The organism is Pseudobdellovibrionaceae bacterium (genome assembly GCA_020635075.1).
GTDB lineage: Bacteria > Bdellovibrionota > Bdellovibrionia > Bdellovibrionales > UBA1609 > JADZEO01.
Window position 1 is genome coordinate 1 of the sequence record JACKAM010000004.1, and the last position, 115,343, is coordinate 115,343.

Genomic DNA, 115,343 nt, shown 5'->3' on the forward strand with positions numbered 1-115,343 from the left:
CTCCTTAATGGTTTCTGGACGAAAGAACTGATCGAGTTTGCCCATGAATGGAAAAACAGAATTAGTCGCTCAACCGATTGAGCCTTACGTTCTCAATTTTCTCTCTCGCCAAATGGACTCGGACAGGTATCAGGTTTTGCCTCTTGCAGGAGATGCCAGCGCCCGCCGGTACTATCGAATTGTCTGTGAGGAGGACTCCTGGGTATTGATGCAGTGGGAGCCCTTTGAGGCCAACGACAAATACCCCTTCCTGTCGGTGCAAAAGCACTTTTTAAAACATGGTGTTCAGGTTCCGGATGTTAAATGTATGGCACCGGAACTCGGTCTTGTGATGTTAGAGGATCTGGGAGATCTCACTCTGGAACGGAAGTTTTGGGAGAATCAAAACCAGGACCTCGCTCTTCCCTTTTATTTACAGGCCATCGACGAGCTTATTAAGATTCACTATTCCGCAACCCAGGACATGGATCCTTCCTGCACCGCCTTCGCTATCGAATTTGATACCAAGAAATTATTATGGGAAATGAATTATGGTCGACAGCACCTGTTAGAGGCGCTCGGAGAGGTGAGCTTTTCTGATTCCGACTCCAAACAGATGCAGAGTATTTTTACCGATATCTGCACTACCCTCGATAAAGAGCCCAAGTATATTTGTCACCGGGATTACCACAGCCGAAATCTCATGATTAAGCTCGGCAAAATGCGCGTTATTGACTTTCAGGACGCCCGCATGGGCCCGATCCAATACGATCTTGTCAGTTTGGTTCATGACTCCTATGTGGATTTGAGCGAGGAGACCCGAGGGGCGATTCTGGAGTATTACCGAGAGCAGGCCTGTGATCTGTTTGGACTGCAGTGCAAGGATTTGGGTTTTCAAAGGATATTCAATCTGCAGGTGATTCAAAGATGCTTTAAAGCCTGCGGGAGTTTTTCCAGTTTTTATAACACTCGGGGCGATACCCGCTACTTAAAGTATATTCGCCCCACATTAGAGACCGTGGTTCGGCACCTGGAGCATTTTCCTGAATACAAGTTTTTTGCCGACATCTTGACCGACCGAGGCTTTTTGGAAACGGATTATGAGGCTCTATGAGAGCTATGATCCTTGCTGCCGGGCTCGGCGAGCGGCTTAGACCCCACACAACAAAGGTTGCTAAGCCGGCATTACCCTTTTTAAACCTACCTCTAATTTGTTATCCCTGGTTTCATTTGCAAGCGGTCGGGGCCCATCAACTCGTGGTCAATACCCATCATTGTGGAGAGAGCGTCAAAGCTGCCGTTGAGGCCTTTGGCTTACCCCTGGTGAAGTTTATCCACGAGACTCCCGTCATTCTGGGCAGCGGCGGCGGAATTAAGAACGCTGAAGTTCACTTAAAAGGCGAAGGGAGCTTTGTCGTCGCCAATGGTGACGAGATTCTGATTGCGCCAGATGGCCTTGAGGAGTTGTGGAGGCATCACCAATCCCGTGGCAATCTAGCCACCTTGGCCGTGTGCCGCCATCCAGAAGTTGGGACCAAGTTTGGCGGCGTGTGGTGCGACTCTAGCGGTCGGGTGATTGAATTCGGAAAGGTGGCCAGCTCTTCCAAATTGATGGGGTACCACTATACTGGATTTATGGCTCTCAGCGACCGAGTCTTTGCCTTTCTTCCCCAAGATCAAGCTTCAAATATTCTTTATGATGGATTGGCCTCCGGAATTAGAGTCGGAGAAAAAGTTGAAGCCTTTGAGGTTGAGGGCGCCTGGTATGAGACCGGATCCGAATCCGATTTCTTGTCAGCTAGTCTCGCCTGCCTGAATCACCTTCTCAGTGATGATCCGCTTGGGGCGAGCCTAAAGGAGCTTCACCATCACTATGGACGGGTTTTGCTTCCCCATGGCTCCGACGTCTTAGTTGGCACCAATTGCCACATAGATCCATCGGCCCAGATTTGTGGCCCCACCCTTCTTGGCCATGGGGTACAACTCGCTCAAGGCGTGGACCTAAAAGGCTTTAATATTATTGGTGACGGTACGGTTATCGACGACGGCTGCTCCCTGGAGAGCTCGGTCATTGGAAGTCACTTGCAAATCCCCAAGGGATCCTCTCTTCACGCCCAGCTCCGACTTATATAAAAAAGGCCAACATTTATAGGTGTCGGCCTTTTCTGATTTTTAAATTTAAGTACCCGCTTAAAACTTGGAATTTCCCCGATCCTTATTCTGGGTGTCGGTCTCGATAAAGATATTGGCCTTGCGCTTTTTCTGATAGCGACGATGAACCATTTCAAAAATGTTGTCCATCTTGACTCCAATTGGCTCGCCACCAGCCATTCTCTGCATCCCCGCCACATTGGCCGGACCGCGCTTTTTATTCATCTTATTTTTTAAAGATGCGAGGTAAGCCGCCATTGGATCACTTCCATCAAAGCTGACGCCTTCACCGCCCCCCGCACCGAGGGCGCCTCCGCCACCACCACGGGAATCCAGCCCCATAGCTACAACATTGGCTTTATCTCCATACTGCTCAACCGCATCACGATTTAACTTCCCAATGGCCGCGCGGGCGGCATTCACCGATGCTTCATCATAGCCTGCAGCAGCCATGGCCTCTGGGCTTGAAAAAGCACTCAAAGGCATCTCTCCGTTTGGAGTGGTAATGGTTCCCGCTGCCGCATTGACTTTGTAGCCTTTGTTTTCCAAGTTTCTAAGACCTTCATTGATTCGTGGATTCGCAAAAGATGTTCCACTTCCTCCACCAACACCTCCGCCAGGAACGGTCCCTGGCAAAGTGCCGCCGCCTGGCAACTCACCACCAGGAGTGGTTGGGAAGTTGGGATTATATTCTGTGGCCGCATAAACGCCGTCGGACTCGCCAGCCGCTCCCGCATCAAGCGCCGCCTGAAGAAAAGCCATTGCTGCCATCGGACACGCCCAACCACCTTTTGGGGTCGCACAAATTGCAGAGAGAGTGGCTCCCGCAGCCAGGTTGATCATCATCCCTGTATTTTGTGAACTTGAACCTTGTTCGGCACCTTGATTGATGTTGGGACCACCGCCGGGAGCTTGATTGCCACCTTCCGTTCCTTGTGTTCCACCAGAACCCAAGGCACCAAGAGTAAAGGCTGCCATTGCTACAACTAACCCGCCACGAATCACATAAGCCAATTTGTTCATATACCTACCCACCATCTCAATGGATTTAATAAATTATAGCTTTGTTTTCCCACCCACTTAAAGGCATTCGTGGACTGACGGTTCTGCAATTGAATGGCCCTATCGTATGGAGCGCCTCAGTTAAAACCTTAGACTCAAACCGAGACACTTTGAAAACTTATCGACAAAAGTCCTGTCTTACTTTAGGACATTTTTGCCTTTTTATGAGGTTGTAAACGCCTGTATTCACGGGTGTTTTTTGCGGCCCCAAAGACAGACTCCGCCTGCTTACTTCTGAGTCAGTAGAGGCTCTAAGTGGGGGAAAACACTTAGGACTGACTGGCTCCGCATCTGATCCAGGGCTCGGGTGTGATCGACAAAGGCCTTTAAGTCACTGGAATTCCTAAGCTCTTCCGACTGGAGCAGACCCTGAGCCAGACTCCTAACCATTCGACGGTTTTCGTCCCGGTGGGGACTCCGACTGCACAGATAGCTTTTTTCCAAAAAGACTTCGACCTTATGAGCAGCTGCCTTTCTCATTTCTAAGGGAATTAGCTCCGGATCAAGGTGGGGTGTGTCCCGAACCATAGTAAAGGAGAAGGTCATTTCAATCCCACTCTCCTGAACAAACTCATCGAGAAACCAGAGAAGTCGATCAATAGTACAGACCTGATAGGCCGACAAAGTCGCCTGGAGCACCTTACTCCATCGAGAATGCAATCCTTTTAGTTTTCTCAAGCCCTGGACGGTGTCTGTCCACTTTGAGGGAAACCGAATGTACTCGTTTTCCTCCGCAAAGGCATCGACGCTACACTTGATTGTCCCACTGTTAAAGCCATTGAATATTTCAATATGCTCTTCATTCAGGGTGACAATGTTTGAACTCAAATCCAAATGCATGTTCGCCGCCCACTTCTTTTTTAAAGAAAGGTCGCGTAAAAAATCTATCGCCTCAGGATCGACCAACACCTCTCCCCCCCGCATTTCCAAAAAGCGAGCCTTCTCCATGTAGGGCTGAAGCTGATCTCTAAAGTATTGGCTTTCTCCCAAATGCCCGTCGGCAACTAAGGCCGTGGCCATTTCCATCTCTCCACGCATCTCAGGTGTTAGCTGGTCCGCTTTGGCTTTGTACTCCTGAAGCATTCGCGTGCTGAGGGCCGGAGTGCACATACGACAGGATAGATTGCACTTCGTACTAAAGCGAAGCTCCCACCAAATGGGGTGAGTAGATATTTGTCCGTCATTAGCCAGGGCCTCGTCCACAACCGATTGGAATTTCGCAGCAAATTTGTTGTTGCGATTTACCCGCTTGCTATCAACACCTCTATCTTCCAGGCGATAACAGTGCTCGCAGTTTGACAGATACTCTTTGCGAGCCATTCTCAACCGAAAGTCGCGCATAAATTCGCAATTCCAAACTTCGTCAATACTGTCCTTTCTTAGGTCAAATGTATCGCCCGGTCCGCCAGTGCGACCCGCGTTGACGTCTATGATGGTCCCATTTTTGGGAATGCCATGAGGAATTCCGCTAATCGAGCAACACACGCGCAAGTTACCCTGCCCACGGGTGTTGAGCTGGACAAACGGAACGACACAAAAACGACCCTTCTTGATTTCACTCACGGCTCATTATCCGCCTTTAATACTTGGGGTCCATATAGACCTCATGAACGCACAGGTGCTTGGGTGTGTCCAAAAGAAAGCGCACCACTGATCCCACCTCCTCGGGCTTTAAGCCAACTCGGAATCCAGGTTTTGATCTCGATTTTTCATTATCCAACCTACCCACCTGAATATTAGTGAAGCGCATTTTTACTTCCCGCTTTGAAACCTGTTCTCCAATGTACTTACTCAGGAGCCTAAGCCCCTCTTTGCTTCGCAGGTAGTTCCACACCCGGTGGTCGCGGTCATATTTTTCATGATACACGGCAGTTGAGCCGAGGCAGAATAGATAGCCGTCATGATTTCGCTCCAACCAATCGATAGCAATTTCCTCCACCAACTCGGGCTGCAGATTGTTGGCATTGGTGACGACGACGACAGCCTGATATTCGCGCGACATTTCAACGATTTTTTTAAAAACACTTCGGTCGCAAACATCAAATCCATTGGACCTGCCAATTCCAAACGCCTCCGGACCCAAGTATTCAGTGACTCCCTTGCCGAAATCCTGAGTTCCGCCAACAACCAAAATTTTCACCTCCAAACCTCCCCGAGTTCAGGAACAAACTCCCGCCAAGATCTTCCACGAATATTATCAAATGTTTCGATGAACTTTTGCCCTGCAATTAGTATCTCCGGATGGCTCTCTCCGTGTCTTATAAAGTTTGCCACCTTGGACAAGTTCCTCTGATTGAATTCATCCGGGTAAATTGCTAGGAGGGCTTCGACCTCCCCAATGGCCTTCTGTTTTAAATTAGGGGGTAAATTAGTCAGGCTTTGATAGGCGGGGTCTCGCAACAATGTGTGGCAATGGAGACGCACTCCGCGAGAACTCTCATTCTCCACTCCACTCAACCATGCGTATAGGTCCTTGAGCCGCCAAATCGACAAGGCGCTTATGGTCGGAGTCACGCTGATTTGCACGTTGGCGTTTGCGATCTGCAACAGGCGCCTAAAATTACTTTCTACCTTATCCCACCTTGCCGGGTAGCGAAGATACTCGAAAGCCCCGTCGGTGGCGTCAATACTACAGTAGACATGACAGGACTTAAAATGATTGAGGGTTTCAATCTGCTCCTCTTTTATGACCGTCAAATTCGTACTCATCTCCAAGTCAATTTGAGAGGCATAGCCTTGGGCAATAGCATAGGACAGCATCTCCCAATTTTTGCCAATGAGAGTCGGCTCCCCTCCGGTAATGTAAAGGCGACGGATCTCGGGCATCAGTTGGCGCACATCTTGCCAAAATTCTTCTCGTTCATACCAGTCGCTCATACTTGATCGCATGCTAGCAAAAGCGCCCAGATGCTGATCATCGAACTCAACATCCTTTTTCTCCATGTTCTGCTCGATCTCGCGGTACAGGAAACTGGATGAATCGGGGCTACACGAAACACAGCCAAGATTACATTTGTTACCTAGACGCAGTTCCAGAATCTCAGGATTCTGGACTTTACCAGTTAGAATATCAGGAACTCGGGCGGCGTTGACCTCCAGTTCCGTTTGCCTTTTACTTCGATTACCAACTGATTCAAATTCATAACAACGAGTGCAGGCTGCTACCGTTTTACCGGCCAGCATCTTTGCTTTCATTTGGTCCAATTCACTACAATTGAGCGCCGAGAAAAGGGAGTCCTTTCCGACACTGTAAGGCCGCCCCTCACCGTCCTTTAGGGTGGAAATCGTCCATGTGCAAACTCTCAATCGCCCCGTCGGACGAACCCCCAAATGCAACCAAGGAAGGACACAAAAAGTGGGTGATAATTTTGTAGATGTCTTCTCTGACACTAATCTCTTCCCCTTAACTTAACCCTATCTCCATTGGGGATTTGATGGCAAATCGATCCCGCCCACCAGCCTCTCCGGGACGGGGCGTTGCCTCTCGTGCCCCACTGGCCGCCTCCCGGCGACTAGGCTCCCTTCTTAGTTCGAGACTGAAGGTGGGCTTAGACATTGGATTCTCATGTACCGCTTCCATATTGCGAGGGCGGTGCTGCTGAACAGAATCTCGTGTCCATCCATCTTTATGGAGTCAACTCCACACTTGTAATCTGTGGCGCTCGATTATATATGGACCAGTAAGATGAATTCGGTCGGGGCAAGACTCCCTAGTGGCCGGGAGAAAAAACTATTTACGGTACCCCTTCAATCTTAGGAGGAGTAGAGGCCATGAGCTCTAAGATCTTAGTGGCGGGAAACTTCAAATATGGAATTGCCAGTGAAATTTTCAAGCGATGGCCGGAAGCCCATTTTGCCAGTCGCTCTAATGGCTTCGACCTAAACACAGAGAAGGGACAAGACGATTTTGCACGGTTGAGCGTCGATTTCGATACAGTGATTTTTTGCTCGACCCTGCGTAGGTTTAACCAGACCTTATTGGTGGAAAACACCTGGAGGTACTGGGTTGACCAGGCAAAAAAAGGTCGCTTTGTGTGCCTTGGCAGCACGGCTGATCGTGGAGCTCGCCCTTCGAATTGGATGTACCCGATTGAAAAGAAGGGCCTGAGAAGTCTTTGTCAGAATCTCAACCTCTGCGACTTAAGCGGAAGTGGGATTCGAGTATCCTACCTATCGATTGGCTTCGTGAAGACTCCTTATACAGAAGAAAAGCATCCAGGAAAGAACAAACTTTCGACCGCCTACGTTGTAGACCTAATCGAGTGGATTCTTGCCCAGCCAGAAGATCTTAATGTCCACTCCATTAGTGTTGACCCAAGGCAGCCCCCAGCAGAAAACATCAATCAGTAAATTCCACCAAGATCCTTGGTCGCAACCTGTAGGGACCCAAAAAGTGTCTGGAAGAAAAAATTATTTTTTTCCGCCGGAGTCGAGCTCACAGCGATAATCAAACTTATTTCCCATCTTATCAGCTGCTTCAACAGCCACGGGCAATTTTAATTCCGAAGAGTACTCATGGGTGAAGCGAAAAAACGCCTTTTGCCCGGAGTGATAGGCTCTAATATAGGAAATTTGTTTCTCTCCGTGGTTAGTCACGACGCGGACTTCCGGAGGACTTAAAAACCCGTATAAATCAACAACCTCTTCTGGCCTCGTTGAAGATGAGTAGCCTGCCTCGTAAAGTCCCACTTTCGCTGGTGGCTTCGAGCCGCCGCCCTTCATGCTATAGGCCCTCATTGGCTTCCCCTCAGCATCCACCAAATGGTCGGCCAATCCAAAATACAATTTCCACCCCGGGCCTGCGGCTCGAAAAGGTTTTTGCGAATCTCGTATTATCTCTACAATGACATTGTCCTTTTGATTTTTAATAACATTCATTTTTAAGGATTTTATACTGCCCTCGCATTTGTAAGATAGCTCCGTGCCCGCTTTGGGCCAGCTGAATTCGGCAAGCTTGGACTTCGGAACTCTACTCCTCCGCTTCACGCCCTGAACCTCACAATCATAGGGGAATATCCATGCACTTGGCTTAGATACTTCAACCTTCTCATTTATAATTAACCGAAAGGACTTTGAGTAAAACGCCGACCTCCGAACAACGGCTCCATTCCCGTCGGCGTTACCCATGACCGATTCAAGCTCAACAACGAGTGTTGCTCGTCCTATTTTGGTGTCAATCCTCTGCTCTTTTCCTACCTTAGTAGATACCGACACATCGAATTTCCCATTTCGATTCGTGCTCTCAATAACGCCAGAATAGGTTCCCGGCTTTAATGTTGTCACCTTCTCTAGATTGCCGGATTTTAATTTGTTTTTTGTAAGTATGCTTGGATTAGCTCTCAAATAATGAGCTCCAGCAATGTATTCCCAGCCCTGCGCAACACCATCCCAGCGAGGCGATTCTTTTTTCTTTGGACTAGAAAAAGACTCCTCATAGATTACCATTCCCCCCTGGTGGTGCCAGTTGAGTACATATCGATCAGAATAAGATTCGCCCTTGCAGCTGTAGCGGATTTCAGACCCCACCGTCGGCAAAACCGAATTCCCATGCGCTGTTAGCCAAGACGTCAAAAGAACTAGAATCAATAATGCAGATCGCAAAGCCAGAACCTCCTATAAGAGTTGGCACAGGATACGAAACCATATTCGTCAAGTCAAAGAATCCGCCGGTCAGAAACTTTGCTTAACGCCCTACTCAGACCGAAAGATTGCGTTCACGAAGGTGATAAGATCCAAATAGGACTGGCGCTTGGCGTCAACGTTTCCGCCTATTTTAACTTTCCCTTTTTCTCCACAACTTCTATTGGCAATTCTAGCTCTCTCAATTGAATTTTGGTCCAAACCCATTTTCGCTTCATGCAAGGAGCCTTCGGCACTGATCGCCCACTTACACTTTTCTCTACTGTGAGGCCCGTCAATCACTCGTAGAGGAGTAAGAGAATCAAATCCGTGGTAGGCATTCTTGTAGACTTTAAGCAAAATATTTCCGCCACTTTGAGCCACCTGCCTCTTGAACTCATAACACCGATCGGGCAGTGCCCAATTATCCTCTTCCCCAATGAATAAAATCATTGGGGCAGGGGTGAATCGGGGGTCTTCGTAATTGTAGCAAAATGGATAATAGGCAATGTGAGCCGCAAAACCCAGCCCTCCAGGGTCAAGCCGCTCAACAACTGGCCGCCAGCCCGCCAACAAAGCGATCTCACCGCCCTTTGATCCACCAAGAATGGCTATTTTAGCAGGATCAATCTCCCTGGAGAAATTTTCCCGCAAAAACTTTAATACTGCGAACGCATCGGACAGCACCATGGCGTTGGACAGGCGCTCTGAATGGTGCCCGGTCCATCCATAGACATTTCGAGGAGTGAAGCTATCAAAAACCGCCGTTGCAATCCCCATGGAGTTCAAAACCTCCAGCCGCTCGCGATCCCTGTCTTTTAAAGCTCCTAACGAAGTTGGAACAAACACCACCGCGGGAATTCTCTCCTTCGAGTTTGATCTCAGCTTAACAAATGGAATGAGGACTGACCCTTTGATCTTTGCCCTTTCTCTTATAGACTCCTCTCCCAGAAGATCTTGTAGAGAATATGGGCTCTGGCTGCTCACCACAAAATCTCCTATGTAATCAAATTTTCCACGGTGGCGCTGATCAAAACCCTGATTGGTAGCGATTCCCAATAAATTGATCTTAGATAGCAGATATCGTAACTTTTCCTGATGGTAAAACCCAACCAGGCCAATTGTTACCCAAGCAATTAAGAAAATGGTCCATCGAGTGGCAAACCGATTTTTCCCCATTGGCCGATAATCTCTCAACTCTCCCGGTTTCTCCAGTTTTTTTGAACTCGCTCTCTTGGGCTGGCTCTAGCGTTCATTCTTCGATGTTCATTCTTCGATGTTCTTGTTGCGGTATGTTGTGCCTTGCCTCGACGGGGTCAAAGAAAATCGTTCTCAGGATTTAGGCCCATATCGACCAAATGGAGAAAACCCGCCTTCATTAGAACCTCGCGATACTGGGAGTTCAATTCTTGCTGCTCGGAATCCAGCTCCAGAATTCGTCCCAACTCAAAGGGACCGAGTCGAATTGTCGTTCCCTCCGGGGCATCTTTGTAGAGATCTGTGTTTACCTTCGCCGCTAGAGAATGGCATTTAACAGAAACTCGCCCGCGCATGACATCTGAAAGCCTGAAAAGAAATTCCCGGGCCTCCTTAATATCTTCAGCCGTCAAATTCGCCCACCCGAAGATTAGGGAAATCGCCGGCCGAAGCCGGTATTTGTGATAAAGCTCAAACGTACGCAGAACAATATCAAGATCATGCCCTTTTTTCATCCATGCCAGCATTCGATTGGAAGGAAACTCCAGGCCCGTCAATGGACAAAAATGGGCCAGGTTAAACCCTGCCCGCTGACACTCCTTAAACGTGGATTCGAGCACCCTAAAGACCCCGGTGTCACAGCGGAGGTGGGTCCAATAGTCGATATCATTACGCGGCTTCAACTGAGGGAGATAGGTCTTCAAAAACTTCGGCGACAATGCCGGCGAGTTAAGAAAAACTCGCAAATATCCATCATTTAGATCATTAACAAAATTGGGGTCAAATTTAATCTTGGTATTGTCACCAGGATAGGTGCAGAAGTTACACTTGGCCCAGTAGCAAAACTCCTCCACAGTATACCCCAGCAACACCTTGCCATTTAGTCCCTTGGGAATCTCCACTCCCCACGACCTCTCGCCTCCAATTACCTCCCAGAGAGGCCTCTGAGTGTAGGTGAGATTAGGGGGGATTTCACCCGCGAGCTTCTCCGGCTCCACGGCTGTCCCACCGACAACAAACTCAATATTTGGATACCTCATGGCCCAGACATAAGCCATGTACATGTGGAAGTTAAAAAATGCACTGATGTATACCTTGCCCTTGTCGATAGGTAACTCAATGCCACTGTTTTTTCTTTGCAGCTCGTCCAGGCTTCCACTCAAATCTAAACGAACCCAGTAAAAATCTCCAAGCTCCTTGCAGCGATGATACATGGAGGAAAAGCCGTTCGAGAGAAAATAGTCCTCTGACAGCATTTTCCTATCGATCTCAACATACTCGTTATTAACGAAGATCTTTGTGCCCTTGCCTCCGCTAACATGAGTATTATAGAACTGGACAAACAGGGTATCCTTAATCGCCACGCAAAACCCCTCCCCCTAGATGATCCCACAGGCTTTGACTCATTAAAAGGGCAAATTTCCCTTATCCAGCCGTCTCTAGATGACACACCTGGCATTGGAATTGACGACGCCTCGCCTTCCGGCGCCCAAGGCGACACGAATTCACATTTGCTCCTCAATATTGGTAGTAAACAAATACCGTTTCATTAAATGAACCAAAGACGAAAAAACTTGTCGCGAAACCTACTACCAGTGCGATTTTTGCCGCCAGAGGCAACTCCTGCCACCAAGTCCGCAGAGGTTTTTTGGTTTCTATGTAGTGCAATCCTTCCAGGCAGAAAATGAAAAACAACACTCCAACAATGTGAACGGCTGACTGATGTAGCCCGACATAGGACTTTAGTGCGGAAAAATTAATAAAGTCGGCGACTGATAAGCTCCACATTTTGTCGATAGAAACGTAGGACGAGACTCGGCCCAGCTGGGAAACAAAGGCGGGGATGCACAGGATGATTTGAGCTACCAAAATTTTTATCAACGTCTCTATGGGAGACCTATTGGGCACCTTGAGCGCCCGGAAAAACCGACCGCCAAATCCTCGCAGGGAATATTCAACTAAATAGAGCGCCCCATGCCCAGCCGCCCAAACAATATGCCAAACATCACCTACATGCCAAAGCCCGACGACAAAAAAAGTTATCATTAGATTAATCTTGATCGAAGTAACCGAGGTAAAAATCCGACACAGAGGCAGAAACAGGTAGTTCGAAAACCAGATCACCAGGCTTCGATGAAACCTTCTCCAGAAATCTGTGGGCGAGGTCGCAAAAAACGGGTGCCTAAAGTTCTCCGTTAAGCGGATTCCAAACACCCCCGCAGAGCCAATGGCAATGTCCGTATAGGCTGAAAGGTCAAGAAAAAGGCCATATCGGGCCCAAAATACTGCCAGCAAAAAGGGGGCTCCATAGTAGTAGTCGGCGCTCGAAAACACATTAGTCACAAAAATATGTACAGAGTCTGCCAGGACAATTTTTTTGAACAGCCCACAGGCAATGCGCATCAAGTTGAACTTCAGGTTCTCATAGTCGATATTAATTTTGGCCTTTAATTGCGGCAATAGATTCGTTGCACACTCAATTGGACCGGCAACTAGTTGGGGAAAAAAGGCAATGAACAGGGCAAGGTCTGTAAATTTACTCTCCGCCTTCAGTCTTCCCCGGCAAACATCAAACAAATAGGACATGGCTTGGAAGCAGAAAAATGACAGGCCCAAGGGTATTGCAAGATCCAGTAGCGTCTGGGAATAGGTTTTGAAGCTATAATGGCTGCCACCTTTCTGAACACCTACGAACTTATAAAATCCCAGAATAAAAATGATTGCGCCAATTCCAAGGCTTAAAACCAGCCGCTTCGAGCGAGCGGTCGTCAGCCGATCCATAACCAAAGCAACGACATATGTGCCTACGGTCACGCCAATAAGTAGCATCAAATGTTTTGTACTCCAAAAGGAGTAAAAAACATAACTTGCCAGCAAAAGGTAAATGGATCGAAGGTTAACCGGAATGATCAGCAGCAAAATCGCCACTATGGGTAAAAACAGCAAATATTGACTTGAACTTAGCGACATTCTTTCTCTGCGAGTTGTTCTAGCTATAATAGATCATATGCAAAGTTACCATCACTATATGGCTCTCTAATTCCACGAAACTGGCACGAGTATAAAAACTCGAGCATTTCATCGTTAAGTCGCCGTTGCTCATCATTCATAAAAGGAATTTTCCCCAATACAAATGGGCCCTTTTTAACAACTCGAAAATCTAAGTCCTGCTTTCCATACATTGGAGCAAGCGGCTTGGAGACCAGATAATGGCACCTTATCAGGGCTTTACCCGCAGTTACATCTCGTAGCGAGGCCAAAAACTCTTTGCCTTCCTCCACGTCTTCTTTGGTCAGGTTATTCCAGCCAAAGATAGTCGAGATGACCAACTTTGTTCCGTGATCCTCAGCGATTTTGCAGAATTCCAAAATGTTCTTTAGCGTTGTGCCTTTTTTCATGTGCTTTAGCATGCGATTGGACGGAAATTCGAGGCCCACCAACCACCAAAACCTGCGCAAGTCGAACCCCTCTTCAGCACAACGCCGGAATGAAGGGTCTAGAACCTCCAATATCCGCTTGTCTGCTCGTACATATGTCCAAAAACAATCCCTTGGTCCTTTATATCTAAACTTATGAAGATTGTTTTTCATAAATTCTGGACTCATCGCAAAAGTATTGAGGAAAACAAAGTACTGATTTCCAGGAGGCAGATCCTGCATGAAACTATAATTGATAGGCTCCTTCATCACCTCCTGCTTAATTCCACAAAAAGTACATATTCCCCAGTAGCAATTCTTCTCAATGGGATAGGAGAACATTATCTTGCCGCTGATTTCCTTTGGAATTTCAATTCCCCACTGCGGGTCCTCTCCAAATCTTTCGTGAAGCGTTCCCTCATAGAGTTCAAGGTTTTTAGGGAGCTCTCCTTGGACCTTGTCCATATCGACCGCCGGCCCGCCAACTATAAAGTGGATTTCTGGATATTCTTGTGCCCACAAGTAAGCCTGATACATGTGTACATTATAGAATGCACTTACATAAACTGTTCCCCGGCTGATGGGCAAAGTAAGGCCGCGATTGCGTTCCAACACCTCCTCCATCGTTCCATCGAGATCGTAAAAATACCAAAGAAAGTCTCCGCGCTTTTTGCACGAATAGTGTGTCTGTGAAAACCCATTGCACAAATCATACTCTTTGTGATCACCAATGAGATTAATGTATTCACCATTTACCAAAATTTTGGTCGAGACATTGGTTTTGTAAAACTGGATGAATAAAGTGTCGCTTGAGCTAGCCATTTATGGCGGACCCGCCGGTCGATTTCCTGTCAATAAGGCCCATTATGTCTTTGGGTGTCGTCACCATACTGTCGTTAAAGTCTTGCCCGTTGATCATCACACCAAAGGCCTTTTCGACTTCCAGTACAATGGCAACAATTGAAATTGAATCTAAACCCAAATCCGCAACTAGGTCCGAGGAAGGTTCAATTTTTTCCTTTGCGGAACCGAAACAATAGTTTGCGATAATTCCTTTTAGTCTCGTCCAGGCATCCTCACCCATATACCCTCACTCCGTTAGTCCTTGCGATAGTCTAAACAATTCGGTCCATCTTATCAAGGTCGCTCAACCTCCGGCTGTTTTACTCCCTCAAACGCCCGACCTAACGCAACGCCCCTGGTCTCCCTCCCAATGGGTTGGGGTCCGGTCTGTCTTGTGAACTTTGTTGTGTCTTGGTAGGGTACCGCCAAAAGGTTATGCTGTTATCATGAATTCGAAACCCAAGTGCATTCTACCCTGGACCTCTCTCACGCTAAATCCCACCGGTGACATCAGGCAATGCATAAGCACTAAGTTCTCTCTTGGCTCCGTGGCAGACGGGAGCTCTATCGGGTCTATCTGGTCGTCGCCCAAAATGGCTTCCCTACGAGACAGCTTGTCTAATGGCGATCTTCCTAATTCATGCCACATCTGTAAAGAGCGTGAACGCTCGGGGCTTTTATCTCGTCGCGAACTCTATAACCAGACCTATGGTTTTGGTGAAGACCTCTTTTCTAAGGTTTTCATCGAGCAGAACCCTCCGGATATTTATTTTTTGGACATTGCTCTTTCTGACAAATGCAATATGTGGTGCCGAATGTGTTGCGCTGAATTCAGCACCACATGGCGCCACTGGGAGAAGAGCCTTTCTCCGGAGTTTCAAGTTGGCGGTCAATATCCAAAGTCCCAGGCCACCCCCCCCAACATGAATGACAAAATTTTAGATGCCCTTCCTTATATGAGTAATTTACGGAAAATCTGCTTCAAAGGCGGGGAGCCTTTTATTGATGATCAGCTTGATCCCATATTAGAGGCTTTGATTTCCCGCGGGCTTGCAAAGAAAACCAAGCTGAGCTTCGTAACCAACGCGTCAGTCATTCCCCAATCCACCTTTGCCCTCCTCAAGAAATTCTCACGTGTTGCGCTTTCCTACAGTATTGATGGAACTGACGAAATTCACCGCTACATCCGAGGCAAAGCATATCCTCTTCCAAAAATTAGGGAGAATATTCTAAAATTTCGGCAGTTGCCCGGGCTGAAAGAGGAGCCTGTGCTCCCAACTATTCAGCCCTATAACCTATTTAACCTTGGAGACCTTTATCAGTGGTGCCGGGATCTTCAGACTCGCCCGACCTTTTACCAGGTCCTCGTGACTCCGCTTTTTTTGCATTTAAAGGTTTTGCCTGAGAACCTGAGGGAACAGGCCCGCATCTCGTTACAACACTTGAAGTCCTCCATCATGGACAAGGACCCTGTTAACTCCGGCTTCATAGATCGAATACTCTTTTGCTTGGATCCTAGCTCCGATTATGAAAATGTGGAGGCCAATCGTGCCGAACACTTCCGGGCGTTTGTTAAATATACGAAAGAAATTGATTTTCTACGAGGTGAATCCGTCCTTGATTATATCCCCGAATTTCAAAGCCTGGGGGTATTTTGAACACCCTTACGGCTGCTGCAATTGTGCGACCTTAACTCTCACCAGACGGAATCCAACATCATCAATTCGCCGCAACTGATGCCACGGTGCCCGTCTGGCACTTCTCGCATCAGCAATACTAAAAAACCATCCGCCCCCTCGAACCACCCGGAACTCCCCGGTCTTTCCCCCTTTAGGATCAATAAGGTGAGGGGCTGATCGGTTTCTCTTCCACAGGTCCTGTGTCCACTCCCAATTATTGCCATGGACGTCATACAAGCCCCATGGGTTGGGTCGTTTCAATGCTACGGGCGAAGTTCGTTGGGGGGAATTTTCCTTAAACCACCCATAGTCCATTCCCGGCTCTGGACTGTCTCCGAACGAATAGGCCGTCGTCGTATTTGCCCTGGCAAAATACTCCCATTCAGCCTCCGTTGGCAGTCGATAATGATACCCATCCCGGATAAGGTGATTCAGCCGTGAAAGGAATTCCTGAATATCGACCCACGAAACTTGCTCAACTGGGAAATCACCGCAGACTCCAACGCCATCAATCTCTTGGTATGTCCTGGGACAGACTGCGTTCGTGGAAAATTTCGAGGGGTTATTACCCATCACTTCGAACCACTGAAGTTGCGTGACTTCCGTAGTCGAAACCTCAAATCCCTTGGTAATTTCGACGGATTGCTGAGCCTCGGCTGGCTGATGACCCTCCTCTGACTTCGGACTGCCCCATACGTAAGTCCCCTTGGCAACTACGACAAACTTTGGGGGGGCACTCAGGCTCCACTGGGGCGAGCTCGGTTTGGATAGCTGGACACACGAGCAAAGTAGAAGCAAAACAAAAGGAAAAAGCAGACGCTGGGAGCCCATTAATAATCGATTCATCCGGAAATCCCATTGTTGGTTTTAAAGCGAAAAAAATCCAGGTTGCGTTTCCAAAAAAAGCGACCCCCAATGCGACTTTAATTAGCTTCCAGGGAAACAACTATGGACATCGGGTCAATGTCTCATTCCTGGTGGGGTAACCGTTCGAGTTGAGACCACCCGCATTAGCATCAACCATATCAACCAGCCCCTTCTGCGGCATATAAGTAAACCTCACCCATCGGACTAGACCTTAATCGACTCCTTACTAACCGAAGCCCCTGTTTGAAACGTCTCAGATTGAATCACTCCCAAAATCTGATTGAATAATAGGGTTGCATAATACGGTGAAAATGCCGACAATTATAGGGTAATTACATGAACGAACCATATCCCCGGGTAAGAGTGAGGTTTATTTATGAAAATCCACAGAAGAGATATAATTAAAATCGCAATAGGCGCGATGCCAGCACTGGTGTTGGGTGACCCCGTCTCTAAGTGGGTGCGATCGTATCGGGTTGACGTAACTTTTGCCTTCAATTCCAAAGCAGATTTTGATCGGTACTTGCAAAGCTTTCCAATCGAAAATTACCATAAAATTCGCGAGATTAACCGCCACTTTAAAAAGGCTGGGTTGTTGCTCGATTTTCAATCTGAGAAGAACTTTGAGCGGTTGGAGCGAAATTTAAGCTACAGATTTTTGAGCAAGACGAGCTACGAAAGGTGGAGGGCTGAAGTTCAAAATTCTGGTGCATTTTCCTTTAGTGAAGCCCAACGGGCGACTTTTAGATTTGAGCTCGCTGAAAATAAAATCGCTTAGGAACTTCCCCAAACCCTGGTGTCCTGGAAGATAATTGAACACGACAATCGAGGAACCCAACCAGAGGATTTTTGAGGTTGGGGGGAGTTATTGAGGGGGGGGTATTTGGTCCTATGGCTTCTAATAAATTCAATCGACGGGATTTCATCAAGATTAGCGCTGGCGCGACAGCCTTAGGGTTAATTGGCTCGGGCTGCCAAATTGCACAAAAGAATTCGTCTGCCTCTGAATCATCTTCTGCTAACTGGACGGGACGCCTTTTGTTGCCCGGGTCAATTGAAGACAAGAGAGCTGTCACAGCCTCCAAAAACTTTGATCCATCGACGACCTCCTTTGTCGATGTCGTCGACGTGAAAAATGGAAAAATCGTTGATAAGCGACGAACCTACCTCAACATCGTGAAAATTCATGAATCCATTCCCCTGCCTAACAGTCCAAATCTCGCCATAACACTCCCATTATGGGGCCAAGTTGCGGTGATTTTTGATGTCGTTTCGGGAAAAGTCATTCGTGAAATCCAAGCTGACCCTGGCCACTATTTTGCGGGACATTTAGACTTCTATCCGAAAGAAAACGTCTATGTTACGGTTGAACGCGACGACAAAGCCAAGGGTCCTTTAACTGGGGTTTTGAAATACCGGGACTTGGAGTCACACCAAATTCAACGGACCGTCCAAATCCCACAGAACCCACATGATATTGTTATTGTAGGTGACGATGCTATTATTGCCCATCGTCGCAGCAAAGGCCGTAAACATAACAAAGACAATCCCACGGGCGTGTCAGTTGTCGATCTAAAAACCGGCAAAATAACATGGGAACAATCGCTCGAAAACGACCAGTTAATGGCTCGTCATATAGCCGCTGCATCCAAAGAGGCTATCGCTCTTTGCGTTTTTAGAACCGAGGATGCGAAAAAAATCAAGGGGGACCTTTACAAGGAAAGGTTCGAGGACTCCTTGGCGGGCTCAATTCAATGGACAGAACTGGGGGAGGAGCGAATTTTTCTTCCCTCTGGTGAGATGACTAGGATCGGTGAAAGTGCTGGTTTGGTTATGGGGTCCAGCCCGGATGTACAACATTTGGGAGGAAACGACGTGGAGATGTCCGCCGATGGTAAGATCGCATTAACCAGCTACTGCGAAAGCGGTGTCGTGGTTGCGACGGATATGACCTCAGGAAAGCCAATCAAGGTTATTCCCGGGTGGCAGTTTGGAGTCGCATTTCCCACTGGTATTACTTTAACCCCTGATAAAAAGTTTTTTTTGATAGCAGATGCAAATTCAAATGTCGGTTTTGTTTCGACCTCTAACTTGGAACCCAGAATTGATATGACCGTCCCGGTTAGAATTGAGCCTGGATTCGCAAGGAGAGGGGTTCATCTTAGTAGCTCCGAGTTGATTTGATTTAATAATTCGCACGCTTGCGAAAGAAGGTTTTATGAGCTCACGTCCTAAATTGCCTCCACCAACGCTAAAACGGGTTTACACTCCCTACGAAATGAGTCGAGCACAAGGAGACGGGCGCCTGGTTGGCGTGGCCCTTAGGTTGCCTTCAGACTGCAATTTCGACTGCTTATATTGCAATGCTAAAGAGATCGAGGGGACAATTTACCATGAGGACGTACTTCGATTTGTGGATGAATCAATTGCACTCGGTATAAAATCTGTTTCTTTTGTCGGTGAGGGGGAGCCTTTTTTATATAATCGTGCAATGTCACCGACTGACCCGACGACATACAACCTATTAAACTTGGTTGATTACCTCGACAAAAGAGGAATTCATTCGATCATTTATTCGAATACAACTTACATCGACAAAGATGTGGCGAAATATTTGTTCGAGCGAGACACCGTCGTGGTAGCCAAACAAAATGCTTTGAGTGACGATATTCAAGAAAAATTAACTGGCCCGGGAACGGCTAAAATTTGTCGAGATGGAATCAAAATTCTGGAGGAGGCTGGTTTTACCAGCGGCCCCGGAGAATCAAGGCTTTCAATTCATACGGTTGTGACAAAAATGAATATTCACGAGATTCCTGATATGTGGATTGAGTGGAGAAAGCGTAATATTGTCCCGATGGTTCAAATCCTGGAGATGCCCTCAAACAAGGCAAATAACGATTTTCTGCAGGTTCATCCAAATGAGCTTAAGGATCTTTTTCTAAAACTTAGTATCTTGGATCGAAAAATGTTTGGCTATAGCTGGATTCCTCGACCGCCGATTGCGCCCTACGGCTGCACGGTTTGTTCGACTTCAGCTGGGCTGCGGCCAAATGGGGATATTAGTATTTGTGCTTACACCGACAATATTCTTGGCAACATCATGAAAGACACCCTGGTTGAAATTCTCAATCGGGAAGAAACAAAAGCGGTTCGCGATATCGACAATAATCTAAAGGGATTTTGCGTTGGTTGTTCTATAAATGAAAAGCTGAAGTGTTCTGGGTGTCGGGCACACCAGGTTTCCCTGACCGGAGATGTTTTTGCTTCTTATGAGTTTTGTTGGAACAACCCCGAACACAAGGAGACAGCCCGAAATGAGGCCAAAGCAAAAAATGGCTGTTCACCGTCTTCCCCTGAGACATTGGACGCTGCCGCCATGGTCAAGCAGGCGAAGTAACCACCTTTTTGTTTAGGATAAATTATAATCCACCCTCACTTCTATCAGTGAGGGCTGGTTGCTTTTTAATGATGTTTTTAGCGCACTGCTAAGACTGTCCTCGTCTGTGGCAGAAAACCCTCTACACCCATAAGCCTGAGCCAGAAGGGCGAAATCAGTGTCATTAAATTTGGTAGAAACCTCTTCATAGCGACTGAATCCCTTATAGTGGTATCTCCGAATAAGCCCATAAGCATTGTCCTTTAGGACCACAACAATCAGGGGAATGTTTTCCCGCTTACAAGTTTCCAATTCGGCCGCTACAGAGTGAAATCCCCCATCGCCACAAAAGGTCAAGACCGGTCGATCAGGATGAGCGAGTTTTGCACCAATCGCCGCTGGCAATCCAAAACCCATAGTCGCCAATCCGTTGGATCCAATGTAGGATAATGGCCTGGCGGATTCAAAAATTTGACCACAGATGTGCTTGTGAAGACCAACATCAACGGTCACAAGGGCCTCCTCGGGGAGGCCGTTTTGCACCACCCGAACCGCTCTGAACGGGGACATACAGTTCGTGCCCGTCGTGAAATTTTCTCCTGCTCGCGCATCTCGAAGCGACCTAAGCCGAGCCACATCTATCCCTAGCTCTTTTTTCGAGGAGACCCTGTTGAGTATCTCCCTGATGGGCCGATCAAGCTCTGGGTCTACGATCAAACAGCTCTCAGGAAAAAGGCTCTCCAACCCATCATCGACAGGATTAATTCGCAATATTTGCTTTGGTGGGTTGCTCTTCCATAGCTTTGGGGTTAGGTCTTCCCCATGATCATAGCCGACTAGTATGAGCGTATCCACTTTCGCGAAAATTTCATTCCCTAGAGAGTAATCAAAAAATTCCTCAATGTACTTCGTAAAACATCCCATCGACAGGGGATGACGTTCACTGATGACTCCCTTTCCGGCTAGAGAAGTTGCTACCGGAATATTCATACTTGATGCCAACTTTTCGACAAGACCGGGCGTCTCTCCGTAAAGAGCGGCATTTCCGCATACAATGAGCGGCTGAGAGGAATTTTCGAGAATTCTCACAAAGTCATCTAACCCACTCCAGTCAACATACGGCTCAATCTTCTGCGCAGTGCTCATTCGCTCCTGATGGGCATATTCCTCTGCAAAAAGGTCAGCCGGTAGACTTACGAAACAGGGCCCTTTCCTTGGCTCAATCATTTTTTGAAATGCCTTGTCCAAAATGGGGTACAGTTCCTCCGCCGAGGTCACCTCCCATGCCCCTTTTGTCACTGGTCCCATCAAGCCGACACTATCTAAATACTGATGTGTGTCGGGATGTTGTTCATATGTTTCGGATTGAGCAGAAACAGCAAGCAATGGGGAGCGATCCTTAAATGCCGAGGCAACACCCGTTAACAAATTTGTTACCCCTGGTCCCATTGTAGAAAAGCACACTTGTGGACGCCCGCTCACTCGACCATAAACTTCAGCCGCAATCCCGGCACACATTTCATTATGAAAGAGAACGAACCTCGGAACCGCCTCGGGAACCTCCATGCTCTCAGATTCACGACCAATGATACCAAAAATGTATTCCACTCCGACATTGGCCAGGTACTTCCATAGAGCTTGTCCTGTCGTCATTTAAACTCTCCAAGGAACCAGTTCATTGTGCGTTGCTTAACGGTCCACCCACGAAAACCCGTCTGTTAAAGGATAACAGGGTATTTTTCGAATGACAGCATTGTTTGTCAACGCATAAAATCTAGGCTTCTGAGAATGAGGCTCACATGACCGGTTTGGCAAATCACCCCAAGACTCCTGAAAACGTCGAATGGGAAGTCGAGGTTCTCCCTGATTCAAATTCTGAATTTGAACAGATTCGCCGGGCCTGCATGGCAGATCCAAAGAATTATTTGGCTGAAAACTACTCAGTCGATAGGCTCGTCGTCGCGGATCACGATACATTCGTGGTTTTGAGAGATAAATCGACGGGTCAATGCATCGGTTTCGGTGGAGTTTATAACAACGGTCGTTACCCGGACCAAATCGGACGGTTTCTTAATCGAACTTACATTTTTCCTGAATTTCGCACTGCCCATAATGGAAGATATCGGAGTTCGTGGATTTTTTCTGCACTATTGCCCACTCTGAGTGAGTTAAATCCGAAGAAACGAAAGTTGGGGATCTTTTCCCAAAACGAGCGCCCCTCAAGTGTTCTGCGAAAAACAAAACTGTTCAAAAAATCTCCCCCGTTGGGCTGGACCATGGTCGACGATCTTATTCGGGTGTGTGATGGTCCAATTAAATCATGTTTCCAGATGGTCCTATATAAAGAGTTTTTTCCCGGATTTTCTATTGATGATTGGACGGCCGAGAGAATGAGCCGGGAAGAGTGGTATCGGCACGTTCAAATGGAAGACCGTCTCTAAGGCGAATTGTCACGAGATATAATGTATCTAAATATTGATCAAATTCAAAGTATCCATATTGAACCGACAAGCAGGTGCAACCTTCTCTGCCCCAAGTGTGCGAGAACCTATCACGGCGCCAAAGCACCAAGCCTGCCGATAGCAGATCTTGAATGGGGTGCCGGCATTGACGGACTGTTTACGGAAAAACTATCCCGCCAGCTTAAATTGGTCATGTACTGTGGAAATTATGGAGATCCTGCCGCCTCACCTCATATCTGCAGATTTTTAGAAGAATTGCTTTCCCGGGGAGTAAAGTTTCAAGCCCTGTATTCAAACGGAAGCTTAAAATCGCCGGATTGGTGGCGACACCTCAGTGGCCTCTTAAAAAACCGAGGCCAACTGATTTTTTCGATTGATGGGTTAGAAGATACCAACTCTCTATACAGGGTAAATTCAAATTGGGAAAAAATAGAGGAAAATTTGTCGGCTGCTGTTGGTGGTGGGTGCTCTGTGCGATGGGATTTTTTGGTTTTCCACCACAATAGGCACCAGATTGATGATGCAATCGCCCTGGCGAGGAAACTTGGGGTAAAAGAATTCAATGTTAAACGAAGTGCACGTTATTTTCATGAGCACCCTTTACCGAACTACGACCGAACAACAGATGTTCGACCCGAAGAGGAGGCTAGAATCTGGGATGAACCCATCGCTGCTCAGGACCTAAGAGACAAAAAATCATTTGAGCGTTATGTCCGAAGTACTAGCGTCACCTGTAAGACGAAGCACGCAGAGCCCTCGATATACATAGACTTCCAAGGAGCTGTCTGGCCCTGCTGCTGGCTTCCTGCGGCACAGTATACCGTTGGTGATGACATACAAAAGTCTCAGTTCGATACGCTTTTAGACAGGTATGATCCTGGCTTTAATAGTATTATTAAACACCATATAGGGGAAATTCTGTCGCACCCCTTTTTCCAGTCGGACCTGGAGCGATTTTGGTTGCCGGACGACAGAAGACTGTTTGTCTGCGGCCGCACATGCGGGGAGGCCTTCGAATTCACTTCAATGGTGGGCCATAAAAATAGTCGCCTAATCTCCCTTGAGGATGTAAAATTTAGCTAAGGATGATTTTTCATCTAGACAAAAGGTGGTTTGAGTTCCATTCCCAATGAGGTCAATGGTTGGCGCAAGATACTCTATTTGTACAGTTCTATTCGACCAAAAAAAAGCTTATCCTAGAAAGCCATATCTTCGCACAGGATAGATATGTCCAGCTAACCGATTCTGTGCGCAATCCAGAATATTTTCTCCAAAATGGATTTTCCTCTTCCTATGATTATTGTAAGAACCGCGGTGATTTTTTTTGGATACATTTGGACTTTCAATATTCTGAAGAGGGGTTGAGAAAAGATATCGATTTGATTGAGTTACCAATTAAATCCGGAAAAGTTTACGTAAGTGCTTTTTTTAATATGCATCTCCTCTGCACCTTCTTACTGGCTCAAAAATATCCGAATATTGATTTTATCGTTGGTGGCCCGGCTGTTGAAGATTCAAAATTCAGCGGGGTACTTCCGACTAATATTCAATACACGACACTGTCCGTCGCAGAGTTTCTGGGCGAAAAGGACGGCGATTCTAGCTGGAACATCGAGCTGCCGAGAGAACTCGATGGTAAGGTTTTTCTTGGCTATACCCTCGAAAGATTTTGTTATTGGGCAAAGTGCAATTTTTGTACTTACCCGGGCCCCAATAAAAAGAGAGAGTTTTTGCGGACCTTCGTTGAATCTTTGGCGCCAAATGGTTCTTATCGAATCTTTCTTAATTCCCCGGCCCTGTCTCCCGTTAGTGTTCGGAAAGTGGTTCCCCAGCTTGTCAGTCTTCCTAACATTGAATACTGGGCGCACGTCCGCTCCGATCCACAGGTTTATCGAATCTTGAGAGAAACTCTCCAAGAAGCACAAGATAATGGAGTCCGTCTTTCGTCCTTTTACCCAGTAAATGGTGTGGAGTTCCCATCGGACCGGATGCTGGATTGGATGAAGAAGGGAATGACGACCAAATTAATCCAAGATACTTTTGTTCTTTTTCACGAGTTTGGTTCCACCCCCTTAATGGCGCTTATCTTTGGGTGGAACAATCTCTGCGCAAAGGATATTTCTCAGGCGCGCCTATTTTTTAAGGAAATGAGTGATTTAGTTGACGGTCGCATTTTTGTTAAGTGCCATGCTCTTGCGGCTAAAGTCGGCACTGAGTTATTTGATGAGGTCGAGGGGTTGGGCGAGGAAATTCGCTTGGGGCCTTTTTTGTTGGGACGTAAGCTTCCGCTTAACAAAGATCAACAGATGCTTAACGATGATTATCACCGCGCACTATTTGAGGCCAAATTTATTTATATCAATGACCACTCAAAGAATCCGCACCATGATTTTCTTTAGGTTGACTCACGCGGCTTTAAGATGATTGTGGGGCCTAAATGACCGACAAAAATGATCCAAAATGGTGTAGTCTTCCCTGGCACCACCTGATGATTAATCCCGGGGGATGGGTTCGTCCCTGTTGCCGGTTTCTCCTGGAGGAGCTTCCAAGTCCCGCAATGCATATTGGTGATGACCTAAGTGCCGTGTTCGCTGGCGATTACATGAGCCGCCTGCGAACAGATTTGATCGAAAAGGGATCTCATCCAGGGTGCCGAAAATGCTACGAGGAGGAAGATGCCAAAAAAGCCTTAAGCCATCGACAGAGAAGCAATCAGGATAGAAGCACACACGATCCGATTAATCTTGACCAACCAAAACTTACCTTTTTGGAAGTTTCATTTAGCAACATTTGCAATCTTGCATGCCGGATGTGCCATCCTGAATACAGCACCCGATGGCATAAGGATTATTACCAATTAGTCGGCGAAGAGTATAAATCTGCCTATTCCTACAGGTTTCAAATAGATCACTTTCGTAAAATCTTGGGCGATCTGAAATACATTAAGTTCACAGGTGGGGAGCCCCTTTTAATCAAGGAATATGAGGAAATCCTGGATGCCGTGATTGAAGTGGGCAACGCCAAAAATATTTTTTTGAATTATTCCACTAACCTGACCATAGCACCAAGTCCTAGCCTCGTGGATAAGTGGAAAAAGTTTAAGGGGATTGTTTTCGCTCTTAGCCTCGATGGGGTAGGGCCTGTTATCGAGTATGTGCGGCACCCTACGAAATGGAAAACTGTCGAGCAAGTTATTCCGATCTTATTCTCTCTGTCTCACCAGCTTCCCGCTGTTTACTCCTTCAGAGCCTCCGTTATGCCCTATAACGTCCTAAATATTCCGGAAACATTGTTGTGGTGGCAAGGTCAAGCTGAGAGACATATGAAAGCGCCCTCTAAAGAGACCAATATCATCAACCCAACTCATATTCACTACCCGGAATTTCTGACGCTTCGAGTTCTCCCGGCTGAGGTTAAAGACTTCGTTTCTCGGAAACTATTGTCCGTTGATATTGGGCCCAGGGAAAATCAGGCGATCAGACACCTTGTAAATTACATGAACGGACAAGATGACTCTCATCTTTTTCCGCAATTTATGTCCTACACTATGGCCCTTGATGAACTTCATGGACAGTCATTTCTCGATGTCTGTCCCGACATTGCGGGCCCCATACTGTCGCTATGGCAAGATCGCAAGCTTCCTGCACCCGCAGATTTCATTTTTCGATCAGTTGCCGACGCCTCTGGAGAGTAATCGAGCTTCTCTGGTTTTGGACCCTGCACTACGGATTCAGAATATCACGAGACACGCTATGGCACGTAAATAGCGGATTTCGCGATCATACCCCTCCCTCCCCCGTTCACGCTTAAGTAGCTCTTTTAATTTATTTGTTTCACAGATATGATTTAATAAACTGATCGTGACTGGGGGCCCGCTTTTGTAGGCTTCCCTTCCCGTTTGACATTAGGTGGAAATATTTTTTTGTGAAATCTAGAGAATTGTTTGAGACATATTTTGAAGTTCTTCGCCACTCCCAATTGACGGTCTACAATCCTGTTGCCAGCTTAGAATTTCCAGTAGACCAGTTTATTTTGGCCATAAAGGAAGTGGAAACTCTTTTGAATTCCAAACTAGAGGGTTCTGAGTCTCGTGTTGGGATCATTGCCGGAAATTCACCTTTTTTTCTAAGCACGTTACTTGGAATTTGGGCGAGCCATCGGTCAGCCGTTTTAATTAGCCCAAGCCTTAGGATGAGCGAGGCCCTGAAGCTATCTGAAGTTGCGAATCTAAAGCATTTTTTTATTTGTAATGCGTATCACGCAACCTGGACAAAACAGTCCAGTTTTCCCTCGATAGATAAAGTTTCGTCGCTCAATTACGACGTCGTTTCGCTTTATCGGTCCCTAACTCATGTTGCGCCCTCTGATGGGCTTATCGGCGAGGAGGCTGTCGTTTTATTCTCAAGCGGATCCACGGCCCAGCCAAAAGGCATTCGCATTTCATCCAAAAATCTCCTTACGAACATCGTTGCCACAAACAAGATACTTCCTTTGGTCGATGGGGATGAGTGCCTACCCCTATCGCCCATGTCACATGCCGCTGGGTTGCGATTTTCGCTTTCCGCGCTTATATCCTCTGCACATCTTCATACCGTTGGAGTTCCGTGTTTTCCAGATGTTGCCAACATGTTAGTTTCTAAGGGGTCCATTACGCATGTTTCCGCAAATCCATACATAATTTCAGGCCTGCTAGAACGCGGCCTTGGCGGCTCACGGTACCCCTGCCCCAACTTACGAGCAATGACTACTGGTGGAGGGCCAATAAAGAAGAATCTTGTCAGGAGATTCTACGAGTGCCTACCTCATGCAACGCTGACTCATCTTTATGGATTGTCGGAGGCGACCTCCGTGGTAGCGGGTGGAATACTTTCCCCAGATGAAACGGCTGTTAATGTGGGTAAATTCGTTGATTCAGTTGAAATGAAAGTTACTGACGATCAGGAGCTTTGGCTGAGGGGTGACAGCTTGATGCTTGGCTATCTCAATGAAAACCCCTGGCCCCGGGACGAGTGGTTTCCCACCGGCGATCTGGTTGAGATCGACGAAGTCGGAAACCTGTCTATTACTGGCCGAAAAAAGAACATTGTTGTTCGCGCCGGCAGAAACGTCAACCCTGTCGAAATAGAGGCTGCCCTGGCCGAGCATCAAGGCTGCGAGGATTCTTTCGTTTTCGGTGTCGATAGCGAGGAGGATCGTGGAGAGGATCTTGTCGCGTTTGTGGTCTCACGAGATAAGTCGCTTCGCCCGGAGGACTTTATCTCGTCTTTGAGAGATCGGCTTTCTTCATATAAAGTTCCTAGTGAACTATATATTGTCGATAAGATTGAGCGCACTCCAATGAGGAAAGTTATTAAAGAATCCGTTCTTCGCGAGTATAGTATGCTTAAAAGGAAATCTGGGGAATAGCGTGGACCTGATTGTTTGCTCGCTTCCAAAATCAAATTGTGACAGCCCACTCCTCGGACCGTGTGTCGTTTCGGCTGCAGCCAAGGCAAGTGGCTTTAGCTCAAAAGTATTGGATTTTAACATTCAACTTTATCGACATCTCAAAGAAACGGGGACAACTGACGCTCAGTGGATAGAGCTGGACTATACGTTTCAGGATCAGAATTTGTTTGATGAATTCGTGCAGCGTCGAGAAATTGACCTCCTGATCAACAGCTGGGTAGACCAGATTAGGGATGAAAAACCCAAGTTTGTGGGAATTACGGCCTTCTCCAAGTCAAACACTCGGATGATTAGATATTTTTGCCAACTTTTACGGGCTGCCTATCCGGCGGGTAGAATTATCTTAGGCGGACCGGAGAGCTACTTTTGTGGCGAAAATTTAGCGAGGGCTGGTCTCGTTGACAAGGTTGTGAGCGGATACGGCGAATCAGCAATTATTGCCACGCTCAGCAGAGGCGCGACGGGGCCACCCCTTCACAGCGGAGAACCTGCCATCACCAAGTCGCCCACTTTCTTCTGCAGCCCAGATTACTCAGACCTGGACATGAGCCTGTATCGTGGCGGCTTCCTTTCAGTTTCAGCCTCTAGAGGATGCCTGCGGAAATGTCAATTTTGCGCCGTTTACTCCGTTTGGGGCCCCTTGGTGAACAGGAAGGCTGAGGACGTTGTGGGGGAAATGCGGCATGGCTTTGAGAAATATAACATAACAAAATTTCACTTCACCGACAGCACCTTTAATGGGTCAATTGAACACCAAAGGGAAATTTGTCGACAGCTGATAAAAGTGCCCCATCAGTTTGAATGGCAGGCCTTTGTAAATATTTTGCCAAAAAGGAAATCCAACTCTGACGACATACACCTACTTTCTAATGCGGGCTGCCGGTTGCTAAAGGTGGGCGTTGAATCCGGTAGCGAGCGCTTGCGCCGGGAAATGGGAAAACCTTTCACCAACCAGGAACTTTTTTTGTTTTTGGAAGAGCTGGGGAAAACGGAAATTCGTTGTGATTTGTTTTTTATGGTCGGTTACCCAAGTGAAACAGAGGAAGAATTTGTCATGACGATGGATCTCATTTCTGAATTGCGCCAGTTCCAAGGATCTATCGCCCACCTAAGAGTTGCTCCAACTACTGTTCACGAGGGCACTAAGTTGTGGGCAAACAAGGACACGTCGCCAGCCTCATTCAGCGAATCGAAAGATACGAATTCAGACCTATCCGCTCAGTCCAGCAGATTCGAGAGATACCAATCCCTACGTAACCACATCTTCCAGAGCGGATTTAAGATTCGCCATCTGGAAGACATCAGAATGCAGTTGTCTGTGAAAAGGGGACTCGTTTGAAAGCTAGATTTTCTAAGATGTTTTCGCCAGAGTTTTTGTAATAAATCCGCGAATTCCCCAAAAGAAAAGGGCAATTAAAATCCCGTAGAGCAGAGGAATCGTTAAAATTGGTAAATCCCACACTCCCACAACCGAAGGTACCGTGAACCCGTAGTAGACTCCAATAGCAAGAATGCCGCTGATAATGACACCCTTTCGTCCATTGAAAAGAACGCGAATAACTAGCCAGCTCAACAGCGCAATTCCCAGACATTTTAAATAGACCATGGCAATGCTGTCGGTCGAACTGCTTAAAAAGTAACCCAGTATAAATCCGGGAAAGGAGAAAATCTGATTTTGGAAAGGCAACATGTTGTTTATTTTTACTTCATTACTGCTGCTATAGAGCCTGGAACACTCCTTTTGGCAGTTGTTGCAAGATTGGCAGGCCTCTGGGCGATGGCGCTCTTGGTTATATTGTCCATAAAGCATTTCCACCGGCCTTATGGGGCAAGCGCCGGAACACCATCCCCCAAAGCCGTCAAATAAAAAACCGCTGCCCAAGGCAACCAACGCCAACAGAGGGATTGTTAAAAGAACAACCTGCGCCTCGAGATTAAACAGAAATATCCGAGCAGGCACTAATACAAACAACAACCCCCAAGAGATATGCTGAAGGGATTGGACCGTGTTGTCTGAAAGCTTTGTTCTGGAGCCAATCTTTATTCGGCGGCCAACAGACTGGAGAATTGCCAGAGGACAAAAGCTTGCCCAAAGATTGGGCGCCAAAAGAAAAATGATCGGGGCCGCGGGAATAATGAGGCTCCACAAAAAATTCAGCCCCTGTTCCGGAGAAGCCTGTAGCAGATAAACAGTAATGGCGAGAATAATTAAAGAAAATCCTGAGCCCAACAGCCAAAATCGAGAGTATGGCGGTGAAATTGTTTCCTTAGGTTCAGCCATCCGGCATCGAGTCGATCACAAAATCGGCTAGTATTCAATTGGCGGAACATCAGAACTGGACATTGGTGAAGCTAAGCTGCCGCGCCCCGGATACGCCCTGCGGGGCGTTGCCTCCGGGGCAGGGGCGGCTCTTCCTCCGTTGACCACTGCTCCCCGAGGAAGGAGACTGGATCTTGAATTTTGCCGACGGATCGCCATGTACAAATCTGACGAAGTAAAAACTGTCCATTTGGAAATCACCACTAAGTGTAATGCTACCTGTCCCATGTGTTTGCGCGCGGTGCTTGGCGGAAAGATTAATCCTCAACTTCCATTGGTTGAATTGAGCTTACTGGACATCCAGAAGATTATGCCGGAACCCTTTGTTAAGCAGCTCGGCCGCATTTACTTGTGCGGAAACTACGGCGATCCCATTCTTGCACAAGAGACCCTCGAAGTTCTTCAGTATTTTCGCCGCGTCAACCCAGAAGTCCGTCTCGATATCTTCACCAATGGGTCGGCCCGAAGTGAACACTGGTGGCGGCAGGCCGCTTCGGTCGTGGACCTTTGCAGGTTTGGCATCGACGGTTTGGAAGACACAAACCATATCTACAGACGGGGGACGAAGTGGCCACTTCTCATGCGTAACGTGGAAGCATTTATTAGCGCCGGCGGATCTGCTCACTGGGACTTTATCGTATTTCGCCACAATGAACACCAAGTTGAGCTCGCCAGAAGCCTAAGCGAGGAGATGGGATTCAAGGGCTTTCAAGTTAAGAAGACTGGGCGCTTTTTTTGCAACACCCGCTCTGTTGTCAAGGATCGACAAGAGGTTCTATCCTCCACTGGCGATTTGGAATATCATATTGAAATGCCTCGAAATCCTGAGTTTGTTAACGCCTCACTTGCCCAGGAATCCAGGATTGAGAAAGACCATGGGAGCCTTAGAAATTTTCTAGAAAAGGTAAAGATCCACTGCAAGGTCGCCAAGGAAAAGAGCATCTATGTCAGTGGCGAGGGACATGTTTTTCCCTGTTGCTGGACCGCCAATCAGCTTTACCCTTGGTACCGCAAACCAAAGACCGGGGAAATCTGGAGCCTGCTCGGGCAATTGCCAAAAGGGCTGGATGACCTTGACGGTCGCCGACGCCCAATCTCAGAAATCATTGACGGTGAGTTTTTCCAGAAGCTAATCCCCGGAGGGTGGGAAAAACCCACTTTTGCCGATGGGAAAATTTACGTCTGTGCCAAAACCTGCGGCAGCCGCGAGTTTGATCCCTTTAAAGCACAATTTCATTAGCTGGGCTCTTCAAGTAGCTCCGCCATTTCAGGAAAGATCTCATTAAAATTGTCCCGAATATTGTCCATCAAGCGGATATATTCCTGAACTGTGGTATACGCCGAGAATCAGTCCTCCGCCTTCATAAAGCGAATCAAGCCCTTTAATCGAGAAATTCCGTACTGACTGGAAAGAAAGTCCTGATCCCTTGCAAAGCGATCTTCGAGCCAGCCGTAAACCCTATACTTTCTTGTAACCTTTTTTAAACTCAGGTGAAAGAACTTTAATGTTCAAATGAGCAGGGTGACAAACCAAATGAAGATTTATGAGTCCCGAACCAACGGCCACGGGTTAATTTTTCGATACTTTGCTCCAGCTTCCACTTAATAAAATCTGGTAGATAAAATGTTCAGCACCTGAATCGCACCACGCGATCGTCACTGATGTTATCGGGAGGCGTCAAGCCGACGCAGCTGAGCTCGATGTCCTCCACCGGCTTGGTGGCGAATATAGTCATTCATCGCTCCAAGGCTGTCGATACCAAAGTGAAACCGCACCCTCTGAAAATGATTCCATATTGGAGCAGCCGATCGGAATCCAATCCCGCTGTTGTTGTATCGCAACAATGGATTAGCATGGTCTGGCGAATGGTATCTTCTAAAAGTGTATAGTGTTCTCAACGATCGTTGCTTCCACCACCAGCAAGTACAACTGGCGCATGTTGGCAATTGATCGTAGAGCTGGTCCCAAAACGCTTGATTGTCCACGATGTTAGTTATAGGTGGCGCCATCCACCTTTCCTTTGTTGCGCCACCGCATGAGATCTTTGAGTTCCGGATTTTCGATCTGTGGATAAAGGCGATTCCAGTCTCCAACCCAAAGGAACTGTCACCGGGGTGAATACATCACACATTTCAAGTTCCGCACTTTGTCCCCAACCGAAGATCCACATAGTGATTGTGGAGGAACACTTCCGTCCTCGTCCGTGGCCTCGACGAGGTGACGCAAGCTCACCCGCTTGCTCCAATATTCTGTTTCCAATTACGTTTGAGCGGTGACCCGCCTCCCCTTGAAACACTTTAGACAGGATGCGGCATGTCTCCCCTTAGCATCATCTGCCGAACATCACGCATATACTGGTTATTCCAGGCACTCAAAAGGTCTGTTTTATTGAGGTTCGCCGGTCGGCCGTTCCGTTTTTGAGAATGCCCACCTCACCGCTATATTTTTGTCCTGAGTTGTCTCCAACAGAAGAGGCGTTGGCCGTACAACACAGGCGCAGGTGTCCATTTGGTCGGCGCTCATGAATCCACGGAAGAATACAAAAAGTTGGGCTAATTGCCCGGCCCGAAGCTCTTCATTTCATCAATCCTCGGTGCGTCCACATTCGTCATCAAATCACCCAATTTTATCGGACCCAATGAGCATATATCGCCTATAGTCCCGCAGGCTCATACTGTCCTCATACAAAACCAAAAGTCCATCGGTGCGAGGCCTTAAACGCCTGAATACTATCGACACAGTTAACGTTCCTTCCATTCAAAGAAGTTGTTCGACTGCAAACAACCACTTTTCCTTTGGGGATCCGATCATACCACAGGAGAACCCTGAAGATGCTCACAACTTGTATTAATAATGATATCAGGACCCCTACCAGGAATGAAAAGGACCTCAGAATCCCTCATCTAACCCGTCCAAAACCAAGTGGAAGGTGGTACATATCAAAGGTCGCGGCCTCATTTCCCAGCTCTCACAAGTGCTGACGGGCAATCATATCCATGACCTTTCAACACTCGGACCAATATCAAAGTCTACGCGACGAAAGTGGCTGCATCAACCACAACATCATCAAACCCAACATTCCATACCACCCGCCGAGAAGGTAGTATATTATAGGGCGCTCTGGCAGCACGGTCTTGAGCATTTAATTAACCACAATTTGACCGATTTGGCCGTTCGACAAAACTTGAATCATCCGCGGTAATATTGAGGATCCAGTTTTTATTCGCCGAACAAAGGTCCCATAATCACTCTGGTCATTGGCATGCTTCCACTTTGAACGGCAGTAAACAGAACTTCCCCAGCATCCGCTGCCATCAACCCACGCACCACCCTTTAGGACCGAGCGACAGGTGATTTCACTGGCGGCCAATGAAGTTCAAGACCTCGCGGCCGAGAAGTGTTGGTTCCATCTGCGGGCAGAAGGATTTGTAATCGTCCACGCAACTTATCCTTCCATTTATTTTCAATAAATCACGATTGAAATAAATCAAGGGCGCGAAAATCTCATCATTCAGATTATTCAAAAGTGTTCGCACAGAACGCGACAACAAAAGGTCCCAAAGCGCTGTGAAAGTACTTGCTGCGCAAAAAGGATGATGCAAGGAAAGATCTGCTGGGGACCAAGATAGAATCTTAATCCTCCCGGTGAGCCTGAAACCCAAGTCCGTGTCCTCAAACCTGTAAGCAAAAAGGTCTGGCGGAACCAACCAAGGTCTTTAAATTGCTTTTAATCGACAAACAAACGTCGAGACATAGCGCCAACGCATGGGCGTTTGGTCTCCAATCCTCAGTATGCTTTGAAACATTTCCCGTAATAGCCGCCTCTTTTCCTGAGTGTGCTGGCCAGGTACTAGGTCCTCCCACAGATGAGTTCCAGAGGAAACCTTCTTTGAATTTGCAGTAAGGACAAGGCTGTATCAAATCGTAATGTTGATGAATATCAACCAAGTGATCTGTATAGGAGGGAGGAATCAGAATGTCTGAATCCAAGAACACAGAAACTCCCTCCGCCCATTTAACCCCTAAATTGCGGCAATCCCGGCACGAAATTGACTATCGCCCATCTTTCTACTCCGGAGCGAGGGAGGAAGGTAGTAACCCACAGACGAGGTTCTGTTGGCTCAACCACTGAGCTAATCTTTATCAGTTTGGTCTGCAATCATCGTCAACCACAATGACTTCATAGGGGACTCGGTTTGTTGTTTGACAATGTTTCGCAAAGTGGTGAGGATGGGCCGCATTGTTGTAAGTCGGGATAATATAACTGACCCGTGGCTTTTCTGATCGAGGCCGAGTCGCAGATCTGGATCGACGACGGGTCCATTTCCTTCCGGATTACCTGGATGATAACTGTATTGCCCGGAGGAGATATTTTAGGTCCGGATATCGTAGAGACAAACCGAGAACCGGCCACTCCAGCTGAGTAGCATTTGTCTCAGCCTCCGCTTGTAACAGAAATAGAACCGTAGTTTCTTCCATCTCTTCGGGCAGAGCCTCGCGGTGCCAAGAGCCCTCCGATGCGGTCCACCACCCAGATGTACTGAACGACATTCCATTTCTCTACTCCCTTTGATCAATGATTGGTGTTCTCATTCCACTGGTAACAAACCCCAGGCTGACCGCCCGGGGATCTACCAACCGGAAAGTAGTCGTAGTCGGTCATGGTCAAAGATTCGCTCACCCGTATCACCAAAGGCCAACCGGCTTGGAGGATACTGGCGACCAGGTCCCTCCCTCCTGACCTCGAAGATGAATTGCAGCTATGGCGATGCGATCATTCCCAAACCGGCTTCTCTGAGTTCTTCAGCAATTTTCCTTATTTCCCGCCCCATGGCGACATCCGAGCAAACTCGCCAGCTGTACCTACAGCCGACAAAGGCCGGCATCTGATACGCCATCGCTCAACATTTCTTACTTCTGACTGGGGCAAACAAACTCCACTAATGCCTAAGCTATGAAAGCAGAGGAGGCTTGGCAATACGAGGGCTAAATTCCTATTGATGCGGCGTCCTCAGGGCCTCTTTGGACCGGGTCAATGCTGAGGGAATTGACGTTTAACCTTGGTGGCTGGCTTATGACCCAGTCAAGAAGATCGACCACGGTAGGGTGGAGCTTTTCTGCCCGATGCTTCTCCTCTGTTCTGGCGTTTGTACATAACCCATCGAGAGACAGGTCACGCCAATTCTGTCTTTGGTCGCACACCAACAAAGATTTTGGCAGAGACTCGCAAACTTTTTCTCGACGGATACATCCAATTAGATGCTCTTGCCCCCACATCGGCAGTACCGCCCAAGCATATCAAACGGCCCTTTTTCCTTTCCGACCAGGTTCGCCAAACCTGCTCCACGAGAACACTTTGTTAAACTCCAAAGGCGGAACAAAATGACCACATCATATCCAAGGCCTCCTCGGCAACTCGTGTCGACCTCTGGTCCGTGTCAACATCAAACCCATTCGAACGACTTGCAATCCTCTGCCTTGGCTGCTTCGGGCAATGGCGCGCAATCCATACTCTGGATTTCCTCCACAAAACTGTTCGGCCCATGGTTAGCATTTCCTTTCCACTCAGAGATTGACCCAAAACGTCTCATCACCTGCACAAGGGCATCGGCACCGGCCGCCGTTTGGGGATTTTACATCTGCACTGCTGACACAGGACTTTGGTACAACAAATAGGGCGATCAAAGCTTAAACCCTGTCCCGATGTGTCCAAAGGTTGGTCGTTACAACTATAGCTTGCTTGATAAATCCATCGGGCCCCCTGATAACCAGACTTCCAAAGCCCGAGCCACTTCCAACCTTCAAACCCATGAAAGCAAACGCATTAAAACGCTCGGCCTGGTCCACATACCACGGAAATCCTGTCTCATCGGTCAACCTTAACTTGCAATATTTGGGGAATTCTCGGCACGACCCAGCCGGTCCACTTCACTTCGCGGCAGCACCACCTCTCGACTTGGCCGGATGGAAACTCGTTTTCCGACTCAATGGAGGGTACCGCCGTTGGGTATTCCATTTTGCATTCGATCCAGCTGATCTTTAAATGTACCTCATAACCCGTGGCATTTTCGTTACCTGCGGCTTGAGTGACGTTAATTCCTGACTCATGAAAGTAAAGAGCATTTCCAAAGAGCGTTAAACCGACTGGAACCATAACCATATTTATGTGACCTGATGTCTTGACTCGCAAAATATCAGTTGTCTTTGAACCTTCCCGATCTGCAAACTCAGAGGTAACTCTGCCGTAATACTCACCCGATGGAGGTCTTTGTCGCATCTGCATATTTTCGAACCAACGAAGCTCGTTATGAGTACCTTTGGATGAGATCAAACGTCAGGCGAGGGAAAGGATCGAATCCCTTCCACTCTCTCCTTAGTGGTGGTGAACCAACCATGCATCCGCTACCTGGAAATCGTCAGTCATTATGCCAAGGATCAGGTGAACTGTAATCAATCAATTCATGACGAGCAAATTGTAGCCTGGGGATTAGGTGGTCCGTAAAGCATGCTGGAGGCGACAAAGGCTATTCATCGCGTGGAGTATTACGGCCAGTTATCATCCTGAGTTTGCTGACGAGCGAAGTCGTGACAAGTTGGTGTTCTTGCAGGGTCGAGATATCCAGGTGACAATTACATGGTCATGGTCCCTTCTGCGCTTTAATGCTTTGTGAGGATGCGCTTATTTTCATGAGTCGGGATTAACGTAACGCCCAAACCACAAAGTAAATGAAAACGCAACTCAGGTGGTGGAGGTTATGCCGAGGACAACCACGGCGGATGCAAAATGGGATGCCTCAGAGGCACAACCTAATCCCGTCTTGAGGCAGAGTGTAAAATCGGCACGCCCAAAATCCAGTGGTCTTGCGAGATGAGGTCGACCGCCCGTAGGCAAAGGCATCCCTTCCAGACTGGCGCATGGAGTTGACAGACGAAAGCGGATACCCCTGGTACATGGATCAGGCTGAGCGCTTCAACGCCTTCGCCTTCAATAGATTCGAGGGCTGGGAGTGCAGCTCTGGTTTTCGCAGTCTGGTTATCAGGGAGCCTGATGGTCACATTAAGCGTAGCTACAGTTGTAATGATGAGCCACTTGGACACATTGAAACTGGGTTTCAGCTTTTTGATCGGCCCGAGCCCTGTAAGACAAAATCCTGTGTGAGTAGTGCAGACAGTAAAATCCCCAAGCGTCGGCCTGGCTGTCAGATGCCGCTGTGGCCCGGGGATGAGACTTATCAGGGGTCCGGCAAAGGGGCTGGGGAGATCAAGTTATGAAACAGAGGATAATTGTTGCTGGAAATCCTGAGTACGGAATCGGCCAGGGCATCTACCAGAAATGGCCAGAGGCAGAGTTTGCCAGTCGCCGTAATGGCTTTGACTTGACTGAGGATGAGGGGCGAACGGCTTTTGCCAGACGAAGTATGGATTTTGACGTGGTCATATTTTGTTCAGCCCTGTGGCGTTTTAACCAGACGATTCTCGTTGAGCAGGTCTGGCGGACCTGGAGTGAACAGAAGAAAGCTGGGCACCTGATCTGTCTCGGAAGTACGGCCGATGTGGGGGCGCGGGCCTCAAATTGGCTCTATCCCATCGAAAAGAAAAGTCTGCAGAGCCTCTGTCAGAACTTGAGTTGGTGTATACACAAGGGCAGTCCAATAAAGGTCACTTACTTGTCTCTAGGCTATGTACTCACGCCTAAAACGGAGGAGAAGCACCCGCAAAAGAAGAAGCTCTCGGTTTCCTATGTGGTCGACCTTGTTGATTGGGTGCTGCACCAGCCCGAGGGGGTTAACGTCAACTCCATGAGTCTTGATCCTTGTCAGCCCCATTCTGAAATGCCGCATCAATAGGAATTTTGGCCTCTGTATTGCCAAGCCAAGCTTGCTTTCATAGCTTAAGCGATGGCGGAGGGTTCCTTGTCCCATTTACAGATTGAGAAAACCGAGCGCTGGTATCTTTTGCCCGTTTCAACGGGCTGTGGGTACCATTGTGATTTTTGTCCTCAGCTAGGGATGAAGACTGAGGGCAAAGAGCTTGCAGGTGAACTGGCGAGGGCTCGCCTCGGTGAGTATGATCGAATTGCCATTAACTGCAATGTGCTGTTTGAGTCCGGTGGCCAAGAGTTGATTCGTAGGATCCAAGAAGAGGGGTGGCCAATTGTCATCCGCGTGAGCGAGACTTTGGCACCAGCAGATTTCAATCGCCTTTCTCATTTAGTCAACCCCAACAAGGTGACATTGGAGTACATTTTCTCCAACTGGAGTCCGGAAGTCGAGGCCAGGGTCGGAGAGTTGGAGCAGGTATGGAAGATCTGTCAATATACTTGGGTTGTGAACCGCAATGGCGGATTGTTAGGGCCATTTGAAGCTCTGCCTAAGAGCAGATGGGGAAAACTCCGTTTTTATTTTCCTTATAAGCAGAGTCCTGGTGATCGATACTACTCGGCTGCTGAAGTGGCCAGGGTCCTAGAGGATCTGTCACTTCGCTTCCCGGGCCTTAATATCCTTCCACCGGAGCACTACGAAATTCATCACCCTGAAAGTGATCCTGGGCGGGACATGGACCCAGCCGTAGAGCCTAGTTTTAAGTATAAGACATCGATGCGGTCGGCACGAGTGAGCTATGTCATACCGACCTTCAACAATGTGACCCATTTGCTGACGACCCTGAAGAATCTCGTGCGGCAAAAAACAGATCACCTATTCGAGGTTATCGTTGTCGATGACGGAAGCTCCGATGGCACGGAGTCGAGAGTTACCAATTGGATTAAACAGCAGAAGCTTGAGTGCGGATTTGCCTATATCTATTTGCCCCGCCCAAGCCGCCGAAAAATGGGCGATAGCCAATTTCGTGCGGGTATTGCCCGAAACCTCGGGGTCAAGTGGGCCGAAGGGGAAATCTTGTGTTTTCTGGACTCAGACATTCTTGTCCCCCCGACATATACCGATCACTTGGTAGAGGCTCATCAAGGTTACGATCTCATTCAGCCAAGAAGGATTCAGGTTCAGAAGAGGTTTTCTAACGGTGGGCATTTGTATGAGGATCTTATTCCCGGTGAGCACACCCAGGAAAAGAAGAATGGATATTGGGAGGTGTTTCAGTCCCAAACAGCCGACTGGAACCAAATTCATTTGCGCTGGCGGTATGTCTCAACTTTTTGTCTTTCAATTAAATCCGATCATTTCAAGCGGTTGGGTTGGTTCCGGCGCACATTTTTGGCCTATGGCTTTGAGGATACTGATTTGGGTTTGAGAGCGGCGAGATCGGGACTGAAGTTTTATCTTAGCCCCGTCAAAGTATTTCACCTTCATCATCCATTAATGAGAAGTGAGTATTTTCATAGTGCTTTTTTTAAGGATCTCCTGCTGTCTAGGTCGGTAAGGACGTTTTTTTTAAACAACCTCGATTATGACATTTTTAAGGCTCTTGAAATCTATTTTGACAGAAAGCTGCTGAAGAATAAGTGGAAGGACAAGGTGCGTGGAAGACTACAAATCGATTCTGCCCGCAGATGGAATCAATACCTACTCGGCCGCGAGGAGTCTTGAACTCCACTGGCCGCCGGTTGCCGAGATCACCTGCCGCTCTGTTTTAAGGGTAGTGCGTGAACTCATGGCCGCAGACGCGGGGGATGTGCTTTTTACTGCCGTCCAAAAGTGGGCCTATGCCAATGATCAGGGGGACTATGGAACCTTTATCCGCCGGGTGAAGAAGCTAGATCGCAAGCATTATCCACGGATGATTCAGGTTTTGTCTAATGGCCAAATTGAGTCGAAGCTTTGGCTCATTGAAATGCTCAAGACGGTTCTTCCGCAGCGCCCGTACAACTACTACTTGCTGGGCGGCTGGTATGGAATGTTGGGCTTGATGATGATGTGGCTTATGCCCGGTCACTTCCGACGGATGTGGAGTTTTGACATTGATCCCGAGTGTGAAAAGGTGATGGACATGATTGCCCGCCAGCATCTGTGGGCGGAAAACTGGGAAATGAGACCCATCACTTTTGATATGTATGATCTTCCTTTGGGTGCCCCGGACGGGTTAGACCCGGGGTTCTGCTCGGCACTGTCCATCCCTACGGAGGGGCCGGACGTCATCATCAACACGAGCTGCGAACATCTGGAGCGTTTTTCCTCTTGGTACGAGGGGGTTCCAAAGGGTAAAATTATTGTTTTGCAGTCAAATAATTTCTTTGAGTGGAATGAGCACGTTAACTGTGTGGCAAGTTTGGATGCCTTTAAGGCTTCGGCTCCGATGGGAACGGTCCTCTATGAAGGCAGTATGAACTTGCAGGATTACGATCGCTTTATGTTGATAGGAATCCGCTAATGAGGGAGGTCGGTATGGCTGAGGTGGACTCGGCTCGAAACGAGAGCGGCGAGGAGTTGCGACCCGAAGCCATTAGCCCCACATTTTGCATTCTGCCTTGGATTCACTTGAGTACCCGACCAAATGGGCACCTTCGGCTCTGTTGTACGGCGAACGCCTCCTCGGTCGGAGCAACTCAGGATAAAAAGTATGGCGGTGAAGTTGGAATTCTAAAAAATGAGAATGGTCGACCGGCAAACTTGAATGAAACAGACTTGCTCAGTGCATGGAACAATCAGTATATGCGAGACGTCCGGCAAATGATGTTGCGTGGAGATATCCCGGCCTCCTGTCTCAAATGTTTTAAGGAGGAAGAGGCGGGCCATCGCTCGAAAAGAAACTGGGAGACGGAATACTGGAGCAAAAGAGTGAGTTTGCGAAGCCTGATTGAGTCCACGTCTCCGGAGGGCAGTGTGCCACCAACCATTACTTACGTTGACCTGAGATTAGGCACTAAGTGTAATCTCAAGTGTGTGATGTGTTCCCCTCATGACAGTTCTCTGTGGGTGAGCGATTGGAATAAACTCTATCCGCAGATTGAAAATCCTGAGTTAAAGGATCTGATGCAGTGGCGGAATAAGGGCAAGGTGGATGGGGCGACTTACAATTGGCATGTGGACAACAAGGAGTTTTGGAATCAGCTCTACGACCAATTGCCCAACTTGCGTCAGCTCTATTTTGCCGGTGGTGAAGCCACAATTATTGAGGAACACTTTACCCTTCTCGAGGAGTGCATTCGCCGCGGTCACGCCAAACACATTGAACTAAGGTATAATAGTAACGGCATTGAGATTCCTGATCGGCTCCTTGATCTTTGGAGTCATTTTCAAAGAGTTCGCTTTCACTTTAGCATCGATAGCATTGGTGAGATGAACGACTACATTCGCTATCCAAGCAAATGGTCCGATATTGAAGCTCAGCTACGACGGTTGGACGCTACCCCGGATAACATTGAAGTGACTGTTGCCTGTGCCATTCAGGTCCTTAATATTTACTATTTGCCGGACTTCATTAAATGGAAACTGGCGCAGGGCTACCGCAAAATCAACCCATGGCCCCTTGGCGCCGGATTAGTAAATGTTCACCTTGTCTATCATCCAGCTCACCTGAACATCAAAGTTCTGCCTCCGGAGTTCAAAGAAAAAGTTGCACGCAAGTACGAGGAGTTTTACGGCTGGCTGGAAGAACGGTTTGTTGGCGATAAGGACTTTTTTGAAAGCCAGTATGGGATATCTCGCCTCAAGGGGCTCGTGCGCTTTATGATGGCCGAAGACTGGTCGCGAAGGATGCCTCAATTGAGGGAATACATCCGACTCATGGACAGCATTAGGGGTACGGACTTTGCGAGAGTGTTTCCTGAGATGGCAGAAATAATGGATGATGCAAACTAACTGAATTGAGATTTAAAGGGATCGAAATCTCTGCTTCCACAGGTTTTGGCGCAAACATAGAGTTTGCCGGCACCAAAAGAAGGCTTTTCCCATCCGGCGGGCAGGAGTCGTTGAAAAAAATCACCATCAATTATTGAGGATATTGGGTGCCGTTTGCCGTCGAGATCGTCTAGTCCACAGGGGAGTTCCTTTAGCAGACTCCAAATCTCACCGGTCTTTGGTTTGCGATACCAGGGGTAGAGTTGGTTCGCTGTCCAACAACAGGGAAACACATGCCCTTCGCCGCTGACGTAAATCGAACGTTCCTTGGCAACCTTACAGGCGATTTTGACTTGCTCTAGGTAGTTTCTCAGGCTGCCATGTTCTTCTTCGATTTTAGATTCTTGGGCCAGAGATGCATTAACAAAGTCCGGGTTTTGTGGCATTTCGATGTGATATTCGAGTTCGCCAGTCGTTGACAAAACCTCTTGTCTATCTTTGACCGTGGCCTGTGAATTGCTAAAAAAGCGCCCCGTCTTTTTAATTTGAAAATGCTTAAAACCCAACTTCTCGCTCAGGGCACGGGCCGTTTCAATTTGATGTTCGTTGTGGCGAAAGACAATGAAATCCCAATGAGCACTCCCCCCTGAGGAGATAAATGCTTCGACGTTGCGCATGAGCAAGGGCCACTTTGTTCCTCGACGATAAATGTGATTGGTGTCCTCTAGGCCATCGATGCCAAATCGACAAAGGTTCACGACTGACGCCAGGTCTCTCCACCAGGACTCATTCCGGGCCGAGCCATTAGTAAACAGTTCTAGGCGGATTTCGGGTTTAACCTGACGAAAGTAGCGGAAGACCTCAAGGGTGTCGGAGGCAACAATAGGGTCCCCGTAATTTCCGCACATATAAATACGATCAAGCTGATTCACAAAGGGCTCGGGTAAAATGGTCTGAATGTCTTTAAGATTCAATTCAACAAGAGGAAGCTGGGGGTTCACCTTTCCCCCAAGAACAGCACGCAGACACATCGGGCAGGTGGCATTGCACTTGGTGGTGATCTCCAGGTGAACTGTTTTAACTTCGTTAGACTTGTACATGGCGGTCCATCGGCAAAATTCAAATCCCAGTCTCGTTCTTCACCGAGTTTTGGTCAATGGACAGGAAGCTACATCCATTCGCGCGAGCAACGCCCCGCCCCGGAGGGCGGTCTGGTCGGGGTGGATTTGCCATCAATTCCCCAATGGCGATAGGCTTAGGGGGAAAGGGTAGTCATTGTGACTGAAAAAAGGGAATCTCTATCCCCAACATTTTGCGTTTTGCCTTGGCTTCATCTCGGTGTTCGCCCGACGGGGAGGGTTCGCGTATGTACTTGGACGACGTCAACTCTGCGGGGTGAGGATGGCAGGCCGCTGAATGTGGCCAAGGACACCTTGTTGGCGGCCCTTAGCTGCAAAGAGCTCTCTGAAATGAAGGCCAGAATGTTGGCCGGTGAAACCGTGGAGACCTGCAGCCGCTGTTACGAATTTGAATCCGTTGGCAATAAAAGCAAAAGACAAACGGAGTTAGAGGTTAATGCTGGCCGAGTTGAGGATGTACTGGCGGGACTGGTCACAAAGCCGGAGATCTTGGAACTTCGACTGGGAAACAAATGCAATCTCGGCTGTGTGTCGTGTAGTCCGGATTCATCGAGCTTTTTATATCGAGAAGTGGAGAAAAACCTAGAGCCCGGTGGTGTTTTTGATGATCAGCATTTAGGAGCCTTCGCCACAATGCGGGCCAATCAGACTGAATGGTTTGAGCAGGATCGGGTTTGGCAAGACGTTCGCGGGTTGATGCCAGGGATTCGACGCCTTTACATTACGGGTGGAGAACCCACGTTGATCAATAAAAACTGGGAGATGTTATCATTTGCCATTGAGGAGGGCTACGCTCCCAACATATACCTTGAGATCAGTACCAATTTGACTGTCTTAAAGGATAAGCACATTGAAGTCCTCAATCGGTTCGGATCTTGTCATATCTACTGTAGCATCGATGCCACCGGGATGGCGTTTGAATATTTAAGGTATCCCGCAAATTGGGAAAAGGTGGAAAGAAATTTTCGCCGCCTGTTAGAATTGTCATCTAAAAGCGTTCAGATCGGAGTGACGCCAACGATTAGTGCTCTGTCAATTTGGCGCCTCAGAGATCTTTACGCGTGGCTTGATCAAATCGAATACGATACAGGACGTTGTATTCCCCTTCATTGTCATACCCTCCTTCGCGATCCCGCCTATCAAAGTTTGACTCATCTACCTGAAGATCTAAAAAAGAGGGCCATTGGGGAGATCGATTGGCTGTTGGCAAAGTATCCAGATGATTTTAATCAGAGAAACCTTAAGAAGGTTGCCAACTTTATACGACACGGCGAAGGCCACCCTGATATACTTATTGAGGGGCAGAAATACATCGAAAACTTTGATCGAATTAGAGGCAGGTCGTGGCGAGAGGTGGTGCCTGAGCTTGAGGAGGTTTGGAAGTGAAGATATTGGTGATCGGAGGGACTCAGGACTTTGGCAAAGGCATTACCGAGTATTTAGGTAAGGAGGCCTACGGAGTTGGTCGTTCAAATGGCTTTGATGTCTGCGATCGGGGAGTGTTCTCAAGGCTTGTGGAAATGTCCCGGGACTATGAAGCCGTGATTGTCGTGACTAACGCCAATAATCTGCAGCCGGAATTAGTGGAGAAAATTTCCATCGACTGGCTGGAGCGCAATCACGATGGATACCTGTTTTGTATGGGGTCGACAGCCGTCTATCACGAGAGGTACGATCGTGAGCATCGGGTGTGGAATTATTTGAGAAGTAAAGAGGGCCTAAAGCTGTTAAGTAAATACATTGGTGATCAGGTTTCTAATCGGGAAGTCAAAATGCGTTTTACCAATATTCAGGTGGGTCGACTAGATAATGAAAAGGCCAGGTCGAAGCCGGGTTTTAAAATTGGGATTAAGCCGAATGAGGTGGGGCGAGTTATTCGCTTTCTCCTTGATACACCGAAACACCTTTGCATCCATGAAATCTACATGGACCCCAAGTACTGAGGTTAGATAGAAACAGTGAGCCAGCATAAAAAAGGCCGATTTTGCATTGTACCCTTTATTCAGCTCAATACCCGAGGGCAGGGAAATCTTCGCGTTTGCTGTTCTATAAGCGGAATACCTCATGGAATTCCCAGGCAGGGAACGATTGTTGATGTCAACGAGGGTCGAGCGGGGGCGTCTGGCGAAACCTTCGATTTAAGAAAAGACAGTATCGCCGAAGTCTGGAATTCGGAGTTTATGCGCGATTTTCGTCTGAGAATGGCGAACGAGGAGTACCTGCCCAACTGTGAATTTTGCTATCGCCTTGAGGACCGGGGGATCAACAGCAAGCGTGTAAACCGAAACAATAAGTTCGCCGAGAATTTTCAATCCGTCGTGGAGGAGGCCGTTAATTCTACTGGCCGGTTATCGACTAAGCCCATTTGGTGGGAACTGCGATTTAGTACAAAATGCAATTTGTCCTGCCGAATGTGTACCCCGGCTTTGAGTACACGGATGCTCCAGGAATATAAGAGTAAGCAGGCGCTTTTGACCCCGGAAATGCGGGGCGAACTGGAAATGGCGAGCCTTCTTGTCGCCGATGGGCACTTGGGTGAGAGTGAATTTTTCCGGAAGCAGCTACAGGGGTATGTAAGGGAGGCGCGGTTTTTGGAAATGCGCGGGGGCGAGGTTCTGGTAGACCCCGAAGCCATGGAGTTTCTCAGGGACTTATCTTTGGAGAAGAAGTGGGCAGCCCAAATGCACCTGGATTTGAGTTCTAACATAGTTACCTTGAATCAAGGGCACATCGAGGTCTTCAATGGTTTTAAGAGTGGTACGATCAAGTGTAGTGTCGATGGATTTGCAGAAGAAAACGAATACATCCGGCACCCTTCCAAGTGGGAGGATATCCTTGCTGCCTTAAAGCAGTTAAAGGGCCTGCATTCTGGCTGGAACAAGGTGCTGCAAGCGACTTTGTCGGCCTACCAGGTTTGTACCATCGATCGCCTGTTGTGGTTTCTCGATGACTTTGTTCAAGCCAATGGATTCGAAATGACATTCTCATTTACCATGGTCCGAGATACGCCCCATTTAGATCCGGAAATTATTCCTCTTGAGATGAGAAAGGAGTCCGCACAGAGGGTGGAGAGTTTTTTGGCCACAAGCTACCTGTGTACGCGGAGTCCGAATAAGGAGGAAAATAGAAAGATGATTCGTAGTCTGGCAACGGGAATGCTTCAGTCAGACGAGGCCAGGGGGAGCGAGGCTTTGAGAGCCTTTGTTGCCCACACAAGAGCACTGGACAAGATGAGAGGGCAGTCGGTTGCCAGCGTTTTTCCCCACTTAGGGCCGCTATTCATAGACCAGTAGGCTTGCCTGGGACTCCCGAGATCTTGGGAAAAATCCAATAAATTTAGATACTTATGATGCCAAAAAAAGTCAAAAATGTCCTAAAGTAAGACAGGACTTTTGTCGATAAGTCTTCAAAGTGTCTCGGTTTGAGTCTGGTATAAAGACCAGGGCGCTCCAACGACAGGGCTATTCAAATGCGGAACCGTCAGTCCACGAAGGCCTTTAAGTGGGTGGGAAAACAAAGCTATAATTTATCAAATCCGTAATAATGGTGGGTAGGCATATGAATAGATTGGCTCAGGTGATTCGTGGTGGGTTGGTCGTGACCATGGCGACTTTTTCCCTAATGGCCCTAGGTTCCGGTGGAACCCAGGGGACTGAAGGCGGAGGTAATGAAGCTTCGGGTGGAGGTCCCAATATCAATCAGGGAGCAAATGAAGGTGAAAGTTCTCAAAACACGGGAATGATGATCAACCTTGCAGCGGGAGCAACCTTTTCTGCAATTTGTGCGACGCCAAAAGGCGGTTGGGCCTGCCCGTTGGCGGCAATGTCCTTTTTGCAGGCGGCCCATGATATGGCGGCTTCCGACCAATCTGGCAATGTGGCCAATGCTTCAGAATACAACCCCAATTGGGGAAACACTCCTGGAGGCGAGCTGCCGACAGGCGGAACCATGCCCGGAACAATCCCTGGTGGCGGAGCCGGCGGTGGTGGATCGGGAACTGGATTTGCCAATCAGCAAATCAATGAAGGCCTCAAGAACCTTGAGGGCAAGGGCTATAAGGTCAACGCAGCTGCGGGGACCGTCACCACTCCAAATGGTGAAATGCCGATGAGTGCCTTTTCAAGTCCTGAATCTATGGCAGCTGCCGGTTATGATGAATCCTCGGTAAATGCGGCCAGAGCGGCCATTGGCAAACTCAATGCGGATGCAGTGGAAAAGTATGGTGACAAGGCCAACGTGGTCGCCATGGGTCTTGATTCCCGTGGTGGCGGTGGCGGAGCGCTTGGCGCAGGAGGAGGAGAGGGTGTTTCCTTCGATGGCAGCGATCCAATGGCCGCCTATCTGGCGTCCCTGAAAAACAAGATGAACAAAAAGCGCGGGCCCGCCAGTGTGGCTGGAATGCAAAGAATGGCAGGGGGCGAACCGATTGGTGTTAAGATGGATAACATTTTTGAAATGGTTCATCGTCGATATCAAAAGAAGCGTAAGGCGAATATCTTCATCGAGACGGACACATCAAATACGGGAAAAGGGAGTAACCGCTTCTAGTCCTGGTTAAGTAAATGAACTCGATAAGTACAAAAAGAGCCGACAAAAAAGTGGCTCTTTTTTTATGTCAGACGAAGAGAAGAATTGATTCTTGTGTTCTTAACAATACTCAGTCCTCTGCCAATGACAGAGTTTTCCAGCACACAATTTTCTCCAATATGCGTCCCATCGCCGATGACATTGAAGCCCTTGAGTATTGTGTTCGGCTTTATGGAAACCCCCTGACCCAATAGGCAAGGTCCCCCAACAGAGATATTTGAATCCAATTGGCAATCCGGGCCGACGAACATTTCGGGTCCATGGGGAAAAAGCACCCGGCCATAGTGATGATGGAGTTCCTTAAGGAAAACTCCCTGAGGGTCGCCGTCAATCAGATGTTTTAAACAGTTTTGGCTGGCACTCAGATAATCAGCTTCGGATCCAGTTTCAAACCAGTAAGGCTCGGCCCGATGGACTTTAACAACTTCCCCTTTGGCCATTCCGGATGCGAGCCCATCATAGAGAATATTGGAGATCTGTCCGGCAGGAAGATAGTCAAAAACGCGGTCAGATAGGGCAATAAATCCGGTGTAATGAAATCCGACGAGTCCCTCGGAATCAGGTGTCTTGCCAAAATTAATAACCCGCTCAGTGGGGTCGCACCAAACGCCACCAAACTTGGTTCCAACTCCTGGAAATTGGCAGACTAACAGTGTTGCCAGGTTGTCCTCGCTGGTGTGGCGACGCCAGAGTTCGTCCACGCCCGATGGATCAAGTAAGACCTCGTCCCCATTGGCGACCAAAAAGTGTCGATCGCCCGCGAGGTCATCCCGGGCATTCTTAATTCCGCCCCCGCTGCCAAGGATGAGGGGGCTCTCATGAATAAACTGGACATGAGATAAGCCGAACAACTGGACGGCGTGCTTGATGCTGTCCGCGCAGTGGTGGGTGTTGACGATCAATTCAGAGGCCCCGACTTTTTGCAGGTGATACCATGGGTAGCAAATCAGGGGCAGGTTCAAGAAGGGCAGGGCCGGCTTAGCGCACTTGAGGGTGTGGGGCCGGAGGCGCTCTCCCAGTCCGGCGGCAAGAATCATGGCCCTCATAGGGCCTCGTAGTCTTTATCGAGAAAGCCCCGATCGGATAGAATCTCAGCCAAGAACCGGTATTCGGGGAACAGTTCAAGGTGACGGACGACGGTTTCAAGGGTGGGGCGAATGTACTTTAAATAGCGAGTGTCGCCCCGATCATTGTAAAAGCTCGAAAAGCTCCCACATGCCTTAAAACATCTTTGGATAACTTGAAGGTTGAAGACATTCTGAAAATCAGAGTCCTTGGTCTTGTGAGAGTATAGGGTTGCAGCGCATTTCCGGTAGTAGTCGAGGATTTCATTTCGAGTTTCATCGTTCAGATCCACGTAGGAATCATATACCAGGCTGACCAGGTCATACTGAATGGGCCCCATGCGGGCATCCTGAAAGTCAATCACGCGCATCTTACCCAACTTAATCATCAGGTTGCGGCTGTGATAGTCTCGGTGGCAGATGAACTTATCTTCATTATCGAGAGTCGAACAGATCCCAACAAAGGTCTCCTCAAGTTTGCGGGAGTCCTGGTCTGTAAACTCGATCTGCCCTAAGCCCTCTAGCAGGTGTTTGCGGCCGTAGTTCATTTCCCACAGCAGTTTTTCAGTATCAAAGGCAACTCCAAAGGCCACACACCTGGCGGCCGAGTCTCGCGTTGCCAGGTAGTGAATCTTAAGTAGTTCGTCAATGGCCTGCCGGTAAAACGGAATAACCATATCTTGATTCTGATTCTCCCAGAACTTTCTTTCCAGGGTGAGGTCACCCAGGTCTTCAAGAAGTACAAGGCCTAATTCAGGTGCCATCCCCTTAATGTCGGGTACATTGATGCCGTGTTTTAGAAAATGCCTTTGCACTGATAGAAAAGGATACTTGTCATCAGCAGAAAAGGGCTCCCACTGCATCAATACCCATGAGTCCTCATCGCAGACGATGCGATAATAGCGGCGGGCGCTGGCATCCCCGGCGAGGGGCAAAATTTGATATTTATCTGTGCTCAAATGGGAGGTGAGAAAATTTAGGATGAAGGGCTCAACGGGCTGAGCGACTAACTCTGTTTTCCCATTCATTGGCAGGCTCGATCAGTTCCTTGGTCTAGAGTTCTGTTTAGGGTCTTTATAATGGTGGCAAAAGAAGTGGAGTCAGACAACAGGAATTCTGTGACAACTAAACCAGGCAGTCCTCAAGGCTTCGGCCAGTGAGACTGTCGTAAAAGAACTCTATGACACCATAATCCAAGTAGTGCTGAAAGTCCCTTTCCATCTTCAGGTTGGCGACCGAAATTCTGCGCATGAGAACGCGCTGGGCCTCGTCTTCAATCGCGACGATCTCAGCATAAGGAATGACCGTTCCTGCAATGACCTGAGGACTCTCTTTTGTCCGTGGTCCAGAGAGCCAGTCGATCAAGGTGATGCGCTCTTCATTATCCAGGCTGGTCACGTCAGGGATAAAGATCGTGGCGTCAGTCAGCTCGTCCAACAAACTCGTATCGTGCCGCGATTCAAGCGACAGTTCATCCCAGTGGATGAAAATTTGCCGACCTGACAGACAGTGAATCTCAACCGCCATTTTGTGAATGTCAGTGTAGGACTGGGCTTCGATCAAACAAGGGATTGAAAAGGCCTTGCGCGGACGGGGAATGAGATTTTCGTAGTCCTCAAGGCGAGCCGGGTGTGGCCTCTGTGGCCGACGAAACGAAGACAGTCGTATGACATTACTGGGATACTCTGAAAGATGAATTTCGTTTTCCAGACGACTGAGGTCATCAAGTGTCGCTGCAGTAATCAACGCTGAGCTTAAAACCAGATCCACCAGATCTTCAATTTCATTAATCTCTTTGGCGGAGAGGTTGTCAGCCGCTGAAAACCGGGCGTACCCCCACAGCTGGCCGTGCAGGCGAACGGGGAGGAGAAGATTACCATCCAAGGTTACCGAAGAGTTTTTCGATAAGAGGCTATAGATGACCTTTTCACTCTCATTCTGATCAAGGTCCTGAGGAAAGGATCGATAATGAAATTCACATTTGTAGCGGCTTTCAATGAGGCGAAGAAGTCGGCTCATGATGGGAGTGAACGCATTTTCGATACGTCCCCGCCCAAGTTGGTTGTCGTCTGGTCCCTGGAATTTCATTCGCTTACGTTCCTCTGGTCATTCGCTTTGGCGTGAGCCCCTTACCACTTGGGCCAACGCTGATCTACAGAGGCAATTGTTGTGCCGGAATTCAAAAAATCAAGGCTGTCTAATCACTTATCGCCAACTGCTTTCCGGGCGCCCGTAAGGGCGCGCCCATGTGTGGCCCAAAATATTGAAATCACGAAATTTTCTTAGGTCGCCCATTCGAGTGGTGGCCAGATGTTGGACATTGTGGCCAGGGGCGATGGAGATTTTTTACGGTCTAAGCCACCGAAAAGACGACTCTAACCATTGTTCAGTTCGGAAATAATTTCGCAAAAAGGGTCACTTGCGATGGCCCAACTACTGCTGCACAAATGGCAGATTTAAATAAGCCGCCACTCCTGCGTGGTCCGAGGGCCACAGGCCAAAGATCTTTCCGCTGGGTTCGTGACCGACAAGGTTCACACGACTCAATCCGATGAGCGAAAAGGGGAGTCGCCCATTGAGATTGTTCCGCACAAAGATGTGATCGATTCGGGAATCAAGTTGGCTCGTTGAATTTTCCAGGTCAGGGCTCTGGCAGCAGGTAAAGCCATCGGCAAATGGATGCGCCCGGTCCCAGATGTCAACAAAGCCTGCCGCCTTGGCCTGATGGTAAGGCTGAGTATTCCCATCCTTTGGAGACGAGTTGAAGTCTCCGGTGAGGATCGTCGGCAGCGGTTCCTGGGCTAATGCTCCCATTAGTTCTTGCATTTGTGCGGCTTGGATTTGGGTGAAGGGCTCACGACCTCCCACTTCAAGGTGCACATTTACAACTTTGTAGTTTAGCCCCTTTGCTTTGACTGTGGCGCCCACGTAGCCGCGGGTAAAGGCAACCTCGACGCCGCCAATGGGAAGCTTCAGGTTAGTGTGAAAATTGTGAGCTTGTACTTCCGAGACCTGCAGTCCACGTCGAACCAACAAAACGTCCCGATCAGTCAGGCGCACGTCGTCCAACTTCGGACCGTGCTCATCTCCGCCAACAAACATGGGGAGCTCGATGTCAGCATTGGTAATCTGTCCTGCGACATCATACTCAAGCTCATTTTCCTCCATGGCGCGAAGAAGCTCGAAAAGATAATCATAAATCACGATTTCGGCACTCTTTGGATTGCCGATTAAAAAATCACCGGGGGACTGGAGGCGGATCAATGAGACTTCCTGCAGACCGACAACGTCTGGCTGAACGTCTTTAATCTCATTCACAAATCCTTGAACCCGCATATGAATGGAATTCTTAACGATGGTTTGAAATGTGCGGGCCACAAACAGAGGAATCTGTTCCGGGCGTTGGGCCTCAAGAACTTGAAAAAGATCAGCACCCACATAAAGGTTGCGAGTCATCACAGTTAGAGGCTTGCCCAGTCGAACCCGGGCGGCCTCAATGGCCGGATCAATGGACTCCGCCTTGGCCTTGCCAAAAGACAGTAGTGCACTAGCAATGAAAACGAATACCCCACCCCAGTTTTTCATATTCCCTCCCCCGAAGGACGTCCCAGTCGATACCAGGTTGAGGATAGATTGTAAACAGGGGCTAGGGGCTTGTAAGATATTTAAATAAAAAAGGGTGATGTGACCATCACCCTCAAACTTCCCATTACTGCTTTTGCTAGTTATTTCAGCATCTTACGCTTATCAAGGCCGTATTTCTCGACCTTCATGATAAGTCCTGCACGGCTGATTCCCAGCTCCTTTGCCAGCTTGGATTTGTTCCATCCAGTCCGGCGCAAGCCCTCTTTGATCATCTCGCGCTCAAGTTCTTCCAGAGCGTCCTTTAGTTTGCCGTGGACACGCGCTCCCTGAACCTTGCCCTTTTCACTGGCTTCAAGGATCTTGGGGGAAAGCATATCAGCGGTAATCTTTGTCTCCCCACCGGAGAGAACGACGACGCGCTCCATTTCATTCTGAAGCTCCCGCACGTTTCCTGGAAAGGAGTAGTCATACAGCTTTTCCAGCGCCCGCTTGGTCAGCGTCTTCTTCATCTCGCCGTTTTGGGCTTTATTGAGGAAGTATTCAGCTAATAGCGGAATATCCTCTTTTCTTTCCCGAAGTGGGGGGACGCGAATGTTGATTACGTTGAGGCGATAGTACAAGTCCTCGCGGAAAGTACCATTTTCAACCATCTCCTTGAGATTGCGGTTAGTTGCTGCGATCACTCGCACATCCACCCGCTTGGACTCCAGTCCTCCGACGGGAATGAAGGTGCCCTCTTGAAGAACACGTAGCAGTTTAACCTGCATTGTGGGTGAGGTGTCTCCAATTTCATCCAAAAAGAAGGTTCCTTTATCAGCGATTTCAAACAGACCTTTCTTGTCGCGAACGGCACCGGTAAACGAGCCCTTAACGTGACCAAAAAGTTCTGACTCCAACAGGTTGTCGTTGAAGGCGGAGCAGTTCTGCACCACAAAGGACTTATCTTTGCGAAGCGAATTGTAGTGAATCGCTTTGGCAATCAACTCCTTACCAGTTCCATTTTCCCCTTGAATCAGCACCGTACTGTCTGCCGTGCGAATCTTATCGAGCAGAGCATAGAGGTTCTGCATGGGCTTGGACTTACCAATCATGTTGTCATACTTGTAGCGGCTGCCCAGTTCTTTATTGAGCTCTTTGATGCGATTTTCGCGAGTGGTGATTTCTAGGTGGAGAGTGATAATCTCCTGGGAGACAAGCTCGACCAGCTCCAGAAAGTGTTCACGATCCTGGTCTTCCACGTATTTAATCTTAGACAAGCTCTGCTCAATGATGTCAGCCGAGGCGCCAAAGATGGCCAGGCGTTCGCGAATCTCGTTAAGGCGCTGTCCGTTGTTGGTCACGTCCTTGACAAAGCCCATTGCAACAACGGTACCCATAAAATCGTTGTCAATGAGAATGGGAACAATAGCAATGTCGAACCCGGCAGTGTCCCACTTGCGGATACTGTAGCGGTTTTCGGACATTCTCAAATCCTCGATGGACTTTGAGATGGTATCAGCCAGGTTATCCATTGCGGAGTCTTTGTTCAAAAAGGTATTAACCGCAGGATTACAGAACTTAGTTGTCTTGGGGTCTACGCCACGTAAATGACCGCGCTCATCAGTGAAGATGATATCGATGTTCCACCAAGAACTCAGGATCTGCTTCAACTTTTTAATAACGTGAATATGTTCAAACTCATCCCAATTGATCATGTCTAACCCCTCTTGACTCGTGGCAAACTGCAAAGTTCTTTGACAATCCACTTATCGTCCAAAGTCTCGACACACTTGAGGAGGGAGTAAAAAATTTGGGCACCCATGAGGTAACCAGCTGAAATTACTGGCCAACAGACTGCCTCAATTTTGGAATGTCAGGTCGACAGGGCTTTAGTCACTGTTAGAAATGAGCCCACTAAGATTATGACAGTTGGGCCAAGTCGTATGGTTTAACGACAGAAAATTCGCGAAATCGAAATGAGCTAGTGAGCCTGCAGCTGGTGAAAACGAAAATACTCACCCTTCTTGTTTAAAAGATCATCATGCGAACCTTGTTCGACAATTCGACCTCCTTTAAGAACCAGAATGCGATCGGCCTTGGCGATGGTGGACAGGCGATGCGCAATGACGAAGGCCGTCCGCCCCTTCATCAGTTGATCGAGGCCCTTTTGGACCGAGACCTCGCTTTCACTATCCAGGGCGCTGGTGGCCTCGTCCAAAATCAAAATGGGAGCATCCTTGAAGATGGCCCGGGCAATGCTAATCCGTTGTTTTTCACCGCCAGAAAACAGCGCACCCTGATCACCCATACGCGTGTCGTAACCTTCACGAGTTCGAGTGATGAAGTCGTGGGCGTTGGCTAGTTTAGCCGCGCCTTCGACTAGTGACTCTTCCTTGTCGATGTCACCCAAGCGAATGTTGGCCTTTACCGTGTCGCCAAAAAGAAATACATCCTGGGAAACCAAGGCAATGTGATCGCGAAGGTCTTTAATAGACAGTTTGCGAATATCAACACCCCCAATTTCAATGTGACCAGAGGATGGATCGAAAAACCTTTCCAGAAGGTTAACCAGGGTGCTTTTGCCTCCTCCGCTGGAGCCAACCAGGGCAACCACTTCACCTCTCTTGATGCTCAGGTTGACATTCTTCAGCACGGCCTCGTCTTCAAAGGCAAAGCTCACGTTCTTAAAGTCAATGCTCGCCCAGGTTTCGTTAAAAGGAACTGGTGAGTCAGGATCAGGCACCGTCGAGGAGGTGTTCATGATGTCTTTCATTCTCTCTAGGGCAACGGCGGCCTGTTGAAGCTTAAGATAACTTGCCTGCAGCTTTTTGACCGAATCCTGGAGGAGGCCAATGGCAAAAGAAAAGGCGATAAAGTCGCCCACCAGAAGGTGGCCGGAGAAAATTTGCTGACCAATATAGACCAGGATCATCGCCAGCGTGATAGAGGCCAGGCTTTCCGAGATGGGACCAGCCAGCTCCTCACGATTAATGATCTTCTTTTGGGTTTCTAAAAAGTGATCGGCCTGTCGGGTGAAGCGATCCCTCAGTTGGCCCTCCAGATTGTAGGACTGTACAATGCGTGTGCCGTCGAGGCTCTCTTTAAGAGTCTTGGTCAGCTCCTCCATGGCCTCTTGGTTTTTATGTCCGTATTTGCGCAGGCTGCGGGCCAGGCGCCTCATTACGCCGGTGATTATGGGTAGGGCTGCAAGGATGAAGAGGGTGAGCTTCCAGTCCAGGTAGAGTACATAGGCGAAAGTCAGAAGCGCCATAAAAGGTTCGCGGACAATGTCCGCCACTTTGTGGATAGCACCCTGGATAATCTGGATATCGCTAATCATGCGGCTGATCAGCCCCCCTGATCCGCGCATAAATCTGTGGAAAAACCCAAGATTGAGGCTCAAGTATTTGTTCATCAAATCACGTCGTAGCTTTACCGCGATCTGATCTGACGTGAATTTCATCCAAAATAGGTGATAGTAGCGGGCGATACCACTTAAGGTCCAAAGCACGGCAATGGCGATCGGAATTTGAATGGCCTTGGTATGATCATCGGCCCGCCATGCAGCTTCCAATTGGCGCAGAAGTTCAGGGGAGACGGCCTTTAAACCACTGACAATGGCCCCAAGCACGAGAATAATCAGAATTCTCAGCTTGTAGGGTTGAAGTTCGGGCCACAGACGCTCAATGATAATCTTCATGAGTTAAGGGGTTCTCCACTTTTTTGCGATTTCTTGCTCGCCTTTGCCGTCGGGCTACCGGGCGTCGACGGATTGATTTGATCCAGGTATTCCTTAAGGTATTTTCCAGTATATCCTTTGCGTGACTTGGTCAATTCCGATGGAGGAGCTGAATTAATAATTCGGCCACCCCCTGCGCCGGCCTCAGGCCCCAGGTCGATCACCCAGTCAGAGTGGCGAATAATCTCCAGGTTGTGTTCAATAAGCAGAACGCTGCCGCCACTTTCCACCAGTCGGTTAAGAACCTTAATGAGCATGTGCACTTCGCGAAAGTGGAGGCCTGTGGTGGGTTCATCAAGGATATACAATGTGGCTTTTTGATTTGTTGAATTAAACTCACGCGCAATCTTAAGCCGCTGGGACTCTCCTCCGCTAAGAGTATTGGCGTTTTGGCCAAGACACAGGTAATCCAGCCCCACTTCTTTTAGGACAGACAACGGACGGCGGATATTCGGATAGGCTACGAAAAAGTCCATGGCTTCGGCGACAGTCATATTTAATACGTCGTGGATATTCTTGCCGCGATACTTGACCTCAAGGACCTCCGGGCGAAACTTCTTTCCATCGCAGGCATCGCATTGGATTTCAAGATCGTCCATAAAAAGCATGTCAACGACTTCGTGGCCAAGACCTTTGCAGACCGGGCAGCGGCCCCCTTCGACATTCAGGCTGAAGGATCCGGCTGAGTAGCCCATTGCCTTGGCTTCTGGGGTCGATGAAAAAATCGAACGGATGGCATCATACACTTTCAAATAGGTGACAGGGTTGCTGCGCGCGGTTTTGCCAATGGGCGATTGATCAATGAGAAGCAGTCCCTTTATGTTGCCAGCTCCTTTTAGGGATTTATAAGCCAGACCCTGTTTGTACTCCACACCCAGTTCGCGGGCGAGTGCCGGATAAAGAGTGCCGGTGACCAACGAGGATTTGCCGGAACCACTCACGCCAGTCACGGTGACCATGCGATTCAGGGGGACTTCAAGATCGACATTCTTAAGGTTGTTTCCCTCGCATCCGGTGATCTCCAATTTATATCGGAAGGTACTCATATCGATCGGGCGAGTGGTAATCTCAGGAGACCATTTATCGGCAGAGCGCAGGTAGGGGGCCGTGTTGCTCTTTTCGTTGTCGAAAAAAGATTCTGTACCACCGGAATAGATCACGTCCCCGCCCAGGTGACCCGATCCGGGGCCCATTTCAATCACGTGAGTGCTGTTGCGGATCACATCGTGATCGTGCTCAACGACAATCAAAGTGTTTCCCTGCTGCCGAAGTTGTTTGAGGATTCCAATCAGCCGGTCATTATCCCGCGGATGGAGGCCGACGGTAGGTTCATCAAGAACGTATAGGGTTTGGGAGAGGCCCATGCCAAGTTGATTGGCTAAATTGAGGCGCTGGAATTCCCCGCCAGACAGAGTCTTGGTGGGACGATCCATGGTTAGATAGCCCACCCCCACGTCTTCCAGATACCGGAGCCTGTCGGTCAACTGCCGGTGGAGCTCATGGCAGATCTCTTGCTGTGTTTGGGTAAGTTCTAGGTCGCGAATAAAAACATACAGCTCGGAGGTGGTCATGGAGCAAAGATCAGAAATCGAGTGTCCATGTATAAGAACCTGTTGGGCCTCCGGACGGAGGCGCGACCCTTTGCATGAGCTGCAGGTAAAGGCACTTTTGTACCGCGACAAAAACACCCGGACATGCATCTTGTATTTTTTGGTTTCCAAATACTCAAATAGTCCCAAGACGCCAAAGAAATCTTTGGAGCCTTGCCATATCAACTCGCGATGCTTTTGGGAAAGGTCCTTCCAAGGCGTGTGGGTGTCGATGCTGGCTTTGCGGCAGTAGGCGAGCAAAGTCCTGCGGTCCTTAGCTGCGCTGGGCATGGTAAACGGAACCAGGGCGCCCTGGGCAATGCTTAAGTCAGGATTGGGTACCACCTTGGCTTCGTCAATATCCAATAAATTCCCAAAGCCATTACACTTGGGACAAGCGCCCACGGGACTGTTGAAGCTGAACATCCGAGAGTTAATGCTGGGAAAAGAATAAGAGCAAATCGAACAGGAAAACTCTTCACTGATGCGCAAATGGCGACCATCGGTGGAAACAATCAGCGCCTGTCCCGAGTGGTGATGATTGTTGTACTTGAGTGAGGCCGCATAGGCTTGAGCCAGGGAGTCAGTAATTCGACCCTGGTCATCCTTCCTGAAGGCCAGGCGATCAATAACAATATAAAAATCGTCTTTTGGAGCTCCCGAGCGTTTGAGCTTGCCATCCTCCAGATCGACGACCTCACCAACGGTTCCACTGTAATGACTAGTGAGGCTGTCCTGAACGGACTGCTCCTTTTTTGCCTCCGCCAACACCTTTTTGGTGGTGCTTCGGCGCTTACTAGCCTTAGTTTTTGCCGCTTCCTTTTCCTTTGCCGGCAAATAGAGGCGCAAAAACCCGTCCTTTACCAATTGCTCTCTCAATTTGCGCCCGTTGAGGAGACGATTGTCGGCGGGAAGAGGGGCCAACACATAGCCTCTCAGGCCATCGAAGGCCTGGAGAATGCGTGCGGTACCATCTGATACCGAGTCCTTTTGAAGAGGGATATGGTGATTGGGACAGTAAGCCTGGCCAATCTTTTCAAACAGCAAGCGCAAATAATCGACTACTTCAGTTGTGGTTCCCACGGTGGAGCGGGAGGACTTCACCGCATTTTTTTGTTCAATCGAAATTGCTGGTGGAATATTTTCAATGCCCTCGATGTCGGGCTTCGGAGCTTTATTGAGGAACTGCTTAGTGTAGTTTGAAAGGCTCTCAGTATAGCGCCGCTGCCCCTCCGCGTAGAGTGTTTCAAAGGCAAGAGAGCTCTTGCCTGACCCGCTTGGTCCACAGATGACCGTAAAGGATCCGAGGGGGATTTCAACTTCGACACCTTTTAGATTGTTTTGTCGAACCCCCCAAAGGTGGATGTTCTTCATTCAGAAAGGTCCTCTTTGAAAAAGTTCTTCTCTTCCTGAGAGGTTGTGTCCGCCCCAGCTTCTGCAGGTTCAGTGCCTTCCTTAAAAGCCTGACGAACCACATCGGTTGACGAGGCTGACGCCAGTTTTCCAGTTTCGTTATCGATGTTGGCAAAGACAATTCCATCGGGTACGGAAAAGTTACGCACTGGCAGGCCCTCATGAGCGAACTTCATATATTCAATCCAAATGGGGAGAGCTGCCCGGCCCCCCACCTCACCTTTTCCCAGGCTCTTTTCCTCATCATACCCTACCCAAACCCCTGTTGAGATGTCGGGGCTGAAGCCAATAAACCAACCGTCGTAATAACCACTGGTGGAACCGGTTTTTCCTGCTACCGGTCGACCGACCGCCCGGGCGGCGCGACCGGTTCCGCCTTCCTCTTCAACCACACCCTGCAAGAGAGAGGTTGTAATGTAGGCGGTCAGCGGGTCCATGAGTTGGCTAGGGTCATCGAAATAAAGAGGGGGTTCCTTGCGGAGGTCCACAACCTTGCCAAATTCTTCAAGCTTCAGCATATACTCGCCCCCGGGTTGGGCGACATTGATGTCTTTGTTGGCAGCCGGAGTCTCAATGGAATCTTTGTCGCCCTCATCCTCGCTTCCACCTTGCTCTTCACTGCCATCCGATTTGGCAGACTCCTGTTCAGAGGGCTGGCGGGACTTCTTGAATTTGAGGTAGGCCTCGCGACGCAGCTCAAATTCCTTGTTTTGCATGGCCAATTCAGCTTCAAATCGATCATCCAGAGTGACTTCCTCCAGGAGGACTTTGCCAGTCTGATCCTCGACTTTATGGATCAGTCGAGGGGTCACACCCTTACCCATGCGACCGAAAATGGAAAACATTCTGGTCATTTCATAAAGGGTGACTCCGCTGGAACCGAGGGCCATGGTGAAGTCGTAATTGAGTGGGCTAAACACGCCGAGCCTGCGCGCGTAGGTGGCCACCCAGTCGACACCAATCTTTTCGATAATCTTGACCGTGGGAACGTTAAGGCTGCGAATTAGAGCCTTACGAAAAAGAGTTTCACCAACAAACCGTTTGCTGTGATTCAGTGGTTTCCACTTTTTGGTGATAATCTCATCTGCGTCGGTGTCCTGAACCTCAGTGTCTTCCTCCTCATAGACAATTGGAGAGTCCAACAAAGAGGTGGCGGGAGTGTAGCCTTTGTCTAGGGCCGCGGCATAGACGAGTGATTTGAACGAAGACCCTGTTTGTCGGGCCGCCTGCAGAGCGCGATTAAACTCGGAGCGGGCAAAATCATAACCGCCCACAAGGGCAATAACGTCCTCAGTGTTTTGATCAATGGACACCAGGGCGCCTTCCACACTGGGCTCTTGCTCAAGCTCAACATGGGCGTGAACCTTGAAGTCCGGCAAATCTTCCGGCTCTTTCCAATTTTTGCCAGCCTTCTTCTTTAAAGTGTTAAGATGGTCTTCGACAGCCTGAGAGCTGAAGGTGCGACCAATAAGGCGGACTTCGATAACGTCTCCAGCTTTGAGGGCCTCACTGGGTTTGCTGATCTCACCCTGGTCAAAACGAATATTTGGGTCGGGATGGCGGGCCCACTTCATGGATTCAAAATCAATGAGCCCCTTGCTCTCACAAAAGCGCACGTGGACGAGTCCCCAGGTGTCATCCACCTTCATGACCACCGCGGGAACAATTTGATCAACAGAGAGATAAGAGGGGATCGTAGGAAGAGGGTTGCCTTGGTCATCCAGACCGTCGAGATCAAGCTCGCCTTTTTCTTTAATCGTACCATCGGCCTGAATAATGCGCACGGAGCTGGCCTCGTCCATCAGGTCATCTCTGGATTTTCGTAAAAACTTGGCGACATCTTCAGGGTTTTGTAGAGATTGTTTTGGCCCGCGGTAGCCTTGGCGCTTGTCGACACTGCGAAGACCATTGCGAACCTGGCTTTGGGCTTCTTTTTGTTTTTGTAAATCAAGTCCGGTATGAATCTTTATACCCTTGTCGAGAACCATGACTTCGCCCAGCTTCTTGATCACCATTTGCCGGACGGTCTCAAGGTAAAATGGCGCAATCTCCTTATAGTCTTTGCGCACATAAACCTGTAGAGGTTCGTCGCCAGCGGCTTTGGCCTCTTCGGTGGTGATATAACCCTCTTCTGCCATTCGTCCGAGTACGTATAGCTGTCTTTCTTTTGCGGCACCGGGATTATATATCGGGGAGTATCGGCTCGGTGCCTGGGGAAGACCCGCCAGTAGAGCCATTTCAGGTAGGGTCAGTTCATTGACGGGTTTGCGAAAGTAAATGTCGGCAGCGGCACCGATACCATAGGCGCCCTGGCCCAGGTAAATTTGATTAAGATACAAATACAAAATATCCTGCTTACCAAGGTTCTTCTCCATGCGATAGGACAGCATGACCTCTTTAATCTTTCGGGTGTAAGTCTTCTCACGGGTTAACAGTAGAGATCGGGCCACCTGCATGGTGATGGTCGATCCACCTTGGACCTTTCGGCCAGCACGGATGTTTGCAATCAGGGCGCGGATGGTGGCGATATAATTGATACCTCCATGTTGAAAAAAGGAGGAGTCTTCAGCAGAAGTGAAGGCCTGAATAAGTTGAGGAGGCGTATCCTTGTAGGGAACCAGCATTCGCTTTTCGCGAAAAAACTCACCAATTTTGTTTCCACCCCGGTCATACACCTCCGAGACCAATAGCGGTTCATAATCTTCAACAGTGATGAGTTTGGGGAGATTGGTGGAAAAGGCAATGAGTACAATGGCACCGGCCGCAACACCCACGAAGGCTAATGCCAAAACTGCGGCAACGATCTTTTTAGTCGACATAGAAAGGGCCTCCACCCGGAGCTAAGCCAAAGGAAATAATATAGATCAGCTCAGTATATATCGGGTGGAGAGGGGGCTCAAGGGCGGCGCCAATGGCGCGCCGCACAGGCCACCATTAACGACTACCGGGGGTGGTGCTCCGGCCGCTCACGGGTCCAGTACCAAAGTGGTCGCAGACGCTGCCGAGTAGGCTATCGGATATGGAGACATCCGAATCCCAGTCATCGCTCGCCTTATACACAAGAGTGCAAGCTTTGCGACAGTAAGCGACGTTGGTGCCGGCGCCAACTCCCATGTCGCAGTTACAGCTGGCGACCACCGTGTGGGCGGCACCTCTGACTGCGCCGAGACTGTTGATGGCTTCGGAAACTTTGCTTCCGTCGGAATCAATGCCACCAGATGCCACCATTTTTTCATTAAGATAGGCCTGGTACTGACGATGCACTTCTTGGGCAACATCGGCTTCTTGCCGGGCGAGCATGATTAGCTTCATGTTTTCCTGCTTCTTTTCAGCAGCATCGGCAATGGCGTTTTGCTTTCGGGTCGCCAGAGTCATAAGCTTGTTTTGCAGCTTTTTCAGTTTGTCGTTAGCAGCGGCGAGGATTTCCTGTAGTTGTTCGGGCAGTTCTCGCTCGTTGGCGTCCTGGATGGCCCGAGACATGGCATCCTGGCGCTTGCGCAAAGACGCGATGGCATTATCCGCCGCCTTTCGGGCAGAGTCCAAAGCACGCTTGGCCGCATCAGCGGAAGCCTTGTAAGAAGGGTCATTCTTACAGCGGTTGAAATCTCGATTGAGCATCGCTTGGGACTTCTTTCGATCAGAAACGCCCACCTTGCCGACTAAATCGTTGAAGGACCCTACTGAATAAGTGCTCTTGTCGATCAAGTTCTGCATTCGTGTTTGCATGGCAGACAGTCGGTTCAAGGCTGCAGCATGGCACTGTTGATCCAGCTGGGCCAAGGCATTGAGGTAGGCATTGTAGGCGTCGTCGTAGGCCTTGTTAGTTGAAATAATCTGCTCTTCAATGCGGTCCATGCTATCGAGTAGCTGAGCCACCCGATTGCGCGCGTCTCCTTTTGCTGCCCGCATTTGCTGGTTCATTTCCTGGCGAACGGTGTCGGCATCATCTGCCACGGCCTGGGCATCCTCGTCGATGCCTTCGATTGTTGATCGCAACTGGCGGTCAATATCGCCATTGCGAGCTTCGAGGTCAGCAATTTCCTTTTGTTTGTCTGTTACGGTCTGTTGTGCGTCTTTGGCTCGGTCCATCCATTCCTTGAGATCTTTTCCGGCCATGGCTGGACAGTTCTTATACATGGTACGTGCCTTCTTTGGGTCTGGAGCATACTTTTGTCCGCTCGCCGAGGACGTTCCAGACTGACCGAAGTTCATAAAGTCCATGATGGATGCTGGACGCTTGTTGGCGTCAGGGTCGCTATCAAAATCGACCGTGTCCAGTGTTTCGCACATGGGATCACCAGCATCAGTGCCCTGGCAGCGATTACACTTATCTGCATGGGCATAACAGTCGCCGGAGATGCCAGCGGATCCGCAGGCGGAACTCATTTTGCTCTCTTCCTGAGTTAACTCCCTGTAGGCGTCCTTACACTCGCGAGGTCCATCCAGGGGTTGCTGTCCACCGCAGGCAGAGTAGTAGAGGTTTTCGGCCTTCTGCAGCTGACCTTTGCAAGGTTCAGAACTCTCCTTTCCCGCGCAGCGGGTTCGATCTTTATCCAGCTGCTCAAGAACAACTTCGCAGGAAGATTTCGGTGTAGCCACGCCTGGGCTGTTAGCAAGCGATTGTGGGCTCGACACCAGCGAAAAAATTAAACAGCACAAGAAGGTCGCAACACTTGTCCGGTTCCTAGACACTCTCTTAGCGTTCATTTCGATTCTCCCATCACAGCCCTATTAAACAGCAATTGGGGTGCCAAATAGCGCTGCCAATCTCTTATTTTTACTGAGGATTTTGGCCAGGACAAGGCCCGCTAAGGAGGCTCTGGACTATGTTCCAGAGAGAAGGCAAAAAAATTCTGTGGTGCTCGATGATCCGTAAACCCGGGTTCGCTAAGGTGGGTGGCCATGGTAACAACTTTAGGCTTCTCATTCCGCAATGAGCATGCTCACCATTGTCAGGGACAGCCCCCAAAATGTCCTTGTAGGGTTTACTTTGTCATGAGCCCACAGAACTAAGCTCAATATAGCAGATTCACCTTCGCCCCGCAATTGAGCAAAGGGCCTGCCCGAGAGGGTTTTCCTCTGTTACGAACTATCCACTGGAAAACAGAAGCAAATTACATTTGGTACCGAAGTCCTGTAACAATTCGAGGCATAAAGTCCGATAGAAAAAAATGACGCCAAACCAGCTAGATTTCATTTTTCCCTTTGTGGTCTTTTTTTATGGTGCCCTCTTGACTTTTGTCCTCAATCAGCCCCGACTGATGGAGATCGCTGAACAGAGAATGCCGCGTCCGGTTCTCGAACAAATGAAAGCTCATCGCGTCCTGGCTTGGGTCTGTTTGGCCATAGGGTTTCCGTGGTCCTTACAGAATCTTTGGCTTTCCTAGATTACGAGCCATTTCATGTCGCTTTCAGGCTAAAGACCTGCCAAGTTGACTCTCAATAACCCTCTCAGTAAGGTCCGATCCATGAAGCAAATCACCATGGACATGGACAGTTTAGACCCAATGAACAACAGCGACGAAGATGTGTTTGTTGAGGAGGAAGAGGGGCCTCACGTCTACACGGTCAGCGAACTCAACGGTGGGATTCGCGATCTGTTGGAAGGAGAGTTCCCTCTGCTGTGGATTCAGGGGGAGGTCTCTAACTTCAAGGCTCACCAGGCCTCGGGACACTATTATTTTAGCCTCAAAGACAAAAAGGCCCAGGTGAGTGCAGTGATGTTTCGTGGCTTCAATCGGCAGCTGAGGTTTCGGCCTGAAGACGGCATGGAAGTTCTGGTGCGCGGTAAGGTCACGGTCTATGAACCGCGCGGGAACTATCAGGTGTTTTGTGAAGTGATGGAGCCTCTGGGGGCGGGCGCTCTGCAGGCCGCCTTCGAGCAGCTCAAAAAGAAATTGGAAAAAGAGGGCCTTTTTGATGCCGGCCGGAAACGGCCAGTCCCCAGCTTTCCCCAGCATGTGGCTTTGATTACGTCGCCAACCGGTGCTGCCATCCGCGACATGCTCAACGTGTTGGGTAGACGTTTTAAGGGACTCAGGATCACAGTTGTTCCCGCACTGGTGCAGGGTGAACAGGCTCCGGCAAGTCTGGTGGCGGGATTGAGCCTGGCCAACCAGATTCCAGATCTAGATGTGATTATCATTGGACGCGGTGGCGGCTCAATGGAGGATCTGTGGGGCTTCAATGACGAAGCCTTGGCGCGCAAAATCGCCGCCTCTGGGGTTCCGGTTATTTCTGCCGTTGGGCATGAAGTGGATTTCACCATTGCTGATTTTGTCGCTGACCTTAGAGCTCCCACCCCTTCAGCGGCCGCCGAGCTGGTGGTGAAGAACGCTGCGGAGGTTGTGGAATCGATTCGAGTCTTTGAACGTCGCCTGCAGTTGGCCATTGGCAACCGTCTGCAGCTTATGAGCCGGCAAGTGGAGGTCTTGAAACGTCAGCTGGTGGATCCGCAACGCCGGCTTAGGGATCTGGTGATGAGGTGTGATGAACTGACTGATCGGCTGACTCAAGCCATTGGCCGATTTTTGGAAGCCCGTCGTATGCGGCTGAGGCTGACCGAGCAGGGCCTGGGGTCTCCAGAGAGTGCGCTCAGCCAGGTGCGCGAAAGAGTGTCTACTCAGGAGAAGAGTCTGAGGCTTCTGATTATGAAAAGTCTTGAGGGCAAGAAAGCTGAATGGAAAACGTTCTCTCAGCTCTTAGATAGCCTGAGTCCCCTGAGGGTCGTGGAGAGGGGATATTCGATTGTAAAGTCTATTGATGGGCGAGTTTTAAAATCGGCTCGCGATATCGAGGTAAATGAGGAATTTGAAATTAAATTGCATGAAGGGGAATTGCGGGCAAAAGTGCTTGTTCGTCACCTTTAGGAAGAGGAGTCAAAATGAGCTTTGAAAAAAAGCTGGGTCGTTTGGAGGCCATCGTCAAAGAAATGGAAGGTGGAGAAATGTCCCTGGAAAAGTCTCTCAAGGCCTTTGAGGAGGGTGTTCAATTGGCGAGGGAGTGCCACGGTCAGCTCAACGAGGCTGAGCAAAAGGTGAAGGTCCTGCTCGGGGTCGATAGCGAAGGTAATTTGCAGACAAAAGACTTTGAGGTCAAAGAATAGGACATTGTTATGAATCAGGTCTCAGAAGAAAAACAGTCAATTGAGGCGCTTTTCAAGCATGAGATTGCTTTTATTGAGAGTCACTTGCCTCATTACTTTGCCGAAACCAGTGATTTTCCGAGCGAAGGAATGGCAGAGCTCAACCGGTCGATCAATTATTCCTTGTTGTCTGGAGGCAAGCGTTTTCGTCCGCTGTTGTCGGTGCTCACTGCTGAGGCATTAGGCAAGCCATTTGAGGCGGTTTTGCCAGTATGTGCGGCGGTGGAGTTTATCCACACTTATTCTTTGATACACGATGACCTGCCGGCCATGGACAATGATCAGTTCCGACGGGGTAAGCCCACCAACCATGTGGTCTTTGGTGAGGCCACGGCTCTGTTGGCCGGAGATGCGCTTTTGACAGAAGCCTTTGGAGTTTTGGCGAGAGGTTATAAAAAGCAGCCAAAGGCTGCGGTCGAGGTGATTGATTTGATTTCGCGGGCAGCTGGATTATGGGGAATGGTGGGAGGCCAGGCGATGGACATGGAACCAGTCTCTGAGGAAAGGCCCCCAGACATTATGAAGCGGATTCATGAGTTGAAAACCGGGGCTCTGATTCGCGTGAGTTGTGAGGCTGCGGCTGCGGCCTGTGAAGCCCGGGTGGAGGAGCAGAGTGCCTTGCGCATTTATGCCGAAAATCTTGGTTTGGCTTTTCAATTGGCGGATGACCTTTTGGATTGGGACCCCAAATCTCCTGAGAAAACGAGTTACGTTAACTTGTCAGGGGTAGATGCGACGAGGAGTTATCTTAAGACAGTGACGGATCTGTCACTTGTGGCCTTAGATATGTTTGACACGAGGGCAAACAAGCTTAAAGCCCTCTCAACCTTTAATCTTAATCGGGTGGACATTTGATCAAGCCGCCAGAGATCGTGCTGCAGCCAGATTGGGAGGATTTCTTTCTTCCCTTCAATATTGGTTCTGGCCGGGATTTTTACCCGGAGACGGGTACCGCGAGTATGCGCATGGCTTTTTTCAGGCGCAAATCTGACGGCCAGATGGAGGGCCGAGTTTGGTTTGGGGAGCCTGTCGAGGGGCCGCCAGGTCATGTCCATGGAGGAGTCTCCACCTATGTTCTTGACGAGGCAATGGGAAGCGTGACCTGGATGAATAACTACGGTTGTGTGGCCAAGAGTCTTGAGGTTGAGTTTCTCAACATGACCCCGATTGGAATAGATTTGGTTGTCGAGGCCCGGATTGATCGTATTGAGGGTAAGAACTGTTTTGTTAGTGCCGAGATCAGGCGGGAGGATGGAGCCATTCTGTCGCGAGCTACGGGGGTCTTTCATCGTCTGACACGGCCTAAACTAGCTCAGATTTTTGCCAACTGGGATACCAAATATGACTTTGGCAAAATCCTCTACCCCGAAGAGGAGGGCACCCGCTCTTAGCGGGAGCCTCGGTCCACCTCACCACTCGAGGGCCTCTTCCAATCCTTGGTGGGAGGAATGTAATTTCCTTTGCGGCCTTGATCATCCGGACAATAGGATTTTCCAGAATCTCCACCGACGCTGACGAGGGAAATGCCCACTCCGTTTGGCGTCTGCCACTTTCCCAAGGCACCCTTTTCGGCCGTATAGATGGGCCGTGGCGAACCACCGTTCTTGGGGTTGGCAAACACCATCGAGACCTTGCCACTGCCATAGGAGTGGGTGGTGTCGGAAACATAGCAGTGACCATTGGAGTCAATGGCAACCACCGGTTGCTCTGCCATGGCCCAATTGGAAGCTCTTTGCATGTTATTGCGGGCGATGGACACCAGCCCTTGGCAACGCCAGGCACCTTTGGAGGTGGAAAATAGGGTGCCCTCTCCTCGCCGCTTCTCAATTCGTTCAATACATTTTGCAACACCGGTGGCTGCGTATTTTGACGGCTTGGGATCGCCTTCGCCACTGGGGTGGTCTTCCATCATGCTGGCATGGTTTTGAAACATGGTTTCACGCCGTTGGGCCAAGGCTCTCCATGGGTCACCGTGAAACCGTTCACCAAAGGACTTGCCTGTATTGTAGTCTGATGGTCGCGAACAAAACAGCCGCGACGCCTGACTGATGCTAACACCATAAACGTCTTTGAACTTGTCCCGCTCGCCTTTCAAAGAGGCAAAAAAACCGGGGGAGTCGGTTTGGCCGAACTCACGTCCCAGTTGCCAGCTTTGTACCAGGCGCTGTTGTTCCCAGCTGAGCGAATCCCATTTGTATTCACCCTCGCTGCAGTGACCAAATGTTTGGCTATACTCAAGAGCCTTCTTGGCCAAGTCCCTGGGGTCAATGGAGCCTCCGGTCCATTCTCTCTCACAGTAGTGCATCATGGTGGTCAACAGTGCCAGCCACTTTTCAGAAATGGGTGGGCCCTTTATGTAAGAGCCTGACTCTCCTTCTGCGATGGATTTTTCGGCCACACACTTTGCACACTGCATACCCCGATCGATGAGTAAACGGTGAGTGGGGCGACAACCCGTGGCCACACTTTTGACAATCTTATTTGGATCAGGGGGCGGCTCATCCACAACTACCACTTCTTCTACTGGCTGCAATTTTTGTCTGGCATCATCCTCAGTGACCACTGTTTTTGGACGATCTGGAATCCCGTCCGGATATCCCTGTCGGGAAATGGTCTCGTACATATCCATGAGGCGTTTGTAGCGGCCACCGGCAAAGGTATCATCGTCCATGTTGTATTTGCCGATGAGGATTTCGCACTCTTTGCGCTGGAGAACGTTACCTACCCGCACCGGATGTCCTTTGGCGCGGACTTCCTTAAGGTAGGCTTGGCGGCGCTTTGCCAGGGGCCCTTTTTCGCTTTCAACGCTCTTGACCGCCGTGTCCGCATCCATCTCTTTGGTACAGTGTTCTTTGAAGGACCGAAACAATGAGTTCATCCCCTGGGTCTTAACGTCGAAGCCCTCGAAGTCAGCGAGTTCTGGAATGGCATCGAAGTTCTTGTGCTCTTTTTGGTAATCGGCGGCGAGTTTCACCAGGTGGGACATGACTCTGGGGTCAAACGACCTCTCCTTTAACTCAGCGACCAATTTGACTCTTTCATCAGGGCGAAGGCCTTTCCACTTGTCGGTTACGTTTTCAGCCAGCCATTTGGTCACTTCGGCTTCACGCTGGGACTCCATTTCACCTGACTTCTTTTCGCAGGCCTCGGTGGAGTTGATTCCAGGAGTTACGCACCATTCGATACCAAAAGTGGTAAAGCTACACTGGACGTAGGAGTCGCCAAACTGCTTACCCTTAGCGTAGGTGGATTTCCATTCGGATTGGATCTTCTTTGTACACTGGGGACGAATGCACCCGTAGGCGCCCTGGCCCGTCATATAGTGTTGGTAGTGTCCACCGTAAATACAGCCCTCGTCGGTGACGGATTTATTGAGGTTCCGGTAGAATTTGTCAGCAGCGTTGGCGTTTTCGCCCATGATCAGGGCGTAGAGTTCCGGCTTGTCACGAAAGGCATTGGCGGCCATCTCCATTTGAAAGAGATTCTGAAATTTCTCGTACTCGATGACGGTTTCACGCAATAGTTGCAGGTACTGAACCCGCGAGGCGTGGTTAAGCCTCCCCAGTTGTTGGAGCGTCATCATGGCAAAAGCCCCTGGGGTTTTGCTCACAGATTTGTTATCGGGCTGCTTCGCCGAGGCCATTGGAATAAAGGTGGTGCCCAGAATCAGGCAAAAGAGTATTGTTCCCAAAAACCGGTTCATGATGATCTCCTCAATATAATACCCATGCTTATCGGTCCACGGCGCTGATGCATTAAGAATATGCCTCCTCGGCTGGATCAAATTCCAGAAACAGGCTATGGTGGCTTCATGCGACTGGATCAATGGCTGGTAAAGAATCGGATAGCGCCCTCCCGGACCAAGGCTCAGGAGTTGATTCGCACAGGTGCAGTGGAAGTATTCCGCCACCAAGAATGGCAAGTCGTACAGCAGCCGAGTTTTGGCTGTAGCCCAAGTGAACAAGTAAGGTTGGTGTCTCCAGAGTTGCTGAAATATGTATCCAGGGGTGGCCTCAAAATGGAGGGGGCCATCAGGCGTCTGGGCTTAGAGGCCAGGGGATTGGATGTCTTGGATATCGGAATTTCTACCGGAGGATTTTCCGACTGTTTGCTTCAGCGCGGATGTGCCTCAGTCGTGGGTGTGGACGTAGGCCGGGATCAGATTCACCCACGGGTTGCTGAAGATGCGAGAGTGAGAGTTTTTGAGGGGCTGCACATTAAAGAGGCTTGGGATAATCGAGAATTTGGGAATCTTGCCCAACTTGGATTCGACCTTATTGTCGTCGACGTCTCGTTTATTTCTCTGACCCATGTGATTCCCCTCTTGCTGGCCCTGCTGCGTCCAAACGGGAGAGTTCTGGCCTTGGTCAAACCCCAGTTTGAGGTGGGAAAGACCAATCTGAGCAAGGCGGGGTTGGTAAAAGACATTGGACTTTATCAGGATGTCCAAGTAAAAATTCAAGCCTGCGCAAGCGAGAGTAGTCTGAAGGTTTTAGACTACTTTCCCAGCGAAGTTGCTGGTGCAGATGGGAATCAAGAGTTTTTGATCTTTCTCGCTCGGAGCACGTAGATGAAACAACGCAAAGTCTTACTGCTAAGCCTGGTGCTGATGTCATTGGTCTTTTCCGGCTGCGCGGGTTTGAAAACCCGAGAAGACCTAAAAGGCAGCCCACCAGGCGACAAATCCAAACTACAAGAATCTTCGGTCGTGTCTTCCGAAGAGGTGGCCGAGAACAAAACTCCACCCCCGGCCGAGCCAACACCGGTTGCCGCACAATTGCCGAAGGTCGCGGTGGTATTGGGACCTGGAGGTGTCAAAGCCTTTGCACATGCGGGTGTTTTGAAGGAGCTGGAGAAGGCTCGCATACCCATCGATGCCATCGTTGGGCTGGAGTGGGGGGCCATGGTGGGAGCTCTGTTCGCCCAGAATGGAAAAATCCATGAGGTGGAATGGAAGCTTTATAAACTGCAAAAGGCTGATCTTCCGGGCAAAGGCTTGTTTTCCACGCGCTTTAAGGCCGAGCCGATTAAAGTATTAGATGAGTATTTTCAAAAAAACATTGGTGGTGCTTCCGTTGACAACGCCAAGTTGGAGTTCGCATGTCCCTCACTTTCTCTTTGGTCGGGCACGTTGGTTTGGCAGACTCGGGGGAGCTTGAAGGGTGTACTGAGCAAGTGCATGCCCTACCCACCACTGTTCCGGCCGAGTAGTCCCTGGATGGCAGCCTCTTTTGCTTTGGCGGACTCCGTCCGCTACCTGAAGAAAAAGGGCTATAAGGTTGTCATTTATGTTAATGTCTTGGGGAGTGGTGAGTTGCTTCAACAGGAGGAGCTGCTTGAAGAGTACCAGTCGGCCCTTCTTTGGCAGGAGATCCGTCGCACCCAAAAGGCGATGCAGAGCATGGCTTCCGACGTGATAGAGGTGGATACCAAACAGTATAAGATGTTCGATTTCGACAACCGCACAGGATTGGTTGGCCTGGGAGAGTTGGCAGGATCTCGCCACGCAAGGAAGATTGCGGAAAAGTACGGATTTTGAGGAGCGCAGATGAGAAAGCCTAAGCATGACATGAGCATATTCAAAGAGCGGAGAACCCGATTGGCTGAGAAGATTTCCGGTGGAGCCCTAATTACCCCGGCGGCCCCCGAATATATTCGGAACAACGATGTCCATCATGCCTATCGGCAGGACTCGAACCTGTTTTACCTGACCGGGTTTGAAGAGCCTGAGTCAGTCTTGGTGTTTCGTCCAGGCAAAGATCCAGAAACAGTCATGTTTGTGCGTAACAAAGATGTATTGCGCGAAACCTGGGAGGGTTTTCGTTATGGCGCAGACGGAACTCAACAGGAGTTTGGTATTGATAAGGCCTATTTGATTGAAGATTTTGAAAAAGAGGCCCCCGGTCTCTTGGATCCGATTGACAAGATTTACTACACACTTTTTCACGACATCGAGTTTGACGAAAAAATTGGTCGGGTACTTTTGGCCATTAAGGACATGAGGCGGCGTTCCGGAAAGGGGCTCCTGCCTATTTCGGATGCCTTGCCCATTATTGGGGAAATGCGATTGATCAAGTCGGAGCATGAGGCAGATGTTCTACGCAAAGCTTGTCGGATCACTGCCGAAGCGCATTTGGGACTGATGAAGTATGTGCGTCCAGGGATGAACGAAAGACGCATCCAGGGACGTTTTGTGTACGAGATTATGAAGAGGGGTGCTGCTCGTGAAGGCTACGGAACCATTGTTGCTGGGGGAGCGAGTGCAACCACCTTGCATTATGTTTTTAACGATCAAAACCTTCGCGCAGAAGATTTGGTTTTGATTGATGCTGGTGGAGAGTACGATTTTTATACCGGCGATATCACCCGGACATTCCCGGTTGGAGGAAAGTTTTCTGCTCCTCAAAAGCGGATTTACCAAAAGGTTTTGGACCTACAAAAGCAGATCATCGATATGGTTAAGCCGGGGCTTCAGTTTTCATATCTTCAAGACCGAACTATCGATGGCTTGGTCGATATTATGATTGATGAAGGTTTGGTTTCGGGAAAGAAGACGGAGATTATCGAGAAAGGCGACTATCGCGCTTATTACCCGCATGGGGTTTCTCATTGGCTGGGAATGGATGTCCACGATGCCGGAATGGTGGAAGTCAATGGTGAGCCGAGAGTTCTGGAGCCTGGGATGGCTTTTACGGTGGAACCTGGCCTGTACATTCCCGTTGACGATCCCAAGGCGCCCACAGAATTAAGGGGAATCGGCATTCGCATTGAGGATAACATCCTTGTGACTCCCGAAGGACGTGAAAACATGACTGCTGGGGCGCCCAAGGAAGTGGATGAGCTAGAGAGCCTCATTGGTACTGGGGCGATCGAAGCCTAAGGAAGAAAGTAAAACCACTTTCGTTCTTTGGCAATTTCCACCAGCCGCATTTCTTCGGCAAAGAGTTCTGTGTCCTTATCCGTTGCCGCCATGGCTAGCCGCAAATGAGTTGAAGACTCCAGCAAAGCCAGATCTCCTGGTGTATTGCCGGAGGCAAAAAAGGGATGACGATTTCCAGTCGCCAGAAGTAGTCCCTTGACCTTTCCCTCTCGCCAGGTAATCGGCCCGGCTTGGACATCTGTAACAATGCCATTCTCAACCTTTGTAGTGATTCCCAAGACACGATCTTGAGGAATTCCATAAAGGGATGCAGCCGCCTCAACACTCCACTTGATGCTTGCCGTGACTACGTAGACGTCCACACCTTTGTCGTGCAAATGATCAATGATATCTTTTTGACCGGGAAAGATGGGGAGGGGCCGGAGCCGATCAACACAGTCTTGACTCCAGGTGCGCACGGTGCTCAAGGGAACACCCTTATTGATCTGGGCCAGCCACAGGTAGGCCACCTTTGGCGAGACCTCCTTTTTGAGTTTCCAATAGTGTTCCCAGGGATTCTCAGGAAGACCCTCAATCAGCTTTTCCTGAATCTGGTACAAAAAAAAATTCTCCCCCATGTCGGTGTCCCATAGGGTTCCGTCTGCATCAAATGCGGCGATGGCCGGTTTAGGAACGTCAGCCAAAGCCTGGTCAATGGATTGTTTGATGTGATCAATCAGTTCTTTGGGCATTTCTTTCAAATGACACCTCTCATTGCGGGATTGTCGTGGGTGTTCTGGTCAAAATACCAAATTATTGCTATCTGTCACTCCCTAAGGAGTTGATCATGTCTGAATTGGAACCTCTGGTACTCAGAGACGTGGATAGCGAAAGCTTGATCCAGTGGGAAAGGGAGATCTCCAGGTCTGGGCCGGGAACGATAGAAGACCACACCTTTGCGGAGTGGAACTCCACTTGGCGCCCGGAATCCATGCAACACTACCTTTCGCTCGGTTGGTGTTTTGGATTTCGTGATAAGCAGGCCAACTGGTTGGGGTATTTTCTTGCCCAACCCATTCTATTTTTCCGTGGCATGACCCAGACTTTATGGGTGGAGAGAGTGCAGGCCAGGGAACCGGCTGTTGCTCAAAGTTTGATAGAGCTGGCCGTTCGGGTGGCCAAAGACAAGAGAATGCAAAAGGTGGTGTTTTTCGGTCTACAGGGGTACGATGAGGTTCTACAGCAGTGGCCCACGGCAAAGAATTGCGGTGAATTTTGGGAAATTAAGGCCACGCGTTTTTAGGATGTTACGGATGAAATCTTTTTCTGCTGCAACTCGACAAAGCAACATCCAGGCAATGAAGCAACAGAAGTTTGACCTGGCGATTATTGGAGGTGGTATCACAGGCGCGGGTGTTGCTCGTGATGCCGCTTCTCGGGGGATGAAGGTTGCTCTCATCGAGGCCAACGACTTTGCTTTTGGCACAAGTTCGCGATCGAGCAAGCTGGTTCATGGAGGCTATCGTTACTTAGAGAACCTTGAGTTTGGTTTGGTATTCGAGGCCCTGTCAGAGCGCCGGCTACTTTTCTCAATGGCCCCCCATCTCGTACATCCGTTGAGGTTTATTTTTCCGATCTATGAAGACAGTCGGTTGGGTATGAACAAAATGGGTCTGGGTATGTTGTTGTACGACACCTTGGCCTTGTTTGAAACGCCCCAGATGCATGAACGGCTGGGGCCATCTACCACCCTCAGTCGTCTGCCCTTTTTGCGGGACCAGGGTTTGGTTGGATCTTATGCTTACTCAGACGCCTACATGGACGATGACCGCCTGGTTGTGGAAACTCTTAGGTCAGCGACAGACTGGGGAGCGCTTTGTGCCAACTACACGAAGGCTGTTGGGGCCCGTTTCGAGGGTGATCAAGTCAAGGCCATTGACTGTGAAGACCTTGAAAGTGGAGAGAGATTTGAAATCCAAGCTCAGCATTTTGTGAGTACGGTCGGTCCCTGGACGGACCGGGTGGGACAAAGTCTGCTGGGCACATGGCAAAAACTTATGCGCCCATCAAAGGGGATTCACTTGACTCTGCCTCGTGATCGAGTCCCTGTGTCGAGCGCCGTGGTCATGGGTGCGGACAAACAGAAGCGAATAGTCTTTCTGATTCCACGCCATGAAATGGTCATTGTCGGCACTACTGATACGGACTTTCCCGATGACCCGGGCGAGGTCTGCACAAAAAAGGAAGATGTTAGGTATTTGCTACGTATCTTAGACGAGTATTTTCCTGGTGCAAAGTTAACGGAAGGTGACGTCATTAGTAGTTACGCCGGTGTTCGGCCCCTGGTTCACGATGATTCATTGAGTGAGAGTGGGACCAGCCGAGAGCACCTGATCCATCATGATGAGCGCAATGTGACTTTTGTTACAGGTGGTAAATACACCACCTACCGACATATGTCCGAGCAGGCCGTTGATGCAGTATTGGGATTCTTTTCCATTGAGGATCGAGTACGGTTTGCGCGCAATCGTACCAAGGAGCCTTTAAATCCACTCGTGACTTTGGAAGCCTATTGGAAAAACGAAAGACTTGTTCCTCGCTACCAGGCACAAACCGGTATTGGGTATGAGCAAATCAAGCTTCTGCTGGATAGACATGGGCTAGAGGCAGAGCAGCTGATGGAAATTTACCTGAACCTGGCTGAAACTCCGGATCCCTGGGAGCGGTACTGGCAAGCCGAGGCATTGTTTGCCATGGAAAACACAATGTGTCTCCACCTGGCTGACTTTTACCTGCGTCGCAGCCCCTTGTTTTTGGCAGATCGGGGTCGGGGGGCAAAATTTCTTTCTTGCCTCAACGCCACGTTCGCGACCCAATATGGCTGGAATGATGCGAAGCAAAAAGAGGAGCGTGATCGGTTGATGGCCCATGTGCGTCGAGAGCTGGCCTGGATGGAATCAATTCCGGTTTTTGAGTGAACGAATCAGGCTGGTGATTTTGGTTACACTGGTGAGGCCGTGGGAGGCGAGGTAGCCCATAAACTCGGGTCCACCCGAGGTGATAATCGCCAAATACCCACCCGTCAGAATTCGCATGATGGAGCCACAGACTCGTAGTTTGACGTTGCCAGCAATGATTTCCTTAACGATATCAACTCCCAGTTGGGCGACGCTGTCTCCTGGATGGTCGGAGAGCAGGCGAATGGATTCAGGTCCAATGGAAAACTCCACGTCCGCCTTTGGACAGGGCCGCTGCTCCAGGGCCACCTGCCCCGCCTCAAAAAACAAGGCGCATTCGAGTCGGCCATCCAACAACAGGCGAATTTCGTGCCCGCGCTTCAAATGGCGAAGGGCATCCTTGGCCGCAGGTTTGGTGGTAAAAAAGCTGTGAATAACCTGAAAAGCATCTTCAAAAGACAAGTTCTCTCTCCGCCAATGGCCACCACTTTATCTCGTGGTAGCGAAATCGTCTCTTCATTTCTCCTCAATTGCCTCGTAGATGTCAACACGGCATGGTAACTTCCTGTATTGACTCTTGTTTTATCTCTATCCTAGAGTAAGGGAAAGTTCCTGGATGGCTGGACGGCTAGCATAAAAAGAGTGGCATCATGGGTTTTTTGGATAAAGTCTCTGAGTATTTTTCGAACGACATTGCAATTGATTTGGGAACGGCGAACACCCTGGTTTATGCCCGCGGGCGGGGAATCATCTTGGATGAGCCCTCAGTGGTTGCAGTTCAGAAGAACTACCGCGGTTTGCAGAATCGGGTTTTGGCCGTAGGTAAAGAGGCCAAGGAAATGCTCGGTCGTACGCCTGGCAGTATCGTAGCAATTCGGCCGATTAAAGACGGTGTGATTGCGGACTTCGAAGTCACTCAATCAATGTTGAAATACTTTATCAACAAATCAACGGGAACGCGTAAAAGTCTGGTGCGACCGCGGATCATTATCGCTGTTCCTTATGGCATCACTCAGGTGGAAAAACGAGCCGTGAAGGAATCGGCTCACTCAGCCGGAGCTCGCGAAGTTTATTTGATCGAAGAGCCGATGGCTGCATCGATTGGCGCGGGCCTACCGATTACCGAGCCTACCGGAAACATGGTTGTCGATATGGGTGGTGGAACCACAGGCGTAGCTGTAATTTCACTAGGCGGAATTGTTTATTGTAAGTCGATCAAGGTTGCTGGCGACAAATTTGACGAAGCCATTATCAACTACGTTCGTCGTCAGTTTAACTTGTTGATCGGTGAAAGAACGGCTGAAGAGATCAAGATCAAAATTGGTAACGCTTATCCATTTGAAGACGAGCGTGTGCTTGAAATCAAGGGCCGTGATTTGGTGGCTGGGGCACCAAAAACCATTGAGATCACATCCTCCCAGGTCAACGATGCCTTGATGGATCCCCTGAGTGAGGTGGTTGATGCCGTGAGGACAGCTCTGGAAAAAACCCCCCCAGAATTGGCTTCGGACATTGTTGATAATGGGATTGTCCTGACGGGTGGTGGAGCCCTCTTGGCTAACCTGGATGTTCTTCTGCGCGAGCGTACCGGTTTGCCAGTCTCAATTGCTGAAGACCCATTGTCTTGTGTGGTGCTTGGTTCTGGTAAGGTCTTGGATGAGCTGGATTTGCTCAAGCAACTAACTGTGGACTAATGAATGAACGACGAAGCTCGAGTCCGGTCGTTGGCGCTCTTCTTTTTTTTCGCCGCACTGGATGAGCGATTTGCTCAAGCGGCGGCGATCAAAGCGCTTAGAAAGTGCCAGCAGAGAATCAAAAGGGCCTCCTTGCCCGACGAAAAGTGGCCGTCAGTCATTGTTCATGTCACGAACACCTTTTTTAACAAACTTAGACAGTCTAAGCGTCGTCCAGCGGCAATCTCCTATGAGGCGGGATGGTTGATACCAGAGGGTGTGGACCTGGGTCCCTGGATGGAGTTTCAGAAAGAGGCCGACCTGGAGGAGTTTTTAGCCGTCTTGTGGTCCCGAGTTCTGGGGATATCTGATGAAGGGATTTCTGAGGGGTTGGGGGTGACAGTCGGAACTGTTCGTCACCGTCTTGGTCGGGGTCTTCATATTCTCGGGGCTGTCCGCAGAGGGGATCGTAGGCGATGAGTTCTGAAGAGGCAAATACCTCTCGGGGGCCAAAGAGAAAGTTGAGTCGATTCCTGTGCCGGGAGATGTTGTATGATTTTGTCACCAACTCGCTCGACGACTCGAGAAGGAAGGCTGTCGAGGACTTTCTTAAACAGGATTTTGATACTCAACAGGATCTTGAGAACCTTAAAGAGGGCATTAAGTATTGTTCTGATCTTGGCGAAACCAAGATCTCGCTGCCTCTGATGCAGGAAATTAGGGACTACAAGGGTTTTTGGGGGCGCCTGAAAGAAGGGCGTCTTTGGAGTTCCTGGCCTGATTCGATCAAGTGGGGGATTGAAGCCGTAGCCATCTCTGCTGTTGCGGCCATCGTGGCCATGGTGATTCCATGGAAAAAAGTGTCGCAGATTTTCCCTAAAACCGACAGCCAAGTGGTGCTGGTCGAAGTAAAAAAAGAGGACAAGGAGAAAGATCTTCATGGTGAAAAGGTGGCCGGTATGGCCGACCAGGGTGAGGGTCGCGTGACTCCTTCCTTGCCCCCAGAGGTGCCCAAGGAGTCCCAAGTTGTGCCACTTCCCGATGTTAAGACAGAGCCTGGCAAACCTGAGCCGGATAAGAAACCGCAAACAAAACCTCCCGACTCAGCTCCTCCTGAAGCGGCAGCAACTTCGGCGGAAAAGAAGCCTGTTGAGGTGCAGCAGGAGAGCGATGATGAAGAGGGCGAGAAGCCGACGAATCAGGATCGAAAGCCATTAAAAGGATTTGTTTATCGGGCCTTCATGAGTCTTGAAGAGCTGGATGCAAAAACTTCGGAAATTGTTGGGGGTATCCAGGCCTTGGGTGGGGCCAAGGCAGGTCAGGTGGAGCTGGGATGGAGAAAACCAAAGGGAAGTTATTTTCACTTTTCACTACCTGAGTCCAACTACGAGGAAATGGTAAAACTTCTTCGTAACTTTGGTCCAGTCCGGATCTACAAAGATCCCCATTGGCGGGTGATGCCCGAAGGTAAAATTCGTTTTATCCTGTGGGTTGAGGATAGCAAAAAGAAGCCACAATAGCATCTAGGACCCGCGAGTTCGAATGAATCAAAAAAGACGGAAGCCCAAAAAATCTCTCCGTACTCTGTTGATGTTATGGTTTTTGTTGTTTTCCGTAGTGCCCCTGGCGTTTATCACCGGATACAGCCTTGTAAAATACGAACAGGCCATCGATCAGGAGTTGAGTCAGCGCCTAAAGGCAAACAGCCGTGAAATCGGTGTCATTATTAGTGACTTCGAAACCGGCCTGCTGAGTCAGGCGCGCCAACTGGCTAACGACAGCAATCTGATCTTTCATATGTCGAAAAATGGCTTTTCTGCCGCCCGTCAGCTGGCCCAGGAAAGAATGCGCTCTCACTATGCTCACCGCTTGTGGTTACACAACCGAGAAGGTCGTCTGGAAGTTGCTTTATACCGAGACGAGGACGGCAAGATCCAGCGTCGACCGAACATCGAGGGTGGACCTGTCGAACTAAAAGGCGAATTCTTGGATCGGGTCAAAGAAAAGGATGAGCTCACCCTGGTCGATTTTCGCTCGCAAAAAGACGGTGAAGGGCGGGTTGTTACCCAGAGTGTGGATCTTACGGTATTTCTCAAACTGAAGAACTCCAAGGGCAGGACGGTTGGATACTTGGAGGAAGTGATTTCTTTGGATGAGGGATTTCGCTCGGGATTAAAAAACCGTCTCAATCTGGAGGTATTCTTTTTCGAAAAACAGGGAGAGGAAGTCTTTTCGAGTCACACGGACCTGCGTTTTTACAAGGCGAACTTCTTTCGCGACTACCTGGACGATACGACCTCTGCCTATTTTGATCTGGTGATTCAGGACGTGCCCTATGGGTTTCGTATTCATCCAGTCTACTGGGGGGACACAGAATTTTACATCGGCCTTGGCGCATCCAAGAGTGCTTCGCGGGCAATTCTGCAAAATGTGAACTATGCTTTCTTCTCGGTCGTCGGGGCGATCATTCTTCTCCTGGTCGTACTCAGCGTTATTTCTTCAAAAATCATGCTCCGCCCCCTCTACGAGTTACTCAATGCTCTGCAATCTATGGATGTCAATAAAGGGAAAATTGAAATTCAAAATGCGGGTGAGACAGAGTTGGGTCTGTTGGCCGAGAGTTTTAATGAAATGTCACAACGGGTTTATCGAGCCCAGCAGGACCTAAAGGGCAAGGTAGAGGAGTTGGAACAGGCAAATGCAGAAATTCGCGAAACTCAGGCGCGATTGGTCCATACTGCCAAGATGGCCAGTCTTGGTCAGCTTGTCGCCGGCATCGCACACGAGCTGAACAATCCCATTGGATTTATCTACAGCAACATGAGTCACCTAGACGACTACTCTAACAAACTGGTCGGTCTTGTTCAGTTGGCTGATAAATCACCGAACAAATTGAAGGCGGAAATGGAAAAGGTCGATTTCGACTACATTGTTGAGGATCTCCCAAAACTCATTCGCTCCTGTGAGGATGGGGCCCGCCGGACTCGCGACATTGTTCTTGGTCTGCGCAGTTTTTCCCGCTTGGAGGAGGCGCAGATCAAGGAGGTGGACGTCAGAGAAGGGCTTGAAGATACTCTCAAACTATTGACCGGAGAATTCAAAAATCGCATCAAGATTGTTAAGAATTTTTCGGAAGTTCCCAATATCAATTGCTATCCTAGTCAGCTCAATCAGGTTTTTATGAACATACTCTCCAATGCCGGTCAGGCCATCGAAGGGGAGGGGGAAATCACCATTGAAACTGGCACTGTCGGTAGTGATAAAGTCTTCGTGATTATCCGCGACTCAGGCAAGGGGATGGCTCAGTCGACGATAGATCAAATTTTCGACCCATTCTTTACCACCAAGTCTCTTGGCAAGGGAACAGGCCTGGGCTTGAGTATCTCCTACGGCATTGTTGAAAAACACGGTGGTGAAATCCAGGTTGAATCCGAGCTTGGGAAGGGCACTCAGTTTAAAATAATTCTGCCTGTGGCAGGGCCTGCCTGATTTGTCGACTCTTTTGACGGCTGTTTGAGTGCGCGCCGTAATAGGCCCATTCTCAGTTCAAGACACCAATAAAATCAAAGGGTTATGTCGTGCCAGGTGGCCGTTAAATTGCATCTTTATGGGCTAAGGAGACGAAATCATGGGAGAAAAATCTCCATTGAGACTCACACAAATCACGCGGTCCTTTAAGAGGCGCGATCTGGTTCACATCGAAGGTGATCGGGTCCGGCAGTACGCGGTGTTTGTGTTTCTCGTTCTTATTGGTCTCCTGCTCTTGTTCAATTCTGAACCCGGGTCTCACCGCTCCAAGAAGGGGGCTTCGGAATTCAGCTCGTTTGCTCCAGGTTCAAAGGAGGCTGAACGCTACATGGACAAAGCTCTTCAGGATGCAGCCAAGAGAACCGAATTGGAATCTCAGCGGATGGACTTGGACAATAAAAAGTGGGCGCCAAAGATCGATGAAAGCCGCATTGGCCTCATGCAAAAGCGACCCTATGACTCTTACCAGGGTTTTACCAAAGAGGTCCCAGAAGATAAGGCAGCCGACGTGTATGCCGACGTCTCCCATGGGGATAGATACGAATACGAGGGCCATCCGGGCCCCCGCATTGAGTCCCTTCTGGCCCGGCGTAAGTTTGTCCACGAATACGATAAGGCCTCACGTGAGGAATACGTCCGACAATTCCTGGCCAATGCCCTAAAAGAAGGCTATTTGATTCAGTTAAACGATCAGTTAGAGGTTGTTCGTGTGCAGCGGGTTCCCACAGATTTACCCTTGGCATTGCCTCCAGGGAGTGGAACCCCTTATCAGGATCAACGGCCTTCGCCATTTGATTCTGGGTACTCTGGATCTCAGTAGGTTCCTGCTCACTTACGAGGTTTAAACCACCGTTCTTCGAGAAAACTGGTGTATTCCCGGTTGGTGATAATTAGGTGATCGACCAGGGGAATCTCCATGAGTTGGCTGGCCCGTCGCAGCCGATGGGTGAGTCGGATATCTTCATCTGAGGGAATGGGGTCGCCACTTGGATGATTGTGGGCAACTAAGATGGCTGAGGCATTCGCCATGCAGGCAAAGCGAAAGATGTCCCTCGGGTGAACCATGCAGGCGTCGACCGTCCCACGAAACAGGCACCGGGCCGATATTACGGACTTGGTTGAGCTTAGGGCAAGGGCCCAAAACTCCTCAATCGACGAATTCATCATAGGTCGCAAAAATTGGGCTGCACTGTGGCTTGAGGTGATTTCCATTCCGTCACTCCGCAGAAAGGTTTTGTAAAAGCGTTAGGAATTTGCAAAGTAAAAGACCAGGCCGAATCGCGATAAAGTAAAAAGCCAGGCCAGAGACCAGTCCAATACCGGACATTTCGGACAATTTTCAGAGTCATTTTCCGCTGCGCTGCGAGGGCTTGCCTCCGGGGGGGAATGCTTCATAAAATGGGGCTTCTTTGTGAGGAGAGGTGTATGAAAACAACATTTGGAATTTTTTTGGCGGCAGTATCTTTAGTGGCTTTGTCATCTTGTGGTCCCAAAGCTTTTGTAAAGGGTGATTATGATGAGGACGTCAATCAGACAAACCTGCTTAACGATCAATGGTCGGAGTCTGATATGCAGAATGCGGTCCGCGACCTGGTCTCCAGTGCCACCGGTCACTATTCAATCTCCAGCGCCAAAAGGCCTCCGATTGTCATGGTTACCAAGCTGCAAAATAAAACCAGCGAGCATATCGACACCCAGAACATTATGGATATGGTTCGCGTAGAGCTGTCCAGAGGTGGTCGGGTTGCCTTTGTCGACAAAGCAGCGCGTGAGGACATCAAGGATGAGTATGAGTATCAAAACTCCGGTATGGTGGGGCGTGAAACCAAAAAGGGACCTGGCGGTCAAATTGGTGCCGACTTCATCATCAACGGTCGCTTGGACTCCATTGTTCAGCAGGCTGGAAAAGATAAGACGGTCTACTACAAAATTACACTGAATATGACCAACCTGAAGACTGGAATCATTGTCTGGTCTGACTACAAACAGATTCGCAAGAAGTTCAGAAAGCAACGCGTAGGTCTGTAAGCTAAGAGAGTGCTCCTATGAAAAAGTTGGTGAAGGTTGCCTGGGCGAGCGTGGGAATTGCGCTCGCCTTTGTTATTTCGACGGGTTTACTCGTTGGCTGTGCCACATTCGACCGGCAGGCCGATCATGCCCGCTCCCTGATCCGCAATCGCAAGGCGGACCAGGTCATTGCTGGTTACAAGGAAAAGGCCTGGAAGGAGTCGGACGATCAATTGGTCTATCTCTTTGATTACGGAACGGCGGCCCATATTTCTGGCCAGTACGAAGAAAGTAACCGGGCCCTTTTGTTGGCCGACAAGCTTTCTGAAGTGAAAGACTATCACAGTCTCAGCCGAATTACCGGGTCTCTGCTGCTTAATGAGGGAATGGTTCAGTATAAGGGAGATGATTACGAAAAGGTCTTGGTTAACGCTGTATTGGCACTGAATTTCTTGATGCTCAACGAGCATGATTCGGCCCTGGTTGAAACCCGTAAGCTCAATCAAAAGCTCTATCATTATAAATTTGATGCGAAAAGGGATTACGAACAAAACCCCTTTGCTTACTATTTGGCGGCAATGATTTGGGAATCTGATCGAAAATATGATGATGCCTACATTGACTACAAAAAGGTCTACGAGTTGTTCCCCCAGTATGCACCCATCAAAGAGGACTTGATCCGCTTGTCTACCCTGTCACAGCGGCCGGATGAGTTGAGCAAGTGGAAGAAGCAATTTCCGGATGTGAAATTTAAGAACGAGTGGAAAGACAAAAAGCATGGCGAGTTGGTTTTGATCTATCAGCAGGGCTGGGGGCCAAGAAAGCGTCCGGACCCGGCGTCCCCACGGATGCCTAAGCTTTACCCAATATACTCGCACACCGATCAAGCCAACCTTGTGGTCGAGGGCGTTGGAGAGAAGAAGTCAGAGTTCCTTTATTCGGTCGAAGCCACAGCCATTAAGACATTGGCTGACCAGTACGCCGGATTAGCGGCCAAGCGGGTCGCAGGTATTGCTACCAAGGCGGTTGTTGCCGACCAACTTCGCCAAAAAAACGAGACCCTGGGTCAGCTGGCTTGGATCGGTATGAATCTGGCCGACCGCGCTGATACCCGTCAGTGGTCGACCCTACCCGAGACTTTCCAGATCGCCCGCATGTACCTTCCCGCGGGCACCTATAGGGTGAGGGTCGAGGGACTGACCGACAGTGGTAAGAAGTCTGGTGAGGATATGGAGGCCGTGGAGTTGACCGTTAAGGCGGGCAAAAAAGCCTTTATGACATGGCGGTCGGTGCGCTAGGACCAATTTCATAGTTAAGGACCAAAAAAAAAGCCCGGCAATGTCCGGGCTTTTCTCGTCTTCTATTTATGATCAACAGGAACCAGATTAGTTGTTCAGGCTCTTGTTGGAGTTGGGAAGGTCAGGAGTGACCTCATTGGCACCGCCAAAAGAACTGCTTTCAGTAGCGGCGTGAGCAGCTGTGGCAACGCGCTCTTCCAAGGACTGCTTAATGTCCTCATGAGATGCGCGAGCGGACTCAGCCGGCTCAACTTTCTCAGCTACAACCGGTGCAGGTTGGGTTTGAGCATAATCCTTAGGAAATGCACCCAACTTGGCCAGATAAGCAGAAATGCTTCCGTTTCCATTTTGAATAATTTCACGCAGTGTGAACAGCGGAGCGTACTGAGAAGCCTTCTTCTCAGCTTCAAAGATGATCTGTGTCAGAGTTGCTGCTGTGATGTCGTTCTTGGTCTTGTTGTCGATGACCATGACATCTTCGCTATTCCGAATCATTTTTGCGATATCGTCCAAAGTGACGTAGCAGCTCTGCTGAGTGTCGTAGAGCTTACGGTTTTGGTACCGCTTAATGATCTTTGTCCTTGCGTTCGCTTTGTTAGACATGACTTCTTGATTCACCAGACTGCCTCCCTCTGGAAGTTTGCTCCCCAATCAATAGGATCTCATCATCCTGGCCAGTTACCTCTCCGGCCCCGATTCGCCGATTCTTTCGCTTTGGCATTGCCTCTGAATGCCCGCAAATTCATCAAGACGGACCGTATCAACGGCGGAAACATAGCCCTGGGCGCCACAGCCTGTCAAGCCCACCAAATCGGCTTTCTCAATAATTTCAAGCAGTAAAGACGCCACGCACCATTCCTTTATTACATGATTCCGCCGCCATGCAAAAAGGTTAACAAAAGGAGGTCCTGTCTCAAGAAAAGCCACCAATCTGCCGATTCTTATTTGGGGACAGTTTACTTTATAGTGGGGCCTTTTTGTTTGGAAAAAAGCAATAAAAATCAAGAGTTTAAAACATATGACCTGCTTTTGGTGTTGTCCCTTGTGGCAGCAGTGAGCCTGGTCATCGCCAGCATTCTTGGCGGTCGTCTGGAGGATCCTAATGTAAAAAGGGTGCAGCGCGACACTGAAGCTCTTATAGGGCAACTTTTGGGCTGGGGCCCCCCTGCGGAAACCCTAGACGATGGTCTAGGAGAACCAAAAGAGGAGCAGCGTGAATTGGCTTCATCCGGATCTGATTTTCCTCTGGGTAAGGAGGGCATCGTAGGTATCGACCCCTGGGGTCAGGCTTACCGCTTTCAAGTGGTGGAAATTGATCGGCCAAGATCCGCATATCTCCTGGTCTGGTCCAACGGGCCAAATGCACGCAACGACAGCGGCGACAACTTTGGTTGGGATCGTCTTCACGACCAACGGCAAGGGGTTTTGTTTCGCGGCGATGATTTGGGCTATTCAAAGAGACTTTATTGAACACAGTCCGACCTGAGATGGGCCAGCAATTGGTCCAGTTATTAGTCCAGTTATTAGAGCCCAAAGCTCATCCCCCTCAAATGGCTTTAAGCATCCACAGGGAGAAGCCGACAAGTGATGTAAGCCCTGATGAAAGGGCGAACCGAAAGGGTGAGAATGGCCACGGGTAGACAGATTGCAACATTAGGTGCCATCGCCATGTTGGCGGTGTCCTGTGGAAGCTTGCAGCGTCGGGGAGATGAGGGGAACTACAAGAACTCCGCACTCTCCAACCTCAATCCCGCACCCGAAGCCTTTCAGCCTCCCGATATGGTCGATGCAGAAAACCCGGTTATCGATTCCGTCTATTTGCAAAGCCAATCGGATTACCATTACACGATGGGCGAGTCCTATAGTCTTGAGGGGAACTCCGAAAAGGCCATTGAGGAGTTCAAGCTCACATTGATCTATGATCCCAACTCAGTCATGGTGCGCTTGCGACTGTCTGTTGAGTATGTTCGTCAGGGGCTTTTGAGTGAGGCCATTGAACAGGCTGAGTTGGCGGTCAAAATGGATCCCAAGAGCTCAGAGGGACGCCTATTGCTTGGAGGACTCTACTCCTCGCTAAAAATGTACGAGGTGGCCCTCAAGCAGTATCAGACTATTCTGGAATTTGAGCCGAAAAACGAAGAGGCCAGAATATACATTGGTGCCATTCTAGCCGAGCAAAAGAAATTCGAAGAGTCGATCCAAATGTTTGAGGAGTTAGCCAAGATATCTGATCGAGAAAAGAAGTTTCAGGCCTACTACTATATCGGTCGCATCCGGGCCGAGCAGGGTGGACAGGAGCATCAGGCAGAGGCTGAGAAGGCATTTACCAAAGCTTTGAGTTTAAACCCCAAGGACCCCGAGTCGGTGCTGGCTCTGGCCAAGCTCTACGAGGTTCAGGAAAAACCTAAGAAGCTCTTAAAACTTTTGGAGTCCTTTCAGGAGCGTTTTGGTCCCCATCCAAGGGTGGCTCAACAGTTGAGCAATATCTATTTGGAAAACGATAACTATAAAGGGGCGGTCAAGCAGCTTGAGTATATGGAAGGATTTGAGCCAGACGATCTTAGTGTCAAATTCCGTCTTGGCCTTCTTTATGTCGAAATGAAAGACTACGAGATGGCCATCGACAAATTTGAAAAGCTCTTGGAGCTGGAGCCGGAGTCTGATCGTACCCGATTCTATTTGGGAGCCGTTTACGAGGAGCTGAAGCAGTTTGACCAGGCGGTTTTTCACTTTAAAAAGGTGCCGGCTTCTAGCAGTTTTTTCGTCGATGCGAACATTCACTCAGCCTATCTGTTAAAACTTCAATCCAAATTTGATGAATCAATAGAGGTGATGGAGTCGGCAATCTCCCAGCGAGACGACGTGCCTCAATTCTACGCATTTTACGCGTCCCTTCTCGATGACAAGAGAGCCTACACCAAGGCAGTGAAAATGCTGACGGGTGCAGTTGAGAAGTTTCCAACCCATACCCAGCTGCTGTTTTTTCTGGGTTCCATGCACGACCGGCTAGGCAACTTCAACGAGACAGTCAGCAACATGAAAAAAGTTATTGAGATAGATGGCGGCCACGTGCAGGCTCTGAATTACCTGGCTTACACCTATGCCGAGCAAAACATTAACCTCGTGGAGGCTGAGGGCTTGGCGCGCAAGGCCCTGGGCTTCCAGCCCAAAGACGGGTATATCCTCGACACGGTAGGATGGGTATTGTTTAAGCAAGATCGCGTTGCCGAGGCGATTCCCTATCTGGAAGCCGCCTATCGAGTGAAGTCGACGGAAAGCATTATTGCCGAACACCTAGGAGATGCCTATTATAAGTACGAGCTGGTAGATAAGGCTCGTAAGATGTATCTCAAGGCGGTGGATAGTGAAACGGACGAGCACAAGATTAGACAGATTCAAGACAAGATCGTTGCGATTGATCGGCAAATTGAGGAGTCCAAAACCAGAACACCGGCATCTTCTTCCTCATCATCAAAGACTCACGCAAAATAGTATTGCCGGGACTCTTCTTCTCTTGTCTGTGGTGACCCTTTTATCCTCCTGTCAAACCACCCCCACCAGATACGAAGACAAGAACGAGGGTTACTGGCAAACCAAGGTCCTTATTAAAGACAAAAAGAAAAACAAGTCCTATATCGTCCATGTCGACATGAATGCGCGAGTGGGCGAAAATCTACGCCTGGATGTGACTACCCCACTGGGGGGGCACCTGGCGAGTCTTGTGCTCAACAGTGAGGAAGTTCGCTATGTGGTGGTGAAGCAAAAAAAGTTCTATTCGGGAAAACCAACCCCGAAGGCGTTGCAACCGTTGATCTCGGTGCCTCTCGACCCGGTGTTGATGTACAATATTCTGTTTGATAAGCCCATTGCCCGTGAAGGATGGACTTGTGCAAAATCAAAAGAGTCATTCCTGGAGACCTGCAGCAGCGAAAAGGAACAAATCAGTTTGCGTTGGTCTGATCGGGTATTGAATCGCAAGACCGTACACATCGAGCACCCAAAGGCTGAGTTGCAGATGAACTTTTTCACTTATGACGAGCACATTCAGGATAAGAAAAACCTGTTTAGTCTCGATGCCCCCAAAAATTTCAAGGTGCTTAAAATCCGCTAGGGCATAGCCTTTCAGGCTGGACTTTCGCCCAGAGTGCGGCGCGCTTCATTTTGAGATCATGGTCATTTATGTCTGCCCAAAGGCACTTTTAGTTATGAAGATTGTCTTATAGGGCAAATGATTGCGACTTATCGTTCCTGCTGTACTGAAGTTGAGGTTCATTAGACCCAGACCTTAGGTTTAAGGGTTAATTCTTTATCAAACTTCCGCAACTTTTATTTCTTCAAGGATCATTGAGGTTTAGAGTGCAATCCGGCATAATAAAAGAGAGTTTACAAAGGCGGTGTGAACTCATTTGACCGGTCTCATCCACTGGAGGGGGAGCAAATGTCGACGGAATCAGGCGGAAGCAATATTACTATAAATGAATTTATCAAGAGTCACTACAAGTCAGGGCAATATAAAGATCTGACGTGGTCGGGCTCTTTTGATGACTACCTCGGCTTGGTAAAAGAAAATCCCAAGGTTACGCGAAATGCCTTCCAGCGGATGTATGACATGATCCTTGAGGCAGGGGTGCAGGAATACACCGACGTCAAAAAGAAGATCTCACATTATAAGTTTTTTGATGACGAGCCAAACGGAGGTAAGGACGCTGTATTTGGCCTGGACATCGCTCTGATGAAGCTGGTTAATGTGCTTCGCTCCGCCGCCCTCGGTTATGGTACGGAAAAGCGGGTTATTCTCCTTCATGGTCCAGTGGGAAGTTCAAAGTCGACAATCTGCCGTCTTCTCAAGCGTGGAATCCAGGAATACTCAAGAACCGATAATGGTGCCTTGTATACGTTCGAATGGGTGGATGAGTCGGGAGAGCATGAAGAAATTTTTGGTAAGGGCGTGAGGGTGTTCTCAAGTCCCATGCATGAAGAACCACTTCTGCTTATTCCCGAGGAAATGCGCGGCAAAGTTTGTGAGGAACTGAATCGCGGCAACAAGACTGAGTTTCGTATTCAAATTGAAGGGGATCTTTGTCCGCCGAGCCGGTATATTTTCCGCCAGTTATTAGAAAAGTATAATGGCGACTTGTCTCGCGTGTTCAGTCATGTCAGGGTCCGACGCTTGGTTTTGAACGAAGCCGACCGAATTGGTATTGGTACCTTCCAGCCCAAAGATGAAAAGAACCAGGATAGCACAGAGTTAACCGGTGACCTAAACTACCGCAAGATTGCGGAGTATGGTTCGGACTCAGACCCACGTGCGTTTAACTTTGATGGCGAATTCAACATTGCTAACCGGGGCATGATTGAGTTCGTTGAGGTTCTGAAGCTGGACGTGGCGTTTTTGTACGATCTGCTCGGAGCCTCTCAGGAGCACCGGGTAAAGCCCAAGAAGTTTGCCCAGACCTACATTGATGAGGTGATCATTGGCCATACAAATGAGCCCGAGTACCGCAAGCTTCAGGATAACGAGTTCATGGAGGCCTTGCGTGACCGTACGGTCAAGATCGACATTCCCTACATCACTAAGTGGAAAGACGAAATTAACATTTACAAAAAGGACTTCAACTCCCAGAAATTGCGTGGAGTTAGCATTGCTCCTCATACGGTTGAAATGGCCGCCATGTGGGCAGTGCTGAGCCGTCTTGAAAAGCCCAAGAAGGCTAATCTGACCCGGGTCCAAAAGCTTAAGCTGTATGACGGCAAGAGCCTGCCTAATTACACAGAGGATAATATCAAAGAGCTTCGTAAAGAGGCCAAGCGGGAAGGCCTTGATGGAATTTCCCCTCGATATGTCCAGGACAAGCTCTCAAATGCAGTTGTTCGCGCTCAGCAGTCGAACCGTGGGTCAGTAAACCCATTTATGGTGATGAACGAGCTAGATGGAGGTCTTCGTCACCACTCGCTGATCTCTTCAGAGGAGATCAAGCAGGATTATCGCGAGCTTCTCAGTGTCATCAAACAGGAGTACGAGGAAATTATTAAAGCTGAGGTTCAGCGTGCGATTAGTGCCGACGAGGGGGCCTTGGGCCGCCTGTGTGGCAACTATATAGATAACGTGAAGGCCTACACGCAAAAAGAAAAGGTCAAAAACCAATTTACGGGACAGGATGAGGAGCCGGACGAGAGGCTGATGCGGTCGATTGAGGAAAAGATTGAGATTCCCGAGTCGCGTAAGGATGATTTTCGTCGAGAGATTATGAATTATATTGGCGCTCTCTCCTTGGAGGGTAAAAAGTTTGATTATAAGACCAATGAACGACTCCACAAGGCATTGGAGCTGAAGCTGTTTGAAGATCAAAAAGACAGCATTAAGCTCACTTCTTTGGTTTCTTCTGTTGTAGATAAGGACACCCAGGAAAAAATCGACATCGTCAAAACCCGACTCATCAAAGAGTTCGGCTATGACGAGATTTCAGCTACCGATGTTCTCCATTATGTCGCCAGCATCTTCGCTCGGGGAGACGTGAAGGAGAAAAAGTAAGAGGAAGGCAGTTGTCTTGTGGGAATTCAGGAAGATAACAACCGGTTTCGGGATATTGTGCGCGGCCGGATAAAACAGAATTTCAAAAAATATGTCACCCATGGTGAGATGATTGGTAGACGGGAAAAGGAGTTTGTCAAAATTCCCATCCCATCTATTGATATTCCTCGATTTAAATACGGTCCAAAGCAGCAAGGAGGTGTCGGCCAGGGGCAGGGTCAGGCTGGAGATGCAGTCGATGGCGACCAGGCGGGCCAGGGGCAGGCAGGAGAGAGCCCTGGAGATCACTTTCTTGAGGTCGATGTTACAATAGATGAGTTGGCTGATATCCTGGGCGAGGAGCTGGCTCTTCCGCGAATTGAACCCAAGGGCAATAAAAATACCGATGTGACTTCGCTGAAGTACACTGGCCGGTCGCCGGTGGGCCCAGAGGGGCTTCGTCACTTTAAAGCTTCCTATAAAGAGGCTCTTAAAAGATCAATGGCGAGTGGCACCTATGACCCGGATGAGCCCTTTGTCGTGCCCATCCGGCGGGATATGCGCTACAAAACCTTTCGCAAGGTCGTAAAGCCGCAGGCCAACGCGGTCGTCATTTACATGATGGATGTTTCGGGTTCCATGGGGGACGAGCAGAAAGAAATTGTTCGAATGGAGAGTTTTTGGATAAATGCCTGGCTTAAGCGCAACTACAAGGGCTTGGAGACCAGGTTTATTATCCACGATGCTGCCGCCAAAGAGGTGGACGAGAAGACCTTTTTCAGCACCAGTGAGTCCGGCGGTACGCTTATCAGCTCAGCCTATAAGCTGTGCCAAAAGATCATCGAAGAGGATTACCCAATTAATGAGTGGAACATCTATCCGTTTCACTTCAGCGATGGAGACAATTGGAGTGGTGAAGATACACGCATGTGCCTGAATCTGCTTCAGAAGTTTTACTTTCCCCGAGTTAATATGTTTGGCTATGGACAGGTGGAAAGCAAGTACGGAAGTGGGCAGTTTTTAAAAGATCTTGAAAAGACATTCCCCAGCGAAGACCGCCTGGTCATTAGTAAGATCGAAAACAAGGACAAGATCCTAATGTCCATCAAGGACTTTTTGGGAAAAGGAAAGTGACCCATGGGTAATTTGACCTCCGAACTGGAACGGGAAAGAGTTAAAATTTGCCGATTAGCCAAAGAGGTGGGTCTAGACTGTTTTGAAACCATCTTCGAGATGGTTAATTACAAAGAGATGAATCAAATCGCTGCTTACGGTGGGTTTCCCGTTCGTTATCCCCACTGGCGATTTGGCATGGAATATGAGCAGCTGTCCAAGAGTTATGAGTACGGACTGTCCAAGATCTACGAGCTGGTGATCAATAACGATCCCTGTTATGCCTATTTGATGGAAGGTAATGAGTTTGTTGATCAAAAGTTGGTAATGGCCCACGTATATGGCCATTGCGACTTTTTTAAAAACAACCAGTGGTTTTCTCCTACCAATCGAAAAATGATGGATGCCATGGCTAATCACGGTACGCGGATTCGGCGCTATATGGACCGCTATGGTGTCGAAGTTGTGGAAGATTTCATCGACGTTTGCCTGAGTCTGGAAAATCTCATTGACCGCCACAGCCCATACGTCATGGATGCATCCAAGCCTGTCGAAAAGGATCCGGATGCCCCTGAAATTGAGAAAACCAGTGGGTTCAGACTTAGAGTTCATCGCGACTACATGGAAAAGTTTATCAATCCTCCAGAGGTCATTGCTGAGGCCAAGGCCAAGGCGGCGGAGCGAGAGCAATTTGAGCGGCGGCACTTCCCCCCTGAGCCAGCCCGCGATGTATTGAAGTTTTTAATGAGCTATGCGCCACTTGAGTCCTGGCAACAGGACGTGATGTCGATCATTCGTGAAGAGGCCTACTATTTTGCCCCTCAAGGCATGACAAAAATTATGAATGAAGGTTGGGCATCTTATTGGCACTCGAAGCTGATGACTGAAAAAATCGCCACAGCCGCCGAGATCGTTGATTTTGCTGATCGCCACAGTGGCACGATGGCCATGTCGCCCTCGGGATTTAATCCCTATAAGGTTGGTATTGAACTATTTAGGGATATCGAGTCTAGGTGGGACAAGGGGCGATACGGTAAGGAATGGGAAGAGTGTCAGGACATGAGTGCCCGCAAAGCCTGGGATACTGGGGAAAAACGGGGTCGCGATAAGATCTTTGAGGTTCGCCGAAACTACAATGATGTGACTTTCATTGACGAATATCTTACGGAAGAGTTTTGTGTGCAAAACCGGATGTTCGTGTACAAATTCAACAAACGCACCGGTCAGTTTGAGGTCGACACCAGAGATTTTAAGGCAATCAAGGCCAAGTTCCTATTTCAGTTAACAAACTTCGGCCAGCCCATTATCAATGTGATTGATGCCAATTTTGAAAACCGCGGAGAGCTCCTGCTGGCTCACATGTTTGAGGGTGTCGAAATGCAGCCCGACTATATGCAGGAAACCATGAAAAACATGTATAAGGTTTGGCAGCGTCCGGTGAATGTGGCGACCGTTTTGGACAATGAAAGACGGATTGTCTCTTTCGACGGCAGGGATTTTAAGTCGATTTTGTTGTCCGACCTTCCGGTCGGCGAAGCCAACGAAGAAGAGAAAAAGGCCTAGCTATTCTTCATCTCCATCATCGTCTTCATCAGCAGAGGATCCGGCGCGAGCAAGGCGTTCAATATCCTCTGGACGATCGGCCTCAATGCGTACCAGCCATCCATCTCCGTAACAGTCTTCAAGGATGAGATCCGGGTTTTCGACAACGGCCTCATTGATTTCCACGATGCTGCCGCTAATGGGAGAGTAAATATTCATTGGGCCCTGGTCAGTCTCAAGTTCGCCACAGACCTCATCGCCTGAAACCTCTTCGCCCTCAGAAGGCAAATTGGCGCTCATAATCTCACTGAACTCATCGAGCCCGTCTTCATTAATCCCTATGGTGATCAAACCGTCATCATCTGATTGAACCCACTCATACCCCATATAGGTGATTAAATCGTCCATCCGTCCATCCTGGGTAAAGGCATCTTGGCCATATTGGATTAAGGGTATAACAGAGGGGGATCAATGTGCAAAAAAAAAGCCGACCCTTCGGTCGGCTTTTTGCCCTACATTTGGCAATGCATTACAGATCGTAATACAAGTAGAACTCAAAAGGAGAGGGGCGTTGGAATGTGGGAATGATTTCCCTCTCATATTTATAGTCGATCCAAGCGCGAATGAAGTCCTTGCTGAACACATCGCCCTTGAGAAGGAACTCATGATTCTCTTCAAGAGCCGATAGTGCCCGGTCAAGAGTCGCAGGCACACTTGGTACTTTTGCCGCTTCCTCTGGAGGTAGCCCATAAATGTCCTTCTCCAAGGGGTCACCGGGGTGGATCTTGTTAAGAACTCCATCGAGGCCGGCCATAAGAATTGCGGCCAAAGCCAAATACACATTACTACTTGGGTCTGGAGTCCTAAACTCAAGACGCTTGGCCTTGGGGTTCGGGCCCGAGTTTGGAATACGAATGGCAGCCGAACGGTTGCGGAAGCTATAGGCCAACTTAATTGGTGCTTCGAATCCGGGAACCAGTCGCTTATAGGAGTTTGTCGTGGGATTGGTGAAAGCACACAGGGCCGGGGCGTGCTTGAGAATTCCACCAATGAAGTGAAGACCCATTTCACTCAGTCCAGCATACTTGTCACCCGCGAAGAGCGGCTCGCCGTCTTTCCATAGTGAAACGTGAGTGTGCATTCCAGATCCGTTGTCGCCAAAGATTGGCTTAGGCATAAAGGTCGCAGACTTGCCGTGCCGACGGGCAACGTTTTTCACAATGTATTTAAACCACTGCATCTTATCGGCCATTTCAATCATTGAGTCGAAGCGGATATCGATTTCGCCCTGACCAGCAGTCGCCACTTCGTGGTGCTGACGCTCGACAATCATTCCACAGCGCTCGAGCTCAAGACAAATTTCAGTGCGAAGATCATGGTGAGAATCAGAGGGAAGGGCTGGAAAATAGCCTTCCTTGTGACGTGGCTTGTAACCCAGATTGCGCCCCTCATCGCGACCACTATTCCAAGAGGCCTCGTCAGAATCGACCTGGTAAAAACCGCCAAATGCCGTCTGCTCGTAGCGAACATCGTCAAAGATGAAGAACTCAGCTTCTGGTCCGAAGTAGGCCGTGTCAGCCAGACCCGTGGACAAGAGGTAAGCGTTCGCCCGCTTAATCAGGTTACGAGGGTCGCGGTCGTAGGCCTCACCAGTGTCAGGTATTACCACATCACAAGTCAGTGACAGAGTGGGAATTTCCATAAAGGGATCGACCAGGGCTGTCTTAGGGTCGGGCTTCACAAGCATATCTGATTCATGAATACTTTTCCAACCGCGGATAGAGCTTCCATCAAAACCGAGACCGTCTTCAAAGGTCTCCACGGTCAGTTCACTCAAGGGAATCGTGAAGTGTTGCCACATGCCGGGCAGATCAGTAAATTTGAAATCCACCATTTTGCATCCGCGCTCTTTCGCGAACTTTATGACCTCATCGGGTTTCATTTGGGCTCCTTTTATTTATATAGTTGCTGGGTTGTTGGTTGGCTTTAAATCCATTTTCTTACACATCTATTATATTGCGTCCTCGTCCCGCTCTCCGGTTCGGATCCGCATTGCATTCTCAACAGGTATGACAAATACTTTGCCATCACCAATTTTTCCGGTGTGTGCCGCCTTTTGAATGGCTTCAACAGCGGGCTCGACCAGAGCATCATTCAGCACGATTTCAAGTTTTACTTTGGGAAGAAAATCGACGACGTATTCAGCGCCTTTATAAATCTCGGTGCGACCTTTTTGGCGACCAAACCCTTTAATTTCAGTGACAGAGACCCCTTCAACTCCAAGCTCTGAAAGAGCTTCTACTACATCGTCTAGCTTAAAAGGCTTGATGATGGCCTCTATCTTCTTCATTAATCTCTCTTGGGCCGGTTTGGGGAAACATACCAAATATTGGGCTCTAGTCAATTTGAATCTAGGAACACTAGATAAACCATTAAATTTCGGACCAAGCAAAAAACGCGGCTCGGAAAAAAATCCGAAGCCAGGATTGATCGTTGCAGTTGGGACCCAAGGGGTGTTATGTAGCCCCCCTCACTATCGATCAGAGGTCAGTCAGGGGATGGGCTGGCAAAACAGGGAAAAATGGTAATCGCTCTAATTGGCCAACCGGGGAGGGTTCGTGTCCAATACCGTCAGTATTTTCGTTTACGGTTCCTTTTGTGAAGGCATGGTCCACTATGATCGGGTGGCCAAATATGTGAAATCCTGCAATCCTGCACGCGCTCGCGGCACTGCCTATAGGCTGCCCGTGGGCTATCCGGTGTTTTTAGATGAGGGGCAGGACGAGGTCGATGGTCAGGTATTGGAGCTGGAAGCCCCTTCAGTGCTGTTTACTTTGCTGGATGAGTTTCACGGAGTCATGCCGACCCATCCAGCAAAGAGCCTCTTTTTTAAAAAGGAAATTGAGGCCGAGGTGGAGGGCACTGTCAAAAGGGTTTTCACCTACGTGGTGAATCCGGCTAAGCTTCCGCGAAACTGTAAGCCGATCGACAATGGAGATTGGCGATCAGAGCTGGACAAGGATCCGGCGGTGACGACCACCTTGACGGATCGGCAGGCTGAGTACGTTCGCCGTCTTGGTTCTTCGACCGGGCGGGAAATCGTTCCTATCAACCTTGAGCTCTATCGCGAGCTGATGAAGCTTGATCTAATTGTCGATAAAGGACGGCGGTTGGCCCTGAGTAAACTGGGGCGTGAGGTCTTCCGCTATATGAGCTAAGGGCCGTGGGTTCGATGAAATACCCAGAATTGCTCTACAATGTCGTGCTCATCGAACCTGAAATTCCTCAGAATACCGGAAACATTGGTCGAACTTGCGTTGGGGCTCACTCCATTTTGCACCTAGTGGGTCCTATTGGCTTTGAAATCTCTGACCGTCAACTGAAGCGGGCAGGGCTTGATTATTGGCCACACCTGGAGCTTCGCCAATATGAGAATTGGGACCAGTGGTGGTCTCAGGTTGAAGACCCGTCCCGAGTCTTTTTTTTCTCCACCAAATCGGAAAAACCACTCTATCAGGCCGACCTGCAGCCGGGGGATTGGTTGGTCTTTGGCCGTGAGACCAAGGGCCTCAGGGAAGAAATTATTGAAAAGTTTTCCTCTCAAACCTATCGCGTTCCCATGCGAGGGCCCATTCGTAGCCTCAATTTGGCCACTGCGGTCGCCGTGGTCCTCTATGAGGGCATCAGGCAAATAGAATCAGGCCCATAGGCTGGTCATAGCTGAGCCTATCTGCTATGAATGACCCACAGTGTAGGCCAGGCCTCAAAGATGCCTTTTGGCAGCTTGCCAAGCCCCCCTCTCGTTCACATAATGGTAGGGATTGTGCTCAGCCCTTTCAGGAAAAGACTATGATTTCAAAGACTTTAGCGAAAATTTTCGGCACCAAACATGATCGCGACATGAAGCGCCTTCAGCCCCTGGTGAATCACATCAACAGCTTCGAAGAGCGATTTAAGGCGATGTCGGATGACGAGCTGAAGGCAATGACTCCTGCTTTCCGGCAGAGGCTGGAAAATGGAGAACCTATTGATGACCTTCTTCCTGAAGCCTTTGCGGTTTGCCGGGAAGGAGCGTGGCGGGTCCTGGGGATGCGCCACTACGACGTTCAGATGATCGGGGGGATGACTCTCCATCGTGGGCAAATTGCCGAGATGAAGACTGGGGAAGGTAAGACTCTGGTTGCGACCTTGCCGGTCTATTTGAATGGCCTGACGGGTAAGGGTGTTCACGTGGTGACCGTAAACGACTACCTTGCGACTCGTGACGAGGAGTGGATGGGTCGCCTTTACAAGTGGTTGGGTCTAACTACAGGGACGATTGTACACGACCTCAATGATCGACAGAGGCAACAGAATTACGGGGCCGACATCACCTACGGCACGAATAACGAATTTGGTTTCGATTACCTGCGCGACAATATGAAATTTGACCTACGCGACTACGTCCAGCGACCCTTGAACTACGCCATCGTCGATGAATGTGACTCAATCCTAATTGATGAAGCCCGGACGCCTCTAATTATTTCCGGCCCCTCAGAAGATTCCACAGACAAGTACTACGAGATCAATAAAATCATTCCTCACCTGCAACGCGAACTTCACTTTACCATGGAGGAAAAGTCGAAGACAGCCTCTCTGACTGAAGAAGGAAACTCTAAAGTTGAAGAGATGATGGGTATTGAAAACCTCTATGATCCCCGCCACATAGCCATCCTTCACCATATCTACCAGGGTTTGAAGGCGCACTACCTGTACAAACGGGACGTGGACTACATGGTCAAAGACGGCGAGGTGATGATTGTCGATGAGTTTACGGGCCGACTCATGCCGGGGCGTCGCTGGAGTGATGGTTTGCACCAGGCGATTGAGGCCAAAGAAGGGGTAAAGGTTAAGAGTGAGAACCAAACCCTGGCGACAATCACCTTTCAAAACTATTTCCGAATGTACAACAAGCTGGCCGGCATGACGGGTACAGCAGAAACTGAAGCCGTTGAGTTTAAAAAGATTTACGATCTTGATGTCGCAGTAATTCCAACCAACAAGCCCATTCGCCGCAAGGATGAAGACGATGTGGTCTATAAGACCGAGAGGGCGAAATTTAAGGCCATCGCCGAGGACATCAAGGAAAGAAATCAAAAGGGACAGCCTGTCCTGGTTGGTACGGTGAGTATCGAGAAGTCCGAACTTCTCAGTAATCATTTGCGCAATCTGGGTGTGACTCACAATGTTCTCAATGCAAAACACCATGAGCGTGAGGCTGAGATTGTTGCCCAGGCGGGACGAAAAGGATCCATCACCATCGCTACTAATATGGCTGGCCGGGGAACCGACATCGTTCTGGGTGGAAATGCGGAATTCATGGCGAGGCAGGTGAGCCCAGAAGAGGAGTCGGATCAATACAAGGAGGCTCTGCGAAGATCTGCTGAGCAATGCAAGAAAGAGAAGGAAGAGGTTCTGACCGCAGGCGGCCTTTATATTGTGGGCACTGAACGGCATGAGTCCCGTCGAATCGATAACCAGTTGCGAGGTCGATCTGGTCGTCAGGGTGATCCCGGTGAGTCTCGATTTTACTTGTCCCTGGAGGACAATCTCATGCGCATTTTCAATGGAGAGAGGATTCAGAAAATCATGAATACTCTCAAAGTTCCTGAGGACGAGCCCATTATGGCGGGTATGGTGACTCGGGCGATTGAGGGCGCCCAGCGTAAAGTTGAGGGCCACAACTTTGATATTCGAAAACATTTGTTGGATTACGACGATGTGATGAACAAGCAACGGACGGCTATTTACTCTCAAAGGCGTCTACTTTTGGGCGGAGAGGGCATTGAGCGTTCGATTTTGGATTATTTGGGAGAGGTGACCTCGCGAATTCTTGATACCTTTGCAAATGAGACGGTGAAGCAAAAGGATTGGGATCTGGAGGGCATGAATACAGCTCTCCGGCAGCAGTTTGGCTTGACCATTCAGTTTCCGGACATCACTGAGGTCTCCGGTGACAAGCTTACAGAAATCGTCAGCGCGGCCGTGAAAGAGATTTATGACCGGCAGAAAAACTCACTGGGACAATTCTTTGAGCAGATTGCCAAGATGGTTCTTCTCCAGACCATTGATCATAAATGGAAAGAGCATCTGCAGAGGATTGACCATCTCAAAGAGGGGATCAGTCTGAGGGCCTACGCTCAGAAGGACCCTGTCATTGAGTACAAGAAAGAGGCTTTCCGGGCGTTCGAAGAGATGAATCAGATTATTCAGTCAGAGACTATTGAAAAGCTACTCAAGGTGCAAATTGTGGCCCCGGAGCAGGCAGCTGAAGAAATGCAAGAGGAGCATGCTCGTGAATTGGACGACAGTGCCTTTGATTATGAAGGGGCAGACGAAAGTCAGTCTGGCTTTTTTGAGGACGCGGGATTACCGCTAGCCAATGCTCCAACAAGGCCTTCCCAACAGGAATCCCAGGAAATGTTCTTGTCCAGAGGTCCAGGTCCAGGTGATTCCTCCAAGCTTAATCGGGCTCAGCGCCGACAAATGGAAAAGAAGAAAAAGAAGAAGCTTAAAATCTAGGGTCATTGTTTGATAAAATGAAATCAACGGCCCTCGTTGCTGAGGGTTCGAGCCAGGAGCATGGATGACCCCGGTTTGTCCCGTGTGCCAGAGTCAAATCGCAGACGACTTTGGCCTGATCAATTGCCCCAGCTGTGGGGCCTCCCTATTTATTGAAATGGACGGACAGGTTCGTGCTTACGAGACTAATGCCATCGATAGTGACGAGCCCCCGGCCGGAATTCAAGGAATTGGAAGTGATCCCGTCCCGGATGTTGCCAATGAAGGCGAAGATGAGGGCGTTGGAATTGAGATGGAGTGGGATGATCAGGCCGTCCGTGGCGGGCGGGGTGGGGGCGAGCAGGATCAGGTGCCATCAGAAAGCCGTGCCGTGTTGGCCTCAATGGAAAACTGGGACTCGGTGCCCGCAGTCGATATCCAGGGTGAATCAGATGGGCTGGAGATGGATGATGACTCCGAGGCCGAAAATAACCCGCCTTTGGAGTCGCCAGTGGGGGATTATGCCGAAGGGGACAACACGGAGATGCTCGCTGGCGAGGATCAAGTTCCTACGGTTGGACTGCAAGAATTTCCAGAAGACGACGAGCCACCGCCGGTCTTGGATGACGGTGGCGTCTCAGATTTTGATGAGTTATCAGGCGTCAGCAATGAGATAGGAATGGCGGCGACGGAGTACGTCCCTGAAAGTGGAGGTGTCGGCCTAGAGGACATGTCGAACCTCTCCGACTTTGGTAACTCTGAGCAATCGGTTGGGCAGTCCGGTCCCCTTAGAGTCAGAGTGCGCATGGAGGGGATCGATAGCCCAGAATTGAGGGAGGACCTTCGTGACGCCCTGACCGATAAGAAGTTTCTCTGGGATACAGAGGAACTGATGCGATCTATCGATGGCGGGGTTTTGATCATCGACAATGCAACTCCGCTGAAAGCTGCGATATTGATTGAGCGAGTTAAGTCTCTACCCCTAGAGATTACGTGGGAACAATTTGCCATCACTCAGCCATAGAGGTGGGAATGGAATTCTGTAAATTATTGGCGACCATGCTTGTACTTGTACTTAGTAGTTCGGCCATCGCTGCGGGCGGTTCTGAATACACCCAAAAGAAGTCCAAAAAGCTGAACCTCGAAGTGCAGATTAAGGAGAGGGAAAGGATTCTTGAGGATCTCATCAAGAAAAAAAATGGCACGACGGATCCGGATGTGCGCAGAAAGGTGGTTGAAGAAATGACAGCCGTCCATTCGGCGATGCTTGAATCCATCGAGGACTACAATAAGGTGTCAAAGGATCTAGAGTATCGGTACCCGGAAAAGGGGGATGACACCAAGAGGAAGTATCTTCCCATGCGCAGTCGCAGCCTGGAACAGATCGAAAAGGAAATGGGCTTAGATGCCGTGTTAAGTGGGGCCAAGGAGCGGGTGGATCAAAAATATGCTCCCATTGTTGAGGAAGCCAAAAAGAAGGAAAAAAGTGCACGGGGAGGAGCTTTTGCTGAGATTGAACAGGCCGATGAGAAGCAAAAGCGAAAAAAGGAAAGGGAACAGCAAAGGGAAAGGCTTCGCTTGGTCAGGTAATACGGGGTCGGCCGCTTTTAGGCTTGAGACTCGATAGCTCAGCGAGTAGGATGACCCCACTTCGAGGTGAGGTCTATGCAGGAGCGTTTGCAGAGGTTTTGGGAGTCGAATAAAGTCTTTATTGGCTTCCTGGTCTTCATCATTTTATTTCGTGTGACAATTGCGGATCAATACCATGTGCCTTCGGGTTCTATGGAGCCAACTATTGCCATTGGTGATAGGGTTCTGGTCAACAAGCTATCTTTCCACGTCAAAGTCCCATTTACAAATGTCGTGCTCGCTAATCTGGGGGAGCCGGTTCGTGGTGACATAGTGGTTTTTGAAAAGCCGGGCGACAATACCGTCATGATCAAGAGACTGATTGGTTTACCCGGAGATTACCTGGAGATTGAGGACGGATTCATTCGCGTCAATGGCGAAACCTTTTATGCGCCCGGTGAGGAGCCGGTGGAGGCCTTAAGAGAGGCTCGGATGAACGACCAGGCTCTTCATTATCATGAAATAATGTCTGATCGTACCCATACAGTTCAACGCCTCCCCTTTCCTGCTCGCTTTGATGACAAAAGAATCAAGGTTCCTGAGGGACATTATTTCTTTATGGGAGACAACCGGGATAATAGCAATGACAGTCGTGCATGGGGGATGGTCCCTCGCCACCTTTTGAAAGGTCGGGCGAATCGGGTTCTTTATTCAATGATTTTTGATGGGCTCGTGCCCAAGTTCAAATGGGGTCGGACAGGTCGCAGCCTTTACCTGCCAGCAGAAGAGCAATAGGTGCCTTATTTCTGCTCTTCACTTGGTTCGTCTTCTCCGTTGAGATCCTGAAAGCCCTCGTCAGCGGACGGACGAGAGGATCGCACCTTTGATTCATATTCTTGCATCGTCTTGGCCTTTAGAAGCTGTTGCTCAAGGGAGTGTTGACCCTTGGCATTTTGCACGGCCACGACCTTGCCGTCCTCAAACTTCACTTCCTTTTCCACAATCTGATGACCTGAATAGAAAATGTAGGTCCACTCGTCCACTCCTTTCCAGCGGCGAGTTCTGTTGGGTGAACCAACCAGCTCCAACACATCTGCCTTTTCATGGCCAACCTCCACTCGTTCGAAAGCGACGTGGAGGGGAGTGGTACAGGACGACAGTAGCAGGGAAATCAGGCACGACATGGTCGCCACTGAGAGGAAGCTTTTAAGCATACTTGTGTCTCCTTAGGGAGCTTTTCAGAGGTCAGAATCAGTTTGCCCTATCTTACCGTTATTTCTCATTTTAGTTCGAATTGTCCCTGCCGGGGAGAGGCTCTCTCAAAATGAGACACAGGTTGGGCAAATTCCTCGGTCAGAGCTTGTCTAACCCTGTCATAAGGCGAGAATTTCCACCCTTATTTGGCGCCCCACTGTGACAGGGTTAAGCCTTTGACAGGTGGACTCCAGCTATGGTGTAAAGGCGCCCTTAATACAGATACTGAGAAACCCCCCTATGCTTAGGTAGTTACTGGGCTGGTGGGATCCTAGAGGTTGAGGGTATGTACAAATTCGGCCACGGGCGCACAGGCCTGCTTTTGGTAATCTATTTTTTCCTTTTCTTAATGGTTGCCAGCCAGTTTTAGTTTCAGTTATTCCTGACTGGTCCAAAGCGTTAAATAGCGAAAATAACTGGTTTCGGCCAGATGACATCGGTCTTTTGTATGGATGGTCTTAAAGGGTGAGACGAAGCACACAAGGGAAGATCGCGGATACGCGAAAATGGATTGTGGTGGGTATTATCGCCATCATTCTCGCGGGTGCTTATTTTTTTCGAACGGCGAACAGGGTGGTCATCGATGATCCTGCAGACAGCAGTGATCTGGACCAGATGGGCAAGCCCGGAGAGGTCATTGAAGCTCCTTGGATCAGCTCGCCGGAGCTGGTTGGTAGAGGGAAGGTGGTCTATGACAAGGCCTGTGCTGTTTGTCATGGAAAAGAGGGTCGCGGTAATGGCCCCGCCTCCTCGGGCCTCGTGCCACCTCCAAGGGATTTGGTGGAGGGCAGATGGAAGCAGGGAGGAACCTCGAAGGAATTGTTCGTGACGATGGAAATGGGCATTCCTGGTACCTCGATGATAGGGTTTGCCCATTTTTCGCAGGTGCAGAGGTGGGCATTGGTGCATTACATCCGGTCCATTACTGACAACAAGCCTGAGGACGACTTGAACGAGTTAGAGAAATTTGCGCAATCAGTAGAGTAGGGAATTGAGTGAGGGGTATGCAGGGCAGCAGTGGAATAATACAATTTATCGAGGGCCTTCACGGTTTTTTGGCCTCAGCCAGTACAGGAGTGGGGGCTGCGGTTCTCATTGGTCTTGTCCTGTTTTCCCATGGGTTTAAAAGTCGTTCGATTGGTGATCGAGATAAGGAGCACTCCCATAGTGTTATTGCCGAGTATGCATGGGGAGTTGTCCCGTTCGTTTTGTTTGTCCTCATTTTTTATTGGGGGCTGAAATGAAATCCTACTTGGACCTGACCAAAACAGGGATTGTAGTTTTTGTTTTGCTTAGTGGTTTGGCCGGCTACTTCTTGTCTTTCCCAAGTGGTTCGGTGTTTTCGGGTATTCATCTGCTGGTTTTTATGGTGGGGCTTTATTTGATAAGTGCGGGGAGCTTTGCTTTAAATCAGGCCCAGGAGTGGGAGCGTGATTCGGTCATGGACCGAACCAAGGGACGCCCCATTCCTGCGGGAAAGCTCAAGTCATGGCAAGCATGGACAATTGGCATTTGCTTCGTGGGAATTGGAACAGGCCTTCTTTATTCCATTGAACCTCTGAGTGCATTCCTGGGGTTGTTAACAGTCCTTCTCTACAACGGGTTCTACACATTATTCTGGAAGCGCCGTTGGGCCTTCGGTGCCGTCCCCGGGGCGATCCCCGGAGCCATGCCGGCTGTCATTGGCTATTCGGTGCACTCGGTAGATCTCCTGGAACCAGGCTGTATCTATCTGTTTTTAATAATGTTTTTGTGGCAGATGCCGCACTTTTGGTGCCTGGCAATTCGCTATAGGGAGGATTACGAAAGAGGAGGTTTTCCGGTTTTGGCCTCTGTCTTGGGGACGGACAAAACCCTCTTTCATATTGGCCTCTATGTTTTGGTCTACATTGGTGTGGCATTAGTCTCACCATGGTTTATCAAAACACATATTCTCTATTTGTTGCTCGTTGTGCCTTTTGCGTTCAAGGTCCTGTGGGAGTTTTACCTCTACTACCGGCAAGAGGCCAAAGGCAGCTGGATTCGGTTTTTCCTATGGGTCAACTTCAGTCTTTTGGCTTTTATGGGGGCCCCGGTTTTCGACCGCCTGTTGGTTTCCTTGGTAGGCGGATAATTTTTAGGAGGATTCTCATGGTTTCAGGCAACTTCCTCAAAGCCTATCGATTTTTGTGCTACGAAGTTTTGTTCCTGATTGCGTTCGGTGGTTCGGTGAGAGCCATGGATGCAGGACTCGCCTGTCCAGATTGGCCGCTTTGTTTTGGTGACTATATCCCTGACTTTCATATTCAGGTTTATTTTGAGTTTCTCCACCGGGTATTGGCCGGTACAGTAGGGCTTTTTGTTGGCGGCTTTGGCATTTATTTGCTGGCTAGAAAAGATGTCAGTGTTTTGGTCAAAAGCCTCAGCGTACTGTCAATTGTCCTGGTGTTGGCCCAAGTTGTGATGGGCGGCCTCACGGTTTTGTTACTGCTCGACGAGAATACGGTCACTGGCCATTTGCTGTTGGCAACGATGCTCTTTGCTAGCCTACTATGGACATACTGGGAACTTCGAGCAGAGCAGGTTGTAGCTCCCAAAATCGGAATTCCCGGATGGCTCAAAGGGATGATCTTAACTTTGCTTTTTGCAGTTTGGGCTCAAATAATCTTAGGAGGTCTTGTCTCCGCGAACTATGCAGGTATGGCCTGCCCGACCTTTCCCCTTTGCCACGGCCGGCTGGTTCCCACTTTACAGGGATTAGTTGGTTTACAGGTTATGCATCGCTTGGGAGCTTATTTGTGTGTTGCACTGGCTTTTGCGATATGGATTGTTTTGCGTAAGCCTCAATTTTCCAGGAACGTTCCGATGCGGAGCTGGTCGCGCCGTTTGATTTTAGCAGTTATTGCCCAGATTTTCTTGGGAATTGCCAATGTGGTGTTTGTAATTCCGCCGTTGATAACAGTTCTACATTTGGCCGTGGCGACTTACATCCTAGGTGCATCACTGCGGTTGACCTTTCTCATGTACTGGGACAAGGGTGAGCTGGCCCAGACGGTTAGGTCCTCGGAGCGTCAATCTGTCGGCTGGGCTCGGCCAGTTGAAAAGAATCAATAGCCATCGCATTTTTGGAAACGCGATCAATAATGGGAAATGTAGAGAGGTCGACCTTAAAGCGTTGGGCGTTGTAGACCTGGGGCACGAGGAAAAGGTCTGCGGCGGTGATTGTACCTCCAAAGCAGTGGGATCCGGCATGATCCCTTAACATGGCCTCAATACCTTCAAAGCCGCGGAAGATCCAATCGGCACACCAGGTTTGTATGTCCGCTTCTGACGCCGCAAAACGGGACTTCAATTCCTGCAATACGCTGAGGTTCTGAATGGGCTGGATGCCACTGTTAATGATTTCGCAGAACTGAGTGACCAGTGCCCTCTTCTGCTTGTCCTTAGGAAAGAGCTGGGGAGAGGGCTTAAACTGATCCAGGTACTCAATGATGGCCATGGATTGGGAGAGTGTGAAGGGGCCATGAACGAGAGTGGGCACCTCTCTTTTGGGATTGATGGTCCTATAGGCCGGAAGGTGCTGCTCACCGCCTTCGTTTACCAGGTGCAGGGGAATGTACTCATAGACAATCCCTTTGAGATTTAAAGCGATGCGCACTCGATAGGAACAGGAACTTCGATAATAGCTGTAGAGTTTAAAATCGCCCAATGTGGCCTCCCTTAGAGACCCTAGGCTAGCCCAAGGCCAGCCCCATCGGCAAGTTGCGCAAGGCAATAGGGGGCTGAAAAATTCGCCAATTCCTGCGGCGGACCGTGCTCTTTCAGGGGACCTTTTGTATAAATGGAGATTCAGAAGAGAGGATCGATTATGAAATTGGCGAGTCTCAAGAGTGCGAAGTCCCGTGATGGAGAATTGATTGTTGTCAGCAGGGATAACAAGATGGCCGTAAAGGCCGACAGCGTGGCTCCAAGCCTCCGGGAGGCCATTGAGAAATGGAGTGAGGCCAAGCCCAAGCTTGAGGCTCTTTACCAGGCTCTGAACTCCGGGGACGCCAATGGCGCATTTGAGATTAAGGAAGAAGACCTTCACTCAGCTATGCCAAGGGCCTTTCAGTGGGCCGATGGCTCGGCGTTTATTCATCATGTGAAGCTGGTGCGCAAGGCGAGAAATGCCCCCCTTCCAGAGACTCTTTTGACCACGCCACTCATGTATCAGGGGGGGGGCGATTCATTTTTGGCGCCCAGAGAGGACATCCCTCAGGTGGATTTTGGTCATGGGACTGACTTTGAGGGAGAGGTTGCCGTCGTCGTTGGTGACGTGCCGATGGGGATTACTCCGGAAAAGGCTTTGGACCACATTATTCTGTTTGTGACTGTAAATGACGTCTCCCTGCGCGGCCTCATTCCTGAAGAGCTCGCTCAAGGGTTTGGATTTTTTCAAAGTAAGCCCTCATCGGCTCTTTCACCATTTGCTGTTACAGCGGATGAATTGGGAGATGCCTGGAAGGAAGGGCGCATTCATTTGCCCCTGCTAGTGGAATACAATGGTGAGTTTTTTGGCAATGCCGATGCTGGACAGATGCACTTTCACTTTGGAGATCTCATTGCCCACGCCGCCCGAACAAGAGATTTGGCTGCGGGAACCGTAATCGGTAGTGGAACGGTTTCCAATGAGGATATGGCTCGCGGGTCCAGCTGTCTGGCAGAAAAGAGGATGCTTGAGAAAATTCACGAAGGGACCATCAAAACTCCCTTTATGAAAGAGGGAGACACTATCCGTATCGAGATGAAGGACAAAAATGGAAATAACATTTTTGGAACCATCTTCCAGAAAGTCGTAAAGCGAGAAATATAGAACGCCGCTCTTTTGACTACTTAGAAAGAAATAGCATCAGACTGGTAACGAACACCAGGGTCCGTCCGGGGACGGCAATGCGGTCTATGAGCTTCATCTTGGAGCGAACTTCTTCCTGGCCCTTAAGAAGCTTTATGCCGTTGCTGATGGCCATGGCGTAGGCGACCACCGTTATTAGCGCCAACACAATATGCACAATGAGCAAGGGCGGCATCCTTCGGTCTACGCTGTCGAGTGCCTCGCGGAAAATAGTCAAATAGAGAAGCAGAAGAAAGTCTCCCAGAATCACGGCAATCATGACCTTGCCATGCTTAACTTTGTCTTTGTGGGCCAGGGTTCGTCCGTAAAAGAAGAGAAGCAAAATTAAGAAATTGATGCTGTTGACGACCATTTTTCTATTCAACTCCCAGCTAAGAAGCCGGCAGTATGAAGGCCCTTTTTGTCTAGGTCAACAGGCCATGACCGGGAAATCCCAGCTTATTGTGCCGCTTCCGGTTCAGGAGTCGGATTGCTTGGTTGGGTGGGGCAGGCTGGTCGATTTAGGCCCTCTGGTCGCGACAGGTACTCTCTCACTAAGAGGTACGTCTGAATCGGCACCCGGAGCACTGATGATCGGGCGGCGTCTTTCTTAATTCGACCTAAAGACTCCTTCAGTTTTTCTGGCAGAGTCAGTACGGCTTCCCAGCGCTTTATCAACTGTAGAGTTACAGTTAGCTCAGTGGGAACCTGGGAATCGCCCCAGCTCAATACGCTACGGATACGTGAAAAATATTGATCTTCGCGGTTACAGAAGTCACCTATTGTCTGAGGAGCCTCGGTCAAAACGCTTAGGCTATTGGCCCCTTCAAGTTTTACCGTGTAGCGAATACTTTTCTCCGCATTTTCGTAAACAATAAAATCACGACCCGCCTTTGAAACTCGATACGTGTCGTATTGTTGAGTCGTCCCTGGCAAAAGGGGGCTGGTGTTTCGGTCGCCATTTTCACGGACATCCTGATTGGCGATCTGTACTGATTGGCAGCCGTCCTGGGTGCTGGGAAAGCGAATCCAGTTGCTGTCTAAGTCTTTGGTGAAGGACACCTCGTAATCTAGACCTTCCTCCTTGAGTTGGGTGTACTTGGCCGGTTCATAATCGATATCTTGATACTCGCCAGTCAAAAAACGAGATTCCTTCGCAAACAACGACATGTCTTCAACGTGCATTTGCGCAAGCCAGGTCTTTTTGTCTCTCAGTTCCTGAAGAAGGGCCGGAAGATCCAAGCAGGGTGACTCTTTAGTGCCTTTGGTTGGTACTTTGGTGAGCCCCAGGTTCTTAACTTGGGTTTGACGCTTGCCAATCTTGGTTTTGTTGCTCTTGCCCTGACACCCGCTAACGAGGATGCAGAGAAGGGTGACACTGAGAACCGTCAAACGTGACCCGACCACGATCATTCTGGACTCCTAAGGAGAAGGTTGTGCCTCTGGATACAGCAACTGATGTGCCAGAAAATCTACTGGTTTTCAACATTTAGGTGGCCTCTGGGGGCTGGGAGGTGCCAAAAAAGGGGGAAGAATTACAGGCCTGGGCCCGAATCTGTCACCAGGGTCAGATTAGCCCTTCATGAGCCATTGCTTGAGGATGTTGGGCGTGCTGACGGCCTCAATTCGCACCTGGCTTTTGGTGCGCTGAATACGGCTGCAAAGAATGGTCAAGGCGTGGCCATTGTTCATGATGATCGCCTGGAACTGCAGGGGAACCCAGTCGGGAAGGGAGTCTCGGATTCTCATACCCTTTAGGGAAATATCGGAGGTGTGGGAGACAAATTGATTCCTGCCGATGCGCACCTCCACCACCCAATCCTTCTTGAATCGGCGGGCCCGTCGCCGGTCACGCTGGGGGCGATCGTCCAATTCGAGCTCAAGCTCGTCATTGCTATCCTCAGCGTCAACGCCCTCATCCAGTCCCATGTTAGACTCATCGAAGTAGTCGGCAAAGGTTCGTTCCTGGTGGCGCTGGACGGTGTCTGCAAATAGGGGCTTCTCGTCCGGGCGCTGCATGGGAAATGAACCAGTCGCCTCATAGACGTGCTGTAGAGTCGCCAGAGTCTGTTCAAGCTCAGGAAAGGTATGAAGGGGCTGCCAATCCTTTGCCCCGGGTCTCCATGCAACCCAATCCCCAATTCGAGCCGGAGGAATGGTGGGGATGACGATGAGGAGGTGGCTGAGGGGGAGGTCATCAATTCGATGCCTCTCAACCAGGTTGTAAAGACTCCAAAGGGAGCTCATGCGAGGCATTTCCCCTCCTCTAAAGTGTTGATCCCCACTACTCATCAATATATGGGAAAAGGAGACTCCTGGTCAAATATGTGGAGGGAGGACCCAAGAGTGATTCAAGTTGAGAATCTCAGCAAAACCTTTCGAATTCACCAGAAGGCCCCTGGCCTGAAAGGGAGCATGAAGTCCCTTTTTGTTCGTCAATGGCAAGACAAGGAGGCCCTAAAGGGGGTCTCTTTGCAGGTGCATGAAGGCGAAATTTTGGGTCTGGTCGGCGCGAATGGTGCGGGCAAAACCACCTTGGTTAAGATTCTAGCGGGCATCGTTCACCCCACCTCTGGTCGAGTCGAAATCGATGGATATGTCCCATGGGAACGACGAAACGCATTCCGTCAGCGGATTTCCCTGATCATGGGTCAGAAGGCGCAGTTGTGGTGGGACTTGCCGGCGGCGGACTGCTTCTTGCTGCTCAAGGAAATTTATCAGATTGAGGATCAGGAGTACCGAAATTATCTTGGTTATTTGACGGAAGCGCTCGGCGTGAGTCGAGAGCTCAATGTACAAATTCGTCGCTTGAGCTTAGGTGAAAGAATGAAGATGGAACTAATTGCCTCCCTTCTTCACAAGCCGCGCGTGGTGTTTTTGGATGAGCCAACGATTGGCTTGGATCTGACGGCGCAAAAGGCGATTCGCAGATTTATCCTTGATTATCAGCGGGAGTACAAGCCGGCAATGATACTGACCTCCCACTACATGGAAGATATTGAGCGGTTGTGTAAAAGAATTGTCATTATTCGTGAAGGCGAATTTGTTTACGACGGGCAATTGTCGGCGGTCATGTCTCACTATGCACGACACAAGATATTGGCAGTAACACCAGAGTCTCCAGAGCGGCTCCGCAATGCCCCAGTGGTGATGAAGCACTCGGAATATGTCGAGGAGGCGGATGGAGTTTTTCGCTTCAAGGCTGAACGGCAACACGTGGCTCTGGCTGCGGCCGAAATTCTCGGCCAGTTTCCGGCCAAGGACATCAGTATTGAAGAGGAAGGCATTGCTCACATCATCGAAGCCCTCATGCGGCGAGAGGAAGTTCGCCCATGAGCGTGGAGATCACAACGGCTGATGTGTATCGGCGCAGCTGGAGTTGGATCGGAGCGGTGCTTTCCATGGAGTTGCGCAAGATCTTCTCCTATCGAGTTGATTTTTGGCTTCAGGTAGTGGGAGGGTTTTTTTCCCAGTTTGTTGTCGCTTACTACTTGTGGCAGGCTATTTTTGAACACAATCAGGCGGAAAAAATCGGTGGCTACTCCTTTCCGATGATGGTTGCTTACTATGTCTTGGCGCCCTTTGTTGACCGAATTGTCAGGGCCAATAATGCATTCGTAATTTCCCAGGAGATTTATGAGGGCTCCCTCAGTCGCTATCTCATATATCCGGTCAACTATTTGGGGTTTCGCTTTGTCTCCACCCTCGCCCATGCCCTGGTTGGTCTCGCCCAGATGGTTGTCGGTGTCGGAGTTATTTTGTTGATTTGGGGGTATCCACCGGAGTTGACAATTGGCTGGTCCGGTTTGGCCATGGGGATCGCGTCCTGTCTGGTGAGCATCTTTGTCTACTATCTCATGGCTTCAATTATTGAGATGGTCGCTTTTTGGGCCGACAATGTTTGGAGTCTATTAGTGATGCTGCAGTTTTCATCTGCATTTCTGGGGGGAGGGCTCATTCCCTTGGAAGTCTTCCCCGTATGGGTTCAAACGAGTCTCCTCTTTACACCATTCCCCTATTTGATTGGCTACCCAATCCAGGGATTTATGGGTCGTCTTTCCAGCGAGCAATGGGCTGAAGGGCTGCTCATTATTTTGCTGTGGACTATTCCCTTAATGTTTACCTTGCGATGGATCTGGGAGCGGGGGCGAAAGACATACACGGGAGTAGGCATATGAGCAGGTACCTTCGGTTGTACGCTTACTTCCTGCGGTTTTCATTTTCCCGCGCCATGGAATTTCGTGTGGATTTCTTCTTTCGCATATTTATGGATTTAATTTTTTATGTCGTAAACATTCTATTCTTTAAGGTTATTTTTATTCACTCGGATCTGCTGGCGGGATGGACCGAGCCCCAGGTGTTCATTTTTGTATCAGGATTCTTGGTCGTGGATGCGATCAATATGACGGTGTTCTCTAACAACACATGGTGGCTCCCACTATTTGTAAATCGGGGAGACCTTGATTATTATCTGGTGCGCCCTGTGTCTCCATTTTTCTTTCTAAATTTTCGCGATTTTGCCGCCAACTCCTTTGTGAATCTGATTTTGGCAGGGACCATCATGGTTTGGGCTTTCCAACAGTATCCGGAGCCTTTGGGTTGGCAGCGAATTCTGCTGTTCATTGCACTGTTGATCAACGGCACGCTCTTGTATCATTTGGTGAATCTGTTAGCTCTCCTGCCGGTGTTCTGGTTTCATTCTGGGAGAGGGCTTCAGCAGATATTCTGGAGCCTATCCAAGTTCGTGGAAAGGCCCGATCGCATTTTTAAAGGATGGGTGAGGGTCTTGCTGGTTTCCGTTGTGCCATTTTCGCTGGTGGCATCTTTTCCAGCACAGGTGCTGTTTTCCGGTGATCCAACCTTTTTGGTGCTTCACATTCTAGCTGTGACGGCCCTGTTTTCTCTCGTAATGTCGTTTATTTGGCGGCTGGCTCTCCGCACCTATTCTTCCGCGTCATCTTGATCCTAATATTTTTGACTGTCCACCGAAGGGTCGTTTTAATAAACCCAGAGTTTTCCACGGAGGGTTTATGAGGGGTTGGGTTCGCGGCCTTTTACTGCCACTGACTTTGGTGTCATGCACACCGGTATTGGCAAAAAGCAAAGGGCCCGGTTCCGAAGTCGTAGCTGGCACATTTCAGACCCCCACTCGTTTGGCTCAAGCCCAGGAGGTACCGAAGTTTGTTGATGATCTAGATTTCACCTGGCTGGAAACAGCTGTACTGCGGCAATTGGCGCGATTTGAAAAGAAACATCTTACAGGGTTCATTTATTACGGCCAGGACAAATATCCTCTCAGTCGCGTTGTCGAAAGTCTTGAGCTGTTATCGGACCTGGCTCGACAGTACAAGACCTGTTTGTCCGTTGATTCTAAAATCGAATGCCAAACGAGATTCCATCAGCAAGTGATCGGGGGATTCAATATTTACGTACCGCATTTGGCTCCCAAGGACCCTCGGTACGAGGAAAAGGAAACAACCTTTTTTACCGGTTACTATACCCCTCTCATCAAAGTAACGGATCGTCCTCATCCAGACTATCCTCACGCAATTCACAGTCGACCGCCGAAGGGGGCGTTTAGCAAAGCGACGCGTGTGGAGATTGATTTCGACCATGTGCTAAGGAATTCCGGGACAGAGATGTTTTTCGCCAAGGATCTATTTGATCTCTACATTATGCACGTTGAAGGCGGGGGAAAGGTGGAGGTTCAGGGCGGAGGCGGGAAAGAGAGTTATTACCTGAGCTATGATGGAACCAACAAGCAATCGTTCCGGTTCATTTCTAGGTATATGATGGAAAAGGGCTACATCCAGGACAGGTCTAATGCCTCTCAACACCAGTTCCTATTGGAGAATCCCGACAAGCAACGTGAGATTTACGAGTATTGCCCAAGCTACGTATTTTTCAAAATTACCTCCACTCCGCCCTTGGGGAGTGATGGTGTACCATTAACTGACAATCGTTCCATCGCCACCGATTCTGACTTGTACAGGTTCAAGGGGGGCTTGGCTTTTGTTTCCTCCTATCGTCCTGAAGAGGGCCAAGGAGAGGCCGAGGAGCGAGCAAATACGATCAAGTATCGACCATACTCTCGGTTCGTTTTAGACCAGGATACGGGCGGAGCCATTAAAGGCAAGTCCCGGGTTGATCTTTATTGGGGAGAGGGGGACTATGCCTCCTTTGCTGCCCACAACTCATCTCATTTCGGCAATATTTTTTGGTTAATCAAAAAGTAGAGGCGGGTCGCCGATCCTTTTGGCTTCTGGCCATTCGATAGCGATTTCGGTAAGTGGTCATTTTAGGGAGAGTGTCACAGGCCGTGTTCCAGCCGTCTTCGCACCAATTTCCAACCTTTTCGAGAGTGTCTTGTCCGTAGTGAGTAAGGCCCGTGTCTCTGCCAAGCACAATCACCTGAAGACAAGCATTTAGATCGGCAAGCTCGCAGCCTCGCGCAAAAAATTCGAGGGCCAACATTTTCTGCCGAATTTTCCTGTTGGCATCCTGAGCCTCGGGGCCCTTAGCCTTGTGGCTGAGTAAGATTTCCGTTGCTTCTCGGTAGCAAAACTGGGGAAAGCCTTCAAGGCAAAGTAGGGCTCCTTGGTTGTCGAGGTCGACAACATAGTCTTTGCCATAGATGGAAGTAAACATACCATCGTAGTGCTGAAGAAGTTCAGCAGAACTCATTTCGTAATAAAATGGGCGTGGACGTTGGCTGTTTAAATAGTAGCCGATGCAAAAACTCAGTACAATGGTGACAACGCCTAGCCCAAGCAACTTCAAGTTAGGCCCCATATCACAATGAATCAGCAAGGGTAGTGCCAAAGCTAAGCGCACCAGAATGAGAATCCGCTAAGGCCAATAGGCTAGAGACTTTGCCGGCGAACTAGAGTCGCCTTCCGAGAAACAGAAGTGGGTAGTTTTTCCAGTGGCGGCCCACCTGATGACTAAAATTGAGACGGCGATAAAAGTGGACATTTTCCTCCTCCGGACTTGTCACCAAATGGACGCCCCGAACCCCCGTCTTTGCCATGTCGCCCACAAAGGCTTCCACCAAGCGTCGACCCCAGCCCTTTCCCTGGTGGCTGGGATGACAGTTGACGTGCAGGTGAGCTGGAAAATCGGCAAATTGGTCCTTAAAGCATGCGAAACTTGCGATATCTCCAACGATTTTTGGGAATGCGTTCTCGCTGTCAGCGCAACCGGTGAGGTATCCACACAATTGACCGTCGTCGGCGAGCGCAAG

101 protein-coding genes and 1 other RNA gene (1 of these 102 running past the window's edge) are annotated in these 115,343 nt (G+C 49.3%); 61 read left to right on the plus strand and 41 right to left on the minus strand.

The window, feature by feature from the left end; genetic code table 11:
- Window positions 1–43 precede the first annotated feature (43 nt).
- Entirely contained in the window at window positions 44–1,093 is a 1,050-nt protein-coding gene (locus H6624_17520) for a phosphotransferase (protein ID MCB9086144.1), read from the plus strand.
- Entirely contained in the window at window positions 1,090–2,112 is a 1,023-nt protein-coding gene (locus H6624_17525) for an NDP-sugar synthase (protein MCB9086145.1), read from the plus strand. Before H6624_17520 ends, H6624_17525 begins: the two co-directional genes overlap by 4 nt.
- Window positions 2,113–2,169: 57 nt before the next feature.
- Here H6624_17525 and H6624_17530 read toward each other — a convergent pair whose 3' ends face one another.
- The 4 genes from H6624_17530 to H6624_17545 form a co-directional block, all read right to left on the minus strand.
- Complete coding sequence (locus tag H6624_17530) at window positions 2,170–3,153, minus strand: hypothetical protein (GenBank protein MCB9086146.1); 984 nt, start codon at window positions 3,151–3,153, stop codon at window positions 2,170–2,172.
- 267 nt (window positions 3,154–3,420) lie between these two features.
- A complete protein-coding gene (locus H6624_17535) occupies window positions 3,421–4,755 on the minus strand; it encodes a twitch domain-containing radical SAM protein (GenBank protein MCB9086147.1) in 1,335 nt (444 codons plus the stop codon).
- Window positions 4,756–4,771: 16 nt separating this feature from the next.
- Window positions 4,772–5,332, minus strand: coding sequence for a hypothetical protein (locus H6624_17540; GenBank protein MCB9086148.1), 561 nt, complete (start codon window positions 5,330–5,332; stop codon window positions 4,772–4,774).
- Window positions 5,329–6,582: a radical SAM protein gene (locus H6624_17545; GenBank protein MCB9086149.1), complete on the minus strand. Its 1,254-nt coding sequence runs from the start codon at window positions 6,580–6,582 to the stop codon at window positions 5,329–5,331. Before H6624_17545 ends, H6624_17540 begins: the two co-directional genes overlap by 4 nt.
- A 381-nt stretch (window positions 6,583–6,963) precedes the next feature.
- Between H6624_17545 and H6624_17550 the strand changes: the two genes are divergently transcribed.
- Window positions 6,964–7,542 (plus strand): hypothetical protein, encoded by a 579-nt coding sequence (locus tag H6624_17550; protein MCB9086150.1) that lies wholly within the window; start codon window positions 6,964–6,966, stop codon window positions 7,540–7,542.
- Between the two features lie 60 nt (window positions 7,543–7,602).
- Here H6624_17550 and H6624_17555 read toward each other — a convergent pair whose 3' ends face one another.
- The 6 genes from H6624_17555 to H6624_17580 all read right to left on the minus strand — a co-directional run bounded on the left by H6624_17555 (window position 7,603) and on the right by H6624_17580 (window position 14,508).
- Window positions 7,603–8,637, minus strand: a complete 1,035-nt coding sequence (locus H6624_17555; GenBank protein MCB9086151.1) for a hypothetical protein — start codon at window positions 8,635–8,637, stop codon at window positions 7,603–7,605.
- A 246-nt stretch (window positions 8,638–8,883) separates the two neighbouring features.
- Window positions 8,884–9,990, minus strand: coding sequence for a dienelactone hydrolase family protein (locus H6624_17560; GenBank protein ID MCB9086152.1), 1,107 nt, complete (start codon window positions 9,988–9,990; stop codon window positions 8,884–8,886).
- 137 nt (window positions 9,991–10,127) lie between these two features.
- A complete protein-coding gene (locus tag H6624_17565; protein MCB9086153.1) occupies window positions 10,128–11,372 on the minus strand; it encodes a radical SAM protein in 1,245 nt (414 codons plus the stop codon).
- 154 nt (window positions 11,373–11,526) lie between these two features.
- A complete protein-coding gene (locus H6624_17570; GenBank protein ID MCB9086154.1) occupies window positions 11,527–12,978 on the minus strand; it encodes an MBOAT family protein in 1,452 nt (483 codons plus the stop codon).
- 23 nt (window positions 12,979–13,001) lie between these two features.
- A complete protein-coding gene (locus tag H6624_17575) occupies window positions 13,002–14,246 on the minus strand; it encodes a hypothetical protein (protein ID MCB9086155.1) in 1,245 nt (414 codons plus the stop codon).
- Window positions 14,239–14,508 carry an acyl carrier protein gene (locus tag H6624_17580; GenBank protein MCB9086156.1) on the minus strand — a complete coding sequence of 90 codons (270 nt, stop codon included), beginning with the start codon at window positions 14,506–14,508 and terminating at the stop codon, window positions 14,239–14,241. The genes H6624_17575 and H6624_17580 overlap by 8 nt, the downstream gene beginning before the upstream one ends.
- Window positions 14,509–14,713: 205 nt before the next feature.
- Between H6624_17580 and H6624_17585 the strand changes: the two genes are divergently transcribed.
- Window positions 14,714–15,925, plus strand: a complete 1,212-nt coding sequence (locus tag H6624_17585) for a radical SAM protein (protein MCB9086157.1) — start codon at window positions 14,714–14,716, stop codon at window positions 15,923–15,925.
- Window positions 15,926–15,931: 6 nt separating this feature from the next.
- Here H6624_17585 and H6624_17590 read toward each other — a convergent pair whose 3' ends face one another.
- Window positions 15,932–16,792 carry a formylglycine-generating enzyme family protein gene (locus tag H6624_17590; protein ID MCB9086158.1) on the minus strand — a complete coding sequence of 287 codons (861 nt, stop codon included), beginning with the start codon at window positions 16,790–16,792 and terminating at the stop codon, window positions 15,932–15,934.
- A gap of 442 nt (window positions 16,793–17,234) precedes the next feature.
- On the opposite strand from H6624_17590, the gene H6624_17595 reads away from it, so the two are divergent.
- From H6624_17595 to H6624_17605, 3 genes are all read left to right on the plus strand, one after another.
- The gene (locus H6624_17595) at window positions 17,235–17,591 is read left to right on the plus strand and encodes a hypothetical protein (GenBank protein ID MCB9086159.1); all 357 of its coding nucleotides are present in this window, start codon (window positions 17,235–17,237) and stop codon (window positions 17,589–17,591) included.
- Window positions 17,592–17,704: 113 nt separating this feature from the next.
- Complete coding sequence (locus tag H6624_17600; protein ID MCB9086160.1) at window positions 17,705–18,997, plus strand: DUF1513 domain-containing protein; 1,293 nt, start codon at window positions 17,705–17,707, stop codon at window positions 18,995–18,997.
- Between the two features lie 34 nt (window positions 18,998–19,031).
- Window positions 19,032–20,213 (plus strand): radical SAM protein, encoded by a 1,182-nt coding sequence (locus H6624_17605; GenBank protein MCB9086161.1) that lies wholly within the window; start codon window positions 19,032–19,034, stop codon window positions 20,211–20,213.
- Window positions 20,214–20,225: 12 nt separating this feature from the next.
- Here the strand turns inward: H6624_17605 and H6624_17610 are convergent, their stop codons facing one another.
- A complete protein-coding gene (locus H6624_17610; GenBank protein MCB9086162.1) occupies window positions 20,226–21,845 on the minus strand; it encodes a thiamine pyrophosphate-binding protein in 1,620 nt (539 codons plus the stop codon).
- Between the two features lie 146 nt (window positions 21,846–21,991).
- On the opposite strand from H6624_17610, the gene H6624_17615 reads away from it, so the two are divergent.
- From H6624_17615 to H6624_17640, 6 genes are all read left to right on the plus strand, one after another.
- Complete coding sequence (locus tag H6624_17615; protein MCB9086163.1) at window positions 21,992–22,633, plus strand: hypothetical protein; 642 nt, start codon at window positions 21,992–21,994, stop codon at window positions 22,631–22,633.
- A 21-nt stretch (window positions 22,634–22,654) separates the two neighbouring features.
- Window positions 22,655–23,737 (plus strand): radical SAM protein, encoded by a 1,083-nt coding sequence (locus tag H6624_17620; GenBank protein MCB9086164.1) that lies wholly within the window; start codon window positions 22,655–22,657, stop codon window positions 23,735–23,737.
- Window positions 23,738–24,015: 278 nt separating this feature from the next.
- Entirely contained in the window at window positions 24,016–25,053 is a 1,038-nt protein-coding gene (locus H6624_17625; protein ID MCB9086165.1) for a hypothetical protein, read from the plus strand.
- Between the two features lie 38 nt (window positions 25,054–25,091).
- Window positions 25,092–26,348, plus strand: coding sequence for a twitch domain-containing radical SAM protein (locus H6624_17630; GenBank protein ID MCB9086166.1), 1,257 nt, complete (start codon window positions 25,092–25,094; stop codon window positions 26,346–26,348).
- Between the two features lie 230 nt (window positions 26,349–26,578).
- Window positions 26,579–28,060, plus strand: a complete 1,482-nt coding sequence (locus H6624_17635) for an acyl--CoA ligase (GenBank protein MCB9086167.1) — start codon at window positions 26,579–26,581, stop codon at window positions 28,058–28,060.
- Between the two features lies 1 nt (window position 28,061).
- On the plus strand, window positions 28,062–29,441 hold the full coding sequence (locus H6624_17640) for a B12-binding domain-containing radical SAM protein (GenBank protein ID MCB9086168.1): 1,380 nt from the start codon (window positions 28,062–28,064) through the stop codon (window positions 29,439–29,441).
- Between the two features lie 12 nt (window positions 29,442–29,453).
- Here H6624_17640 and H6624_17645 read toward each other — a convergent pair whose 3' ends face one another.
- Window positions 29,454–30,077: a hypothetical protein gene (locus H6624_17645; protein ID MCB9086169.1), complete on the minus strand. Its 624-nt coding sequence runs from the start codon at window positions 30,075–30,077 to the stop codon at window positions 29,454–29,456.
- A gap of 502 nt (window positions 30,078–30,579) precedes the next feature.
- Here H6624_17645 and H6624_17650 point away from each other — a divergent pair.
- Window positions 30,580–31,662 (plus strand): radical SAM protein, encoded by a 1,083-nt coding sequence (locus H6624_17650; protein ID MCB9086170.1) that lies wholly within the window; start codon window positions 30,580–30,582, stop codon window positions 31,660–31,662.
- A gap of 4,627 nt (window positions 31,663–36,289) precedes the next feature.
- Here the strand turns inward: H6624_17650 and H6624_17655 are convergent.
- Complete coding sequence (locus H6624_17655) at window positions 36,290–36,700, minus strand: hypothetical protein (GenBank protein ID MCB9086171.1); 411 nt, start codon at window positions 36,698–36,700, stop codon at window positions 36,290–36,292.
- Window positions 36,701–36,914: 214 nt separating this feature from the next.
- On the opposite strand from H6624_17655, the gene H6624_17660 reads away from it, so the two are divergent.
- The 6 genes from H6624_17660 (at window position 36,915) to H6624_17685 (ending at window position 42,179) form a co-directional block, all read left to right on the plus strand.
- Entirely contained in the window at window positions 36,915–37,094 is a 180-nt protein-coding gene (locus tag H6624_17660) for a hypothetical protein (protein ID MCB9086172.1), read from the plus strand.
- Between the two features lie 244 nt (window positions 37,095–37,338).
- Entirely contained in the window at window positions 37,339–37,695 is a 357-nt protein-coding gene (locus tag H6624_17665; protein MCB9086173.1) for a hypothetical protein, read from the plus strand.
- Window positions 37,692–38,270 (plus strand): hypothetical protein, encoded by a 579-nt coding sequence (locus tag H6624_17670; GenBank protein ID MCB9086174.1) that lies wholly within the window; start codon window positions 37,692–37,694, stop codon window positions 38,268–38,270. The genes H6624_17665 and H6624_17670 overlap by 4 nt, the downstream gene beginning before the upstream one ends.
- Before the next feature lie 66 nt (window positions 38,271–38,336).
- Window positions 38,337–39,968 carry a glycosyltransferase family 2 protein gene (locus tag H6624_17675; GenBank protein MCB9086175.1) on the plus strand — a complete coding sequence of 544 codons (1,632 nt, stop codon included), beginning with the start codon at window positions 38,337–38,339 and terminating at the stop codon, window positions 39,966–39,968.
- A complete protein-coding gene (locus H6624_17680) occupies window positions 39,901–40,749 on the plus strand; it encodes a hypothetical protein (protein ID MCB9086176.1) in 849 nt (282 codons plus the stop codon). Before H6624_17675 ends, H6624_17680 begins: the two co-directional genes overlap by 68 nt.
- Before the next feature lie 14 nt (window positions 40,750–40,763).
- Window positions 40,764–42,179: a twitch domain-containing radical SAM protein gene (locus H6624_17685; protein ID MCB9086177.1), complete on the plus strand. Its 1,416-nt coding sequence runs from the start codon at window positions 40,764–40,766 to the stop codon at window positions 42,177–42,179.
- Here the strand turns inward: H6624_17685 and H6624_17690 are convergent.
- The gene (locus H6624_17690; GenBank protein MCB9086178.1) at window positions 42,176–43,258 is read right to left on the minus strand and encodes a radical SAM protein; all 1,083 of its coding nucleotides are present in this window, start codon (window positions 43,256–43,258) and stop codon (window positions 42,176–42,178) included. The genes H6624_17685 and H6624_17690 overlap by 4 nt on opposite strands.
- Window positions 43,259–43,435: 177 nt before the next feature.
- On the opposite strand from H6624_17690, the gene H6624_17695 reads away from it, so the two are divergent.
- The 4 genes from H6624_17695 to H6624_17710 all read left to right on the plus strand — a co-directional run bounded on the left by H6624_17695 (window position 43,436) and on the right by H6624_17710 (window position 47,845).
- Window positions 43,436–44,683: a radical SAM protein gene (locus H6624_17695; GenBank protein MCB9086179.1), complete on the plus strand. Its 1,248-nt coding sequence runs from the start codon at window positions 43,436–43,438 to the stop codon at window positions 44,681–44,683.
- Window positions 44,680–45,240: a hypothetical protein gene (locus H6624_17700; GenBank protein MCB9086180.1), complete on the plus strand. Its 561-nt coding sequence runs from the start codon at window positions 44,680–44,682 to the stop codon at window positions 45,238–45,240. The genes H6624_17695 and H6624_17700 overlap by 4 nt, the downstream gene beginning before the upstream one ends.
- Window positions 45,241–45,255: 15 nt before the next feature.
- Window positions 45,256–46,590 (plus strand): twitch domain-containing radical SAM protein, encoded by a 1,335-nt coding sequence (locus H6624_17705; GenBank protein MCB9086181.1) that lies wholly within the window; start codon window positions 45,256–45,258, stop codon window positions 46,588–46,590.
- Between the two features lie 265 nt (window positions 46,591–46,855).
- Window positions 46,856–47,845: a hypothetical protein gene (locus tag H6624_17710; protein ID MCB9086182.1), complete on the plus strand. Its 990-nt coding sequence runs from the start codon at window positions 46,856–46,858 to the stop codon at window positions 47,843–47,845.
- A gap of 62 nt (window positions 47,846–47,907) precedes the next feature.
- Here the strand turns inward: H6624_17710 and H6624_17715 are convergent, their stop codons facing one another.
- The 10 genes from H6624_17715 to ssrS form a co-directional block, all read right to left on the minus strand.
- A complete protein-coding gene (locus H6624_17715) occupies window positions 47,908–48,930 on the minus strand; it encodes an NDP-sugar synthase (protein ID MCB9086183.1) in 1,023 nt (340 codons plus the stop codon).
- On the minus strand, window positions 48,927–49,976 hold the full coding sequence (locus H6624_17720; protein MCB9086184.1) for a phosphotransferase: 1,050 nt from the start codon (window positions 49,974–49,976) through the stop codon (window positions 48,927–48,929). The genes H6624_17715 and H6624_17720 overlap by 4 nt, the downstream gene beginning before the upstream one ends.
- Window positions 49,977–50,073: 97 nt before the next feature.
- Window positions 50,074–51,036 carry a hypothetical protein gene (locus H6624_17725; GenBank protein MCB9086185.1) on the minus strand — a complete coding sequence of 321 codons (963 nt, stop codon included), beginning with the start codon at window positions 51,034–51,036 and terminating at the stop codon, window positions 50,074–50,076.
- Window positions 51,037–51,381: 345 nt separating this feature from the next.
- Window positions 51,382–52,533 (minus strand): endonuclease/exonuclease/phosphatase family protein, encoded by a 1,152-nt coding sequence (locus H6624_17730; GenBank protein MCB9086186.1) that lies wholly within the window; start codon window positions 52,531–52,533, stop codon window positions 51,382–51,384.
- Window positions 52,534–52,673: 140 nt separating this feature from the next.
- Window positions 52,674–54,227, minus strand: coding sequence for a sigma 54-interacting transcriptional regulator (locus H6624_17735; GenBank protein MCB9086187.1), 1,554 nt, complete (start codon window positions 54,225–54,227; stop codon window positions 52,674–52,676).
- 266 nt (window positions 54,228–54,493) lie between these two features.
- Complete coding sequence (locus H6624_17740) at window positions 54,494–56,212, minus strand: ABC transporter ATP-binding protein (protein ID MCB9086188.1); 1,719 nt, start codon at window positions 56,210–56,212, stop codon at window positions 54,494–54,496.
- Window positions 56,209–59,214: an excinuclease ABC subunit UvrA gene (gene uvrA / locus H6624_17745; GenBank protein MCB9086189.1), complete on the minus strand. Its 3,006-nt coding sequence runs from the start codon at window positions 59,212–59,214 to the stop codon at window positions 56,209–56,211. The genes H6624_17740 and uvrA overlap by 4 nt, the downstream gene beginning before the upstream one ends.
- Window positions 59,211–62,072, minus strand: coding sequence for a transglycosylase domain-containing protein (locus tag H6624_17750; GenBank protein ID MCB9086190.1), 2,862 nt, complete (start codon window positions 62,070–62,072; stop codon window positions 59,211–59,213). Before H6624_17750 ends, uvrA begins: the two co-directional genes overlap by 4 nt.
- A gap of 115 nt (window positions 62,073–62,187) precedes the next feature.
- The gene (locus H6624_17755; protein ID MCB9086191.1) at window positions 62,188–63,852 is read right to left on the minus strand and encodes a hypothetical protein; all 1,665 of its coding nucleotides are present in this window, start codon (window positions 63,850–63,852) and stop codon (window positions 62,188–62,190) included.
- Between the two features lie 247 nt (window positions 63,853–64,099).
- Window positions 64,100–64,266, minus strand: a non-coding RNA gene (ssrS, locus tag H6624_17760) — 6S RNA.
- Window positions 64,267–64,721: 455 nt separating this feature from the next.
- Here ssrS and H6624_17765 point away from each other — a divergent pair.
- Genes H6624_17765 through H6624_17780 form a run of 4 tightly spaced genes read left to right on the plus strand, consistent with a single transcriptional unit; the run spans window position 64,722 to window position 67,788 of the window.
- Window positions 64,722–66,122, plus strand: coding sequence for an exodeoxyribonuclease VII large subunit (locus H6624_17765; protein MCB9086192.1), 1,401 nt, complete (start codon window positions 64,722–64,724; stop codon window positions 66,120–66,122).
- Between the two features lie 14 nt (window positions 66,123–66,136).
- A complete protein-coding gene (locus H6624_17770; protein ID MCB9086193.1) occupies window positions 66,137–66,358 on the plus strand; it encodes an exodeoxyribonuclease VII small subunit in 222 nt (73 codons plus the stop codon).
- A gap of 9 nt (window positions 66,359–66,367) precedes the next feature.
- A complete protein-coding gene (locus tag H6624_17775; GenBank protein ID MCB9086194.1) occupies window positions 66,368–67,252 on the plus strand; it encodes a polyprenyl synthetase family protein in 885 nt (294 codons plus the stop codon).
- Window positions 67,249–67,788, plus strand: a complete 540-nt coding sequence (locus H6624_17780; protein MCB9086195.1) for a PaaI family thioesterase — start codon at window positions 67,249–67,251, stop codon at window positions 67,786–67,788. Before H6624_17775 ends, H6624_17780 begins: the two co-directional genes overlap by 4 nt.
- Here the strand turns inward: H6624_17780 and H6624_17785 are convergent.
- Window positions 67,785–70,100 carry a hypothetical protein gene (locus H6624_17785; GenBank protein ID MCB9086196.1) on the minus strand — a complete coding sequence of 772 codons (2,316 nt, stop codon included), beginning with the start codon at window positions 70,098–70,100 and terminating at the stop codon, window positions 67,785–67,787. The genes H6624_17780 and H6624_17785 overlap by 4 nt on opposite strands.
- Before the next feature lie 108 nt (window positions 70,101–70,208).
- Between H6624_17785 and H6624_17790 the strand changes: the two genes are divergently transcribed.
- The 3 genes from H6624_17790 to H6624_17800 are packed head-to-tail and all read left to right on the plus strand — an operon-like array spanning window position 70,209 to window position 73,277.
- Entirely contained in the window at window positions 70,209–70,967 is a 759-nt protein-coding gene (locus tag H6624_17790) for a TlyA family RNA methyltransferase (protein ID MCB9086197.1), read from the plus strand.
- The gene (locus H6624_17795; GenBank protein ID MCB9086198.1) at window positions 70,968–71,936 is read left to right on the plus strand and encodes a patatin-like phospholipase family protein; all 969 of its coding nucleotides are present in this window, start codon (window positions 70,968–70,970) and stop codon (window positions 71,934–71,936) included.
- A gap of 9 nt (window positions 71,937–71,945) precedes the next feature.
- On the plus strand, window positions 71,946–73,277 hold the full coding sequence (locus H6624_17800) for an aminopeptidase P N-terminal domain-containing protein (protein MCB9086199.1): 1,332 nt from the start codon (window positions 71,946–71,948) through the stop codon (window positions 73,275–73,277).
- Here H6624_17800 and H6624_17805 read toward each other — a convergent pair.
- Window positions 73,274–74,017, minus strand: a complete 744-nt coding sequence (locus H6624_17805) for a haloacid dehalogenase-like hydrolase (GenBank protein ID MCB9086200.1) — start codon at window positions 74,015–74,017, stop codon at window positions 73,274–73,276. The genes H6624_17800 and H6624_17805 overlap by 4 nt on opposite strands.
- 86 nt (window positions 74,018–74,103) lie before the next feature.
- Here H6624_17805 and H6624_17810 point away from each other — a divergent pair, with 86 nt between their 5' ends.
- Entirely contained in the window at window positions 74,104–74,559 is a 456-nt protein-coding gene (locus tag H6624_17810) for a hypothetical protein (protein MCB9086201.1), read from the plus strand.
- 10 nt (window positions 74,560–74,569) lie between these two features.
- A complete protein-coding gene (locus tag H6624_17815) occupies window positions 74,570–76,234 on the plus strand; it encodes a glycerol-3-phosphate dehydrogenase/oxidase (GenBank protein MCB9086202.1) in 1,665 nt (554 codons plus the stop codon).
- Here H6624_17815 and H6624_17820 read toward each other — a convergent pair.
- On the minus strand, window positions 76,214–76,675 hold the full coding sequence (locus H6624_17820; protein ID MCB9086203.1) for a hypothetical protein: 462 nt from the start codon (window positions 76,673–76,675) through the stop codon (window positions 76,214–76,216). The two genes, H6624_17815 and H6624_17820, sit on opposite strands and share 21 nt — an antisense overlap.
- A 188-nt stretch (window positions 76,676–76,863) precedes the next feature.
- On the opposite strand from H6624_17820, the gene H6624_17825 reads away from it, so the two are divergent.
- The 5 genes from H6624_17825 to H6624_17845 all read left to right on the plus strand — a co-directional run bounded on the left by H6624_17825 (window position 76,864) and on the right by H6624_17845 (window position 82,234).
- Window positions 76,864–77,907, plus strand: coding sequence for a rod shape-determining protein (locus H6624_17825; GenBank protein ID MCB9086204.1), 1,044 nt, complete (start codon window positions 76,864–76,866; stop codon window positions 77,905–77,907).
- A gap of 3 nt (window positions 77,908–77,910) precedes the next feature.
- A complete protein-coding gene (locus H6624_17830; GenBank protein ID MCB9086205.1) occupies window positions 77,911–78,366 on the plus strand; it encodes a hypothetical protein in 456 nt (151 codons plus the stop codon).
- A complete protein-coding gene (locus H6624_17835) occupies window positions 78,363–79,406 on the plus strand; it encodes a hypothetical protein (protein ID MCB9086206.1) in 1,044 nt (347 codons plus the stop codon). Before H6624_17830 ends, H6624_17835 begins: the two co-directional genes overlap by 4 nt.
- Before the next feature lie 22 nt (window positions 79,407–79,428).
- A complete protein-coding gene (locus H6624_17840) occupies window positions 79,429–81,375 on the plus strand; it encodes a two-component sensor histidine kinase (GenBank protein MCB9086207.1) in 1,947 nt (648 codons plus the stop codon).
- 139 nt (window positions 81,376–81,514) lie between these two features.
- A complete protein-coding gene (locus tag H6624_17845; GenBank protein MCB9086208.1) occupies window positions 81,515–82,234 on the plus strand; it encodes a hypothetical protein in 720 nt (239 codons plus the stop codon).
- Window positions 82,235–82,242: 8 nt separating this feature from the next.
- On the opposite strand, the gene H6624_17850 is transcribed toward H6624_17845, so the two are convergent.
- Entirely contained in the window at window positions 82,243–82,626 is a 384-nt protein-coding gene (locus tag H6624_17850) for a JAB domain-containing protein (protein MCB9086209.1), read from the minus strand.
- Window positions 82,627–82,839: 213 nt separating this feature from the next.
- Here H6624_17850 and lpoB point away from each other — a divergent pair, with 213 nt between their 5' ends.
- A complete protein-coding gene (lpoB, locus tag H6624_17855; GenBank protein MCB9086210.1) occupies window positions 82,840–83,442 on the plus strand; it encodes a penicillin-binding protein activator LpoB in 603 nt (200 codons plus the stop codon).
- Between the two features lie 17 nt (window positions 83,443–83,459).
- Complete coding sequence (locus H6624_17860) at window positions 83,460–84,719, plus strand: hypothetical protein (GenBank protein ID MCB9086211.1); 1,260 nt, start codon at window positions 83,460–83,462, stop codon at window positions 84,717–84,719.
- An 87-nt stretch (window positions 84,720–84,806) separates the two neighbouring features.
- Here the strand turns inward: H6624_17860 and H6624_17865 are convergent, their stop codons facing one another.
- Window positions 84,807–85,322 carry a polyhydroxyalkanoate synthesis regulator DNA-binding domain-containing protein gene (locus H6624_17865; protein MCB9086212.1) on the minus strand — a complete coding sequence of 172 codons (516 nt, stop codon included), beginning with the start codon at window positions 85,320–85,322 and terminating at the stop codon, window positions 84,807–84,809.
- A gap of 75 nt (window positions 85,323–85,397) precedes the next feature.
- Window positions 85,398–85,568 (minus strand): hypothetical protein, encoded by a 171-nt coding sequence (locus H6624_17870; protein MCB9086213.1) that lies wholly within the window; start codon window positions 85,566–85,568, stop codon window positions 85,398–85,400.
- A 132-nt stretch (window positions 85,569–85,700) separates the two neighbouring features.
- On the opposite strand from H6624_17870, the gene H6624_17875 reads away from it, so the two are divergent.
- The 6 genes from H6624_17875 to H6624_17900 all read left to right on the plus strand — a co-directional run bounded on the left by H6624_17875 (window position 85,701) and on the right by H6624_17900 (window position 93,906).
- Window positions 85,701–86,189: a hypothetical protein gene (locus H6624_17875; protein ID MCB9086214.1), complete on the plus strand. Its 489-nt coding sequence runs from the start codon at window positions 85,701–85,703 to the stop codon at window positions 86,187–86,189.
- 156 nt (window positions 86,190–86,345) lie between these two features.
- The gene (locus tag H6624_17880) at window positions 86,346–88,211 is read left to right on the plus strand and encodes a tetratricopeptide repeat protein (protein ID MCB9086215.1); all 1,866 of its coding nucleotides are present in this window, start codon (window positions 86,346–86,348) and stop codon (window positions 88,209–88,211) included.
- Between the two features lie 22 nt (window positions 88,212–88,233).
- Window positions 88,234–88,830, plus strand: coding sequence for a hypothetical protein (locus tag H6624_17885; GenBank protein MCB9086216.1), 597 nt, complete (start codon window positions 88,234–88,236; stop codon window positions 88,828–88,830).
- 327 nt (window positions 88,831–89,157) lie between these two features.
- Window positions 89,158–91,251, plus strand: coding sequence for a serine protein kinase (locus H6624_17890; protein ID MCB9086217.1), 2,094 nt, complete (start codon window positions 89,158–89,160; stop codon window positions 91,249–91,251).
- 18 nt (window positions 91,252–91,269) lie between these two features.
- The gene (locus H6624_17895) at window positions 91,270–92,364 is read left to right on the plus strand and encodes a DUF444 family protein (GenBank protein MCB9086218.1); all 1,095 of its coding nucleotides are present in this window, start codon (window positions 91,270–91,272) and stop codon (window positions 92,362–92,364) included.
- Between the two features lie 3 nt (window positions 92,365–92,367).
- Window positions 92,368–93,906: a SpoVR family protein gene (locus H6624_17900; GenBank protein ID MCB9086219.1), complete on the plus strand. Its 1,539-nt coding sequence runs from the start codon at window positions 92,368–92,370 to the stop codon at window positions 93,904–93,906.
- Here H6624_17900 and H6624_17905 read toward each other — a convergent pair whose 3' ends face one another.
- The 3 genes from H6624_17905 to H6624_17915 form a co-directional block, all read right to left on the minus strand.
- Complete coding sequence (locus H6624_17905) at window positions 93,907–94,293, minus strand: glycine cleavage system protein H (GenBank protein ID MCB9086220.1); 387 nt, start codon at window positions 94,291–94,293, stop codon at window positions 93,907–93,909.
- Between the two features lie 121 nt (window positions 94,294–94,414).
- The gene (gene glnA / locus H6624_17910) at window positions 94,415–95,827 is read right to left on the minus strand and encodes a type I glutamate--ammonia ligase (GenBank protein MCB9086221.1); all 1,413 of its coding nucleotides are present in this window, start codon (window positions 95,825–95,827) and stop codon (window positions 94,415–94,417) included.
- Between the two features lie 69 nt (window positions 95,828–95,896).
- Window positions 95,897–96,235: a P-II family nitrogen regulator gene (locus H6624_17915; protein MCB9086222.1), complete on the minus strand. Its 339-nt coding sequence runs from the start codon at window positions 96,233–96,235 to the stop codon at window positions 95,897–95,899.
- Between the two features lie 316 nt (window positions 96,236–96,551).
- Here H6624_17915 and H6624_17920 point away from each other — a divergent pair, with 316 nt between their 5' ends.
- From H6624_17920 to lepB, 6 genes are all read left to right on the plus strand, one after another.
- Window positions 96,552–97,103, plus strand: coding sequence for a gamma-glutamylcyclotransferase (locus tag H6624_17920; protein ID MCB9086223.1), 552 nt, complete (start codon window positions 96,552–96,554; stop codon window positions 97,101–97,103).
- A 14-nt stretch (window positions 97,104–97,117) separates the two neighbouring features.
- Window positions 97,118–97,594 carry a tRNA (cytidine(34)-2'-O)-methyltransferase gene (locus H6624_17925; protein ID MCB9086224.1) on the plus strand — a complete coding sequence of 159 codons (477 nt, stop codon included), beginning with the start codon at window positions 97,118–97,120 and terminating at the stop codon, window positions 97,592–97,594.
- A gap of 140 nt (window positions 97,595–97,734) precedes the next feature.
- A complete protein-coding gene (gene secA, locus H6624_17930) occupies window positions 97,735–100,446 on the plus strand; it encodes a preprotein translocase subunit SecA (GenBank protein ID MCB9086225.1) in 2,712 nt (903 codons plus the stop codon).
- 64 nt (window positions 100,447–100,510) lie between these two features.
- Complete coding sequence (locus H6624_17935; GenBank protein ID MCB9086226.1) at window positions 100,511–101,449, plus strand: hypothetical protein; 939 nt, start codon at window positions 100,511–100,513, stop codon at window positions 101,447–101,449.
- 8 nt (window positions 101,450–101,457) lie between these two features.
- Window positions 101,458–102,015 (plus strand): hypothetical protein, encoded by a 558-nt coding sequence (locus tag H6624_17940; GenBank protein MCB9086227.1) that lies wholly within the window; start codon window positions 101,458–101,460, stop codon window positions 102,013–102,015.
- Between the two features lie 75 nt (window positions 102,016–102,090).
- Window positions 102,091–102,789: a signal peptidase I gene (gene lepB / locus H6624_17945; GenBank protein ID MCB9086228.1), complete on the plus strand. Its 699-nt coding sequence runs from the start codon at window positions 102,091–102,093 to the stop codon at window positions 102,787–102,789.
- Window positions 102,790–102,794: 5 nt separating this feature from the next.
- On the opposite strand, the gene H6624_17950 is transcribed toward lepB, so the two are convergent.
- Window positions 102,795–103,208 carry a hypothetical protein gene (locus H6624_17950; GenBank protein ID MCB9086229.1) on the minus strand — a complete coding sequence of 138 codons (414 nt, stop codon included), beginning with the start codon at window positions 103,206–103,208 and terminating at the stop codon, window positions 102,795–102,797.
- Window positions 103,209–103,713: 505 nt separating this feature from the next.
- On the opposite strand from H6624_17950, the gene H6624_17955 reads away from it, so the two are divergent.
- The 4 genes from H6624_17955 to H6624_17970 are packed head-to-tail and all read left to right on the plus strand — an operon-like array spanning window position 103,714 to window position 106,341.
- The gene (locus H6624_17955) at window positions 103,714–104,235 is read left to right on the plus strand and encodes a c-type cytochrome (protein ID MCB9086230.1); all 522 of its coding nucleotides are present in this window, start codon (window positions 103,714–103,716) and stop codon (window positions 104,233–104,235) included.
- Window positions 104,236–104,243: 8 nt separating this feature from the next.
- Complete coding sequence (locus H6624_17960) at window positions 104,244–104,492, plus strand: hypothetical protein (protein MCB9086231.1); 249 nt, start codon at window positions 104,244–104,246, stop codon at window positions 104,490–104,492.
- A complete protein-coding gene (locus H6624_17965; GenBank protein MCB9086232.1) occupies window positions 104,489–105,361 on the plus strand; it encodes a protoheme IX farnesyltransferase in 873 nt (290 codons plus the stop codon). The genes H6624_17960 and H6624_17965 overlap by 4 nt, the downstream gene beginning before the upstream one ends.
- 17 nt (window positions 105,362–105,378) lie before the next feature.
- Window positions 105,379–106,341 carry a COX15/CtaA family protein gene (locus H6624_17970; GenBank protein ID MCB9086233.1) on the plus strand — a complete coding sequence of 321 codons (963 nt, stop codon included), beginning with the start codon at window positions 105,379–105,381 and terminating at the stop codon, window positions 106,339–106,341.
- Here H6624_17970 and maiA read toward each other — a convergent pair.
- Window positions 106,283–106,936, minus strand: a complete 654-nt coding sequence (gene maiA / locus H6624_17975) for a maleylacetoacetate isomerase (GenBank protein ID MCB9086234.1) — start codon at window positions 106,934–106,936, stop codon at window positions 106,283–106,285. The two genes, H6624_17970 and maiA, sit on opposite strands and share 59 nt — an antisense overlap.
- A 159-nt stretch (window positions 106,937–107,095) precedes the next feature.
- On the opposite strand from maiA, the gene H6624_17980 reads away from it, so the two are divergent.
- Window positions 107,096–108,082 (plus strand): fumarylacetoacetate hydrolase family protein, encoded by a 987-nt coding sequence (locus H6624_17980; protein MCB9086235.1) that lies wholly within the window; start codon window positions 107,096–107,098, stop codon window positions 108,080–108,082.
- Between the two features lie 16 nt (window positions 108,083–108,098).
- Here H6624_17980 and H6624_17985 read toward each other — a convergent pair whose 3' ends face one another.
- The 3 genes from H6624_17985 to H6624_17995 form a co-directional block, all read right to left on the minus strand.
- The gene (locus tag H6624_17985) at window positions 108,099–108,473 is read right to left on the minus strand and encodes a hypothetical protein (GenBank protein MCB9086236.1); all 375 of its coding nucleotides are present in this window, start codon (window positions 108,471–108,473) and stop codon (window positions 108,099–108,101) included.
- Between the two features lie 86 nt (window positions 108,474–108,559).
- Window positions 108,560–109,513 (minus strand): hypothetical protein, encoded by a 954-nt coding sequence (locus H6624_17990; protein ID MCB9086237.1) that lies wholly within the window; start codon window positions 109,511–109,513, stop codon window positions 108,560–108,562.
- A gap of 159 nt (window positions 109,514–109,672) precedes the next feature.
- Window positions 109,673–110,356: a PilZ domain-containing protein gene (locus tag H6624_17995; GenBank protein ID MCB9086238.1), complete on the minus strand. Its 684-nt coding sequence runs from the start codon at window positions 110,354–110,356 to the stop codon at window positions 109,673–109,675.
- A gap of 69 nt (window positions 110,357–110,425) precedes the next feature.
- Here H6624_17995 and H6624_18000 point away from each other — a divergent pair, with 69 nt between their 5' ends.
- From H6624_18000 to H6624_18015, 4 genes are all read left to right on the plus strand, one after another.
- Window positions 110,426–111,436 carry an ATP-binding cassette domain-containing protein gene (locus tag H6624_18000; GenBank protein ID MCB9086239.1) on the plus strand — a complete coding sequence of 337 codons (1,011 nt, stop codon included), beginning with the start codon at window positions 110,426–110,428 and terminating at the stop codon, window positions 111,434–111,436.
- Window positions 111,433–112,278, plus strand: a complete 846-nt coding sequence (locus H6624_18005) for an ABC-2 family transporter protein (protein ID MCB9086240.1) — start codon at window positions 111,433–111,435, stop codon at window positions 112,276–112,278. Before H6624_18000 ends, H6624_18005 begins: the two co-directional genes overlap by 4 nt.
- Entirely contained in the window at window positions 112,275–113,063 is a 789-nt protein-coding gene (locus H6624_18010; protein ID MCB9086241.1) for an ABC-2 family transporter protein, read from the plus strand. Before H6624_18005 ends, H6624_18010 begins: the two co-directional genes overlap by 4 nt.
- A 67-nt stretch (window positions 113,064–113,130) precedes the next feature.
- A complete protein-coding gene (locus H6624_18015) occupies window positions 113,131–114,336 on the plus strand; it encodes an MltA domain-containing protein (protein MCB9086242.1) in 1,206 nt (401 codons plus the stop codon).
- On the opposite strand, the gene H6624_18020 is transcribed toward H6624_18015, so the two are convergent.
- Both H6624_18020 and H6624_18025 read right to left on the minus strand, forming a co-directional pair.
- Window positions 114,326–114,880, minus strand: a complete 555-nt coding sequence (locus H6624_18020; GenBank protein MCB9086243.1) for a hypothetical protein — start codon at window positions 114,878–114,880, stop codon at window positions 114,326–114,328. The two genes, H6624_18015 and H6624_18020, sit on opposite strands and share 11 nt — an antisense overlap.
- 103 nt (window positions 114,881–114,983) lie before the next feature.
- Window positions 114,984–115,343: the 3' portion of a GNAT family N-acetyltransferase gene (locus tag H6624_18025; GenBank protein MCB9086244.1), read on the minus strand. Its footprint extends 189 nt past the window's final position; the window shows 360 of its 549 coding nt (coding positions 190–549); its start codon lies off the right edge, out of view; its stop codon occupies window positions 114,984–114,986.

Excerpts from the sequence above, each read along its gene's own strand:
- H6624_17520 (MCB9086144.1), top strand. The coding sequence starts at position 44 with ATGAATGGAAAAACAGAATTAGTCGCTCAACCGATTGAGCCTTACGTT.
- H6624_17525 (MCB9086145.1), top strand. The coding sequence starts at position 1,090 with ATGAGAGCTATGATCCTTGCTGCCGGGCTCGGCGAGCGGCTTAGACCC.
- H6624_17530 (MCB9086146.1), bottom strand. The coding sequence starts at position 3,153 with ATGAACAAATTGGCTTATGTGATTCGTGGCGGGTTAGTTGTAGCAATG.
- H6624_17550 (MCB9086150.1), top strand. The coding sequence starts at position 6,964 with ATGAGCTCTAAGATCTTAGTGGCGGGAAACTTCAAATATGGAATTGCC.
- H6624_17555 (MCB9086151.1), bottom strand. The coding sequence starts at position 8,637 with ATGGTAATCTATGAGGAGTCTTTTTCTAGTCCAAAGAAAAAAGAATCG.
- H6624_17560 (MCB9086152.1), bottom strand. The coding sequence starts at position 9,990 with ATGGGGAAAAATCGGTTTGCCACTCGATGGACCATTTTCTTAATTGCT.
- H6624_17570 (MCB9086154.1), bottom strand. The coding sequence starts at position 12,978 with ATGTCGCTAAGTTCAAGTCAATATTTGCTGTTTTTACCCATAGTGGCG.
- H6624_17575 (MCB9086155.1), bottom strand. The coding sequence starts at position 14,246 with ATGGCTAGCTCAAGCGACACTTTATTCATCCAGTTTTACAAAACCAAT.
- H6624_17580 (MCB9086156.1), bottom strand. The coding sequence starts at position 14,508 with ATGGGTGAGGATGCCTGGACGAGACTAAAAGGAATTATCGCAAACTAT.
- H6624_17585 (MCB9086157.1), top strand. The coding sequence starts at position 14,714 with ATGAATTCGAAACCCAAGTGCATTCTACCCTGGACCTCTCTCACGCTA.
- H6624_17590 (MCB9086158.1), bottom strand. The coding sequence starts at position 16,792 with ATGAATCGATTATTAATGGGCTCCCAGCGTCTGCTTTTTCCTTTTGTT.
- H6624_17595 (MCB9086159.1), top strand. The coding sequence starts at position 17,235 with ATGCCAGCACTGGTGTTGGGTGACCCCGTCTCTAAGTGGGTGCGATCG.
- H6624_17600 (MCB9086160.1), top strand. The coding sequence starts at position 17,705 with ATGGCTTCTAATAAATTCAATCGACGGGATTTCATCAAGATTAGCGCT.
- H6624_17605 (MCB9086161.1), top strand. The coding sequence starts at position 19,032 with ATGAGCTCACGTCCTAAATTGCCTCCACCAACGCTAAAACGGGTTTAC.
- H6624_17610 (MCB9086162.1), bottom strand. The coding sequence starts at position 21,845 with ATGACGACAGGACAAGCTCTATGGAAGTACCTGGCCAATGTCGGAGTG.
- H6624_17615 (MCB9086163.1), top strand. The coding sequence starts at position 21,992 with ATGACCGGTTTGGCAAATCACCCCAAGACTCCTGAAAACGTCGAATGG.
- H6624_17620 (MCB9086164.1), top strand. The coding sequence starts at position 22,655 with ATGTATCTAAATATTGATCAAATTCAAAGTATCCATATTGAACCGACA.
- H6624_17630 (MCB9086166.1), top strand. The coding sequence starts at position 25,092 with ATGACCGACAAAAATGATCCAAAATGGTGTAGTCTTCCCTGGCACCAC.
- H6624_17650 (MCB9086170.1), top strand. The coding sequence starts at position 30,580 with ATGTACAAATCTGACGAAGTAAAAACTGTCCATTTGGAAATCACCACT.
- H6624_17655 (MCB9086171.1), bottom strand. The coding sequence starts at position 36,700 with ATGCGACAAAGACCTCCATCGGGTGAGTATTACGGCAGAGTTACCTCT.
- H6624_17665 (MCB9086173.1), top strand. The coding sequence starts at position 37,339 with ATGGAGTTGACAGACGAAAGCGGATACCCCTGGTACATGGATCAGGCT.
- H6624_17670 (MCB9086174.1), top strand. The coding sequence starts at position 37,692 with ATGAAACAGAGGATAATTGTTGCTGGAAATCCTGAGTACGGAATCGGC.
- H6624_17685 (MCB9086177.1), top strand. The coding sequence starts at position 40,764 with ATGGCTGAGGTGGACTCGGCTCGAAACGAGAGCGGCGAGGAGTTGCGA.
- H6624_17690 (MCB9086178.1), bottom strand. The coding sequence starts at position 43,258 with ATGTACAAGTCTAACGAAGTTAAAACAGTTCACCTGGAGATCACCACC.
- H6624_17710 (MCB9086182.1), top strand. The coding sequence starts at position 46,856 with ATGAATAGATTGGCTCAGGTGATTCGTGGTGGGTTGGTCGTGACCATG.
- H6624_17715 (MCB9086183.1), bottom strand. The coding sequence starts at position 48,930 with ATGAGGGCCATGATTCTTGCCGCCGGACTGGGAGAGCGCCTCCGGCCC.
- H6624_17720 (MCB9086184.1), bottom strand. The coding sequence starts at position 49,976 with ATGAATGGGAAAACAGAGTTAGTCGCTCAGCCCGTTGAGCCCTTCATC.
- H6624_17725 (MCB9086185.1), bottom strand. The coding sequence starts at position 51,036 with ATGAAATTCCAGGGACCAGACGACAACCAACTTGGGCGGGGACGTATC.
- H6624_17730 (MCB9086186.1), bottom strand. The coding sequence starts at position 52,533 with ATGAAAAACTGGGGTGGGGTATTCGTTTTCATTGCTAGTGCACTACTG.
- H6624_17735 (MCB9086187.1), bottom strand. The coding sequence starts at position 54,227 with ATGATCAATTGGGATGAGTTTGAACATATTCACGTTATTAAAAAGTTG.
- H6624_17740 (MCB9086188.1), bottom strand. The coding sequence starts at position 56,212 with ATGAAGATTATCATTGAGCGTCTGTGGCCCGAACTTCAACCCTACAAG.
- uvrA (MCB9086189.1), bottom strand. The coding sequence starts at position 59,214 with ATGAAGAACATCCACCTTTGGGGGGTTCGACAAAACAATCTAAAAGGT.
- H6624_17750 (MCB9086190.1), bottom strand. The coding sequence starts at position 62,072 with ATGTCGACTAAAAAGATCGTTGCCGCAGTTTTGGCATTAGCCTTCGTG.
- H6624_17765 (MCB9086192.1), top strand. The coding sequence starts at position 64,722 with ATGAAGCAAATCACCATGGACATGGACAGTTTAGACCCAATGAACAAC.
- H6624_17770 (MCB9086193.1), top strand. The coding sequence starts at position 66,137 with ATGAGCTTTGAAAAAAAGCTGGGTCGTTTGGAGGCCATCGTCAAAGAA.
- H6624_17775 (MCB9086194.1), top strand. The coding sequence starts at position 66,368 with ATGAATCAGGTCTCAGAAGAAAAACAGTCAATTGAGGCGCTTTTCAAG.
- H6624_17785 (MCB9086196.1), bottom strand. The coding sequence starts at position 70,100 with ATGAACCGGTTTTTGGGAACAATACTCTTTTGCCTGATTCTGGGCACC.
- H6624_17790 (MCB9086197.1), top strand. The coding sequence starts at position 70,209 with ATGCGACTGGATCAATGGCTGGTAAAGAATCGGATAGCGCCCTCCCGG.
- H6624_17795 (MCB9086198.1), top strand. The coding sequence starts at position 70,968 with ATGAAACAACGCAAAGTCTTACTGCTAAGCCTGGTGCTGATGTCATTG.
- H6624_17800 (MCB9086199.1), top strand. The coding sequence starts at position 71,946 with ATGAGAAAGCCTAAGCATGACATGAGCATATTCAAAGAGCGGAGAACC.
- H6624_17810 (MCB9086201.1), top strand. The coding sequence starts at position 74,104 with ATGTCTGAATTGGAACCTCTGGTACTCAGAGACGTGGATAGCGAAAGC.
- H6624_17815 (MCB9086202.1), top strand. The coding sequence starts at position 74,570 with ATGAAATCTTTTTCTGCTGCAACTCGACAAAGCAACATCCAGGCAATG.
- H6624_17825 (MCB9086204.1), top strand. The coding sequence starts at position 76,864 with ATGGGTTTTTTGGATAAAGTCTCTGAGTATTTTTCGAACGACATTGCA.
- H6624_17830 (MCB9086205.1), top strand. The coding sequence starts at position 77,911 with ATGAACGACGAAGCTCGAGTCCGGTCGTTGGCGCTCTTCTTTTTTTTC.
- H6624_17835 (MCB9086206.1), top strand. The coding sequence starts at position 78,363 with ATGAGTTCTGAAGAGGCAAATACCTCTCGGGGGCCAAAGAGAAAGTTG.
- H6624_17840 (MCB9086207.1), top strand. The coding sequence starts at position 79,429 with ATGAATCAAAAAAGACGGAAGCCCAAAAAATCTCTCCGTACTCTGTTG.
- H6624_17845 (MCB9086208.1), top strand. The coding sequence starts at position 81,515 with ATGGGAGAAAAATCTCCATTGAGACTCACACAAATCACGCGGTCCTTT.
- H6624_17850 (MCB9086209.1), bottom strand. The coding sequence starts at position 82,626 with ATGGAAATCACCTCAAGCCACAGTGCAGCCCAATTTTTGCGACCTATG.
- lpoB (MCB9086210.1), top strand. The coding sequence starts at position 82,840 with ATGAAAACAACATTTGGAATTTTTTTGGCGGCAGTATCTTTAGTGGCT.
- H6624_17860 (MCB9086211.1), top strand. The coding sequence starts at position 83,460 with ATGAAAAAGTTGGTGAAGGTTGCCTGGGCGAGCGTGGGAATTGCGCTC.
- H6624_17865 (MCB9086212.1), bottom strand. The coding sequence starts at position 85,322 with ATGTCTAACAAAGCGAACGCAAGGACAAAGATCATTAAGCGGTACCAA.
- H6624_17880 (MCB9086215.1), top strand. The coding sequence starts at position 86,346 with ATGGCCACGGGTAGACAGATTGCAACATTAGGTGCCATCGCCATGTTG.
- H6624_17890 (MCB9086217.1), top strand. The coding sequence starts at position 89,158 with ATGTCGACGGAATCAGGCGGAAGCAATATTACTATAAATGAATTTATC.
- H6624_17900 (MCB9086219.1), top strand. The coding sequence starts at position 92,368 with ATGGGTAATTTGACCTCCGAACTGGAACGGGAAAGAGTTAAAATTTGC.
- H6624_17905 (MCB9086220.1), bottom strand. The coding sequence starts at position 94,293 with ATGGACGATTTAATCACCTATATGGGGTATGAGTGGGTTCAATCAGAT.
- glnA (MCB9086221.1), bottom strand. The coding sequence starts at position 95,827 with ATGAAACCCGATGAGGTCATAAAGTTCGCGAAAGAGCGCGGATGCAAA.
- H6624_17915 (MCB9086222.1), bottom strand. The coding sequence starts at position 96,235 with ATGAAGAAGATAGAGGCCATCATCAAGCCTTTTAAGCTAGACGATGTA.
- H6624_17920 (MCB9086223.1), top strand. The coding sequence starts at position 96,552 with ATGGTCCACTATGATCGGGTGGCCAAATATGTGAAATCCTGCAATCCT.
- H6624_17925 (MCB9086224.1), top strand. The coding sequence starts at position 97,118 with ATGAAATACCCAGAATTGCTCTACAATGTCGTGCTCATCGAACCTGAA.
- secA (MCB9086225.1), top strand. The coding sequence starts at position 97,735 with ATGATTTCAAAGACTTTAGCGAAAATTTTCGGCACCAAACATGATCGC.
- H6624_17935 (MCB9086226.1), top strand. The coding sequence starts at position 100,511 with ATGACCCCGGTTTGTCCCGTGTGCCAGAGTCAAATCGCAGACGACTTT.
- H6624_17940 (MCB9086227.1), top strand. The coding sequence starts at position 101,458 with ATGGAATTCTGTAAATTATTGGCGACCATGCTTGTACTTGTACTTAGT.
- lepB (MCB9086228.1), top strand. The coding sequence starts at position 102,091 with ATGCAGGAGCGTTTGCAGAGGTTTTGGGAGTCGAATAAAGTCTTTATT.
- H6624_17950 (MCB9086229.1), bottom strand. The coding sequence starts at position 103,208 with ATGCTTAAAAGCTTCCTCTCAGTGGCGACCATGTCGTGCCTGATTTCC.
- H6624_17965 (MCB9086232.1), top strand. The coding sequence starts at position 104,489 with ATGAAATCCTACTTGGACCTGACCAAAACAGGGATTGTAGTTTTTGTT.
- H6624_17970 (MCB9086233.1), top strand. The coding sequence starts at position 105,379 with ATGGTTTCAGGCAACTTCCTCAAAGCCTATCGATTTTTGTGCTACGAA.
- H6624_17980 (MCB9086235.1), top strand. The coding sequence starts at position 107,096 with ATGAAATTGGCGAGTCTCAAGAGTGCGAAGTCCCGTGATGGAGAATTG.
- H6624_17985 (MCB9086236.1), bottom strand. The coding sequence starts at position 108,473 with ATGGTCGTCAACAGCATCAATTTCTTAATTTTGCTTCTCTTCTTTTAC.
- H6624_17990 (MCB9086237.1), bottom strand. The coding sequence starts at position 109,513 with ATGATCGTGGTCGGGTCACGTTTGACGGTTCTCAGTGTCACCCTTCTC.
- H6624_17995 (MCB9086238.1), bottom strand. The coding sequence starts at position 110,356 with ATGCCTCGCATGAGCTCCCTTTGGAGTCTTTACAACCTGGTTGAGAGG.
- H6624_18000 (MCB9086239.1), top strand. The coding sequence starts at position 110,426 with ATGTGGAGGGAGGACCCAAGAGTGATTCAAGTTGAGAATCTCAGCAAA.
- H6624_18005 (MCB9086240.1), top strand. The coding sequence starts at position 111,433 with ATGAGCGTGGAGATCACAACGGCTGATGTGTATCGGCGCAGCTGGAGT.
- H6624_18010 (MCB9086241.1), top strand. The coding sequence starts at position 112,275 with ATGAGCAGGTACCTTCGGTTGTACGCTTACTTCCTGCGGTTTTCATTT.
- H6624_18015 (MCB9086242.1), top strand. The coding sequence starts at position 113,131 with ATGAGGGGTTGGGTTCGCGGCCTTTTACTGCCACTGACTTTGGTGTCA.